Here is a 115343-nt window from a genome sequence, read left to right on the forward strand (position 1 = left end):
CGGAATCGACAACGGATCGGCCGCCAGAACCACAGGTGCTCCCAGCCCCAACAACAGCACCACCAGCCAACGCAAGGCACCCATCACTTGTTGTCCTTATCCTTGCCCATGAGTTCCAGCAGACGCTGGGCGAACTCGGGAGTGGCCGGCTCGCGGACCGGCACCTGGACATTTTCATTGAGCACATGCAGGGGCGTGATACGCCCAGGCGTGATCCCCAATAGAATCTGCTCCTTGCCCACCTGCACCAGCACCAGCCGATCACGCGGACCCAGCGCCCGGGAACCGACCAGCTCGATAACTTGCTGATTACCTGCCGCCACACTCTGCGCCCGGCGCATCACCCAGGCCAGCACAAAGATCAGCCCGATGACCAGCAACAGCCCCAGTAATAACTGCAACAGTTGCCCACCCCAGCCACCGGACAGAGCACTACCGGCCTGAGGGGCCGCCGCCTGAACAGCCGGCTCGGCCGCCAACGCAGCCACAGGCGCAGTCAGCAACAGCATCAACCAGCGTTTCACTTAGCGCAGCTTCTTGATGCGTTCACTCGGACTGATCACGTCAGTCAGGCGAATGCCGAACTTTTCATTGACGACCACCACCTCGCCATGGGCGATCAGGGTGCCATTGACCAGCACGTCCAGCGGCTCTCCCGCCAGGCGATCAAGCTCAATCACCGAGCCCTGGTTGAGCTGCAACAGGTTACGAATGCTGATATCGGTGCTGCCCACCTCCATGGAAATCGACACCGGGATATCCAGGATCACATCCAGGTTCGGACCATCGAGCGTGACTGGCGCAGTGCTCTTGGGCACACTGCCAAACTCTTCCATGGGCATACGATTGGAGCTGGGGTGGTTCGCTTCATCAGCCGCCAGCAGCGCATCAATATCAGACTGCCCTCCCTCGCCGGCTTCATTCAGCGCAGCAGCCCACTCATCGGCCAACGCCTGATCATCAGCAGACGTCATATCGTTTTCATCAGCCATCGGTTGTCCTCTGCGGGCAGTAATTCAATTACGCAATTGGGTTGTGGCGCGACGGTCTGTCAACGCCGCTCTATCGGTTCGATAACCTGCAAGGCCAGATTGCCCTTGTGCGAACCGAGCTTGACCTTGAATGACGGCACACCGTTGGCGCGCATGACCAGCGCCTCGGGCAGCTCGACAGGAATCACATCGCCAGGCTGCATGTGCAGGATGTCGCGCAGCTGCAACTGACGCTGCGCAACCGTGGTCGTCAGCGGGACCGATACATCCAGTACGTCCTCCTTGAGCGCCTTGATCCAGCGCTCATCCTGATCATCCAGATCAGACTGAAAGCCGGCATCAAGCATCTCGCGGATCGGCTCGATCATCGAGTAGGGCATGGTCACGTGCAGATCGCCGCCACCGCCATCGAGCTCGATGTGGAAGGTCGAGATCACGACGGCTTCACTGGGCCCGACGATATTGGCCATGGCCGGGTTCACTTCCGAGTTGATGTACTCGAAATTGACTTCCATGATTGCCTGCCAGGCCTCCTTGAGGTCGATAAACACCTGATCGAGCACCATGCGCACCACACGCAGTTCTGTCGGCGTGAACTCACGCCCCTCGATCTTGGCATGGCGCCCGTCACCGCCAAAGAAGTTGTCCACCAGCTTGAACACCAGCTTGGCGTCAAGAATGAACAAGGCAGTGCCGCGCAGCGGCTTGATCTTGGCCAGGTTGAGGCTGGTGGGCACATACAACGAATGCACGTACTCACCGAACTTCATTACCTGTACGCCACCCACCGCAACATCCGCCGAGCGGCGCAGCAGATTGAACATGCTGATGCGGGTGTAACGGGCGAACCGCTCGTTGATCATTTCCAGGGTCGGCATGCGCCCCCGGACGATCCGGTCCTGGCTGGTCAGGTCATAACTTTTGACGCTGCCAGGCTCGACTGTGTTATCGGTCTGGACCATTCCATCGTCCACGCCGTGCAGCAGCGCGTCGATCTCATCCTGGGACAGCAGGTCTTGCACGGCCATGTCCTGGAGTCCTACTGCAGTACGAAGTTGGTGAAGAGCAGCTGCTCAATCACAGTCTTGCCCAGCTCTTTTTGAGCGACTTCCTGAATGCTGGCCGTGGCTTTCTGGCGCAACATTTCCTGGCCGATCGGCGATGACAGCGATTCGAACGGGATACCGGCGAACAGCATGACCAGATTATTGCGAATGGTCGGCATATGCACTTTCAGTGCTTCCATGTCGGCAGGATTACGCGCGAGCATGGTGATACTGGCCTGCATATAGCGCTGGCGCCCATTGACATTGAAGTTGACCACAAAGGCCGGCGTCATGGCTTCAAATACCGCTGGCTGCTTGACATTCGCCGCTGCAGCCGCCGCTGCCGGATCAGGCTTGGGCTCGGATTTGTGCATGAGAAACCAGGTCGCGCCTGCCGACAAGCCTACCGCCAGCAACAGGGCAACAACGCCGATAATGATGAGCTTGAGTTTACTTTTCGAGCCGGGCTCTTTAACTGCGTCACTCGCCATGCCAATAATCCGTCAGTATTCAAGGGGTTCGTTGATACGTAACAGAGTTTGAGCAAGTGTTATGCCAGAGTGGCGAGCACAGCAGAGGAAAGCACGCACCGAGCAATTTCAGGCGCGCTTTTTTTGCGGATCAGGCGTAGTAATCGATTTCGCTGCTACCGAGAATCCGCTGGGCAGGCTGGGACACTGCAGCAGCAGCGGCCGGCGCCACTTCATCCTCAACATCATCCTGCGCCATAGACCCACGCCCGCCACGCTGCGCGCGACTGGCCTGTTCCTGCGCCTGCTGCTGGGCTTGTTGTTGTGACTGGTCAGAGACATTGACGTCAACCTGACCCAAGCCCTGCTGACTGAACGACTCACGCAGGCGCGCGACCTGGCTCTCCAATGCATCGCGCACGCCCAGGTGCGCACTGGCAAAGGTCACTTGGGTCTGTTGATCCGGCGCCATATTGACACGAATGTCCAGACGCCCCAGCTCCGCAGGCTCAAGCTTGATCTCTGCCGACTTGAGATTCTGACTCGACAGGTACATGACCCGATCGACAATACCCTCGGTCCAGCCACTCTGATGCATGGCCAACGGCTGACCCAATGGCGAAGCCACCGGCGCAGTCACCGGCCGTGCCGGCTGGGCGGCCTGACTCAACGCGGCAAGACGCTCGGCAAAGTTATCGACTCGGGTATCACCGGCAGCGCTTTTTACATCCTTAAGCCCATCACCGAGCACCGCAGTGAAAGACTGATCACTGCTCTCGGTAGAACCATCCTGAGCTGCCGGGTCACCATTAAGGCTCGCCAGATTATTGACAACGTTCTGCGCCCGAGTGTCGTCGGAGTTGAGGTCCGGATTCGCCTGAGCCTGCCCGGCCTGGTGAGTCGCCACCGGCGCAGCCGCACGACTCTTGCCGCCTGCGCTTTCAAGCGCAAACTGCAAGGCATGCAGACCATCAAGCGGGTCAGCCTCCGGATTGAACGCTTCTTCTACAGCAGCAGGCGTTGCCGCAGGGACGGCTGCCAGCGGCGACGCTGCGAGCTGGGACTGCTGCAGGCCATCAATGGCCGCATCTGCCGACAACGAATTGTCCACCGGAGCCTCAGTCGGCACCTCAACCGGAATCTGAATCAGCGTCGGCAGCCCCACCAGTTGCTCGACAGCCTCGGACGGATCGGCACTCTGATCATCAGCATCAGCGGTCTGACCCTTGGCCTGGACTGGCAACGAATTGCCGCTTCCGGCAACCTTATCAGGCTCACTCTTGGCCTTGTCTGCCGTATCCGGCTTGTCTTTGCCGACCGCAGCAGGCTTGTCTTTGGTTGCGACCGCCTTGTCTTTATCGGCAGCGGGCTTGTCCCGAGCAGGCCTGGCCGGTATATCGTGCTCGACGGCAGGCTTGTCGCGAGACTGCTGCGCATAGACATCAGAGAAGCTGGAGGCGTCAGCCTTGCTGGTTTCGGCAGGCTTGAACGAATTACTGACGGCACCGGTCTTGGCCGGAGCCGCTACATTCGCCTGGAGGAACACATCTGGAGCAAGCGGCATCGGGATCTCCACATAAAGCAGCACAATGCTATTGCATTAGCAAAATGCAGGCCAAACTAACAAGGGAGATAGCAAGCAGAGCAATACTCAGGTCTGAGCAACCAGCACTTGTCGCTCGGCATTGAACACTTGGCGAATGGCCTGATACTCGCTGTCGATCAGGCTGACAAGCTCTTCAAGGCCATCGAGCACCTGACGCCGGGCCTGCTCTTCGAGCTGACGGCACAATTCAGACAAGCGCAGGGCGCCCATATTGCTGCTGCTGCCCTTGAAGCTGTGCGCCGCCAGGCCCAGTTCCGTCAGATCAGGCGATGTACCGCCGGCCAGGTTGCGCGCCGCCTGACGAAGCAATGCCAGGCGCTGCTCGGAGTCGCTCAGGAAGACGTCGATGAGCGTCAGATACTCGTCTTCCATGACCTCTTGCAAGGTATTCAATACCGCGTAGTCAATCTGTACGAACGACACTTGCTCACTCCTTGATCAAGACCCCGAAGGCAAGTATGCCATCGCCCCCCAGACAAATTCCACATGCACCGTACAACCATCGGCGGACCATCGCGCATCCCGGCACAACGAGCGAATCAGGCGCAGCCCGCGACCGTGCAGGCCCGCATCATCCGGCAGCCTGGCCAGCACTGCCTGGACGTCGAACCCTTGGCCACTGTCCTGCATGCAAATCTGCAACCTGCCGCCTTGCGCAGCAGAACAAAGCACCAACTCCAGGCGGATGAACCCGCTTTGCAGCTCAGCCAGACGCTTGGCGCGCGCCTCGTAATACCGGGCAAAACCGGCCGCATCCTGTTTGAGGGTGGAATCCAGCCCGAGAACGCCATGCTCCAACGCATTGCTGTAAAGCTCGGTGAGCACGCTGTAAATCGTGGCCGCCTGCTCACGCAAGCCGCGCTGCTCCAGCAGCAGTTGCAGCACGCCAGGCAGCGGATTACTCGCTTTGAGGGTCGCTGCGCGAAACTCGAAGGCCACCGACCAGTCCACCGGCTCCGCCAGACCACTGTCGGACCAACCCTGGGTCAACGCAGTGGCCGGCAGCGCACCATGCCCGGCACTGATCTCCAGCATGCTCACATCGTCACGGGCACGACCACCAAAATCGTTGAGCGCCTGGAGAATCTCCTGAATCAGCATTTCGGGCTCGCGATTGGCGGCCAGCACTTCGCACAGACGCTGCGAGCCGAATAGCTGATCCTGAGCATCCCGGGTGTCGATCACCCCATCAGACAACAGAAAGATCCGGTCACCAGCCCCCAACGGGTGAACCTCGGTATGCGCCTCGAACGCCTTGGGTGACAACACGCCCAGCGGCAGGTGCCGGGACTGCAACTGGACAAACCCGGCATTGTCGGCGCGCAGCAGATAGCCGTCAGGCAACCCGCCATTCCACAGCTCGACTTGCTGCTGACCGGCATCGATGCACAACAGCGTGGCGCAGCAAAACATGTCTACCGGCAGGATACGTTTGAGCTTGCCGTTCATCTCCCGCAGGATTTCCGCCAGCTCGTAGCCTTTGGCGGTCATCCCGTAGAACACCTCGGCCAGCGGCATGGCGCCCACTGCTGCCGGCAAACCATGCCCGGTGAAGTCACCGAGAAACACATGCATGTGCCCGGCCGGTGTATAGGCCGCCAGCATCAGGTCGCCATTGAACAGCGCATAAGGCGATTGCAGATAACGGATACTCGATGCGTCAAGACAGCCGGAATGCGCCACCTGGTCGAATACCGCCTTGGCCACCCGCTGCTCGTTGAGTAAATGTTCACGATGACTGGCAATCAGGTCGCGCTGGCGCAGCACAGTATCCTGCAGTTGCCGCAGTCGATTCATGGCATTGATCTTGGCGGCCAGCACCAGAGGATTGAAGGGCTTCGCCAGAAAGTCGTCACCGCCGGCATCCAGGCATCGGGCCAGCGCCTCCCCCTCGGTCAGAGAGGTCAGAAAGATGATTGGCACCAGCGCCTGACCGGCCATCTGCTTGATCTGACGGGCGGCCTCGAAGCCGTCCATGACCGGCATCAGGGCATCCATCAGTACCAACTGCGGCTGGTGATCGCGATACAGCTGCACAGCCTCCTGCCCATTGGCAGCGACCAGCGGCTGGTGCCCCTGCCGACTGATCAGGGTCGATAACAGCAACCTGTCACTGGCACTGTCATCAGCAATCAGCACCCGCAGCTCTTGCCCCACAGGCTGCAAGACTTAACCTAGCGTAAACAGTTTGGAGAAATTGGAGATGGTCAGGATCTTGACCACGTCGCTGCTGCAGTTGATCAGCCGTACCTGCGCATGGTCGCCACCGGCATGGTCGCGCAACAACAGCAGCATGCCCAGCGCCGAGCTGTCGAGATAGTGAGTGCCGCGCAGGTCCACGACATAATCCAGCTCGCCGGAAAAAGCTTCATAAGCGGCACGAAAATCCTGATGGCAGGAGAAGTCGAATCGCCCCTCGATAAACAGCGTGACTTGCCGACCGTCTGGCGAGAGACCGCAAGTGACTGTCATAACCCACTCCTGCGCTGCATCAATGATAAGACACAGACTAGACCATGATCGGCGCTACATCTCGTGACGCGGCAAGCGCTGAGACAGCTCATCGAGCAGTTTCTGCTCACGCTTGTCTTCCAGCGCCCGCGCCTCATCAATGTAGCGCTGCACCAGCTTGCGCAACCCTTCGACCCGCGCATAGGCCTGCTGCCAGACGCCACGCGCCCGATCCAGGTTGGCTTGATGCCAGGCCAGGCTCTTGCGCTGCTGGCCGATCGCAGTTTCGAGCTGATTGAGAAAGCGCTGGTAGTTCATCAGCCACTGACCTGAAACGCCATGGTTGCCCTTGTCGATCCATTGCTGCTGATAGTTGAGGCGAAACTGCTCCAGCTCTTCAAGCTTGCTGTGCGCCAGATTGACCTGCCCCTGGGCGTGCCCCAGGCGCTGCGCCGCGGTTCGCTCTGCCGACTCGGCCATTTCCACAACCGGCGCCAGGCGCGCCGCACGACTCTGTGCCATGGCTCATCAACCGCCCGGTGCCGGACCGAACACCGCCGCCAAAGCACCCTCACTGTCCTGCATGCTGAAGCTTTCGGTCAGGCCCTGGCGCTGAAAGCGCACCAGTGCCGGCTGCAACTGAATCGCCAGGTCGGTTTCCCGGTCACCGCCGGCCACATAAGCACCGACGCTGATCAGGTCACGGGTCTGCTGATAACGGGACCATAGTTGCTTGAAGTATTGCGCGCGCATCATGTGGTCAGGGCTGACCACCGCCGGCATGACCCGGCTGATGGATGCCTCGATATCGATAGCCGGATAGTGCCCCTCTTCGGCCAGGCGCCGTGACAGCACAATATGCCCGTCCAGCACGCCACGGGCCGAGTCGGCAATCGGGTCCTGCTGATCGTCACCCTCAGACAGCACGGTATAGAACGCGGTAATCGAACCACCACCGGCCTCGGCATTACCGGCACGCTCCACCAGTTTGGGCAAACGGGCAAACACCGATGGCGGGTAGCCCTTGGTCGCAGGCGGCTCGCCAATGGCGAGAGCGATTTCACGCTGGGCCTGGGCAAAACGGGTCAATGAATCCATCAGCAGCAGCACGTTCTTGCCCCGATCGCGGAAGTATTCCGCGATACGGGTGCAATACATCGCCGCCCGCAAACGCATCAACGGTGCATCATCGGCGGGTGAGGCCACCACCACAGAACGCTTGAGCCCCTCTTCGCCAAGGATGTGCTCGATGAATTCCTTCACCTCCCGACCCCGTTCACCGATCAGCCCGACCACAATGATGTCGGCCTCAGTAAAGCGGGTCATCATGCCGAGCAACACACTCTTGCCCACCCCGGTACCGGCGAACAGCCCCAGCCGCTGACCACGCCCCACCGTCAACAAACCGTTGATGCAGCGAATGCCCACATCCAGCGGCCGACTGATCGGGTCACGCTTGAGCGGGTTGATGGTCGGGCCATCCATCGGCACCCAGTCTTCAGCCTTGACCGGCGGGCGACCGTCGAGCGGGCGACCGGCACCGTCAAGCACCCGACCCAGCATGCTCATGCCCATGGGCAGCCGACCAGTGTCAGCCAGCGGCACGACCCGCGCACCTGGCGCAATACCGACCACACTGCCCACCGGCATCAGGAACACCTTGCCACCGGCAAAACCCATGACTTCGGCATCCACCTGGACGGGATGGTGACTGTCGTCGTTGATGACCACACAGCGGCTGCCCATCGCTGCGCGCAAACCTTCAGCTTCCAGGGTCAGGCCGACCATGCGCAGCAGACGGCCTTCAACCACGGGCTGAGCCGGCAGGTCGATGGCGCTGGCGTAACCGTCCAGGCGCTTGGCGAAACTCAGGCGTTCAAGGCGCATGGCCCGGCTCTTCGTCCGCCGCCAGCGAGTCAGCGCCGACCGGCTGCTCGGGGGTATCACTGCTGCGCGGCACTTCAACGTCAGGCAGTTCGATGCTCAGATCAGGCGCGGCCGGATGCGCGACCTGTTCATGCATCTGATCGTACAGGCGGGCAATCGCCTGACTGATCCGGGTCTCGACACTGGCATCGATCCGGCTATGTTCGGTTTCAATGCGGCAGCCACCGGGCATCAGCGCGTCATCTTCAAGAATCTTCCAATTCTCTTCATGACGCTCGCGCAGCAGCTTGACCACGGAAAAGTCCTGCGGATTGACAAAAATGCGCAGATTATTGGCGCCCATCGGCAGCAGCTTCAACGCATCGCGCAACACATGGGCGATCTGCTGCGAGTCGGTTTGCAGTTCGCGCTGAATGACCTGGCGGGCGATATGCTCGACCAAATGGACCAGCGACTTTTCAATCTGGGTGTCTTGCTCGGCGATAGGGTCGAGCAACTGGCTCATTAACAGCTCAAGACTGTCGAGCTTGGCCGCCAGGGCCACTTCGGCCTCTTGGCGAACCTTGATCCGGGTACTGTGAAAGCCTTCTTTTTCGCCGGTAGCGAAGCCCTCGTTCCAGGCCTCCTGGCGAATGCTTTCCAGCTCTTCAAGCGTCAGTGGCTGGACTTCCTCCAGCGGCACCTCTTCCATCTCCAGCGGTTCAGGCTCAGGCTCCGGTTCCGGCTCGGGCTCCACATAGGGGTCAAAGCTGGGCAAGGCCCAGATATCTGCGTCACGAACATCCTTGGCGCGAATCAGATCACTGGGTAACGAATCTTTTACAGAGCTGGACATGGCTTAGATCATTTCCTCGCCACCCTTGCCACCCAGCACAATCTCGCCAGCTTCGGCCATTCGGCGGGCGATGGTGAGGATTTCCTTCTGCGCGGTCTCCACATCGCTGACCCGCACCGGCCCTTTGGCCTCCAGATCGTCGCGCAGCAGCTCGGCAGCACGCTTGGACATGTTCTTGAAGACCTTCTCCTTGATTGCCTCGTCGGCGCCTTTGAGCGCCAGCACCAGCACATCGGAAGACACTTCGCGAAGCAGCGCCTGGATGCCGCGGTCGTCGACGTCGGCCAGGTTGTTGAAGACAAACATAAGGTCTTCGATCTGCGTCGACAGGTCTTCGTCGACCTCGCGGATCGAATCCATGAGCGCGCCTTCGATGGAGCTGTCGAGGAAGTTCATGATGTCCGCAGCACGCTTGATGCCGCCCAGCGTGGTCCGCGAGGTATTGGCATTGCCGGAGAACTGCTTCTCGAGAATCTGGTTGAGCTCTTTGAGTGCCGCCGGCTGTACCGTGTTGAGCGACGACACCCGCAGGATGATATCCAGACGCACTTTATGATCGAAGTGGCCAAGCACCTCACCCGCCTGGTCCGCGTCCAGATACGCCACCACGATGGCCTGAATCTGCGGGTGCTCGTAACGAATGACGTCGGCCACCGCACGCGGCTCCATCCACTTGAGGCTGTCCAGACCGCTGGTGTTGCCACCGAGCAGGATGCGGTCGATCAGGCCGTTGGCCTTGTCTTCGCCCAGGGCCTGGGTCAGCATCTTGCGGATGTAGCCATCGGAGCCGACGCCGAGACTGGTCTGATCGCCGACCGTGTCGACGAACTCGCTCATCACCTCTTCGACCTGCTCGCGGTGCACATTGCGCATTTGCGCCATGGCCACGCCGACTTTCTGCACTTCTTTGGGGCCCATATGCCGCAACACCTGGGCGGCATCGGTTTCGCCCAGCGACAGCAACAGAACTGCGGCCTTTTCGACCTGGGTCAACTTGACAGCCACGGCGCGGTCATTCATCAGCGTTAATCCACTCTTTTACGACCTGAGCCACACGACCCGGGTCTTCGGCCACCAAGCCCTTGATTGCATTCAACTGCGCGTCATAGCCCTCGGTCGGGCTAGGCAGCAGGATGCTCTGCGGACCACCCAGGCTGACCCGGTCGTTCGACAGTTCGCCATCCAGACCGCCCATGCCACCGAGTTCGGCGTCGCCACCAAAGCCGCCCAACTCTTTGCTCTTGGGGTTGGTGATGTTGCTCAGTACCGGGCGCAACACACCAAACACCAGGATCAGGATGAAAATCACCCCGGCAGCCTGCTTGATAATGTCCCAGAACCACGGCTGGGTGTAGAACGGAATATCCGGCAGTACTTCGCCGCGCTCACTGGAGAACGGTACGTTGATCACACTGACGCTGTCGCCGCGGCTGGCGTCGTAGCCCACTGCGTCCTGCACCAGACGGGTAAAGCGGGCCAGATCGGCAGCGCTCCAGGGCGCCCGGGTGACTTCACCGTTGGCCGGGTTGGTCTTGACCATGTCATCGACCACCACCGCGACCGACAACCGGGTAACCCGACCGGCCTGCTGCTTGGTGTGGCTGATGGAGCGGTCGAGCTCGAAGTTCTTGGTCGACTGCGAACGCTTGTCGGTCGGGAACGGCGCCAGCGCCGGCTGACCGGTGGCGGGGTCCATGACCTGCTGACCATTGGCGTCAAGCAGCGGCTGACCCGCCGCAATCGCAGGCGCGGCACCGCCGGCACCGGCTGCCGCATTTTGCGGTGCCGTGGCAGGACCTGGCGGCTGGTTGCTCAGCGCACCAGGCACACCTTGCGGGCCAGAGCTGCTGGAGCGCTGCTCATTGACCGACTGCTCGCTGCGCAGGGCCGGCTGGTCCGGATTGAAGCTTTCCGAGGTGGACTCCACCGCACTGAAATCAACCATGGCCGAGACCTCGGCCTTGTAGCGATCACTGCCCAGCACCGGCTGCAGGATATTCTGCACCCGCTGAGTCAGCATGCTCTCCATGCGCCGGGTGTAGTCGAACTGCTTGCCGGCCATGGTCAGCTCAGAGTTCTCGGCCTGATCGGACAACAGGTTGCCCTTCTGGTCGACCACCGTCACCTGTGATTTGGACAGCTCAGGGACGCTGGTGGCGACCAGATTGACGATCGCAGCGACCTGACCGGCTTCCAGCGCACGGCCCGGATACAGTTCGACCAATACCGAAGCGGTCGGCTTGCGATCGTCACGGACAAACACCGAGCTTTTCGGAATTGCCAGGTGAACACGGGCCGCCTTGACGTTGTTCAGCGAGGAAATGGTTCGCGCCAGCTCACCCTCGAGACCACGCCGATAGCGGGTCGCTTCCATGAACTGGCTGGTACCCAGCCCCTGATCCTTATCAAGAATCTCAAAGCCGATATTGGCATCGGTCTGGCTGACGCCGGCCTGGGCCAGCTGAATACGCGCACGTTGCAGATCATCGGCCTTGACCAGCAAAGCACCGGAATTGGGCTCGACGGTGTAAGGGATATTGGCCGCCCCCAGGGTGTCCATCACCTGCTTGCTGTCCAGACCCGCCAGGCTGCCATACAGCGGCCGGTAGTCGGGTTGCTGAGACCAGAGCACCACGGCAAAACCGATGGCCACGCTGGCTGCCAGACCGACCATAAGGCCGACCTGACGAAGCATGGTCATTTCGGAAAGATTTTCCAGAAAAGCAAAGCCGAACAGCGGCTTCTTGTCCGGGTTACCCGCCCGCGCTGGGACAGAATCAGATGCTGCTTCGGCCATGACTCAGTACGTCCCTTAAACCGGCATCTGCATGATGTCTTGGTAGGCCTGCACCAGCTTGTTGCGCACCTGGGTCAAGGCCTGGAAGGACACGCTGGCCTTCTGCGAGGAAATCATCACATCCGTCAGGTCCACGCCGCTTTTGCCCATTTCGAACGCATTGGACAATTGGCTGGAGGCTGCCTGGGTATCGGCCACCTTGTTGATCGCCTGCCCCAGCAGGTCGGCAAAGTTACTGCCAGCGACCTCAGGCACATTGCCGACCGGCTTGGACGCCGCCATGGCATCCATCTGCATGGCCCGCATATCCAACATCAAGCGATTAAATTCAACACCTTGGCTCATGGACATTATCTCTCGTGAGGCCCGCATTTTTTTGACACTGCAACAGCGATACTCAAGTCGTAGCAACAAGAGTGCCAGCTAACATGCAGGCAAATAGCCACCTAGAAGCTTTATTGCATCAAAACAGTGTTAGGAATGAGCGACAACGCCCAATGCCGTGCATAGTGCCACGGCGATATTGCACTGTATCGACAATTTGACCTGGATCACATAAACATCAAACAAAACCGATAAAAAACCATTCTCATGAAGCGTACAGATAAGCCTCGACATCCATCCCGGCGTCACGCATCTGCGCCAGCTTGTAACGCAAGGTACGCGGGCTGATACCCAGCCGCTCGGCAGCCTCTTTGCGCCGCCCACGCTCACTGCGCAACGTGTCGATGATCAACTGGAACTCACGACGGCGCAGGTCTTCGCCCAGCGCACCGACCGCCTCGGCGCCCGCTGACAAATCAGCGCCCACCACCGGCACGGCGCCAGCAGGCGCAGGCGGCTCGGCAGCGAAGGTCACCGGCCCGGCCAGGCAGAAATCGCGCGCCTGAATCAGCCCGCCCTGCTGCAGAATCAGTGCGCGCTGCAGTGCGTTGTCCAGTTCACGCACATTGCCTGGCCAGGCGTATGCCACCAGGCAAGCGCGCGCCTCCTCAGAGAGCCGCACCGGCGCGTGCTTCATTTTTTTGACATGCTTGCTCAGCAAGCGCTCGGCCAACGGCAGAATATCGGCAGTTCGCTGACGCAACGGTTGCCAGGCCAGCGGGAACACCGACAGCCGATAGAACAGGTCTTCGCGAAACCGCCCGGCCGCCACTTCACCGGCCAGATCACGGTTGGTCGTCGCCAACACCCGAATATCCAGGCTGATCGGCTTACGCGCCCCGACCCGTTCAACTTCGCGCTCCTGCAATACCCGTAGCAGCTTGGCTTGCAGCCCCATAGGCATTTCGGAAATTTCATCGAGCAAAATGGTGCCGCCTTCGGCCAGCTCGAACTTGCCCGCCTGGGCCGCTATGGCCCCAGTGAACGAACCCTTTTCGTGCCCGAACAGTGTGGCTTCGAGCATATTGTCCGGAATGGCCGCACAGTTGATGGCAATGAAGGGTTTCGCAGCGCGCGGTGACTGCAAATGAATGAAGCGCGCCAGCACCTCTTTACCGGTGCCTGACTCGCCCGAGATCAGCACCGTAGAGTCACTTCTCGCCACCCTGGCAGCCAGTTCCAGCAGTTGCTGACTGGCAGGCTCGATGGCCACCGGACCGTCATGCTCGGCAGGACCAATACTGCCCAGCGCATGCTTTGCCACCAGTGCCAGCAACGCCCCCGGCTCAAAGGGTTTGACCAGATAATCCACTGCGCCCTGACGCATGGCGTCCACAGCACGCTCCACAGCGCCATGGGCGGTCATCAACAGCACCGGCAGGTGCGGATGCCGCTCGCGCAACGCGGCGAGCAACTGGTGGCCATCCATACCCGGCATGTTCACATCACTGACCACCAGGCTAAATGCATCCTGCGCAACCGCTCTGAGCGCATCTTCAGCACTGGCTACCGCACGGTATTGATGACCTGCCAGTTCCAGCGTGTCGGCCAGCGCCTCGCGCAGCGCACGATCATCCTCGACCAGCAATACCTTGCCCGCCATCAAACTTCTCCCTGAGCGCCGCCGGGAATCAGCGGCAGACTAACAATGGCGCACGTACCGCGCCCGACTCTGGAGCGATAATCAACGCGGCCCTGATGAGCCCGTGCCACAGCAAAAACCACCGCCAGGCCCAGTCCGGTGCCGGTGGTCTTGGTGGTGTAGAACGGCTCGCCAATCCGCGCCAGCGCCGCCGCATCCATACCCGCACCACAATCACTGATGCACAAGCGCAGCATGTCACCCCTACGGTAGAGGTGGATCTTCAACTGCGCGGTGCTGCCACTGGCCTGCACCGCGTTCTCGATCAGATTAAGCAAGGCACCGACCAGCGTGTCGCGATTGCACAGCAACTCACCCGGCACCGGGTCGCACTGCCAGCGCACCGCAACCTCACTCACATGGGTCTGCGCCGCCGCCTGCAAGGCCTGGAACAGCGCGGCAGGCGGCAGGCGATCATTCAGCGGCAACTCACCGCGAGCGAACACCAACATGTCCCGCACCTGGTGCTCCAGCTCATGCAACCGCTCCTTGAGACGCCCGGCGAAACGCTGCTGAGTCTCGACCGGCAACGCCTGTTCACTCAGGTGGCTGGCATAGATCATGGCCGCCGACAACGGCGTACGAATCTGATGCGCCAGCGAAGCGACCATGCGCCCCAGCGACGACAAACGCTCATGACGCGCCAACTGGTCCTGCAAGCGCCGGGTCTCTGTCAGGTCGGTAAGCAACACCAGCTGGCCAGGTTCAGCGTCCAGCGAACGGGTGGCAATCGACAAGCGTCGGCCGTCCTTCAGCGAGACCTCATGCCCGTCGTCACTGCGCGGCGCAAAGCAGCGGCTGATCACCTGACGCCACAACTCCCCTTCCAGCGGCTGGCCCAAGAGCTCGACAGCCGCCGGGTTGGCTTCACATACCACCCCACTGCCGTCAATGACGATCACCCCACCTGGCAGCAGATCCAGCAAATTCTGCAAGCGGTTGGCCAGACGCTCTTTTTCCGCCAGCTCCTGCATCCGCTGCACACCGGCTTCGGCCAACTCGCCCTTGAGCTCGTTGACCCGCGATTCGAGCAGCCCGTAGGAGTCAGTCAACTGTGAGGACATTTGATTGAACAGCGCAAAAGCCTGTTCCAGCCCCTGACGGCTCTCCAGCTCCGGCGACAACGCCGACTGAACAGAAAGATCGGTAGAAACGTGCAAGGCCTGAGGCATCGAATTCTCTCTCGCAGGGCGAACCGTCATTAAACGGCTTGTTGAAAAGAGACTTAGCAATCACCGTGCCTAACCCGCTGGAAAACCCTGACAAGACCGACGCAGCGGCGAAAGCCCCAGGCTTTTCAGGCGCATAAAAAACAAAACCTCCGCACTGGCGGAGGTTTTGGTCAGCGCCTGGGCAGCCAGGCGTCAATCATCTGCCTGTTCGTCACCGTCGCGGCGGCTCATGCCATATTTGCGCATTTTCTCGACCAGCGTGGTACGCCGAATCCGCAGCCGCTCAGCCGCTCGCGCCACGATACCGTTGGCATCATCCAGCGCCTGCTGGATCAAGCCCTGCTCCAGACCACCCAGGTAGTCTTTCAGATCCAGCCCTTCGGGCGGCAACATGGCAGTGGAAGTGAAGTTCGGCGTGGTGGAATTGATCGCCACCCGCTCTTCCAGATCGCTGCGCAGGCTGTCGACCATCTGCTCGTCTTCATCATCGACATAGCGGAATTTCTTCGGCAACTCCGACACCCCGATCACACCATAGGGATGCATGATCGCCATGCGCTCGACCAGGTTGGCCAGCTCACGAACGTTACCCGGCCAGCCATGGCGACACAGCGACATGATCGCCGCCGAGTTGAAGCGGATCGAGCCGCGCTTCTCGTGCTCCATCCGCGAAATCAGCTCATTCATCAGCAGCGGAATATCTTCGACACGCTCGCGCAGTGGCGCCATCTCGATCGGGAACACGTTCAGGCGGTAGTACAGATCCTCGCGGAACGCGCCGGTCTCGATCATGCTCTCAAGATTCTTGTGCGTCGCCGCAATAATGCGCACGTCGATACTTTGAGTCTTGTTGCTGCCGACCCGCTCGAAGGTGCGCTCCTGAAGCACGCGCAGCAACTTGACCTGCATCGGCAACGGCATATCGCCAATTTCGTCAAGGAACAGCGTACCGCCATTGGCCAGTTCGAAACGCCCGGCCCGGCTGGTGATCGCCCCGGTGAACGCCCCCTTCTCATGACCGAACAACTCGCTCTCAAGCAGTTCGGCAGGAATCGCCCCGCAATTGACCGGCACGAAAGGCGCGTCACGGCGCTTGGAATGGTAATGCAGGTTGCGTGCGACCACTTCCTTGCCGGTGCCGGACTCACCCAGGATCAACACACTGGCGTCGGTATCGGCGACCTGCTGCATCATCTGCCGGACATGCTGAATCGCGCGGCTGGTGCCCACCAGGCTGCGAAACAGGTTCGGCTCACGATGACGGCCACGCTCACGGGCCTGGTCGTACATCTCGCGATAGACCTGCGCACGGTGCAAGGCGTCCAGCAGCTTGCTGTAGCTAGGCGGCATTTCCAGAGTCGACAGCACCCGGCGGCGCAGGTCTTCTGGCAGCTCTACAGGGCCGTGCTCACCAAAAAGCAACACGGGAAGGAACTCATCCCATGCAGCGATGGTCTTAAGAAGTCCCTGCAAGCTCCCAGCAGCGCTGACACTGCCAATAAGTACGCAAAGTACTTCCCGGGTAGAGCCAAGAGAGCCAACCACCTGCTGCCAGTCCTGACTGGAACAGGAAATGTTCTCTTCGCCGAGAAAATTGAGAATGACCGCCAGATCACGGCGGCGCTGGCTATCGTCATCGATCAGCAGGATTTTGATTTCACGCCACATGCAATAGCAACTTCCCTAGTCAACTCTTTAACCTGCCCGCAGGCAAGCCGCTTGGCATCTCAGCCACTTCTTAATACTGATCTGACGCCAGAAAACGAAAAACATCACTAGTTAAGTCAAAAAAACGGACACAGTCAAATTTATGGCGTGTTTTGTGTCCGACAATCCAACTCAGCCAAACAAATGGTATACCTTCGTAGCGTTTTTGGCTCGCTGAATCTCTGACATCTCATCGACGATTGCCTGACGCTCGCCGACCGCGACGTCAATCAACTGCCGGTAGACCCCGAGCAACTCCTCAAGTTTGCCGCGCAACTTCTCATCATCGGGCGCTGCGTGCTCTACCACCGTCTCGACACACTCACGACAAGCCAGATCGAGTTGGGTAATCGCCTCCCAGTTACGCACAGCCAGAGCCTCAAGCAGCGCTTCCTGGGTTTCTTCGATACGTTGCAGCGCAGCACTCATTGCATTCACTCCTCAGCACAGATCACAACGTCGGAGCTGATACCGGGCTAGGGCCAATGGCATCCCACCCCTCTTTGACGGTGATCAGCAGGCCAGCCACTTCATCAAGCATATTTTGATCGTTCTTGATGTTGGCTTCGCTAAGACGCTTCATCATGTAGTGGTACAGGTTGTCCTGATTACGCAACGCGTCACTGGCATAGTTATCCAGATCAAGACCCTCACGCAGCCCACCAATAATCGCAATAGCCTTACCGATCAATACCCCTTTGTTGGCCACTTCCTTACGCGACATGGCGCCTTTGGCCTGAGCAATACGATCAAGACCGCCCTCCATCAACATCTGAACCAGACGATGAGGACTGGCCTCGGACGTCTGTGCATGGGAACCGACTTTCTGGTATTGACGCAACGCCATCATGGGATTCATGGGAGACCTCGTGGGCTGACAAACTCTGTATATCAATACTATCGACGCACCATAAAAAAACTTTAGCGCCCAAACAAAAACTCGACACGAGGTCGAGTTTTTGTCGTCACACCGTCATCATGAAGCATTCTTCTGCGCGTTCATGGCTTCGAAGATCGAAGTGATGTTATTTCCGGTCGCCTTGAGCTGCGCCACGACAAGGTCCATGGCGTTGTATTTCTTGGTCAGGCTTTTGGTCAGGTTTTCGATCCGGAAGTCGAGCGCTTCCTGGTCAGCTTCCAGACGCTTGCCGATCCTGCCCAGACTGCTCTCCCTGAGCGCCAACACACCACCGGCCTGCGTGAAGGGCTCGACGGCCTTGTCGAGACGCTTGATAAGACCGCTATCACCAGCGAAAAAGTCCTGGATTTTGCTACCGAACTCCTTGTCGCCGATAGCTTTATTGAACTTGGTAGTGTCCAGCGACAAGGTACCAGACTTTTGGTCAGTCATGATGCCGAGCTGCGAGAGCGCCGTCAGACCCGTTGTCGCTGAGGAGGCCGCAATTTCCTTGCGCATAGCCGCAAGAATATTGCGCGGCGTTGAATCACCAGTCAATGCAGCCGCTGTAAACTTGCCGTCTGTCATGGTGCCCTTGGTCAAGGTATCAACCAACCTGACCACGGTATTGTAGGAGTCGATGAAACCCTGCAGCGAAGTTCTGAGACCATCGGTATTGGTGGCCACCGTAACTGTCGTAGCCACACCACCAGTCGGCGTTGCAGCATTCAGTTCCAGCTTGAGACCGGAGATGGCATTCTCGACGGTATTTTTCGAACTGGTCAGTGCAAGACCATCGATGCTGAACTTTGCATCCTTGGCCAACTCACCAATCGTACCAGCCCCCGTACCGCTCATTATCTGGGTACCGTCGACATCCAGCAATGAGCCGATATCACCACTGCCCTTCACACTGATATCGCTACCCAGACCGGTAGTAGTAGAACCCAGCACCAGACGGGAACCATTGGCATCATTGATGATGTTGGCACTGATGCCTTTGCCTTGCATTTGCGTATTGATCTGATCACGCACCTGCTGCAAGGTCATGGTGTTATCGAGCTTGACCACCGAGTCAATGCCATTTTGAGTGATCGTCAACTGACCACTCGGAATAGCACTCACCTGAGCGGCGTTGAGCGAAGCACTGCCCACCTTTGAAGAAGTTGCCAGGTTATCAATCTTGATACTGTAAGTGCCCGCAACCGCATCGTTACCAGCGGTGGCCTTGACTATCAAATCATTTGACGATTTTGCCGCAAATGCCTGGAATGCAGTAGAAGAACTGTCACCCAAGCTTTTTATGGAACTCTGAAATGCCGCCAAAGCCGACTTGAGCTGACCGACAGCAGTCAATGAAGACTTTTGAATATTGGTCTGGGTAGTGATCTGCTTCTGCTTGGCAGCCTTTTCGGCATCCACCAGCGCAGTCACCATTTCACCGATCTTCAGACCCGAACCAATGCCCGTCGAAGTAATTGGACTTGCCATGTACGTCTCCCTTCATAGACTGCCGATTTTCTGGCCCCGTAAGGAGCACAAAAAATCCGCAACAAGTTTCGTGCCAGTGATCAGGCTTCAGCACTGAACAGAGTACTGTTAGCCTCATTCAGGCTTTCGGCCAGCTTCAAGACTTCCTCATTGGGAATCTGTCGAATCACCAGACCGGTGTCGCTGGCAATGACCTTGACCACCACCCTGCCTGAATCCTCATCGACTGAAAACTCCAGATTTCTCTGAATCGTATGAAGAAACTTCTGGATTTCGGCGGCTGCCGCCTTGACCTTCTCATCGTCGTCCTGCTGCGAGCTTTTACTCTCTGCTGACGCAGCCTGAGCTTCGACAACCGGAGGTTTCGCAGCCACCTTATCCAACACGACAGCTTCGCTCGCTGGTTTAGCGGCCGGATAAGACAAATTCAATCTGACGCTCATATCCATTGTCTGCTACCTCAGAAAGTAAAAAAGCGAGGGAGTACGCAATCGCACCCCCTCGCTTGTGCTCACCCCAGAATTACTGGAGCAGTTTCAGTACAGCGGAAGGCAGCTGGTTGGCCTGAGCCAGAACCGAAGTCGAAGCTTGCTGCAGAGTCTGCTGCTTGGTCAGCTGGGCAGTTTCAGAAGCGAAGTCGGTGTCTTGTACACGGCCCAGTGCAGCACTGGCGTTTTCGTTGATGTTCTGCAGGTTGGAGATGGTGCTGGTCAGACGGTTTTGTGCAGCACCGAGGTCGGCACGAGTCGAGTTGATGGTCGACAGAGCCGAGTCAATTGCAGCGATGGCTGCGGAGAAGTTGGTCTCGGCGGCAGCACTGGTCGAACCGGCGATGGTGATGGTCGAACCCACACCCAGAGTAGAAGCGTCGAAGCTGGAGCTCAGGGTCAGAGTGATCTGGTTCGAGCTGCCAGTGTTGGAACCGACCTGGAAGGTCATGGTGCTGGCAGTACCGTCGATCAGGTTCTTGCCGTTCAGGTTGGTACTGTTGGCGATACGGGTCAGCTCGTCGCTCATCTGCTTGAACTCTTTGTTCAGAGCGTCACGGTCAGTCGAGCTGTTGCTGTCGTTTCGCGACTGGACGGCCAGTTCACGCATACGCTGCAGGATGTTGGTCGACTCTTGCAGGGCGCCTTCAGCAGTCTGAGCAATCGAGATACCGTCGTTGGCGTTTTTCATCGCCATGGTCTGACCACGAATCTGCGAGGTGATACGGGTAGCGATCTGCAGGCCGGCGGCGTCGTCTTTGGCGCTGTTGATTTTCAGGCCGGAAGACAGACGGGTCATGGAAGTCGACAGTGCGTCGGAAGCCCGGCCCAGGTTCTTCTGTACGTTCAAGGAGGCAACGTTGGTGTTTACTGTTAAAGCCATGATGAATTCCTCGTTGGTTTGATTGCTGCGTGGCTTCCGGCCCCTGCGAGCGCCGGGTGTGCCTAGAGAACCTTCGTAATAGTTATCGTCGTCATGGCAAGTTGCTTGAGGGTTTTTTTGATTTTTTTTAGCTATCAGTCGAGCGGCCAGCCAAAACAAGCAGTTAGCTCATCCCCACGGCTTCACAATAGCCACTTAAAAACCTTTGAGCCCAACTAAAACGAGACCCGTTTGGCAAAGCCAGAAGAAAAATCCTGCGGCAAAAACAGCAGCGCCCGGCCATCGACTGCCGGGCGCGAACGACGCAAAACGATCAGCTCCGATAGATAATTGCCGAACCCCAGGACAGCCCAACGCCGAAGCCACTCAAAGCGACCCGCTTCCAGCCAGAGCCCAAAACGTGTTTTTCAATCAGTAGCGGGATACTCGACGACACGGTATTGCCCGTCTCGACCATATCCTTGACGAATTTCTCAGGCTGCTCTTCAAATCGCCGCGCTACCGCATCGACAATTGCCGCACTGCCCTGATGAATACAAAAGGCATCGATATCCTCAGGCTTCAGACCTGACTCGTCGAGCAACTCATGCAGGTGCGCCGGCACCTTGAGCAAAGCAAAGTTGAACACCTGACGGCCGTTCATATAAAACACACCATTACTGACCTTCAGATGCGGCGCACCCGATCCGTCAGTACCAAACCGTGCCTTGCCCAACTGCCAGGCTGCATCCTCTCCCAGCCAGGTCGCCGTGGCCGCATCACCGAACAGCATGGTGGTATTGCGATCTTGCGGGTCGACAATCTTCGAATAGGGATCAGCGGTGACCAACACACCATTCTTCAGACCGGCCGCCTCCATGAAACCCTTGATGGCATAGATACCGTAAACATAACCCGAGCAGCCCAGCGAGATATCGAAAGCCGCCACGCGAGTCGAAAGGCCCAGTTTGTCCTGTACGATGGCAGCTGTATGCGGCAAGCCCTCTTCGTCGCCATTCTGGGTAACGACGATCAGTACATCGATGGCGTCGCGAGCCAGTTGAGGATTGCTGGCCAACAGCTTGTTGACAGCCTCGACACACAGGTCCGAGGTTTCCTGCGCATCGTCCTTGCGCGGCAAAAAGGTGGAGCCGATCTTGCCCAGGATGAATTCCTCATCCTTGCCAAATTTGGCGCCTTGCGCGTAGTTGTCGACCCCCGCAGCGGGCACATAACTCGCTATGCTTTTTATGCCAATCATCGTGGCTTCCCAAATAAATAAACGGCGGAACAGGCGTCCTGAAGCACTCAGGCGCTCACGGAAAAGTTTTGTGACGGATATTTTCAGGGGGGAGGCCACGAATAAGCAAGTCAGGCTGACTTCGCTCCCTGTACCGCGCTAGTCAACAGATGCACGTTTGCGCCTGCAGGTCACTGCGCAAAGCGTGCTTTGCGATTGGTGGCGGGATTGGAATGCGCCTTGTGAGGCAGGGCCATGAACCCAGTGAAACACAGCAACACAACATGCCGTAGATGTGCACAGTGCCTGAATGAGCTGGAACGAGCGACTTGAGGGCATTTCATGCCACCCAAGTCACTCTTGCCACTTATCGACGACTCTCAGACAACGCTGTGCAACGTAAACCCTGCGCCCTGTTGCGCAAAGTGTCTGTTATAGGCGGTATCGCACTCAAAAACACCTGCCCACTTGCTACGCAGACTGTCCAGCGCACTGGCCGACTGCACCACGGTCCCAGGATGAATCACTTGCACTTGCGGCGTCCAGACCGTCATGCCGCCGACCTGTCCGATCTTGAGACACAAATCGACATCAGCGAACGCTTGCGCGAATTCATTTTCATCCAGACCGCCTACAGCATTGAACAACGCTTTGTCGATCATCATACAAGCCATCGAAACCGCCGAATAATTCTGCTCGATAACCAGACGCTGCATGTAACCTCTGGAATCTTTAGGCTCACCGATGAAAGCCGAGCCAACACCGCCATTGAACCCGAGAATCAGACCCGCCTGGGTCACATTGCCGTCCGGATCGATCAGTTTGGCTCCCACCACCCCGATTTCAGGACGCTGGGCCTGATTGAGCATCGACTCGATCCAGCCGACGTTAACGATCTGGCTCTGCGCATCGAGAAGCACCAGATATTCCCCCTGCGCCTGCACGCTGAGCTGATTGAGCATCGCCACTGCACTCATCGGCTGGTCGGCGCGGAATACACGAATTCTGCTGGAAATTTTCTCCTGCTGCTCCAACCAGGCGAAAAGCTCCGGGGAACAGCTGTTGTTATCGCCGATCAGCACCTCAAACCGCTGATAGCGTGTACGCTGCAACAGACTGTTCAGGCAGCGTTGCAGCTCTGCGAGGTTATCCTGGCTCTGAATAAGGATCGATACCAACGGGCGATGCTCATGACGGTAGTCGATCTTCCAGGCACCAGGTAGTAGAGAGTTGACTTCTGCCTGATAGCCGCGGGTTGCCAGATGACGGAGGAGGGTCTTGCGCTCATCGTCATTGACTGCCAGTTCCGGCGCATTGCAGATCAATACCGGTTCACTGAGGTGCGCCAGGCCTTCCAGACCGCCCAGTTCGATCAGACGAAGCAACAGGTCAAACTCGAGCGCCAGAGGATATTCACGTGAATAACCACCCGCCTCGAGCAGCGCCTCGCGACGTATCAGCCAATGACGTGCTGCATAGCCAGGAACACTCTGCAGCAAATCAAGATTGAAGTCGGGCAACAAGGCAGCTTCAAGGGTACCGTCAGGCTGACGATGGATACTGTCCACTGCGACAGCGCGACAATGGTAGGCTTCGACAAGCTCATCACTGGCAAGCAGCAGACCGGCCGGCGTAAATTGCTCCCCGGATTGTGCGAGCATCAGCCAGTCGCTGGTGGACTGCTTGATTATCTGGTTGATCCGGTCGATATAGTTGCCGGTAGTGACTTTCACAAAGTGCAGGGTGTGCTGCAGCGTGGTCACCGCTGGCAGTTCTCCAGTGGTGAATACCACCACCTTGAAATTTCGGTAATGACCACTGAGCAAGCTGTCGAAAGTTGACTGCAGCTTGAAGATGTCAGCTTCTAGATCAAGCAGCAGGATACCGATCTGCGAGCCTTTGGGCTGACTGGCCTGACGCGCCTGCAAACTGGCAAGCAATGCTGTGTCTGGAGCGCGTGAGTCCAACCAGGAGAGCACACGCCCCGAAGGCATATCCGAGAGCAACAGGTCATTGTCCTGCGCACCAACCGCCCGTAGCCGTTGCCCCCAGGCCGATAGTTGCTCGATCAGCTCAGGCCTGTCCTTGTCCTTGATTGACTTGTCGTGCGGTAACTGCTGCTCCAGACGCCGAACAACACTGTCGTTGAAGGCATAGAGGGCATAGGCCTGAAACAGACGCCCCAGCAAGGACTCGGCATCGGAGTCGCTACGGGGCCCGCACAGCTCGGCCTGGCGCAGCAATGCAGCCTCAACTTCGCGTAGTTGCACTTTACCGGCTGGCAAGGCATGAATCAGAAACTCGGCATGCGCCAGATCGTCGTAAAACGACTGGGAATAAAACGGCATCTCCAGATACTGGCGCGGTTCGAAATTCGGCTCCCCAGCATCAAGTACAACGCTCCAGACTGAACTGACAAGCTTCTCATTGGCTTGATAGGGACGCTTTTTCAGGCTGACGGCCATAGCCTCAAACCCTGCGCGAATTGCCTCGGCTGCCTGCGCCGTGTCCGCACCAAGCGCGTTGAGCACGATCGCAGCACAGGCTTCACGCCCCGCCCGCGCCTTGGGGTCGATATGTACGAGAGCGCCCTGCGCAGCCTCAACATGCGCAACCTGAGACTTGCCAGCCTCCAAATGCAGGGCATAAGGCACCGCCAGGACCCGCACCGGGGCGACACAATTGAGGTAAAACCCCAGGCCGATTTCCTGCCAATGGCTTTGCACATCTGCCGGCAACGCAGCGAACCAGCCTTGTAGCAACCCGGTTCGGCTCACCGCATGCTGCAACGGCACACTCTGCGCCATGAAACGCTCGACGCGCTCAACCCGGGTACCCAGATCGTGTTCGTCCAGCACCTTGCGATCACGCAGAAAATAATCAACCCGATCAACATGGGCTTCGTAGGTCAGGCTGTAACCCTGACAAGCCCCATATTCAGGATGAGCATCAAGAAATGCAACAGCCTGCTGCAATCCGGCAGGCAGCAGGAAACTCTGCGCATCAGCCCACACCACGTAGGGCGTATCTACTTGAGCAACGCCCTCTACGACCCGACTGAGCAAGCCGGTACCAGCCAAAGCAGGACGATGCAGGTATTCGACCCCGGGCCAGGCTGCAGCATCATTATCCCGCTGCAAAGAGGCATCAAGCACCTTGATGCTCACAGGCAGGTCTCGATACCAGGTCAGGGCACGACGCAGGAAATCTGCCTGGTTGTCCGCCACCAGGACCAGAGTCAAACGCGGGATCGATGATACTGCTTCGTCGGAACTCATGTTGTGCATAGTCTTTCCTGTCATCATTTCAGTCCGGCAACCAGCCATTGGCCCAGTATTGCAGGTTCTCATCACGCAACATGAAGTCGCGCAGCACCGTTTCACGCAGCTCATCGCCCATCCGGTAGCTGGCATCCGGATCGGACAAATGCATGCGAATTGCTTCCAGCCACTCCTGCGTATTGTTGCTCTTGACCCGGGTCGCCGGTAAATGCCCCCGATAAGCCAGGGTGTCGCTACACACTACTGGGTAGCCGCATGCGCCATATTCAAGCAAACGCAAGTTGCTTTTACAGTCGTTGAAGATATGCGTTTCGAGAGGCGCCACAGCCAGATCCAGATTGAGGCTGGCGAGTTTGGCCGGATACGCAGGGAGGTGTACCGCTTTGTGGTATTCATGGATGTATGGACGCAGAAGGTCCGGACACATGCCGAAGAACACCCACTCGACCTCATCGGCCAGTTCACGAATGACTTCGGCAATCAACTCCAGGTCCCCCCTATGGCTGGTGCCCCCACCCCAGCCGATTCGCGGCTTGTCGGAGGTGCGCCGTGAGCTCCTGAGGCCATCCCACATGTTTGGCGCCAGCATATTCGGCACCACGCGAATATCACTGTGCATGCTCGATAGCGCATCGGCCAGCGGCTGGGTCGACACCACTACCCGGTCACACATGCCCATCCCCCGACGCAAGACACTTTCCATGTTATCTGGCATGCTGCGGCGATGCTCATTCTTGAGCGGTACATCAATGATGTAATCATCCAGCTCGAATATGCGCATGGCATTGGAAAATGCCTTGATCCGCTCAATGTCAGGCAATTTTGCTTCGCTGTATCGACCCTGAATAACCACTACATCAGGCGACAGGCGCTCAACTTCCGCGATCGACGGTGTCTCGTAGGTCATGCGTCCGACCACTCGTCCGGCTGCCTGAAGCTCCAGCAGCGGCTGACTGAGCCGATAATGCCCTACCGCCGAAGTATTGATCGCCATCCCCAGAATGCAGGGCAAATGCCGACTGCAGAAAGGATTCCAACCGGTCTTCAACCCAGGCTCAAGCTGAAACGAGCCTGCCTCGGTCAAGGCCAGATTGTGATTATAAGCCGGGTCAAGAGACAACTGCGCCAGCCACTTCCGACAGAAGTCCTGTTGCTCCTGACGTAACCGTTCGTGAAACCCGGTAGAGCGCTCAGGTGCTGAATGATCAAGCAAAATGACACGACTGTCAGGCGTCCAGACCACCAGATAACCTTGACGACCGGCGCTCAAGCAGAGGTCAAGATCATTGAAGCCCAAAGTCAGCATCTGCTCATCCAGAGGTCCGACAGCATTGAAGACCTCCTTGCGCACCATCAGGCAACTGCCATTGAGCGCACTCCAGTTCTGTGTCAGTTCCAGCCGGTGCAAATAACCTGGCTCTGCCTGATCGGTGTAAAGCCCGGGCCTGCCGACGATACCCTCCATACCCAGCACAAGTCCGGCATACAGATTGCGCCCTTGCGTATCGACAATCCGTGGACCGACGATTCCAACCTCGGGTCGCAAGGCATGGTTTAACAAACCGCCAATCCAGTCCGACTCGCAGATAATCGTGTACGCACTGAGCAACAGCAGATAGTCGCCACGCGCATGCTGCGCAGCGAGATTTAACGCCACAGCATCATTATCATTGCCAGCTGATATGATGCGTAACTTATCACTGCCTAGCCCAGCCATGGCCGAGAGCCATCCACGCGCCTCGTCAGTCTGACTGTTACGATCGACAATCAATACTTCGTAATGCGGATACGCCGTATGGGTAAACACGCTTTCAAGACACCGCTCCAATGCACCCAACTGATCCCGAATGGTCACAATGATCGAAATCAGTGGCTGTTCAGCGTGCCGGTACTCGATACGATTGAGCAACGGCAAGCGGTCGTGCCGAATGACGTGCTCGACACCAATACGCCGTAAATGAGCCGCCACAAGCGGCTCGCTGCCTTGCACGACCTGAGGCAGCGACAGCCACTCAGAGAAACCGAATTTTGATTCGACCAGAATTTCGGCAATGTGCCCCACGGTATGCGGACCGACAGCCTCTACCAAACGCCAGATTGCATCGTGGGGCGCCAATTCACCGTGCCGAGGATCCAGACCGCTTTCCAGTAGATACTGGCGCTCAAAGGCCAATACTCGCCCAACATACGGATAGGCACGCATCAGGTCCAGATTGAAGTCCGGCTTGAAGATCGGCTCGACCGACTCGACACCGCATATCGCGCCTTCGTCGCTGTAGATGCACTTGAGCCCTGATGTCTGCGCCACTCGCTCAGCCAGCACCAACAACGCCGGCTCGACCAGCCGGTCTCCGGCGCGCAGCAGGTAAACCCAGTCTGCGTGCTCCAGTAGTGGCAGAATTTCGCTGACCTGCACGACCCAGTCATTCTGAAGTTCGAAACGCAGCACGCGGCCTACTTCACCGTACTCACCATGACTGAGCAACACCACGGACTGAGCCGGATAGTCCTGGCTGGCAAGGCTCTCCAGAGTCACTTCTACCGATTCAGCGTCGCCGTACTCATCAATGATGATCGGAACAATCCGTGGCTGCCATGACCAGGAATCAATTCGTCGCGCCAAGAGCTTCTTCTGCGCCGGGGTATAGGTCCGGCAAGCCAGCCACTCGGTGTACAGTTCGGTATAGCTTTGAGCGTCGCACCCAACCCGATGACTTGCCACGCCCTGGCGAGCGCCCAACAGGTTATAAAGAGACACCTCATCCCAATCACGCGGCTGCTGAGATGCATTGCGCATCGAAACGAAGCGCACATAACCTGGCGCTGGCGGCGCTTCACCCTCGCGCGCTTCCAGCATCTGCTCTAGCCACTGCCACTGCGTGTTGATACCACTCAATACATCAGGCCGCTTGCTCAGGCGATCCGGATGCAAACGTTCGGACGATGAGCCAGCACTCAAAGCAATCAGATGTCCGCGGCGCAGCAGGCACAAGAACAAAGCGAAGTCCAGCAGCCCCAAAAAACCTTGCCCGGGTTGAGCCAGTGCGGGCAAAAGCTCGTCAACATCCGCTTTGCGCATCAAGGCACAGCTAAACCCACCAAGGTAATTGCGCAGCGTTTTCTTGAACAACGCCAGCATGTCATTACCCATGAAAAGCGCATCGTAGGGCACCAGCGTAGAGTTCTCCATGCGTGCAGGCAATAATCGGTCATCGCTGTCGATCAGCAAACGCCAGCCGGTCACCAGAGCTGCGTCCGGATTCTGAATCAACGCCCGAGCCTGCGAATCAACGCAGGTCGCATAAAGCAGATCATCATCACACAGGAATTTGATGAACTCTCCACGGGCCTCGGCGAGGCATTTGAGCAGATTGCCCTCAAACCCCAGACGCTGCGAGTTGGCGACATAACGTGCACGAGGATCTGCGGAGGCAACCAATTCATCGAAGATGGCTTTGACTTCGCCCGTCTGGCAATCATCACAGACAATGATTTCCAGTGCTTCCCAGGTTTGATCAAGAGCACTCTGTAAAGCGGCGCGGAAGAAACGCGGGTGTGCTGCAGGAATGACGAGACTGACGAGAGGTGCTGGGTTCACAGTGAGGGCTCGCAAACGGCAGGGGATACCGACCAGGCGAGCCTCCCCTTTGCCACTGAAAAAAGACGGCTGAAGAATGCTGCAGGCAGTACGCTTACAGCATGCTGAACAGGCTCAGCTTGGAGGTTTGCAGGAAAACCTGTTGCGACGCATCAAGCATGGTTTTCTGCAAAGTCATGCGTGATGCGGACTCAAATGGGTCAGCCTTGGTGAACGAATCAGACTCAAGCTGATTGTTACCCTTGAGCAGGTCATTGGTAATGCCTTGCGCCTGGGCAGCAACCATGCGCGATCCGATCGCCGAAATAGCCGTGGAAACCTGTTCGGTACCACTGGTGAGGTTACCCAGTGCCGAAGTGACCGCGGAGACCATTTTTTGTGTAGCGACCAGGTTACCGTCAGCCGGAGTACTGAATGCCGTAATGATGTCAGAAAGCGTGTTAAGTACGTTCTGGGTCTGGTGGGTATTGGACTCGACTACAAAGGTGTCGCCATTTTGCGGCGTGCCACTGATGGTAAATTCTACACCACCCGCCTTGATGGTCGGTCCGGCACCGGTTCCCGAAGCAAACGCCGTATCGCCGGCCCTTTTAGGCATGGCGTACAACTCGTAGGTAGTTACGCCGCCACTCACCGAAAATTCAAGGCGAGCACCTGCCGCCGGGAACACGTTATTGAACGCCGTCTTGTCAGCCGGTAACTGACCGACTTCGGCCTTGGTGATGGTCGCCGTCGAGGTATTACCGGGACTACGAGCGGTACTGATGGCCGGCGGCGTCGACTCCAGCGTGTAGGTACGAGTTTGCGTGGCAGGCCACTGCAGCGCCGTTTCGGCAGCAGCGGCGCTGGCAGACTCGGCGGCCGACAGATTGATATTGAGCGTCAGATCCACCCCGCGGAAGGTAATGGTCTGGGCTGCGCCGCTATTGAACTGGAAGCTACCTGCGGTGCTCGAGTCGCTGGTGACATCAACACCGTTTTTGTCAGTGATCAGCAACTTGGGGCCGCTGACAAACGACACCTCATAGGGTTCACCGCCCAGAAAGGTGGCATTGTAGGTGGATGTCGACGACACGGTACTGGCAGTCAGGCCGACCTTGCCATTATCAGTAGTTGACGAAGTCAGGCTGGCAGTGGTGCGGGTGGTGTTGACTGCTTGCTCGAATGCTTCCCAGCCTGTCACGTTACTGGCCAGTGACAAGCCCTCGCCCACCGCCAGCCCTACAGATGTCTGATTGCCGTGATAGCTGTAAGAGCCATCTGAGTTGGTAGAGTACGGAGGCTGCGATCCGTCAGAACCGGAAAACAGGTACAGGCCACTGGCGTCCTGTGTATTCATCAGCCCCAAAATAGTCTTCTGCAGTTCGCGCAGCTCGTTGGCCGTGGACAGGCGATCAGCATCGGTATATGCGCCGTTGCCTCCCTTGATAACCAGCTCACGCGCGGTCTGCAAGGCATCCTCGATACTTTTGAGGGCCGTTTCGGAATTCGCACCGTTGGTGTTGACCGTATTGATATTGGCCGCGTACTGGGTCAACAGCGAGTTCTGCTGATTGAGCTGCAGCACCCGCGCAGCTCCGATCGGATCATCGCTGGCCGTGTTGAGCTTGGTCTCGCTACTGACTTCTTCGCCAGACTTGATGTATTTGGCGTAGTTACGCTGGTAATTGGCTGCCGAGGTCTCGTAAATCTGGCCGGTTGAAATGCGCATGGTCTACGACTCCTTAAAAACTGTTGATCAGCGTGCTGAACATGCTCTGCGCCGCCTTGATGATTTGCGACGAGGCCGTGTAGTACTGCTGGTACTTGATCAGGTTGGCAGCTTCTTCGTCCAGCGACACACCGGACACCGAGTCACGTGCAGTCTTGGCCTGGGCAAGAACCGCTTCAGTGGCCGTAACGTCAGCCTTGCCCTGCGCTGCCTGAGTGCCCACATTGGACACCAGATTGCCATATGCACTGGACAGGCTGAAGCCGGGGCTGCCGTCGCTCACCCCCACAGTACGTTCGGTCTGCAGACCCGCCAGCGCGGCCGCATTACGATTGTCCGAGGAGCCGGCACCGGTCAGGCTGACGCTGAACGTATCGTTAGCGTTAGGCGTTCCGGAAATGGTCATCTCGAATTCGAACGACTTGGTCCCCGGAGTGCTGCCGGTGTAGCCCACATTAAACTTCAGGGTGTTGCTTTGCCCCTGAATAATGGTGCCGGAAATCGGGTTGCCACTGCCATCGAGTACGTCAGCGCCCTGGGCGTTAACCAGTTTGTAGTCCTGTATACCGTTGCTGGCGCTGCCCATCACCAGACGCATCGGTGTGGAGCTTTTCAACGCAGTCTGCAAGTCATTGAGACCGGTCGCATCATAGATATTCGGTTCAGTGCTCAGCTTTGGCTGACTGAAGCCACCGGTACCGCTGTTGCTCACGCCGGCAGATGCCGTCAGCGGTGCTGCTGCTGCAAAATCCTGCGGGTCGGTCATGATTACCGAAATGCCGGTTGCGCCATTACGGGTCGGGGTTACCTTGAATACATCACCGGCAGCCAGACCATTACCGTTGAGCGACAACGAGAAACCTTCGAAAGAAGGTGCAGGCGTCGCGTACAGGTCACCTGTACCGACCGTTTCTCCATTGGGCAGGCGCCGCACGGTGTAGAGTGTGGTAGGCGGCGTAGTGGTAAGGTCAGAAGAGTTGACCGTCACTTCATAATCGTCAGCCGTCAGTTTGCTGCTGTCAGTGATCGTGACATTAAGATTACCTGAGCCGGAACTGTTGCCTACCGCCCCGACACTGCGCTGGGTGATCGCACCGCCAGCCCCCGTGGAGTTGACGTTGCTGAACAACCCGGTGCCGAACAGACCTTTCTGGTTGATCCCCTGGCCAAGCTGAGTGTTGACCTGATCGGCCAACGCGATACCAACACGACCCAGCTCGTTGGCAGCCGGTACCAGAACTTCGGAGCGATAACGCAGCAACCCGCCAATGGTACCGCCGGTGACAGCATTGGTCACATCAGTCGGAACCTTATCGTAGTAGATTTTCAGGTTGTACTGGGTCGGGTCGCTGGAGCTAGGCGCCGCGTCCATTTCGTAAGCCCTGCCGGCTACGACCAAAGACTGCCCGGTGCCTGTGTAAATGTCCAGGCCAGTGCTGTTCTCCACCACCGTCACGCCGATCAGCTCATTGAGCTTGCGTACTGCCTCGTTGCGGGAATCGAGGAGGCTGTTGGGAGACATATTGCCTGCTGAGGCAGAGGTAATCTGCTTGTTCAAGCTTGCAATAGTACTGGTCAGCGCATTGACATTTCCGGCCAGACTATCGAGCTGGGCGTTGATATTGTCATTCTGCGAAATCATCTGCCCGGAGATAGAATTGAGTCGCGCGCTCAGCGCACCGGCCTGGGCAAGCAACGCCGAACGCTCGGCAGACTGGGTAGCGTTGGCCGAAACAGCCTGCAACTTCGAGAAAAACGACGCCAGCTGTGCCGCGATCCCGGTAGTGCTATCGGACAGCATCGTATCGATCTTGTTAGCCTGGGTCGAAAAGGCAGTGGCTTCGGCACCCAACGCCGTACTTTTCTGCAACTGGCCATCCAGATAACCGTTATAGATGCGTCGCACATCAGACACAGTCGTACCGGTACCGATATAGCCTACATCAATGCCGACGCGGACAGTCGCGGAAGCTGTGGTCATCACCTGCTGGCGCGAGTAACCGGCGGTATCCACGTTGGCCGTGTTGTTGCCGATGGTGGCGATTGCAGCGCTACTGGCGTTGAGCCCTGAAAGTCCAATATTGATCAGCGACATGGTTCAAGCCTTTATAAAGTCGTGGAAGCGTCGGTTACCGCAGCGTAATTCTGGTAACTCTTCATCTGCTTGGCGATCTGCGAAATCTTGCTGGCGTAGTCCGGGTCGGTGGCGTAGCCAGCTTTCTGCAATTCTTTTACAAACTGTTCAGGGTTATCGGCCGAATTGACCACTTCTTTATAGCGGCTGTTGTTCTGCAACAGGCTCACCAGGTCGTGGAAGCTGTCGGCATAGGAGTCATAGGCACGGAAGTTGGCCGTTTCCTTGACCATCTTGCCGTCACGGAACTCACTGGTAATAGCCCGTGCTTCAGCGCCCTTCCAACTGCCCCCCATCGCCTTGATACCGAACAGGTTATGGCTGCTGCTGCCATCACTCTGGCGCATGATCGACTTGCCCCAACCGGTTTCCAGCGCCGCCTGGGCTACCAGCATGACCGGGTCGACACCGATACGCGCTGCAGCTTCCTTGGCCAGCGGCAACATGGTCGCAACAAACTGGTCGGAATTGCCAAACGCGCGCTTGGCCGGCGCCAGCGGGGTCTGCACCCTCTTCGCGGAGATGTCCGGGGTATTAGCCAATTCGGGATTGCGCGTCCAGTCGCCGTTGCCACGGGCAATCAGCTCTTTATTCGACCCAGTGCCCGGCACGTTGATGCGGTGATTGGGCTGATCCTGAACCGTGGTCGTGGCCGACGGTACGATACCGGCCAGCAAGCGGTCGGTGAGCTTGCCCGGCAGCGCCAGGCGCCGCGAGTTGAGCATGGCCATGTCGTTACGGGTCTGACCGGATGCGCTGGCAGCCGCATCAGCCCCGGCTGCCGAGTGCGAACGATTGGCCCACAGCGGCTGCTGATAGATGGAAGTTGCCAGAGCCGGTTTGTTAGCGGCCTTTTCAGCGGCCGCACCGCCCTCGGCAGACTCTGTCGGCGCGGCCGGTGCATGCTGCACGCCCTTGTCCTTAGACAGCTGGCGCATCAACACTTCTTGCAGGCCGATACCGTTACCGCGAGTCGACAGGGTCACCGCCAGCTGCTGGTCATACATATCCTGATACTGGCGGGTAGCGGCAGTATTCATCGGATTGTCCTTGGCCAGCACCTCGTTGGCCGAGCGCATGGACTTGAGCATCTGACTGACAAACAGCGACTCGAATTCGCGGGCCACCTTGCGCAGGTTTTCCGGGCTGTCCTTATCGCCGCCCTTGAGCGAAGACAAACGATTGACGTCGGTATAGGCACCGGAGTCGACGACGGAGGATCCTGGAGCCTTGGGCATATCCATCATGCGCGTCCTCAGATCACGATCAGGTCGGCCTGCAGCGCGCCGGCCTGTTTCAAAGCTTCGAGAATCGCCATCAAGTCACCTGGCGCTGCACCGACCTGGTTAACGGCGCGGACGATTTCATCCAGCGTGGTGCCTGGGCCGAACTTGAACATCGGTTTCATTTCCTGCTGGGCATTGACCCGCGAGCGCGGCACCACAGCGGTCTGGCCACCGGACAATGGTCCTGGCTGGCTGACAATCGGATCCTCGGTGATGGTCACGGTCAAGCTGCCATGGGTCACAGCCGCCGGTGAAACCTTGACGTTCTGACCAATCACGATGGTGCCGGTGCGCGAGTTGATGACCACCTTGGCCGAAGCCTGACCCGGATCAATCTCGATATTTTCCAGAATCGCCAGATAATCGACGCGCTGCCCCGGATCGAGCGGCGCAGTGACCCGCACCGAACCGCCATCCAGCGCCTGAGCCACACCCGGGCCAAGCATGTCGTTGATCTTGTCGACAATGCGCTTGGCAGTGGTGAAGTCGGAGCGGTTAAGGTTCAGGGTCAGACTATTGCCCTGGTTGAAACCGCTTGGCACCGCACGCTCGACGGTTGCGCCGCCGGGGATCCGACCGGCCGACGGAACATTGACGGTAATCCGCGAACCATCCGCGCCGCCGGCATCGAAGCCGCCCACTACCAGGTTGCCTTGGGCAATGGCATAGACGTTGCCGTCGATACCTTTCATCGGCGTCATCAACAGGCTGCCGCCGCGCAGGCTTTTGGAGTTACCGATCGACGACACGGTAATGTCCACCGCCTGGCCAGGCTTGGCGAACGGCGGCAGGTCGGCATACACCGCAACCGCCGCCACGTTCTTGAGCTGCACCGTACCGGACCCGGCCGGCACCTTGATGCCGAACTGCGCCAGCATGTTGTTGAAGGTCTGCAAGGTGAACGGCGTCTGGGTGGTCTGGTCACCCGTACCGTTGAGCCCCACTACCAGGCCATAACCGATCAACTGGTTGGTCCGCACCCCGGAAATGCTGGCAATGTCTTTAAGACGTTCGGCCTGGGCCGCGAAAGGCGCGGTGATCAGCAGCGCAGCAACGATCAGTTTCTTCAAGGCAATCATGGCTATCCCGCGATCAGAAAGGGAACAACGGGCTGAGGAAGAAGCGGTCGAACCAGCCTGGCTGGCTGGTATCGGCAAACGCTCCGGTTCCCGAATAAGTGATGCGTGCATCGGCCACCCGGGTTGACGACACGGTGTTATCAGTAGCGATATCGTCGGCACGAATCAGGCCGGCAATACGCACCAGCTCGTTACCGGTGTTGAGGGTCATCCATTTTTCGCCACGCACCGCCAGAATGCCGTTAGGCATCACATCGGCCACCGTAACAGTGACCGAACCGGTCAGGCTGTTGCTCTGCGCAGCCTGGCCGGAACCGGTGGTCGCCCGCTTGCCCTCATAGCCGGCACTGAGGCTCAGGTCATTACTGCCGATCGGATTATTGGTGGTCAGACCCGAACCGAACAGCGAGGTCAGGCCGACGCTGGTATTGCTGTCCTTGCTCAACCCCGAACTGGCTGCCTTGCTTGCCGCCATCCGCTCCGACAGCGTGATGGTGATGATGTCACCAACCCGGAATGCCTTGCGGTCACCGTACAGATTCTGCTCAAACCCTGCCTGATAGATCGCGCCATTGTTGGCAGCGGCCGACATCGGTGTGCGCGGCAACACCGGAGCGTAATAAGGGTCATCGGGCTTGGCGTTTGGCGCTACACAACCGGCCAATAGCACGGCGGCGCACAGCGGCGCGATCAGCACGGGAAAACGCAGAACAGATAAGCGCTTCATGACTCTTGAAACCTCGCGATGTAGCAGGCGCCGCGACGGCGCCTTGGCAGATTGAGCAGGTGCATCAGGTCTTACAGGTTTTGTACCAGGTTCTGCATCATCTGATCAGCGGTAGAAATCACCTTGGAGTTCATCTCGTAGGCGCGCTGCGTGGTGATCATGTCGACCAGTTCTTCAACGGTGCTGACGTTGGAGTTTTCCAGGGTATTTTGCAGCACCGGGCCCAGACCGTTGAGACCAGGCTGACCAACGTTCGGCGCGCCGCTGGAGGCAGTCTCCAGATACAGGTTGCCACCAATGGCCTGCAGGCCGGCCGGGTTGACGAACTCGGCGGTCTGAATGTTGCCTATCACTTGCGGAGTAGCCGCAGCGCCGGCAAGCGTGATCGACACGGTACCATCCTGGGCCACGGTAAAGGTCTGGGCAGCTTGCGGAACGACCACAGCGGGCTCCAGGGCAAATCCGTTGGAAGTCACGATCTGGCCATTGGCATCCAGGTGAAAGGTCCCGTCACGGGTGTAACCGATGGTGCCATCGGGCTGCATGATCTGGAAGAAACCGCGACCGTTGATGGCCATATCCAGCGGATTCTCGGTGGTCTGCAGGCTGCCCGCGACAAAACTTTTCTGGGTGCCGACAATACGCACACCGGTACCGACCTGCAGACCGGACGGCAGCTCACTGTCCTGAGTGGACTGCGCGCCGGGCTGGCGTTTGATCTGGTACAACAGGTCCTGGAATTCGGCACGATCACGTTTGAAACCCGTGGTAGTGACGTTGGCCAGGTTGTTGGAAATGGTCGTCAGGTTGGTGTCCTGGGCAGCCAGGCCGGTTTTGGCGACGTACAGAGCAGGAAGCATGGGTTTTCTCCTCAGGCGCCGGGTTATCGGCGCGAGCTGTCAATGGTTAGCCAATCTGCAAGACGCGAGCCATCGCCTGATCGTCTTCTTCAGCGGTTTTCATCATTTTTACTTGCAATTCAAATTGCCGTGACAACGCCAGAATCGAAGTCATTTCCTCGACCGCATTAACGTTGCTGGCCTGCAGAAAACCCGACTCGACGCGCACATTGGCGTCCATCTCGGCAGCCTGGCCATCTTTGGTGTGGATCAGGCCATCGGGCCCTTTCTCCAGATTGCTCAGAGCAGGATTGACCAGTTTGATACGGTCAATCTGCGCCATGACCTGCGGACTCTCACCCAGCGAACGAACGCTGATAGTGCCATCAGAACCGATCTCGATCTGCTGCTGTGGCGGCACTGCAATCGGCCCGCCGTTACCCATCACTGGCAGGCCATTGGCGGCACGCAACACGCCCAGCGCGTCAATGTTCATACCGGCGCTACGGGTGTAGGCTTCGCCACCGTCAGGGGTTTGCACGGCAATCCAGCCATCGCCCTTGACGGCGATATCCAGATCGTTGCCGGTGGCGATCAGCGCCCCGCCAGAAAAGTCGGTGCCCGGCCGTTCGCTCATGGCATAGGCGCGCGACGGCATGACCTCGCCGAATACGGGCATGGAGCGCGCCTGCTCGAAGTCACGCTGAAAACCGGCGGTCGAAACGTTTGCCAGGTTGTTGGCACGAACCTTTTGCGCCAGGGCGTTTTCCGAGGCCCCGCTCATTGCCACGTAAAGCAACTTGTCCACAGTCTTCCTCCTCTGACAGACGCTTGCCGCCTGTAGCTGTACTGCTGCAGACAAAGCAATTTTTGCACCAACTTGTCATTTTCGATACAAAAGCGCTGATCCCCAGCACTGACGGGCATTTTGCGCACCGACTTGCAGGCACGCATGCGACAAAGCGGCGAAGGACTGCCGCTGGCGGCCAACAACCCGGCACAGGCCGCCAAAAAAACTGCGCTGCACAACTTTGCCAATCGCAACGGGGTGTTTTATCGTAACCAGACTCCGATCCAAAGGATGAGAAAACGGTGATCGCCATGCGAACCGCACTCAGATTGCGCCAGTTGACCGTCAGCCTGCTCGGTATCAGCCTGTTGAGCGCCGCCCTGCTCGCTCAAGCCGCACCGGCCCGCTATTACAAATGGCAAGGTGCCGATCGGGTAATCTGCGCCCAGACCAGCCCCGGCTGGGGCTGGACGCGCCTGAACGGCTCTTATGTCAAATCAGACTGCTCGATCTGACCCTCAGGTCGATTGAATCAGGGTCTGCAACACCGTGGTCTGCGTCGAAATAGCCTTGGAGTTGGCCTGAAACGCCGTCTGCGCCTGCACCAGCTCGATCAGCTGCGCCGACAATTCAACATTCGAGGCCTCCAGCGACTGAGCAATGATTGCCCCCATCCCCATGGCACCGGGCACATCGAACATCGCCGCCCCCGATGCATGGGTTTCACTCCAGTGCGTATCGCTGCCCGGTAGCAGACCCTGCTCATTGGCAAAGCGCGCGAGCATCACTTGGCCGATATCACGACTCAGCCCGTTGGTGTAGGTCGCTCTGAGCGCACCATCGCGCCCTACTCCCAGCCCGATCAGCATTCCTGATGCATGGCCGTCAACGTGACTGGAGAGCTGCGCCGTATCGGCGTTGTACTGGGTGATGCGATCCACTTGAATCCGCACCCCCTCGGGGTGTGCTGCAGCGCCATTGGCGACCCAGCCACGACCCGCCGAGTCACTTATCCGCGCAGGCAGCCAGTGCTTGAGCACCAAGGCATCACGATCCAGCTCCAGACCAAGCCCACCCGTAACACTGGCGAGCGTTCCATTGGCGTCAAACAGCAGACTGGCAGTCAGCGGGTCGGCACTGTGTGGATTTGCCGGATTGCGGCCATTGACCAGCACATGCATCTTCCAGCTATTGATGCCGTCCTTGACGAAGTACTGCTGCAACTCATGCGGATTACCCAATGAGTCATGGAGAGTACTGGAAAAGGTCTTGTTGAACGACGCCAGATCCCCTGGCCGGAACACTGGCACCGGGCGCTCCATCAAAGGATCGACCTCACTAAGCGCGTGATCAGCCCCATCCATCAAAGACAAGGCCAATGGACCTCCCGCACCCGCAACACTGGCCAGCCACTGCCCATTGACTTGCCGAGCCGGCTGCCAGCCACTCAGGGAAAACTCTGCATCGGACACCTTCTTGATGTGCTCACTACCGCCGGCAAGCACCGCCGAGCCGTCAGGACGCTTTTGCAGCGACCACTGCAAGGGCTTGTCGGAGCCGGGATCCAGCGGATTGCGCCCATCCACAGTGACATAAAGTGTCCAGCGGTCTGCATCGGTCTTGACCAGGTATTGCTTGAACTCATGATCAGCCGGCGCCACCGCCGGCACACCCGGCCGGGTAACCACACCATTGGCATCGACTATCTCAGCCACCTCAGCAATACCTGCGTCGCTTACGGTTCTGGTAATGACCCGGGTGTAACTGCCCGGCTCGGCCGGATTGAACTCACGCAGCGTAGCCAACGACGGCATGGCCGAACCCAGATTCACCGCTTGCTTAAGCTCATGAGCTGCCCGCGCTTGCATCACCGACGTATCGATTTTCAAATCAGTACGCATGCCGACCTGCACCTGCCCATCATCATCCACTCCATACCCCTGCAGACGCTTACCGGCACTGTCGACAATAAAATCCTCTGCATCCTTATGAAAGGCACCGGCCCGGGTATAACTCAATGCACCCCGCTCGCTGATCACAAAGAAACCGCCGCCTTGAATACGCATATCCAAAGGTGCGCCGTCACTGCTCATCGCGTCACCGGCATTGAAGTTCTGCGACACACTGGCCAGACGTACCCCATCACCAATGTTATGCACACTGCTGCCCAACTGAGCTGAGGAATAAAGCGCTGAGAACTCCGCACGCGAAGACTTGAAGCCCACCGTGCCCACATTGGCAATATTATTACCCGCCACTTCCAGCCGCTTGTGAGCCGCACGCAAGCCACTCATGGCCACATTGAATGTCATGAAAACTCCCGGACGCCAAAGGGCGCACTGATCAATACGTGATGAAAGATGCAGCCGGGCCGCGCATGAAACAGCGACGACTGACTACAGCTTCGAGTCTTGCATTGATCTAAATCGGAAGTTTCCGGGTATCAAGTGGGATATTTCTGGACTATTTAAAACGTTGAACTGCCCCACGAAAACCGGGCAAGCTCATTGAACAAGCATGAAATAAGCGGATACTTCTCAACAGGGGGGGGCATACACCAAGAATCACCCACCCTTAAAATGACCGATTGAAAAACATAAACGCCCAAATGAAAAAACCCTGCCGGGGCAGGGTTTTGTTCAACCAACCGATTAACCAACCATCTGAATGGTTGTCTGCAACAGCGTGCTCTGAGTCGAGATGCTCTTGGCGTTAGCCTGATAGTTGCTCTGCGCCTTGATCAGGTCAACCAGCTCAGCGGTCAAATCGACATTCGACTCTTCCAGCGCCTGACCGGTGATGTAACCCAGCGTGCCCGTTTCTGGCGGACCGCTGACCGGTACGCCGGAAGCGAAGGTCTCACGCCAGTTGGTGCCACCGGCCGACGCCAGACCCTGAACGTTGGCAAAGTTGGTCAGCGACACCTGACCAATCACTTTCGACTGACCATTGGTGTAAGAAGCAAACAGATTACCGCCAGCGTCAACGCTCATCGAACTGATCTGCCCGGTGGCGTAACCGTTCTGGTTCTGCCTGATCAAACCAGAGACCGAAGCCGTCTGACTGATACCGGTCATGTCCAGCTTGATGCCAGTCGCAGAACCGGTAGCACCGTTTTCAACCCAGACAGGATTGGCGGCAGTACCGGTTTGAACCAAAGGCTTCCAGTCACTGACCTGGAATGTACCGTCAGCATTGAGGGTAACTTTACTGGTGGCATTAGCCGGCGTAGGCGCATCAGCGTCTGCAACATCCACATCACCGTTTGCAAGACGCGGCAGCAACAGATTACCAGACGAGTCAAACTTGAAGTCCACCCGATCCATTTCAGGATCAACCACTACGCCAGCCGGAGGAACCGCAGCAGCCGGAGAAATATTCTGGCCATCAACCAGTGTGTACATCGACCACGAGTTGACACCGGTCTTGACAAAGTAGCTCTCCAGTTTATGAGCGTTACCCTGCGAATCATAGATCGGCGTGTCGTACTTAAGGTTATAACTCTTGATATCCGTAGGATTGAAGGTTGTGATCGTCGGCGCAGTGGTCGTGGTGTTCAGGTTGGCCACGTTAGTGATCATGCTGGATGCACTGGGCTCCAGGTTAGAAGAATCAACCCGCAGATTCGTCAGTGTACCGACCACCACATCACCGTTGGCATCAACGTTGTAGCCTTGCAGGTTCATGCCTTCACTGTTTATGACATAACCTTCTTTATCGGTATGGAACGCACCGGCACGCGTGTAGAGCTTTTCGCCACCATTGCTGAGCTGGAAAAAGCCATTGCCATTAATGGCCAGGTCCAGGGCATTGCCCGTGCCCATGGTCAGGTTGCCCTGCTTGAACTGCTGGGAGATGGCACTGACCGCCACACCACTACCGGTATTGACATTACCGGAGGTACCCCGGATCGACTGAGCGTACTGATCGCCGAACTCGACACGCGAGCCCTTGAAACCGGTCGTTGCCACGTTGGCAATGTTGTTGCCGGTCACGTCAAGATTCTTGTTGGCTGCAGTGAGCCCACTAAGGCCGATATTGAATGACATTTACCACTCCTCGCCGCTTGGTCGGCTCTTACAATCCGATTGTCTGTACTTTGGACAACGCGATACTGCTACCGCCCGCCAGGTTAAGGGTCATGTCACCGCCAGCGGTCGACATTTTCACGCTGCTGACAGTGGCCGGCAGATAAGTCGTCAATGCGGTGCCTTCGCCATTGATCGAAGCATTGGCACTAAAGGTATAAGTACCGGAAGGGAAAGCCGTACCGTCATCTTTCAGGCCATCCCAGGCAAAGCTCTGCGTACCGGCCGACTTCGCCCCCACATCAACGGTATCGATCAGATTCTTCTCGGCGTCGTACACACTGACAGTGGTCGAAGTACTCGACGCAGGCAATACCAGAGAACCGGTCAGCCCCTTGCCAGCCTCCACATAAGTGCTACCCGCATCGACAATCACTGAGCGACCGACCAGCGAAGACGCCTGCAGCGCCTGCGAAGACTTGTAGGTGGTAGCAATCGCATCCACCGACGAGGTCAGGTTCTGCATGCTTTCCAGGCTACTGAACTGCGCAAGCTGCGACACGAACTGGGTGTTGTCCTGAGGATCCAGAGGGTTCTGGTTCTTCATCTGGGTCACAAGCAGTTGCAGGAACGCGTCTTTGCCCAGCGCGCTGGTGCCGGTTTTCTGCTCGACCTTGGTGGAGGTCGGATTCTGCAACGAATTGACGAATTTCGCGGATACGTCGTTTTCAACGGCCATGTTTCATCTCTCCGTCACTGACCCAGCGTCAGCACTTTCTGCATCATGGTTTTAGCGGTGTTCATGATCTCGACGTTGGTCTGGAAAGACCGACTGGCGGAAATCATGTTGGCCATTTCTTCAACGACGTTGACGTTGGGGTAGTAGACGTAGCCATTCTCGTCAGACGAAGGATGATCAGGCTCGTAACGCGCTTCCAGATTAGAGCTGTCCTCGATAATCCCGGCGACTTGCACACCTTGGCCGGCCTGGCCCTGATCCTGGAACAGCGAACCACCAGACACCGACTGCTGACCCTGCAGCACGGTGGCAAACACCGGGTGACGGGCGCGGTAGGTCTGATCCATGCTCGAAGACACGGTTTCGGCGTTGGCGATGTTACTGGCCGTGGTGTTCAGACGTGTGGTCTGGGCACTCATGGCACTACCGGCAATGTTGAACACATTGGTCAGCGACATGGATTACTCTCCGCGAAGGGCCGAGACCAGGCCCTTGAACTTGCTGTTGAGCAGCGTAAAGCTGGCCTGGAAACTCATGGAGTTCTCGGTGTAGCTGGCCTGTTCGACCTGAGCATCGACGGTGTTCTGGTCCAGTGAAGGCTGAGTGGCGGTGCGGTACATCAACACGCCCTCCAGATCACTGCCAGCCCCTTGCGCTGCGATATGGCGACCATTGGTGGTATTCATCGCGAACTGGCCCTTGCTGGCCTTCTCGCTCTCGGCAGCCAGCACCGCAGAAAACTCCAGGTCACGCGCCTTGTAGTTAGGGGTATCGGCGTTGGAGATGTTGTTGGCCAACACCTCGGCGCGTTGTGCACGGAAGTTCAGTGCCTTCTCGTGGATACCCAGTGCTTTATCGAAGCTGATGCTCATGTCGGGAAACCTTTACCGGTTGACCTGATGTTCGTAGCTCTGAGAAAGCAAGCTGCGTGCCAGTTCCTCAAAAGCCATATTTACCGGGGGCCGGAGCCCGTCGGCAGAAGCCGCTGCCAGAAAAGCGGCAAGAGTTTTCCTCTCCAGGCGGACCATACGGCAAACAAGGTGCCGTTTTTTTGCCAGTATCGGCAGGTGACAACCGTTCAGCGCGGCGATTTCGTTGGCAGGAGCCAAAACGACTGCGGGAGCGGCGCCCGGTCCTGTTATGGATGGGCGTCGCTCCCGCAGATGGCTGACTGTATTCGCTGTATTCGCGACTAAAGTCGCTCCTACCGATCCTACCGCTCCTACTTGGCTTTGTAGATGATCCCCGGGCTGCACTGGACCATTTGATAATGATCCGGCAAACCGTTCAGCGCCTCGGAGGCCCCCAGGAACAGGTAGCCGCCCGGCTTGAGCGCGCCATGAATGCGTAACAGGATGTCCTTCTTCACCTCGGCAGAGAAGTAGATCAGCACGTTGCGACAGAACACGATGTCGAATTTGCCCAGGCTGGCATAGCTGTCGAGCAGATTGAACGGGCGAAACTCCACCCGGTTCTTGATCGGCGCCTTGACCGCCCAGCGTGCCGGCCCCTTGACATCAAAGTAACGCTGCAAGCGGTCTGGCGACAAACCACGACCAATGGCCAGGCTGTCGTACTCACCGCTTTTACAGTTATTGAGCATTGCACCGGACAAATCGGTCGCCACGATCTGCACCCCCGACTTGAGCTGGCCAGGATTGCTACGCTCGAACTCATCAATCGACATCGACAGCGAGAACGGCTCCTGCCCCGAAGAACAAGCCGCCGACCAGATACGCAGACGCTGGCCGGGGCTGGCCTTGATCTGCTCGGGCAGCACCTTGTTTTTCAGAACCTCGAACGGATAGGTATCACGAAACCACAGCGTTTCGTTGGTCGTCATCGCGTCGATCACCTGCTCCCGCAGACCGCTGCGCGGCTGGCTCTGGATCCGCTGCACCAGCTCACTGAGGGATTTGATGCCCTGCTGCTCCAACAGCTTGTTGAGACGGCTGGACACCAGGTATTGCTTGTTCTCCCCTAGCAAGATGCCACAGGCTTTTTCCAGAAAGACCCGGAACTGCTCAAAATCCAAATTACCCGTAGACAAAGGTGCCGCCTCTCAAATCATGTAATCGACCAGGGACACATCCCTAGCTGTGGTCTGCTGCCTTGATCCTGGCAACCACTCGGGCCGCCAGATCGTCAGGCCGGAATTTCGCCAGGAAATCGTCGGCGCCGACCTTCTTGACCATCGCCTGGTTGAACACCCCGGACAACGAGGTGTGCAAAGTGATGTGCAGATTCTTCAACCGCGGATCGCTGCGGATCGCTGCTGTCAAGGTATAGCCATCCATCTCCGGCATTTCAATGTCGGAGATCATCATCAGGAATTCTTCTTCGGGGTTCTTGCCCTCGGCCAGCATCGCCTGCAGGTAGTCCAGCGCCTGACGCCCGTCGTTGAGTGCCACAACCTCGACACCTACGGTTTCGAGGCAGCGACTGACCTGCTTGCGCGCCACCGACGAGTCGTCGACCGTCAATACCCGCAGCGAAACGGCCTTGTGATGAATCTCTTCATCGATCACACCCGACGACACCGACTCGCTGATCGGCGCCACCTCCGCAAGAATCTTCTCGACGTCGATGATTTCCACCAACTGATTGTCCACCCGCGTCACTGCCGTCAGGTAATGATCGCGGCCGGTGCCCTTGGGTGGCGGATGAATCTCTTCCCAGTTCATGTTGACGATGCGCTCGACCGAGTGCACCAGAAAACCCTGAACCTTGGTGTTGTATTCAGTAATGATGACAAAGGAGTTTTCGAGCGAAATCATCCCCGCCGAACCGGTGGCCATGGCCAGGTCCATGATCGGAATGGTACCGCCGCGAATATTCGCCACGCCCCGCACGATCCTGCTCGACTTCGGCATGATGGTGAGCTTGGGGCATTGCAGCACTTCTTTGACCTTGAATACGTTGATCCCGTAGAGCTGCTTGCCCTGCAGACGAAACAGCAGCAACTCCAGGCGATTCTGACCAACCAGCTGCGTGCGCTGGTTTACCGAATCCATAACTCCCGCCATGCCCTGACCCCCTTACCTCTGCCATCGTTCACCACGTACCAGGTTTGGTAAGCGGCACGGGCCTTGCTTTTTATACGTCATGAATGCCAAGACGACAATTTTTCGACACGCCGCATTAGAAACCCGCCGACTGCTGGGTGCAATCGTCATGCTGAGTCTTTTTTGCGCAACAACACCGGGCAATGCACAGAGTTTTACTCTGCCTGAACAGCTTATCGGCGTCACCGAGGGGTTTCTTGAGTACACAGTTCAAGAGTATTTAACGACCAATCAGATTCAGGGTCGTCATGAAATTCAGGTCCGCCCGCTCAACGCGCGAATGCGCATGCCCAATTGCGACAAGGATTTGACAGCCAGCCTGGAGAGCCCTCGCCCGGTAGGCCGGATTTCAGTGCGCGTGCGTTGTGAGGGCTCTGCGCCGTGGATGGTATATGTACCCGCCCAGGTCAACCTGTACCGCGAAGTGGTTACGGCAATTCGTCCACTCAAGCGCGACACTATCCTCAGCGAAATGGACGTTGTCCTGCGCGAGCGTGATATCGGTGCATTGGGTTTGAGCTACATGACCAGCCTTGATCAGGCTCTCGGCCAGAAACTTGTCCGACCAGCGGTCGTCGACCAGGTTTTGTCACCCAACTTTCTCGAACAGCCCGCAATGGTACGCAAAGGCGATCACGTGGTGATCATCGCCCGCAGCAGCAGCCTGGCAGTACGTATGCCCGGCGAAGCTCTGGCGGATGGCGGGTTCAATGAACAGATCCGGGTCCGCAACCTCAACTCCAACAAGGTGATCAAGGCCAACATTACCGGTCCCGGTCAGGTGGAAGTGGCTATGTAACAGGCTCGCAGGGCGATTGGCAGTGGTGCGCTGGCGCTTTTTTTTCTAGACTGCCAGGCATATTTGAATGCGCTGGCCTGGCTTGTGCGCCGCTGCATTCATGCGCTGCCACAATGTGCCTAAAGTTTTTTCCTGGGTGGCCGAAAACAAGGCAAGCGTCCAGAACACCCAGAGGTTTACGATCATGCCCATAGATTTCAGTCGACTAGGAAACTCACAACCGCTTGGCGGTGCGTCACGCACCGGCAACCCCCGAGAAACCGGCAAGGCCGACACAGCCGTTACGGCCAGCAACAATGCCGATGTAAAGAATGCCGGTGAATCCGTTCACCTGAGCAGCGAGGCACAACAGTTGCAAGGTATCACTGACAAACTGCGCGACCTGCCTACCGTCAACAGCGCTCGCGTTGCCGAGCTCAAACAGGCGATTGCAGACGGCAGCTACACCGTGGACAGCAACCGTCTGGCCAGCAAGTTGCTCAACTTCGAGGCCTTGAGCTAAAGCCGAGGCATCCTCCGGACGCTTGAAAAACCAGAGCATGCGATGCAAGACACAACGTTACTGCAGATGATTACGGATGATATGGCCCCGACACGCCAGTTGCTCGATCTGCTCCAGGCAGAATCGCTGGTACTGCACGGCCGGGATATGACCGAAATGGAACAGGTGCTGGCGCAGAAGCAGGCGCTTGTTATCCAGCTGGAACAGCGCGGTCGCAAGCGCAGCCAGGTGCTGGCCAATCTTGGCCTGCCTGCTAACCGGAGCGGTCTTCAAGAGCTGGCCAGCCAATCATCCGTGGGCGAGCAACTGCTTCAGGCAGGTGATGAGCTGACTAGCCTGATTGCCGATTGCCAGGCACTCAACGAGCAGAACGGCAAACTCATTCAGTTGCAACAGATGACAACCGCTCATCAATTGCGCATCCTGAACGGCGGCGACACACCGACGCTGTACGATAACCGCGGCTCGACCGCTGGAAGAGCACGACCCCGCCCACTCAGTCAGGCGTAACTTGCTATTCAAGTCGCCCTGCGTGATGGCAGAATGCTCTTATTCAGCGTTGCCGTAGTTTTTTGCCTGGAGATGCTTAAACGTGAATGGTTTAGCCGCGGATGATGCTCCGCAACCCCCAAAGGTTCTCAATACGCCTTTGGAAATTGCCTCCAACCTGCGGTTGCTGATGGAAAGTCACGATCCACTGATCATTACCTTCCATGACCGCGCCCAGCGCTTCCAGAGCTACCTGGTCGAGGTTGACCGCGACACCAGGACCATCGGCCTGGACGAAATGATCCCGCGCGATGGCGAACGTTTTCTGACCAATGGTGAATCCTTTCGCGTCGAAGGCTTTCATGACGGCGTACGTATCGCCTGGGAATCCACAGCGCCAGCGACACTCATCGACACTCCGGAAGCACGCTTCTATCGCACTCCTCTGCCTGATGAAGTGGTCTACCACCAGCGCCGTAATGCGTTTCGCGCTGCACTGAAGCTGTCGCATCTGGTCGATATCGAAATCGGCGGTGATAAGCTCAAGTCGCCACTGGTTGGCAAACTGCTGGATATTTCCGCTACCGGTTGCAAGCTGCGCTTTGAAGGTGACATTTCTGACCGTATGCAATTGGGCCAGGTCTATGAGCGGTTTATCGCCAAGCTTCCGTTCGGCGCCATGACCGCCCCGGTGGAACTGCGCTATCTGCATTTCGAGGAGCGTTTTCACACGACCTTTGCCGGCGTACGCTTCCATAACATGAGCGGCCTGGTACAACGCCAGGTCGAGCGCTTTGTCTACCAGTTGCAACGCGAAGCGCGCCGCTTCGACAAGGACGACGACTTCTGAGTCGTCTGCCGCTCCCGATACCGGGAGCGGCATTGATTCCAGCATGTTGATTTTCCAGTGGCAACGAGCTTGCTCGCGAAAGCTGTTTCTCAGACGCTACAAATTCTGCACCTGACCCGGCCCTTTCGCGACCAAGGTCGCTCCTGCATCTACCTCAGCCCTGCACGTCGGCAGCCTTGCGCTGCGACTCATCAAGCTCTTCTACAGGCTCAGTGCCGCTCTCAGGCTCGGCATCGGTGTCAGCCTGCATCTTGTCCTGCACAACCTGCTCATCGACCCGAGGGTCAAGAGCCACCGACAGCGGTGAACTGGCCATGCTGTCGGGCATTGCCACGTGCTGCAAAGGTGCATTCTCGACTTCGTGCAGGCGGGTAACGGCTTTGGGACGGATCAACAGCACCAGCAAGGCCGCTACAGCACAAATGAAGGCGTACAACATGTTGCCGCCAAAGGTGCGCATCAGCACACCCGCCAGCAATGGTCCGATACTTGCGCCGATGCCATAGGTCATCAGCAACATGGCGGTCAGCGAAACCCGCCGTTCAGCCTCGACGTGGTCATTGGAGAAAGCGACCGCCAAAGGATAAAGACTGAACTGCATCAGTGCGGCCAGGAAGCACACGATAAACAGCACCTCTACCGGCACATCGGCCAACACCACCAACGGCAGACTGAACAGCACCAGCAGCGCCGCAATGACGCGAATCAGCAACGCCCGGTCAAACCGATCCGATAACAGCCCCAGCGGCCACTGCACGATAAAGCCGGCCAGAATGCAGCAGCCCATGAACAGACCCACCTGCTCGGTCGGCATCCCGTGCCCTGCGGCATACACCGGCGCCAGGCCATAGAATGCGCCAAGCCCCAATCCTGCGCCCAGCACGGTGGTTAGTGACTGCGGCACACGCTTCATGAAAAACAGCGGCTCCAGCGGCGCCGGGTGTAACGGTGCAGGGTGAATACTGCGGGTCATCGCCACCGGCACCAGGCACAGGGCAAAACACATCGCCACCAGCATCAGCAGCTCAGGGCCCAACTGTGGATGCACCACCAGAATCAGTTGCCCCAGCACCAGCCCCAGGTAGGAAGCGATCATGTAGCCGCTAAAGACAATACCGCGCTGGCTGGCATTGGCCTGCTCGTTGAGCCAGCTCTCGATGACCATGTATTGGCACATCATGCCAAGGCCGACAATCAGACGCAGCCCCAGCCAGGCCGGCAACCAGTCGGTCAGGCCATGGCCCAGCACCGCCGCACCAACGATCCCGGCGCAGGTGGCATAGGCACGGATATGGCCGACCCGGCCGATCAGCCGGTGGCCGATCTTGCCGCCCAGTACCAGGCCGACGTAATTGGCTGCCATCAATCCACCCACCCACAGGCTATCAACCTGATCGGCCGCCAGGCGCAAGGCCAGGTAGGTACTGAGCAGGCCGGAGCCGATCAACATCATCAGTGAAGCGAAGTACAGCGCTCGAAACGATTTCCAGATTTGGCGCATGGTAGTCCCGACTATCAAAGTTGCCCGTGTGGGCATGGTCAATCATTCGCAGCGCGGTGCCTGTAGGACTGGCTTGAGCCGGGAATGGTTTCGATCCGGCTGCCGGCCAAAGACAATACTGGTCGCTCAGATCTGGCTGCCAAGCACTCTTCTTTCCCAGGGCGTGATTTCATCGAGGAAGCTTGTCAGCTCCAGGGTCTTGCTGGCAATGAAGCCTTCGATGAACGCCTGCCCGAACAGTTCCTTGGCCAAGGCGCTGCGCTCAAGCCGCAACAGCGCCTCCTGCAAGGTGACGGGTAGCCGGAGGGCCGGCGGCACATCGATTTCGCCCTGGACCGGCGCCGCCGGCTCCAGGGCATGCTTCAGACCGTGCCAGCCTGCTGCCAGGCTGGCAGCAATCGCCAGATAAGGATTGGCATCAGCACCGGGCAAGCGATTCTCCACCCGCCGCGCCTCGGGACCACTGGCCGGAATGCGCAACCCGGCCGCGCGGTTGTCATGAGACCAGCACGCATTGTTCGGTGAGGCATAGGGATGAAACAGACGCTGGTAGGAATTGACGTTCGGCGCGAACAATGCCGTGAAGTCCGCCATGCACGCCTGCTGCCCGCCGATAAAGTGATGAAAAGCCGGCGTTGGCTGACCGTCCGCATCGCTGAACAGATTACGCCCCGAGGCAACATCAACAATGCTCTGGTGAATGTGCATCGAACTACCCGCCGCCTGAGCCAGCGGCTTGGCCATGCAGACCACAGTCAGGCCATGTCTGAGCGCCACTTCCTTGAGCAGGTGCTTGAACAGGAAGGTCTGGTCGGCCAGCAACAGCGGATCACCGTGCAGCAAATTGATCTCGAACTGGCTGACGCCCATCTCATGCATGAACGTGTCGCGCGGCAACCCAAGCGCTGCCATGCAGGTACGCACTTCGGCAAAGAAAGGCCGCAAACCATTGTTGGAGGTCACACTGAACGCCGAGAAGCCCTGCTCACGACGGCCATCAAGCCCGACAGGGGGCTGGAACGGCTGCTGTGGATCAGGGTTGGGCGCGAACACGTAGAACTCCAGCTCAGTGGCGACCACGGGCGCCAGCCCCTGCCCGGTATAACGAGCCAGCACCGACTTGAGCACGTTACGGCTAGACAGCCCGCTGGGCTGACCGTCCAGCTCCAGCGCATCACAGATTGCCAAAGCGCGATCGCCGTCACTCCAGGGCAGCTGATAAACGTGCTGCGGATCAGCGACCAGTGCCAGGTCGCCGTCATCGCTGCCGTAGAACTTCGCCTGTGGATAGCCACCCATGATGCATTGCAGCAACACGCCGCGCGCCATCTGCAACCGTCGTCCGCCGAGAAAGCCCTCGGCGGTCATCACCTTGCCACGCGGTACGCCATTGAGGTCGGGAGTGATGCATTCGACTTCGTCTACCCCGGTAAGAGCCTGCAGTGTGGCAGAGTGTTCGTTGCGAGCCATTGCCTCGTTCCTTGATTTCCAATGCGGCAGGCGCCAAGGTTAGGCAAGCAATGCGATGGATTTCAAGGTCACCACCAGACTTTCAAAGCTTCTGGACGAGCTCAGACCGGCAAACCGCGCTGAGGGCACGAATAAAGCAAACAGGACGCCCACGCAGCATCGCATCCCCCAACCTCGCTGTCAGGGTAGATACAACGTAAACAACCCGCCCCCCAACGCCCCGCCATTGGCCAGCTCAACACGGCCTGCCACCCCGTTACGCGCGTGCAGGCTGGCGATATGACCGGCAAAGTACAAGCCCAGCCCGGTGCTGCCACTGATCGGGTTGATGCCTTGCACCAGCTCATGCTGGTGTTCGATCATCGACGCCGGATACCCCCGGCCATCGTCATTGATCGTGATGAACAGCTCACCGCCCTGCTCACCGGCGGTAATGGCAATCGCCTTGTCGGCGTAGCGAATGGCATTGACCATGATGTTATTGAGCACTGAGCCGATCAGCTCCCGGTCAAAGAAGCCCAGCGGGGTCAGACCATCGACGCTGTAGCTGGCCGAAATGCCGCGACTGTCGAGCACTTCTTTATGGTGCACCAGTTGCGCTTCGATGAAGTCATCCAGGTCGTGGTAGTCGGCCTGCATCGGCAACTGGTTGACGCCCAGTTTGTAGAGCCCCAGCAGTTGCACCAACATGCCATTGAGGCGGGCGAACTCGTATTCCATGACCCCGTGCTCGGGGTGCTCTAGCTGCTCCTGACTCAGGCGCTCCACCCAGTTGTGGTGGGCCTGGCTGAGGATGGTCAGGGAGTTTTTCATGTCATGCACCGTGGAGGCGATGACCATCGAAAAGTCCGGGCCTTGCGGTTGATCAGTCATGCACCAAATGCCCTTTCCTTGAGTTTCTGGTAGCGCGGGTAGCGCGCGTCAGTTTCTGGCATTTTGCCGACCATGGTCAGCGATGCCCGGCACTCTTGCAGCGCTTCGGCGCTCAGGCTCTGGCCTGGGTGCAACAGTGACTGGGCAAGGTTCAGCGCAATACTGATGTTCTTCGGCTGCAGCGCCAAGGCCTTGCGAAACAGCTCCTGGGCCTCGGACAACTGACCGGCTTTATAGCTGCGCACGCCCTGAACGTTCAAGTCGATGGCGGCCTTGTTGGCACCGAGTATCTCGGGATCATCAGTCAGGCTGGCCAGGGTTTTCATGACCTGCGGGTCATCACCGTAGATCTCTGCGGTGTTTTTCAACACGCCGGCACCCGCCTGCTCCTGACCCAGTTGCTTGAGCTGGCTCGCAACCACCATGGCGGCGTCGGCGCTAAGAAACTGGCTCATGCCATCGAGCCGCGCCACAGCCTGCTCGGTGAGCTTGGCGGCGGTTTCCGGGTCCGAGTGTTGCAGGCTGGCGGCCTTCATCAAGCGCGCACGTACCTGCAAGCCCTCGTCATTGGCATGTTCCTTGGCCACATCGCCCAGCGCCTGGTTGATTTCCGCACGGGCGCGCACGTCGAGTCCCTGATCGCCGCCTTTGTTGATCAAGGCATGGGCCAGGCCCAGATTGGTCTCAGGGTTTTTGAAGCGCGAGAACTGGCCCTGGGAAACCGCCTGACGGTAAGCCCGCGAGGCGCTCTCGAAATCCTGGTTATCCATGGCCAGCTTGCCGAGCATCGTCTGCCGGCGTACCGCCAGCGGCGACAGGCGCACGGCGGTCTCCAGAACACTCTGGGCGCGCTTGGTTTCACCACGGGCCATCAGCACATCGGCCAGCCCGTCGAACAGCGCAGGAAACATCGGAAAAGCCTTGGTGGCCTGCTCGTAGACCCCTTGCGCATCGGCGGTGCGGCCACGCTTGAGCAACAGGCTGCCGAGCATGCCGTAGGCCCACGGCGTGGGCCGGTCGGCAATGATCGAGTTGAGCAGGGCTTCGAGCGGCTCGACCTGATTGAGGTCGCGCAAGGCAGCAGCCTTGTAGCGCAGGCACAACGGCGCCAGGCGCGGGTCCTGCTTGGCCAGATTGACGCAGGCCGCCAATACCTCGGCAGGCTTGCCGCGGTCCAGCGCCTGGAAGATCGGCTTGAGCAGGGTCTTGCGCTGGACCATCTTCTCGATGCGCTGCGCGAGCCCGGCACGGTTGAACGGTTTGGTCAGGTAGCCATCCGGCTCCCACTCCAGAGCACTCATGACCATCGCCTGACTATTCTCGGCGGTGACCATGATAAATACGCTTTCATAACTGAGCAGTCGCTCGGTCATCAGATCTTCAAGCACTTGCTGGCCATTCTTGCGGCCGTCACCCAGATTGAAATCGTGCAGGACGAAATCGTAGCGCTTCTCCGAGCACATCTTCAGCGCCTGTTCGCCGGTGTCGGCCGTATCCACTTCCTTGACGCCCAGCTCACGCAGCATTGACCTGACCGAACTGCGGAAGTCGGAAAAGTCATCGACGATCAGAAAGCTTTTTTGGTTGTACGCCAGCATCCAGGGTCCTGTCTTCAAGGGGGTGCGAAATCGGCTCTGCGGGTTTGGGTCCCGGGTTCGACACGATTCTGAGGGCGCAGATAATAACTAACGGCACAATGCCATCAAACTGATTTTCCTGCGCCCGTTCGGCTACCTGCCTGATGGACAAGTTAGCAAAGCCAAAAAGTTTTTCGACCTTGAAGCGGGAAACTGTAGAGCGAAATCACAGTTAGACGCCTGGAAAGCGGATTTTCTTCAGTTTTCAGCGGCCATCAGGCTCGCAAGCCAGGTGCTTGCGAACCCGATGGCGGCTGTCGAACGCCCGGATAGATGACTGTCAGACCCAGCCGTCGTTGCGTTTGCGCTTGCGGCTCATGGCCGGCAGGATCAGACCGATCAGCAGACCGACCCCGGCAATGCTGGCGCCGTAGACCATGTAACTCATCAGCGCCTGCTGGTTTTCGATACCCAGCCGTGCCTGAGTATCACGCAGCTCGGACTGCGCCTGGGTCAACTGCTCGGTCAGTCCCTGGCTGCGAGCCTCAAGCTCATCGATCAGTTTCTTGCGCGAATCCATGGTTTCCTGCATGCCTTGCACGCGAGCCTTCCAAGTGTCGTCGATCTTGGCCAACTGGTCGGTCAGTTGTGCCACCTGACTGGTGAGCTGTGGCAGCCGCTCGGACTGACCGGGTTCTTCCTGCAGGTCACTGGTCAGAATCCACACAGTGCTGCCACCCTCGCCGCGGATCTGGCTGTAGGAACCCTGGCTACCGAGCAACTCGACCTTCTGACCGGATTTGAGCGTGCCGACAATCCGGTGGCCATCAGTCGGGCCGCTGCGTACGTAGGTATTGAGGCTGTCGCTGATCCAGCGGTCATTGGCGGCCGCCTGCAGCGATTGCGAACCCAGCAGGCCCAGCAGCGCGAGAAACAGCCCGGCACGCAGGTGGCGACGTGGCGGGTTTGACAGGAACAGGCCGGGCGCGCGGGCCAGCAGTGAGGAAAAATGACGAGGCATGGCAGTGACTATCTTCGCTGAATAAAACAAAGGCCGCGGTGAACGGGCCGGCGCACGATGGGCATCCATGACGGGGCTTTGCGTGCAACTCCTGCAGCCGCCGGATGTCAGCAGTACACGAGCACCATGGCCGCAAGGCCAAGCCTCGAATCAGCAGGCCGTCGAGAATCCATCGCTCTACAGACCCTGTAAAAGGTGTCAGGTTCATTACTGGCCGATATCGGCGTCAATTTTCAGCCGCAAGGCGTTCCCGGCAAGATATTCACCAGAGTGGTTTTCTTGCGACACAAATGCTGGCAATACTGCGCAGGGTTTGCTTTGCAGCGCGGCTGCCAGCAAGAATAGCCCTCAAGCGTTAACGTCGCTGATGTTCACCATCAAGGTGCCACCGACACAGTGTCGGCGGCATCGCTCTAATGGAAAATAGAATGCTCCCAAGACAAGTGATCAACGCCTCGGTCAGCCCCAAGGGCAGCCTTGAAACGCTCTCCCAGCGCGAAGTCCAGCAACTCTCCGCCGCCGGCTCCGGCAGCGTTTATAGCCTGTTTCGCCAGTGCGCCCTGGCAATCCTCAATACCGGCGCGCATGTCGACAACGCCAAGACCATTCTGGAAGCCTACGAGAGCTTCGAAGTCCGTATTCACCAGCAAGATCGCGGCGTACGTCTTGAATTGCTCAACGCCCCGGCGGATGCCTTCGTTGATGGTGAGATGATCGCCAGCACCCGTGAAATGCTGTTCAGCGCCCTGCGCGATATCGTCTATACCGAAAGCGAACTGGACAGCCAGCGCATCGACCTGAGCTCCTCGCAAGGCATTACCGACTACGTGTTTCACCTGCTGCGAAACGCTCGCACCCTGCGTGCCGGCGTCGAGCCGAAGCTGGTGGTCTGCTGGGGCGGCCACTCGATCAACACCGATGAGTACAAGTACACCAAGAAGGTCGGCCACGAGCTGGGCCTGCGCAGCCTGGACATCTGCACCGGTTGCGGCCCTGGCGTGATGAAAGGCCCGATGAAAGGCGCCACCATTGCCCACGCCAAGCAGCGCATTCACGGCGGCCGCTACCTGGGCCTGACCGAGCCGGGCATCATCGCCGCCGAAGCACCGAACCCGATCGTCAACGAACTGGTGATCCTGCCAGATATCGAAAAACGCCTGGAAGCCTTCGTGCGCGTCGGCCACGGCATCATCATCTTCCCCGGCGGTGCCGGCACGGCCGAAGAGTTCCTGTACCTGCTGGGCATCCTCATGCACCCGGCCAACCAGGACCTGCCATTCCCGGTGTTGCTCACCGGCCCGAAAAGCGCTGAAGCCTACCTGCATCAACTGGATGCTTTCGTCCAGGCCACCCTTGGCGAAGCCGCGCGCAAGCACTACAAGATCATCATCGACAATCCGGCCGAAGTCGCCCGGCAGATGGCCCAGGCCCTGAAAGAGGTCAAGCAGTTCCGCCGCGAGCGTAACGACGCGTTCCACTTCAACTGGCTGCTGAAAATCGACGAGAGCTTCCAGCATCCGTTCGACCCGACCCACGAAAACATGGCCAGGCTCAAGCTCAGCCACGACGTGCCGCCGCACGAACTGGCGGCCAATTTGCGCCGGGCGTTTTCCGGGATCGTCTCGGGTAACGTCAAGGACAAAGGCATTCGCCTGATCGAAGAGCACGGCCCCTATCAGATTCATGGCGACCCGGCGATCATGCAGCCACTGGACAAACTGCTGCAGGCGTTCGTCGAACAGCACCGCATGAAGCTGCCCGGTGGCGCGGCCTACGAGCCATGCTATCGGGTGGTGAGCTGATCGCGAAACTGCCGGGGCGAGACTCCGGCAGCACGCTTGAAGAACCGGGTGAAATACGCCGGTTCCGAAAACCCCAGGCTGTCGGATAGCTGATTGATGGTCATGGTGGTGTACACCAGGCCACGCCTGGCTTCGAGTAGCAGGCGCTGGTTGATGATCTGCAACGCAGACTGGTCCGCCAGCCGCCGGCACAGTGCATTGAGGTGCGCGGCACTGATACCCAGGCGCCGCGCATGCTCCTCGATTGACCAGTGCAGACGAAAACTCTCTTCGAGTTGATGCATGAAACGCTGCAAATGCTCACGCCCCCGGTCGGGGGAGCCCGCTGCCTGCCCTGCGCCACTTTGCTCACTGCGCCGGCATAACCACACCAGCAACTGATTGATCAGCGCCTGCAGCATCAGCTCGCGACCGACCCTGACCTGATGGTACTCACTGACAATCGCGCTGAATAACCGGTCAAGCTCGGGTGAATCGTCACCCGGCCCGTGACAAAGCGGGGTGGCCAACCTGAAACCGTCCAGCGCAGCCTCCAGTTGCTCCACCAGCGGCATCGCCAGGGTCAGAATGTGGCCCTGGATGGTGTCCGCGAACCGAAAGGTATGCACGCTCAGGGCAGGCACGACCTGCAGCACCGGCCCCTCGACCTCACGTACCACCTCCTCAACCTTGAGCAACGCCCGCCCCGACTGCACATACAGCAGTTGCACCAGATCACTGTGCCGGTGCGGCTTGATTTCCCAGTCGTGCAGGCTGCTGCGCTCGGCAATCGATTCGCAATGGATCAGATCGGGTGTCGGCCAGACGACCGTCTCGCCGTACAGCTTGAACACCGGGATGTTGCTGCCAGGCCGGCCGGACATTCAGATAACCCTCGAAAAATCCAGATAATGCGCTGGATAGTGCCTTCTTATGCCGTATCCATCCATTAAAAATACAGGAGACAACAACAATGACAGCCCGCAGACCTTGGTGTGCAGGGCGCAAAGACAGGACAACAACAATGAAAACCCAAGTCGCAATCATCGGCTCAGGCCCGTCCGGGCTGTTGCTGGGCCAACTGCTGCAACGTGCCGGCATTGCCAACATCATCATCGAACGCAAAGACCCCGCCTACATACTCTCGCGCATTCGTGCCGGCGTGCTGGAACAAGGCATGGTTGAGCTGCTGCGTGAGGCCGGTGTCGGCGCACGTCTGGACGAAGAAGGGCTGGTACACGACGGCTTCGAACTGGCCTTCGATGGCCGCTGCGAACGCATCGACCTCAAGCACCTGACCCAGGGCAAGACCGTGATGGTCTACGGCCAGACCGAAGTGACCCGCGACCTGATGCAGGCCCGCGAGGCCGCTGGCGGTAGCACTGTGTACGACGCCGACGATGTGCAACTGCATGACCTCAAGACCGACCGGCCCTACGTAACCTTCACCCGCAATGGCGAAAACCAGCGGGTCGACTGCGATTACATCGCCGGGTGCGACGGTTTTCATGGTGTGTCACGCCAGTCAATCCCGGCCGGCAGCCTCAAGGTCTTCGAGCGGGTCTACCCGTTCGGCTGGCTCGGCGTGCTGGCCGACACCCCGCCGGTCAACGACGAACTGGTCTACGCCAACCACCCGCGTGGTTTTGCCCTGTGCAGCATGCGCTCACCGACCCGCACCCGTTATTACGTGCAGGTCGGAGCAGAGGAAAAGGTCGAAGACTGGTCAGACGAACGCTTCTGGAACGAGCTGAAAACCCGCCTGCCCAACCATCTGGCCGAACGTCTGATCACCGGCCCATCCATCGAGAAGAGCATCGCGCCGCTGCGCAGCTTCGTCGCCGAACCCATGCAGTACGGCCAGCTGTTTTTGCTCGGCGATGCCGCACACATCGTCCCGCCTACCGGTGCCAAGGGGCTGAACCTGGCGGCCAGCGATGTCAGCACCTTGTACCGCATCCTGCTCAAGGTCTACCGCGAGGGCCGTACCGACCTGCTGCAACGCTATTCACAAATCTGCCTGCGCCGGGTCTGGAAAGCCGAACGGTTTTCCTGGTGGATGACCTCGCTGCTGCACAAGTTTCCAGACACTGACGATTTCAGCCAGCGTATTCAACAGACTGAACTGGATTACTACGTGGATTCGCAGGCCGGGCGGCAGACCATTGCCGAGAACTATGTGGGGTTGCCTTACGAGGCGGTGGAATAGCCCGGCTTGATGGCCGTCTTGTTGGTGATCATGTCGGCAAGGCGGCTCAAAACATTCCCGCCTTGCTGATGGCCATAGGCTGGTTTAACCTTGCGAATAATTCTTATCTACAGATGCATTCGCAATGGCCGCCAGCGAACTCCCTCTCAAGCAAGCCGTGCATGAGCTCTACACCGAGCACCATGGCTGGCTGTTCGCCTGGCTGCGCAAGAAGCTTGGCTGCCCGCACAATGCCGCCGACCTGTCGCATGACACCTTTGTGCGCATCATGGGCTCGCGCGAAAGTCTTGGGCGGTTGCGTGAGCCGCGGGCGTTTCTGACCACCACGGCGCGTCATCTGCTGATCGACCGCGCCCGGCGGCGCAAGATCGAGGACGCCTACCTGCGCGAGCTGGCGTTGACTGCCGATGTGCTGGAGCACTGCCAGCAGTCGCCGGAGCAGATTCTGCTGACCCTGGAATCGCTGGAGCACATCACCTTCGTGCTCGACGGTCTGCATGACAACGCCCGCCAGGTGTTCCTGCTGTATTTCCTCGAAGGCCGGCGTCAGGCCGAGATAGCCAGCCAGTTGGGCATCAGCGAGCGCATGGTGCGCAAGCATCTGCTCAATGCGCTGGTGCATTGCAATCATGCGCTGGACGTCTGAATCGGCATGACTCCTTTGCAAAACATCGAGCAGCAGGCCGCCGACTGGGTCATCCGCTGCACTGAAGGCCCGCTTGGCGAGGCCGAGCGCCAGCAGTTCGAACATTGGCAAGCCCAGGACCCACGGCATGCAGCGGCCTTCGAGCGGCTGCAGCGGTTTGTCGGTGGCGTGCAGTCGTTGCGCGCCAGGCAGGCACCGGCCCGGGCGGCGCTGAATGCCGGCGCGGTGGCGCGCCGACGCTTGCCGCTGCGCGGCGCGACCTGGGCGCTGTTGCTGGCCTTGCCACTGGCCCTGCTGCTGCGCAGCTATCCGCCTGCGGTGCTGCTCGCCGATCAGCGCAGTGCGCCGGCGCAGTGGCAGCAGCTCACTCTGGATGATGGTTCACGGTTGGTCATGAGCGGCAACAGCGCGGTGGACATCGACTTCAGCCACAACCAGCGACAGATCAAGCTGCTGCGCGGCGAAATCCTCATTGATGTAGCCCGTGACCACCAGCGCCCCTTCACGGTGGTGACCGAAGACGGGCGCATGCGCGCCCTCGGCACGCGCTTTACGGTCAAGCGTGAACACGACTCAACGCTGCTGAGCATGCTCGAATCCAAAGTGGCTGCGCGCACTGCGCTGGCGCCTGAAGAGACCCAGGTCAGTGCCGGCGAGCAGGTTCGAATCACCCGCGAGCAGGTGCAACGGCTCAGCAGCATCGACCCGGCGGCGTTGTCGGCTGCCTGGCAGCGCCATCAACTGGTGGTGGATGACCGGCCGCTGCCTGAAGTGCTCGATGAACTGGCCCGCCAATATCGCGGCCATGTGCAGTTCGACCGCCAGCAACTGGCCGATCTGCGCGTCTCGGCGGTGCTGCCGCTGGATAACCCGCAGCAGGCCATGCGCCTGATCAGCGACGTGTTGCCAGTGCGTATCGAACCTTACGGGCCTTGGTGGTTGCAGGTCGAACGGATTGCGGCCCCGGCAGAAAAATAAATTCTGCTGCGGTTCCGCTTTGCTCAAGCCCTGCGTCAAGGAAGGACTAACCACAAGACAGGACTGCCTTCCATGCCGCTGGACACGCCCCAGACCTTCCCCTCCCGCTGCCGCCTGGCGCCTCTGGCGCTGACCATCAGCCTGGCCAGCAGCGCGTTGCTCGGCCTGGGCGTACCCTTTGCACACGCTCAGCAGCAGGCTCAGTCTTACAACATCGCTGCGGGTGAGCTGGCCCAGGTGTTGAGCCGCTTCGCTCAGCACAGCGGCGTGGCGTTGATGTTCAACCCGCAAACAGTCGCCGGTTTGCAAAGCCAGGGCCTGCAAGGCAGCTATGGGGTCGATGAAGGCTTTGCACGGATTCTGCAGGGCAGCGGCTACCAGGCGTTGCGCGGTGCCAACGGCTATCTGCTGACCCCGGCGCTGCCGGCCGGCGACAGCCTGGAGCTGGCGCCCACCGCGATTGGCGCCACGACCGAACAAACCGCCACCGGCCACATACAGGGCTACGTGGCCAAACGCAACCTGAGCGCGACCAAGACCGACACCCCCATTACCGAAACCCCGCAGTCACTGTCGGTGGCCACCAGCGATGAGATTCGTGACCGGCAAGCGGAGACGCTTTCGCAGAGTCTGGACCTCACCCCCGGTTTTACCAGCCAGCCCACCAGCTTCAACCGCACCGCCGACCGGTTCCGGATTCGCGGCTTTGACGTTGAGTCAGCCACCGGCGGATCGCTGCGCGACGGCCTGCGTTTGCAGAACAACTCTTACGATGGCGTGCAGGAACCCTACGGCCTGGAACGCGCCGAAGTGGTTCGCGGCGCCGCCTCGGTGCTCTACGGCCAGTTATCGCCTGGCGGGCTGATCAACGCGGTCAGCAAGCGCCCCAGCCAGAGTTCCTGGAACGAAGTCAACGCGCAGCTTGGTGAGCATGACCGCAAGCAGTTGTCTGGCGACTTCACCGGTCCGTTGGCCGGCAGCGACACGCTCAGCTACCGGCTGACGGTGCTGGAGCGCGACAGCCAGACCAGCGCCGATCATATCGACAATGACAAGTTCTACATCGCGCCGGCCCTGACCTGGCAACCGACCGAAGACACCTCGCTGACCCTGCTGTCGTTCTACCAAAAAACCGGGACGGGCTTCTCGGCGCCGCTGCCCTGGCAACTGACCAAGGGCGTGGGTGACAGCCCGCTGGCCATCGGCCGCCACGATTTTATCGGTGAGCCGGATTACGATCGCATGGACGGCAGCATGTCGGCGCTCGGCTATGAGTTCGACCACCGCTTCGATGAACACACCAAAGTCAGCCACAAGCTGCGCTACTACGAAGCTGACGTGACCTGGCGTTATCTGCAAGTCAACACAGCGACGCTGGCCAATGCCCTCAATACCGGGATTCTCGGCCGCCAGTACAGCGACCGCCGCGAACGCTCGCGCGCGCTGGCCAGCGATACCAATGTGCAAAGCCAGTGGCAGTTCGGCAACTGGCAGCACACCTTGCTGCTGGGTTTCGACGCCTATGACAGCAGCTATGACTCACACAACTTCCGTGGCAACGCGCCGTCGCTGAACCTCAATAACCCGCAATACGGCCAGCCGGTGGTGGTTAACCGCAACCCGGCAACCGATCGTGGCTCGCAAATAGACACCCTGCAAAAAGGCATTTACTGGCAGGACCAGATCAAGTTCGACGAGCGCTGGGTTCTGCTGCTCGGGGGGCGGCATGACTGGGCCGACCAGAGCACCAAACTGTTTCGCAACCAGAGCCACAGCAGCCAGAGCGATGAATCCACCACCTGGCGTGTGGGCCTGGTGTACAAGGCCGACAATGGCCTGGCACCGTACCTGAGCTACAGCGAGTCATTCTTCCCGGTGGCCGGCACTGACCGTGACGGCGTGGCGTTCGTGCCTACCGAAGGCAAGCAGTACGAAGCCGGTATCCGTTATCAGCCCGAGGGCAGCAACACTCTGCTCAGCGCAGCGGTCTATGAACTGACCCAACAGAATGTCCTGACCCAGGACCGCACCGACATCAATTTCTCGGTGCAGACCGGTGAAGTCCGTTCCCGTGGCCTGGAACTCGAAGCACGCACTGAACCTGTGCCGAACCTGAGCCTGATCGCCTCATACGCCTACATCGATGCACGCATCACCAAGAGTAACGTGGCCGCAGAAATCGGCCAGCGCAGCGAAGACAGCCCGTATCACCAGGCCGCGCTGTGGGCCGACTACCGCCTGCACGCGCTGGGTATCCCCAATCTGCGCATCGGCGGCGGCGCCCGTTACAAGGGCAGCACCCAGGCTTCGGGCGTCCCGTCAGGCATGCCGGCCTACACCCTGTTCGATGCGCGGGCCAGCTACGAGATCGACCCACACTGGGAAGTCGCGCTCAACGCCAACAACCTGACCAACAAGCGCTACACCTATTGCGAGTTCGCCATCTGCCGCTACGGTGACGAACGCCAGTTGGTCAGTACCCTGAGCTATCGCTGGTAACGCGGGTCAGGTGGCCGCCGTTGCCGGAACCGAGGCAGGCCGGCTCAGACGCAGCGCCACCAGGCTGCCGACAATGGTCAACGCCGCCAGCGCATACAGCGCGGCGGTGGTCGAACCGGTCTGATCCTTGATCCAGCCCACCAGATAAGGGCTGAGAAACCCGGCCATCTGGCCGATGGAGTTGATCAAGGCCAGGCCACCGGCGGCCACGCTGGCGCTGAGCAACGCGGTCGGCAACGGCCAGAACATCGGCAGACCGGTCAGCGCGCCCATGGTGGCAATGCACAGGCCGGCAATGGCGATCACCGGCACACTGGCGAAGTTGGCGGCAATCATCAGCCCCGCCGCGCCCATCAGCATCGGCACCACCAGGTGCCAGCGCCGCTCGTTGCGCAAGTCCGCCGAACGCCCCACCAACAGCATGAACACCCCGGCCAGCAGGTAAGGGATCGCACTGATCCAGCCGATCACCAGCGCATCGCTGAAGCCCAGGTTCTTGATGATCGAGGGCAGCCAGAAGTTGATGGCATACACCCCGCTCTGGATGCAGAAGTAGATAAAGCCCAGGGTCCAGATCAGCGGCATGGTCAGCACGCTGGCCAGCGAAGAACTGGCCTGTTTGGGCCGGTTCAACTCGTCATTGGCCACATCGTTTTTGACCCGTTGCTGTTGCTCAGCGCTCAGCCAGCTGGCGTCCTCGACCTTATCACACAGCAGCTTGAAGGCCATCAGGCCGAGCAGCACGGTCGGCAGCCCCTGGATCAGAAACATCCACTGCCAGCCATCCAGGCCGCCCTGGCCATGGGCGAAGTGGTTGAGGATCCAGCCGGAGAACGGCCCGCCAAGCAAGCCGGACACCGGAATCGCCGACATGAACAGCGCCATGATCCGCCCGCGCCGCTGATTGGGGTACCAGCGCGACAGGTACAGCACGATGCCGGGGAAGAAGCCGGCTTCGGCCATGCCGGTCAGAAAGCGCAGCACATAAAATTCCATCGGCGTGGTGACAAACAGCAGGCAGGTCGAGAACGTGCCCCAGGTGATCATCATCAGGCCGATCCAGCGCCGCGGCCCGAAGCGGTTCAAGGCCAGGTTGCTGGGCAGGCCGCACAGCACGTAACCGATAAAGAAGATCCCGGCGCCCAGGCCGTAGACCGTTTCGCTGAACTTCAGGGCGTCGAGCATCTGCAGTTTGGCGAAACCGACGTTGACGCGGTCCAGGTAGTTGAACAGGTAGCAGATGAAGATGAAGGGGATCAGACGCAGAGTGATGCGACGGTAGACAAGATTGCCTTGCACGTCGTCAGCCTCGCGAGTCGGCGAGTGGGACATGGTGTGGAGTCCTTGAAGGATGTTGTTGTTATGGGCAGCCCGTTGATCATAGGGGTGCGTCAACAAAAACTCTTTGGCGGTTTGCACGACGGTATGGCCGCGTTGTTGTGTGCTTGCACAACGGCGTGTGCGGATGACGGGCGCCGTAGGAGCGGATTTATCCGCGAAGGCTTCCCGGCTAGAGCCAATACTGTTCGGATAAGCGCTATCTGCCTTTGTGGGAGCGACCTTGGTCTGTGCGGCATTCCGACGAAGAGGCCGGCAAAGTCACAGCATCTGCTGCGAATGTGCAGCCGCTTTCGCTAGCAAGCTAGCTCCCACAGGAACCGCGTTGTCCTTAACGGATCAGCATTACCCCTCCAAGGTTACCCTTGTGAATCACGGCTCAATGCGTTTGAGTTCGCGCAGCAGCTCCAGCAGTTGCTGCATCTTGTCTTCGCCAAACTGCGCCTGGATGCGCTGGTAATTGCGCTCCATGTCTTCGCTCATCGAGACGAAGCACTGCTGGCCCTGCTCGGTCAGGCTGACCAGCATGCGTCGCTGGTCATGGGCCGGTTTGCTGCGCCGTACAATGCCGTCGCGCTCCAGGCGCGCCAGCACGCCGGTCATGCTCGGCTTGAGGATGCAGGCCTGCTCGGCCAGTTGGTAGCTCTCCATTTCACCCTGCTGGTTGAGGATGCGAATGACCCGCCATTGTTGTTCGGTCAGGCCATGTTCGTTCAATGACGGACGAAAGAACGCCATCGCTGCTTCACGGGCCTGCAGCAGGGTAAGGGTCAGAGAGGGTCTGGGGCTGGGCATGGTCTACACAATAGCCGGTGCAGGACCGGCGGTGGGAGGGTTCGGATGATGGCCGAGGACTATAGCCGACGACTGGTTAACAAGTAAACGATTGACCGGTCCCGAACCCCCGATCGGCCTGCCGGAAGGCTCAGGCCGCGTCGGTCGTATTGCGTTCCAGCTGCTGCTTGCCGTGCGCCACCGACAGGGTGTCGGGCAGGCACACGCCGTTCTTGATCGCCAGTACCTGAGCCATGATGCTCACGGCGATTTCTGCCGGGGTCTTGCTGCCGATGAAGATGCCGACCGGGCCATGCAAGCGTTGCAACGAGGCTTCGCTCTGGCCGAAATGCTCGATCAGTCGATCACGACGGCTGCGGTCGTTGCGCCGCGAACCGATGGCACCAACGTAAAAGGCCGGGCTGTCCAGCGCGGCCAGCAGCGCCAGGTCGTCGAGCTTCGGGTCATGGGTCAGGCCGATGACGCAACTGCGCACATCCGGTCTGAAGGCAAGCACCTCGTCATCCGGCATGCCGGTCACCAGTTCAGCTCCGGCCACCGACCAGCCGGCCCGATATTCATGACGCGGGTCGCAGACCGTGACCCGAAAACCATTGAACAGGGCCATGGTCGCCAGGTACTCGGCCAGCGCCCCGGCACCAATCAATAGCATCCGGTACGCCGGCCCCAACGTATTGACCAGCCGAGCACCATCGAACTGCAAGGCTTCAGGTTCGCCGGCACGCTCCAGCACCACCTCGCCACTGGCCATTTCCAGGGTACGACGCATCAGCGCACCGTCATCCAGAGCGGCCAGCAAGCGGGTCAGTGAGGCCTGCTCAGGCTCGAATTCCAGCACCAGTTCCAGGGTGCCGCCACACGGCAAACCGAAGCGATGCGCTTCATCGGCACTCACCCCGTAGCGCACCACACGCGGTGCGCCGCCGGGCATGGGCTGAGCAGTGAACGCCGGGCTGTAGCGATGAATCAGGTCATCCTCGATACAGCCACCCGAGACGCTGCCAGCGGTGCGCCCGTCATCACCCAGCGCCATCATCGAGCCGACCGGGCGCGGGGATGACCCCCAGGTCCTGACCACGGTGGCCAACAGCACGCGCCGCCCCTCGACCAGCCAACCCAGGGCGCTGCGCAGTACCAGCAGATCAACGCTTTGCATTGTCGTAGTCCTTCATTGACGGCCTTCAGCGCATCTGCAAAATGATCGGGTTGCTGCTCGCCGGACGGGTTCGTTCGCGCAGTTCGGCCACTTCGGCAGGCGTCACCGGCCCACCCTGATTGCCCCAACTGCTGCGGATGAAGCTCAGCACATCGGCCATCTCCTGGTCGTTCAACTGATTGCGATAAGGCGGCATGCGATAGGCATCGGGCATGCCCTGCGCCACGACCCGGTCCGAGCCATTCAAGGCCACGTTGATGCTGGTGGCGCTGTGTTTGGCCATCGATGACGACGCACCGGCCAGCGGCGGCATCCACTGCCCCTGACCGCGACCGTCGATGCCGTGGCAGGAACTGCACTTGGCCACGTAATTGGCCGCCCCCGGTTTTTGCATGTCACTGGCGGTCAAGGCCTGGGCGCGCGCCGGGTCCCAGGCCGGCCCGTCGCGTTGCGGGTCGCCGGGTAATGACGCCAGGTAGCGGGCAATACCGGCCAGGTCGTGGTCGGTCATGTACTGGGTCGAGTTGTTGAACGCCTCGGTCATGGTCCCGGTGACCACGCTGTGAACGTTCCGGCCGTTTTGCAGGTACTGGACAATCTCGCCTTCGCTCCAGCGCCCCAGTCCAGTGTTAGGGTCCTGGCGCAGGCTCGGTGCATACCAGCCATCGAGCAAGGCGCCACTCAGATACAGCGGGCTGCTTTCATCCATGCCCTGCTCGTTCATGGCCAGCCCGCGTGGCGTGTGGCAACTGCCGCAGTGGCCCGGCCCCTGAACGATGTAGGCGCCGCGATTCCACAGCGCATCCTGGCCGGCTTTGTCCTGATAGGCGCCTTGCGGGGCAAACATGGCGTTCCACAGTGCGATGGGCCAGCGTATGTTCAGCGGCCAGGCAATCTTGCCCGGCTGATTGGCCTGCTGTACCGGCTTTACCCCATGCATGAAGAAGGCATAGAGCGCGCGAATGTCTTCATCGCTGTACTTGGCATACGACGGATACGGCATCGCCGGGTACAGGCGATGCCCGTCGGCGGCCACCCCGGAGCGTACCGCCCGGTCGAAGTCGGCCAGGCTGTAGCGGCCAATCCCGGTCTGCGGGTCGGGGGTGATGTTAGTGGTGAAGATCGAGCCCATGGGCGTGGCCATTTCATAGCCGCCGGCAAACGGCGCGCCCTTGGGCGTGCTGTGGCAGGCCACACAGTCGCCGAGCCGGGCGACGTATTCGCCGCGCTGGATCAGTTCAGGCGTGGCCGCTGCCGGCGTCTGGTTGTCCAGCGGCGAATGGGGTGTGCGGGTGACAAACCAGGCCAGGCCCGCAGCCACCGCGACACCGACCACCAGCAGATAGCGTGTTGTTCTGTTCAACGGCTGATTCCTTGCTCAGGTGTCGAAGCGATAGTGCGACAGGGGCATGCTGCGAATCGGCTGCCCGGTCAATCTGGCGACGGCATTGGCCACTGCCGGTGCCACGGCCGGCAACGGCGGCTCGCCGATCCCGCCCATCTTGGCGCCGCTCTCGATCACCGTGACATGCACCCTGGCCATCATGCTCAGCGGCAAGATCCGATACAGGTCGTAATTACGCGCCAGCGGCTGGCCCTCTTCGTATTGCGCCTCTTCGATCAGGGTCTGCGACAGCCCGAGCGCCACCGCCGAGTTGACCTGCGCCTCAATAATTGCCGGGTTGACGATGCTGCCCGGATCGATCGCCTGCCAGATGTCGTGCACCTTGACCTGGCCGTTGTGAATCGACACCTCGGCAATCACCGCCACCTCGGTGCCGAACGGCGAGGCCATGGCAACCCCCCTCGCCCGCCGGCTGCCATCTTCTGCGGTAAACGGGCCGCGCTTCCAGCCGCCGGCCAGGCTGGCCACCGCGTTGAGCAAGTGGGTCAGCCGCTGATTGCCCTGCAACAGCCGCAGCCGCAATTCAAAGGGGTCTTGCTTGCCGGCATCGGCCAGTTCATCGAGAAAGGCTTCGTAGACAAAGTCATTGATCGAGTTGCCCACCGAACGCCAGTAGGCCAGCGACAGCGGCGTTTTGCGGTAACGCTGGGCAATGCGCCGGTCAGGGATGCGGTATTGCTTGCCGGTCAGCCCTTCCACAGCGGTGGGGTCGATTTTCTCACCGCGTTTGTTGGCGATGCCTTCGGTCGGCCCTTCAGTGACGGTGATTGCCTCAAGCGCGACCGGCAATCCCTCGGCGTTGACGTGACCGCGCAGATGCACCACTGACATCGGTCGCAACGGGTCACGCAAGAACTCCTGCTCACGGCTCCAGATCACCTTGACCGGACGCCCGACCGCTTGCGCGAGCAAGATCGCCTGCGGGTAAGGCGAAGCACTCGGGTAGATAAAGTGCCGACCGAAGAAACCGCCCAGCAACGGTGAATGCAGGGTGATGCGCGACGGCTCAAGGCCCGTCAATTTGACGATCTCGGCCAGAAACAGATCCGGGGCCTGGTTAGGCAGCCACACCTCAAGCCCGCCGTCAGCGTTGAAACGCGCCAGCGCCGAGGGCGGCTCCAGCTGGGCGTGGTGCAGGTTCTGGGTATGATAAGTGGCGCTCACGGTCTTGCCGGGACCGGCAAAGGCCTTGACCGGATCACCCTCGACCTCACTGTCTTGACCGGGGTCGCGATCGTCCTTGAGCTGCTGGAGGTACGCCGCGCTGGAAAAGTCTGCCGGCATGTAGCGCATGGCGGTATTGTCTTGCGGCTCTCGCCACTCGACCTGCAGCGCTTCGACGGCCCGTTTGGCAGTCCACCAGCGTTGCGCGACGACCGCGACGGCGCCGGGCAGCACATGCACCGAATGGACACCGGGCAGCGCCTGGACCTGCGCCTGATTGCGCACTTGCTGTACTTCCAGGCCGAGCCGCGGCGCGTGCTGGATAGCCGCCTGCAGCATGTCATCGACCCGACAGTCGATGGTATACACCGCCTTGCCGGTCGACTTGTCGCGCACGTCCAGGCGCGCCACCGGCTTGCCGATCCAGCGGAACTGCTGCGGGTCTTTGAGTTGCACTTGCTCAGGGTCGGGAACCGGCCGGTCCAGCGCGGCACCGGCCAATTCGCCGTAGCTTGCCGAGCGGCCCGATGCCTGGTGGATGACCCGGCCAGGCTCGGTGGTCAGTTGCGCCACCGGCACCGACCACTGTTCGGCGGCGGCCTCCAGCAGCATCAGGCGTGCAGCGGCGCCGAGCTTGCGCATGGTGGTGTAGCTCGAACGCACCGACATACTGCCGCCGGTAAAACGCGCGCCAATGTCCATGACCTTGTAGTCGCCACCGGGCGGGGCCATTGCCACGACAAAGCGCTGCGGGTCGGCGTCCAGCTCTTCACCGACGATTTGCGCCAGGCCGGTGAAAATCCCCTGCCCGCCCTCCGCGAAGGGGCTCTTGAAGTGGATGCTGTTGTCCGGACGAATTTCCAGAAACGCCGGCACCCGTGCACCGGGCGCCATTGCCGCCGGGCCTTGAGCGGCACGCGCCTCCCTGAGCGGCAGGCCGAAGCCAATCACCAGCGCGCCAGCGCCAAGACCTGCCGAGGCCAGAAGAAAGCCACGCCGCGAGATATTGACCGGTTCTGCCAACGGAAATTGACCGTCGGCACCGGTAGGTCGGTTGTGCCTTGCCATGTTTTGTTCTTCCATCGAATGAGGTCGAAAACGCGCGGGTTCAAGCAGGCCCGCTGGAAAGATCAGCAATCGCCGCCTGGATTGCGTTGTAGGTTCCGCACCGGCACAGGTGGGTCATTGCCGCACTGACCTCCTCTGGCGACGGATTGGGCGAGCGTTTGAGCAACGCGGTGGCAGCCATGACCTGGCCGGACTGGCAATAACCGCACTGCGCCACCTGATGCTTGACCCAGGCAGCGACAACCCGCTGACCGAGCTCGTCGTCTTCTATCGCTTCGATGGTGCGAATCTTGCGACCGACCACACCCTCGACCGGCGTGACGCAGGAACGCACCAGCATGCCGTCGACCATGACCGCACAGGCGCCGCATTGCGCCAGGCCACAGCCGTACTTGGTGCCGGTCAGTCCGATGTCGTCGCGAATCAGCCAGAGCAACGGGGTGCCCGCCTCGGCCTCGACCTCATAGGTCTTGTCGTTGATATTCAACTGCATGGCGCTAATCCCGGTGGGTGAACTGCTTTTTTAATATTCATGGCCAGCACTCTGCGCAGCAGAGCCTGGCTGGAAAACTATAGACAGGTTATTTACCCAGAGCCTGGGCAAACCGGGTAGCTCATTACGCTGGATTTCTTGCCTGATCCGCTGGCAACTACCGGCGCTTTGAAAAGTACCAGCGCAACCGGCGAAAAGGCATTTTCCGCAAGGGCCGGCGCGCCCATCATCAGCGCCAGACACCACGCTTGTCGCATTCAGGGACAGATCACCGAGCGTAATGCCGCCTTCGCGAGCGAGCTCGTTCCCACATTTTCACCCCTGCGCAGGAGATCGATCATGAGCGTGCGCCTGGCTGTGCCGGTACTCGCCGGGGCTCATCCCGGCATAGCGCAGGAAAAAGCGGCTGAAGTACGCCGGGTCCTTGAAGCCCAGCCGGTAGCAGATCTCAACGGCCGACAGGCCGGTGAACAACAGCAGGCGCCGCGCCTCCTGCATCAGCCGCTCAAGAATCAGCCGCTTGGACGGCAGATCGGCAATGCGCCGGCAAACATCATTGAGCCGCGCCTCGGTCACGCCAATACCACTGGCATAACGCGGCAACGCCCAGTGCTCCAGATAATGGCTTTCGATCAGTTCGTTGAAACGGTGGAAAATCTGCAGGTCTTCATGGCGTGCAGGCCGCGCTTGCAGCGAACGGGCACACAGCCGCAGCAGGCTGGTCATGATCAACTGGGTCAGGCTGTCCAGCGCGGTGCCGCGTCCGGCACGCCGGTCGTTGATTTCCTCGCGCAGTTCCTCGAACAGAAATTCAAGACGGCGAATCTCTCCAGCGAACGCCGGCCCCAGTTGCGACAGCGCCACACAGGCGGCCGGCAGTTGCGGCCCTGGTGCCAGGCTCGGGTCGGCCTCGATCAGGTTCCAGACAAGCTGCTGACGTACGGTCAGGACGTGGCCGTCACTGTCGGGTTCGGTGACGAACGAATGCGCGATGGTCGGCGGAGTCAGGAAGAACATCGGGCCGGACTCGACGTATTGCTGGTCATCCAGATACACCCGCACGCTGCCGCTGTTGACGTAATGCACCTGAAAGAAGCGGTCATGCCGATGCACCGGCATGTTACGGCCGAAGAAGCCCGCCAGGTTGCCCAGCTTGTCGTAGTGCACCTCGGCATCGCTGTAGCGCTGGTCATAGACCTGACCGATGTTGATGTTGGGGATCGGCTGTCGATCATTCATCTGATCATTCTCGTTGTTGTTGTTTTCCAGCGTCAGTGCGCCTGCAGCCATGCTCCGCCTTTTGCGCGACGCATACCAGTGCCTGGCACTTGACGATCATTAACATCTTAACTTATAAAGTTAATACATTAACAAGTAAACGATCTGGCAGCCGCTGCCCGATCACTGCCAGGAGAACAACATGACCCGTGCCCTGCACGACGTCGCCCATGGCACCCTGCTCGGCGTTGCGCTGAACTATCAGGGTCTGCTGGAGCAGCGTCTCGCCGAATTCGAGCAAGCGCCTTACAAGCAGCCGCCGGTCAAACCGGTGCTGTTCATCAAGACCCCCAATACCCGCAACAGCCATCAAGGCCAGGTCACCCAGCCGCGTGGCGAACGCCTGCAGGCCGGTCCCGCGCTGGGGGTGGTGATCGGCAAGTCGGCCAGCCGGGTCAGCCTTGAGAATGCCCTGGCGCATGTGGCCGGTTACCTGATCGTCAATGAGTTCAGCCTGCCCGAAGACAGCTACTACCGGCCGGCGGTCAAGGCCAAGTGCCGCGACGGTTTCTGCGCGTTGGGCCCTGAGCTGGTGCCTGCCGCGCAGGTAGAGGACGCCGGGCAGTTGACCCTGGAACTGTTCGTCAACGGTGAACTGCGTCAGCAAAACAGCACCGCCAACTGGGTGCGCAATGTCCCGCAACTGATCGCCGAAATCAGCGAGTTCATGACCCTGCACGAAGGCGATGTGCTGATCACCGGCACCCCGGAAGGCCGCGTCGATGTCGTGCCCGGTGACCGTGTCGAGGTGCAGATCAGCGGCCTGGGCCGACTGAGCAACAGCATCGTCGCCGAACAGGAGCCACGCCCATGAAACACGCTCGCATTGGCTTTGAAGGCCAGGTCCACAACGTGCAGGTCGAAGTCGGCGATGACGCCAGTCTGAGTGTGCGTCTGGCCGATGGCCGCGTACTGGTTGAGGACCAGGTGCAGTGGCTGCCACCGGCCACCGGCAACATGTTCGCGCTGGGCCTGAACTACGCCGATCACGCCGCAGAACTGGCCTTCGCGCCGCCCACCGAGCCACTGGCCTTCGTCAAGTCGCCGGGCACCTACACCGGCCACCGGCAAATCAGCTGGCGCCCGGACAACGTCGCCTACATGCACTACGAGTGTGAGCTGGTGGCGGTAATCGGCAAGCCGGCACGTAACGTCAAGCGTGAAGACGCCTTGCAGTACCTGGCCGGTTACACGGTGTGCAACGACTACGCGATCCGCGATTACCTGGAGAACTACTACCGGCCCAACCTGCGGGTCAAGAACCGCGACGCCACCACCCCGGTCGGGCCGTACATCGTCGATGTGGCCGATGTGCCAGACGCAAGCAAGCTCAAGTTGCGGACCTGGATCAACGGCGAACTGAAACAGGAAGGCACCACCGCTGACATGATTTTCGATATCCCTTACCTGATCGAATACCTGTCCAGCTTCATGACCCTGCAACCGGGCGACATGATCGCCACCGGCACGCCCGAGGGCCTGGCCGATGTGCTGCCGGGCGATGAGGTGGTGGTGGAAGTCGAAGGCGTCGGCCGGCTGGTCAACCGAATCGTCAGCGAAGCTGATTTCTTCAAGAACAATAAGGCGTGAGCAGCATGATCAAACACTGGATCAATGGCCGTGAGGTCGAAAGCAAAGACGTATTCGTCAACTACAACCCGGCCACCGGCGAAGCCATCGGCGAAGTTGCCAGCGGCGGCGCCGAGGAAGTCGCCCAGGCGGTAGCTGCGGCCAAGGAAGCCTTCCCTAAGTGGGCCAACACGCCGGCCAAAGAACGCGCCCGGCTGATGCGCAAGCTCGGCGAGCTGATCGACCAGAACGTGCCGAAGCTGGCCGAGCTGGAGACCCTGGACACCGGTCTGCCGATCCATCAGACCAAGAACGTGTTGATCCCCCGCGCCTCGCATAACTTCGATTTCTTTGCCGAAGTCTGCACCCGCATGGACGGCCACACCTACCCGGTGGACGACCAGATGCTCAACTACACCCTGTACCAGCCGGTGGGTGTCTGTGGCCTGGTGTCGCCGTGGAACGTGCCGTTCATGACCGCGACCTGGAAAACCGCGCCGTGCCTGGCGCTGGGCAACACTGCGGTTCTGAAAATGTCCGAGCTGTCACCGCTGACCGCCAACGAACTGGGCCGTCTGGCCGTTGAAGCCGGCATTCCCAACGGCGTGCTCAACGTGATCCAGGGCTATGGCGCAACCGCTGGCGACGCACTGGTTCGCCACCCGGACGTACGTGCCATCTCGTTCACCGGCGGCACCGCCACCGGGCGCAAGATCATGCAGACCGCCGGCCTGAAAAAATACTCCATGGAGCTGGGCGGCAAGTCGCCGGTACTGATTTTCGAAGACGCCGATCTGGACCGCGCCCTGGATGCGGCGCTGTTCACCATCTTCTCGCTCAACGGCGAACGCTGCACCGCCGGCAGCCGGATCTTCATTCAGCAAAGCGTCTACCCGCAGTTCGTTGCTGAATTCGCGGCCCGCGCCAAACGGCTGATTGTCGGTGATCCAACTGATCCGAAGACTCAAGTCGGCTCGATGATCACCCAGGCGCACTACGACAAAGTCACCGGCTACATCAGGATCGGCATCGAAGAAGGCGCCACCCTGCTGGCCGGTGGCCTGGAGCGTCCGGCCAACCTGCCTGCGCACCTGGCCAAGGGACAGTTCATTCAGCCCACCGTGTTCGCCGACGTGAACAACAAGATGCGCATTGCCCAGGAAGAGATCTTCGGCCCGGTGGTGTGCCTGATCCCGTTCAAGGACGAAGCCGAGGCTCTGCAACTGGCCAACGACACCGAGTACGGCCTGGCCTCGTACATCTGGACCCAGGACATCGGCAAGGCTCACCGCCTGGCGCAAGGCATCGAAGCCGGCATGGTGTTCATCAACAGCCAGAACGTGCGCGACCTGCGCCAGCCATTCGGCGGCGTGAAGGGTTCAGGCACCGGCCGTGAAGGCGGCCAGTACAGCTTTGAAGTATTTGCTGAAATCAAGAACGTGTGTATTTCAATGGGCAGCCACCACATCCCGCGCTGGGGGGTATAAGGCAGCTGCAAGCTTGAAGCGACAAGCTGCAAGAAAGAGCGTAACGCTTCTGGCTTGTAGCTTGCCGGTTGGCGCTCAATTAACAATAAAAACCGGGAGAACCACCATGGGCAAACTTGCTCTGGCTGCCAAGATCACTCACGTTCCGTCGATGTACCTGTCGGAGCTGCCCGGCCCGCGCCAGGGCTTTCGTCAGGCGGCGATCGACGGGCATCACGAGATCAGCCGACGCTGCCGCGAACTGGGCGTCGACACCATCGTGGTGTTCGACACCCACTGGCTGGTCAATGCCAATTATCACGTGCTGTGCGGGCCGCATTTCAAAGGCGTGTACACCAGCAATGAACTGCCGCACTTCATCAGCAACATGGAGTACGAATTCCCCGGCAACACCGAACTGGGCAAGCTGCTCGCGCAAGAATGCAACCGCTTCAACGTCGAGACCATGGCCCACCACGCCACGACTCTGGGGCCGGAATACGGCACCCTGGTGCCGATGCGTTACATGAACCAGGACCAGCACTTCAAGGTGATTTCGGTCTCGGCGCTGTGCACCTCGCATTACCTCAACGACAGCGCACGGCTGGGCTGGGCCATGCGCAAAGCGGTCGAGGATCACTACGACGGCACCGTGGCATTCCTGGCCAGCGGCTCGCTGTCACACCGCTTCGCCCAGAACGGCCAGGCGCCAGACTTTGCCACCAAAGTCTGGAGCCCGTTCCTGGAAACCCTCGACCACCGCGTGGTGAAGATGTGGGAAAACGCCGAGTGGCCGGAGTTCTGCGGCATGCTCCCCGAATACGCAGCCAAGGGTCACGGCGAAGGCTTCATGCATGACACCGCGATGCTGCTTGGTGCACTGGGCTGGTCGGACTATGACGGCAAAGCCGAAGTGCTGACGCCCTACTTCGGCTCCTCGGGCACCGGGCAGATCAACGCGCTGTTCCCGGTCACGCCGCAGGATGGCTCGGCGATTCCACCGGCCCAGGCCGCCAATCCGGCGGCGGTGGTGTCCACGAGCCGGCTGTAAAACCGGTTGCGGCACTGGTTGCAGGACCGGCTGCAGGACCGGCTTTAGCCGGGAAAGGGCCATTCCAGACGCAGCATTCATGGCGCCTGGAAAATTCGCGACCAAAACCGATCGCCGCCCGGGCGCTCCCACAGTATTCCAACCCTATTCAGGAACACATCCTCATGCCCCATCTGGTCCTGCTCTACACCGCCGACCTGGAACACCAAGCCGATATTCCCGGCCTGTGCCGTGCGCTGGCCGACAGCATGCTTGAACAACGCGATGAAACCGGCAAGGCGGTGTTCCCCACCGGCGGCACCCGGGTGCTGGCCTATCCGGCGGCGCACAGCGCGGTGGCTGACGGCCAGGGCAACTATGGCTTTTTATACGCCAACCTGCGCATGGCCAGCGGCCGAAGCGCTGCGGTGCACAAAGCGGTCGGTGACAACCTGCTGAGCGTGCTGCGCCAGCGTCTGCAGCCGATCCTCGATCAACGCCCGGTGGGCATCACCCTGCAGGTCGATGAAAGCCACAACCAGGTCTATGACGGCAAGCACAGCAGCCTGCACCCCTTGTTCAACAAGAACACCTGACTGCCGCCACAAAACCCCAGCCGTGTCGTCTCAACCAACAAAAAGTACAAGACCATGAGCGCAACCCACTCTGCCGCAAGCGCCGCTGCTGAGCACAACCTCAGCGACGCCACGCACCGCACCGTCACCTGGCGGCTGATGCCGCTGTTGCTGGTGTGCTACCTGTTCGCCCACCTGGACCGCATCAACATTGGTTTTGCCAAGATGCAGATGAGCGCCGACCTGCACTTCAGCGACACCGTCTATGGCCTGGGTGCCGGGCTGTTCTTCGTCGCCTATGCGCTGTTCGGGGTGCCCAGCAACCTGGCACTGGAACGGGTCGGGCCACGCCGCTGGATCGCCTGCCTGATGGTGGTCTGGGGGCTGTTGTCTGCCGGTATGTTTCTGGTCCAGAGCCCAAGCGGCTTCTACACCCTGCGCTTTTTGCTGGGGGTGGCCGAGGCCGGGTTCTTTCCGGGCATTCTGGTCTACCTCAACCGCTGGTACCCGGCACGCCGCCGTGCGCAGATCACCGCGTTGTTTGCGATTGCGGTCCCGATGGCCGGAGTGATTGGCGGCCCGCTGTCCGGGGCCATCCTGGAGTGGTTCAACGGCACCGGCGGGCTGCGCGGCTGGCAGTGGATGTTTGTCCTGGAGGGCGCGCCGGTGGTATTGCTCGGCTTGCTGGTCTGGCGGGTGCTGCCGGAGCATTTCAACCAGGTCGGCTGGCTCAGCGCTGAGCAGAAGCAACGCCTGGGCGAAGAACTGGCCGCCGAAGAGCAGCGCAAAACCATCACCTCGCTCGCCGGGATCCTGCGTGATGCTCACGTATGGCTGCTGGTGGCGATCTACTTTGCCGTGATGCTGGCGGTCAATACCCTGGCATTCTGGATGCCGACCCTGATCCACGGCGCCGGGATTGGCCGCGACAGCATGGTCGGCCTGCTCAGTGCAATTCCTTACCTGGCCGGTGTGCTGTTCATGCTCGCCTGCGGACGCTCGTCGGACCGCCATCGTGAACGCCGCTGGCACCTGTGCGTGCCGCTGCTGATGTGCGCGCTCGGCATTGCCGTGACCGGCGTCACGCCAGCCAGCGCAGTGCCGGTCATGGCCGGGCTGATCATCGCCGGCATGGGTGCCAGCGCCGCACTGCCGATGTTCTGGCAATTGCCGCCGGCCTTTCTCTCGCTGCGCGCCATCGCCGCCGGCATTGGCCTGATCAGCTCGTTTGGCAGCATTGCCTCGTTTCTCGCGCCCTACCTGATCGGCTGGATGCGCGACACCACCCACAGCGCCAGCCTGGCTCTTTATGTGCTGGCGCTGCTCATCGCCCTGGGCGGCCTGCTGGTGTTGCGTACCCCGGCCGCTATCGTCAATCCGCAATAAGGAGCTTTCCATGCTTGCCCCTACCCTCATCCAGCAAGCCGCCGAGCGGCTCGACCAGGCCGAACGCTCCCGCGAGCAGGTTGGCCAGTTCTCTCTGCAATACCCGGACATCAGCATCGAAGACGCCTACGCCATTCAACGTGCCTGGGTCGCCCGCAAGATCCGCGACGGGCGCAAGCTGGTCGGCCACAAGATCGGCCTGACTTCCCGCGCCATGCAGGTGTCGTCGAACATCACCGAACCGGACTACGGCGCGCTGCTCGATGACATGTTTTTCGACGAAGGCACCGACATCCCGTTCAATCGCTTCATCGTGCCGCGCGTGGAGGTGGAGCTGGCGTTCATCCTCGGCAAGCCGCTCAAAGGCCCGAACGTGACGATCTTCGATGTGCTCGACGCCACTGAGTGGGTGGTTCCGGCGCTGGAAATCATCGATGCACGCATCCAGCAGGTCGACCCGCAGACCCAGGTCACCCGCAAGGTGTTCGACACCATTTCCGACAACGCCGCCAATGCCGGCGTGGTCATGGGCGGCAGGCCGGTACGCCCTACCGACATCGACCTGCGCCGGGTGCCAGCGGTGCTGTACCGCAATGGCGTAATCGAAGAGTCCGGGGTTTCGGCTGCCGTGCTCAATCATCCGGCCAAAGGCGTGGCGTGGCTGGCCAACAAACTGGCGCCGTATGACGTCACCCTGCAGGCCGGGCAGATCATTCTGGGTGGCTCCTTCACCCGACCGGTCGCCGCCAGGCCGGGCGACACCTTCCACGTCGATTACGACCAGTTGGGCAGCATTGCCTGCCGTTTCGTGTAACCCCCTTTGAAATGCTGTAGGAGCTGCTTTAGCAGCGAAAAGACCACGCCAGGCATCACATTCATTATGTCGGGCAGACTTCGCGGCCAAAGCCGCTCCTACCCAGGAGCCCCCCATGGATATGCCTATCAATACCTTCAAGCAGCGCCTGCAATCGGGCGAGGCGCAAATCGGTCTGTGGCTGGGTCTGGCCGACCCGTATTGCGCCGAGCTGGCGGCCAATGCCGGTTTCGACTGGCTACTGATCGACGGTGAGCACGCGCCCAATGATCTGCGGGGTCTGCTCGGTCAGCTGCAAGCGGTGGCGCCCTACCCTGGCCAGGCGGTGATTCGTCCGGTGATCGGTGATACAGCGCTGATCAAACAGGTTCTCGATATTGGTGTGCAGACGCTGCTGGTGCCAATGGTCGAAAGTGCCGAGCAGGCCCGTGAGCTGGTGCGCGCGATTCACTATCCGCCCAACGGAATACGCGGGGTGGGCAGCGCACTGGCGCGGGCTTCGCGCTGGAACACGATTGACGGTTACCTGGATAAGGCCGACGAGCAGATGTGCCTGCTGGTACAGATCGAGAATCTGGAGGGTCTGGCGCGGCTGGACGAGATTGTAGCGGTAGAGGGGGTCGACGGGGTGTTTATTGGCCCGGCGGACCTGAGTGCGGCCATGGGGCATCGGGGTAATCCCGGGCATCCTGAGGTGCAGGCGGCGATCGAGGATGCGATTGTGCGGATCGGTCAGGCCGGCAAGGCGGCAGGGATTCTCAGCGCCGACCAGAAGCTGGCACGGCGGTACATTGAGTTGGGAGCGAAGTTTGTGGCGGTAGGGGTGGATACGACCGTGTTGATGCGGGGGTTGCAGACCCTGGCGGCGGCATTCAAGGATGGGCCTGCGCCGAGCAGTGGGGGTGGGGTTTACTGATTTTGCGGTCGTGCGCTCGTCGTCGATCCGGGCAACAGCAATGGTTCAAACCAGGCAGCAGTGGCTTAAAGGCAAAACTGTTCGGTTAGACGCTATACATCTCTGTGGGAGATTCTATGGTAGCGAAGAGGCCGGCAAGGTCACAGCAACAGCGGCGAATGTGCCGCCGTCTTCGCGACCAAGGTCGCTCCTACAGGAGCAGGCGGCATTTAAGTGAACAGACCTGGGCTTAAATGTGAGTGGGTGTTTCAGAAGTGACGAGGAGCCAAAGAACCGTCGCTTCAATCCCTCGCGTAACACCCGCGCCAGACAACTGATTTTCCAGGTTATTTATAAAAACCCAAACCAGCCTGAGCCGTGCCGCAGAGCGCTTTTTACAATTAGCCGGCTATCTGTCACTGATTTTTTTCTGATCTCAACTTGACGAACTCAAAAGACCGCCAATAATCTGATGCCGTAATGCCATTATCGGCATTCAGCACCAGAGCATGTATCGCGCAAGTGCCCAACGGAGGGGCGGTTCGGATGAGTTCGACTTACGAGATTTTTCCAAAGATTGGTGTTGCCCGTCTTGGTAACAGCCCCACAGAGTTTTATTTATCGCCACAAGCCACCGGGGGCTTACCCCTTGAATGTGACGCACAGGGCAATCTGCAACTGGATAACGGCAAGCCCAGGTTCGTCAATGCCTTCAAAGACAGTGTTGGTCGTATCAAGCGCCAGGCTGCCAAGTTTCAGATTGTCCGCACTGATGGTACTAGCCCGCAACCAGTCACACTTGACAGTGAAGAAATCAGTTCCATTGAGTGGACTGTCCATATCGCTAACAAGAAGCCGATCTGGTACACGTTTTCCGAGTTGCAGGGCAATCTGGAGTTTGGTCCAGACAACAGTTATGAAGCCCAACATATTCCGGTTAACAACTCCAATGTCACCGACCCCGTGGCGCGTCAGCAACTGATTATTGACCCGGGTCCGCGCAGTATTTCCGGGGCCGGGCAAAACATTCAATTCTCGCGCTATAACATCCCGAGCGATTATTCAAAAGGTTCGTTCCCGCCCGTGGGTTCAGGTGGCGAGCAAATTGATGTATTGGGCGAGCTGAAAACCGACAGCAGCGGCAATCTTGTGGCCCTGGGTGGTTTTGGCAAGGTCACGGGGTCAGGAGAAATATCTTCATTTCGGGGTGCCTCCGGGTATTGGGATGATATCTCCGACGGTTTTGTCTGTGCGCAAATCACCCTGCGCGATGGCAGTAAAATCACACCTGAGCCGGCATGGCTGATCGTTGGCAGTCCGAAGTATGTGCCCGAGGTGGTCAACGTCATCACCCTCGCCGATACCTTGTACGATGTAGCCGTTCGCCAGATGGGGGCAGATCCGAGCCTGTTTGATTCGGAGCAGCACACGGCGCAAAACTCGGCCGATTATTTTGCCGAGATCGGAAAATATTGTCCGTTGTACGGCTTCAACCCCACGTTCAAAATCAACTTCGACGCCCATATTCAGCCGATTCTGGATGCCCTGTCCCGCTACAAATGGGTCGCCAACGTTCCCACCATGGATGAGTTTGCCAGGCCGTCTTTTGACATGCGTGATAGCAGTGACGCGAACCGTGAACTGCGCATGGCCTACTTCAAATACTTCCGCGTTCCGCTCTTGCCCGCAGACTACGACAGCCATTACGCCGACATGGAATTCGGTCCGGCCCAGCTTGAGCGCGACGGACAGCCGATGATGCCGCTCAATTCCGGTGATAACTCAGTCACCAATTTTGGTCCCATTTATAAATTCCTGACCCTCTCCGCCACCCAGTACTTTTTTCTCTACCAATGGGCGAAGGGTAACTTTACTACAGCCCGTTCAAGCGGCAGCACGTCCCATCGCTCGGTGCAGAAATACTATCATCAGCTCCATCATGCGGTCGCAGAGGCTCCGCAAACCCAACTGGCGCTGGCAGATATCAGCAACTGTGTCGGCGGGCCGTTCTCACCAGGCATCGAAGTGACCTGGAGCATGCGCAGTGCCAATCTCTATGATGCACCCTTTCATATCATGCTGGCCCACGCCAGTTCGGGGCAAACCGATATGCAGGCACACTATCGGGAATATGGCCTGTCGATTCAAAGCCGTAATGAAACCGCCCCAGATGCTGATGGCAAGAAAATTGGTTGTGAACCGGGGGACTTGACCAAACGCATGGCAATCCCGTGGATGGCCGACTTTCAGGAATGTACGGTTCAGACCCCGAATATTTCCGACATCAACATCAACCAACTTTCCGATGGCTCCGGAATTGAACTGCCGCCGACCTATTATGTGTACTGGTGGCCGCCACAAAGCCCGTTCAATGTCATGACCGGCGCCACTCACCCGCAAGATCAGGTGCTGGACGCTTATGTCAGCCAGATTGACGGACAGCCCGTTATCCCGGCCGGGCAGAATGTTGAATATCAACGCGGCATTTTTTCGAAAGAAGACATGATCAGTAACTGGTCGGCGCTGGGCTTTGTCGTTAACCAGGGGAGTAATGAAATCCCCTACCTGGTGGAAAAAGAGCGTAACTTTGGGCAATTGGCGCAGTTCAAAATGAATAACGATTACGCCATCAGACTTAAAGCCCAAGGTAAGTAAACGTCATGACCGGTTCTGTCGACGAAACAATACCGTGTTTCGATGTCGTGATAATCGGGGGCGGGCCGGCCGGTACCTCGGCCGCCTTGACCCTGCTAAAACGCACCGATATCTCGGTTCTGGTAGTAGAGGCCGGTCATTATGACCGGCCCAAGTCGGGTGAGTCCTTATCTCCCGGAGTTCGCAACCTGCTGGATTACCTGGCGGTGTGGGATGACTTTGCCGGGATGGCACCGTTGCAGACCTGGGGTAACCAGGCCGCCTGGGGCAGTGAGCAGTTGGCGTCGTTCGACTTCATGTTCAACGTCCACGGGCACGGTTGGGCGATTGACCGCGCCCGTTTTGAACACATGATGGCCCGCCTGGTGAGTCAGCGCGGCGGGCGGCTGGAGTGCGATACCCGCTGCCTGGCAGTGCGTCAGTTGATGCCTGATCGTGATCAATATGATGGCTGGCAACTGACACTGCGCAGCAGCGATGACCGCGAGCATGCGGTGCGTGCCAGAGTGGTGATTGATGCTGCCGGCCGGACATCGCGATGGAATGAGGCTCTGCACCACCGCCATGATGATCTGGTTGGCGTCAGCGCTCTGCTGACGGCCTCTGCAACTCATTCGCCGGCGGCCTTGACGACCGTTGAGACCGTGGCCAATGGCTGGTGGTATGCGGCCCCCGTACCCGGAGGCCGCGTTGCAGTGTCGTTCATGAGTGATTCGGACATCATTCATCAGAACAAGCTGTCGCGCCCGGAGAACTGGCTGACAGCCCTTGCGGGCACGCGCCATATCGCCGAGCTCATCAATCCTGCCGAAAGCGATGTCGAGTTACGCACTGATCCGGCCTTCTCGGCCTGCCTTGTGCCTGGCTCAGGCGGCGGGATCATTCCTGCCGGGGATGCAGCGGCATCGTTTGACCCGCTCTCCTCCGGCGGTATTCCTCACGCGCTGGCCACAGGTATACAGGCCGCCCGTGCTGCTTCGGACCGCCTGCATGGTGAGGGGCTACTGATTTCGGCCTACGAGACCGCCATTGCCGCTGACTTTCGCCAGTACTTGCGTACACGCTGGCGCATTTACGGCATGGAAACCCGCTTTGGCACTTCACCTTTCTGGGTGAGGCGGCAAACACCGGTTTCGCTACCGCCGGAAAACATCCTGATTGCCGATTCACATACCGACAGCCAGACCATCTTCCTGCCCCGCCAGGTGGCGGATCTGATCCGCCATACAGCCATCAAGCCCATTTCGGCGGCTGAGCTGATCGGCAAGGTCGGCGCATCCTGCCCTGCCTACCCGGCTGAGCGGCTGATTCTCGGGGTACAGGACATGATCGGTAAGGGCTTGGCGAGCTACCCGCTATCGGCCTGATGTGATGTACGAAACGTACGGCGACGATCCCTGACGCAGTAGCGACAGTGAGTCGCCGTACACCCTCCACAGCGCCTTGAGGCGTCTGGCATAAGCCTCGGGTGTTGCATAGAGCAGCTCGACGTGAAGGCTGTCGACGATCCCTTGCCAGGCATCGCAGTACAGCTCCAGGTCGTTGTCGTCCATCTGCGGGTAACGCTGGGCGAGCAATGGTCTGAACAACTGGCGCATCTGTGCCAGATAATCTTCGAAGCCCGCACTGATCATTGGGCGCAGGACTTCTGGCGGGTAGAAGGCCGCGCGCAACAGGCAGCGCAACGAGGCCGATGCCTGGTAGCGCTCGGCCAACTGGTGGACCAGCAGGCCGCCCGGCACGCTATTGAGCTCGCTGGCGGTATCGAAGCAGCTTTGCATGTGCAGCCGTTCGTTTTCCAGGGCGCGTTCAAACACCACGCTGTACAGCTCATCCTTGCTGGAGAAATGCGCATACAGCGACGGCTTGCGCATATTGGCCAGGATCGCGATGTCGTTGAGCGACGAACCGTCGTAGCCGCGTTCGGCGAAATGCTCAATGGCCAGGCAGCAGATGCGTTCAGCCGAGGCACTCAGGGTTTTCATCAGTGTTTTCCTGCCAATCACTATTTTAGTGGCTCACGCCAGTAATGCCGGTGGGGACCATACGGGGCTACGCCGAGTCCCGGCATGGCCCCCGCCCCTCCCGTACAGCCTACCGACGCCTAAATCTACCTATCGATAGGAAGGGTAATTGGCCACTATAAAAACCTTCCCGCAAAGAGGCAAACGCTCCAGGTTTTGGTTGTGCTGCTTCACGCCGCGCCAGCCGCATGGGTCAGGCTGACACTGCGGAAATCCTTGGGCGACTGTTCAAACTGCTTCTTGAATGAGCGGCTGAAATGCGCCGAGTCGGTGAAGCCCCATTTGTAGGCAATGGTGGTGATCGATTCGCTGCGCAGGAAAGGATTGGCCAGGTCTTCGGCACTGCGTTTGAGCCGTGCACGCTGAATGTAACGGCACACACTGTCGCCTTCATCTTCGAACAAGCGATACAGATGCCGCACCGAGATGTTCAGGCGCCCCGCCAGCACTGCCGGGTTCAGGCCGGGCTGGCCCAGCGATTCGTCGATCAGCTTCTGCACACAACTGCGCAGGTTGACGCTGCCTGACGCGCTCAAGTCGGTACAGGCCTCATCGCTGTGTTCCAGCGCCGATGGCAGCAGCGAGATCAGTGCATTCTGCAAGCCGTGCTCATCGGTTGCGACGGCCTCGTCATCGCGGGTGTCCTTGCAAATCTGATCCATCAACACATGCAGCATGCGCCCGCAGGTCTTGGCGGCAGACACCTTGCCGAAGGCCAGCCGCTGGTTTTTCAGCCCCTTGAGTACATCCTGGCGCGGCAAGGACAGCGAGGCGTGTTCGATCAGGCCGAACGGGGTAATTTCACAGTAGCCGCTCGAGTCCATCAGCAGCATGTCGCCCGGCGCCAGCTTGATGCTGATGCCGTGCTGGGTGATCTGTGAATAGCCACTGCGCTGGCTGACCAGGAAACAGTCCTGGTCGTTGTCCAGATCGGCATTGCCGGCCTGACGGACGATATTGCCAGCGTTGGTGCGCAGGCTGGCCAGCTCCAGACCGGAGCGTGTCCAGGTGCAGATCTCACCGATGAACAGTGAGCGATTGAACGCAAGGTCAGTCTCGAAGCGGCCACAGATGGCGCGCAGTCGGGTATTCCATTGTTCAAGGGCATTGCGGGCGATTTGATCAGTGTTCATACCTGCCTCCACGATGAATCTTGTTGTTATGTGCTTATTGATAACATGTTAATAATAAGCACACAACTTCACTTGAATCACTCATGTACAGGCAGGATACGTGCCAGTCGACCTAGATCTCGCGCAAGACGCGGGACAAGGCATTCAGCGCCGCGAACAGGCTGGTTTTTTGTTCTGCGCTGATAGCGATATAGCGACGAAACGCAGGCATGCGGTTGACCACTTCACTGCCGCCCATATGCTCCAGACGCACCGTCCACTGGCCGTCAGCGGCCTCCAGAAGCAGACGTTTGAAGTCCAGCGGCATCAGGGCCTCACGCAGCGGCCGATCCAGCTCCAGTGCCTGACGCAGCGTAGCGAGTGCTGCGCTATCACCACCCCGGCGCCGGCAACGCAAGCCGCTGCGGCGGATCGAACCGGTATGGTGCAGCTCATAACGCCCGGCGCACTGATTTGCGCCCGGCACCTGCAGCACAAACTCACTCATCACCAGGTGCATCAGCAATTGCGACTCGGTGCGCTCGCGCACCTCAACCATCAGGCCATCAAGGCTCACTCGCGCCAGGCGCGGCTCAAGCTGCTGCCAGCCGCTGAGCGCCAGGTTGCGCCGCAGGCACTCAAGCGTTACGCCAGGCCGGTAACCGGCCGGATCACGCGGGGCGGTCAGGCCATCAAACAGTCTTGAAAGCATCACGGGCTGCTGCCTCCGGGTGAATGCCTGGTTGGTTGGCGAACTCTTTGGCCAGTACGTCTTCGACCCTGGCTGGCTTGAATGGATGGACCTTCTGTACCACCAGCGTCCAGAACAATGCATAGGCGGCAGTGCCCGCGAGCATGATGCCGAACGGTACGTAGATATCGGCCGGGTTCATGCCCGGTGGGGTGATGAACCACATGCCCAGCAGGATGCCGACACTGGAGACGATCTGCGGCAGCGGGAACAGCGGCGAGCGATAAGCGCGCGGCAGGTCCGGGCGGCGGATACGCAGGCTGACCACCGACAGGGTCACCAGCAGATAAGCCGTGCTCCAGGCACACACCGCCGCCAGCACCAGGTTGATAATGTTGTCGGTGTTACCGCCCAGATACCAGGCATGCACGCATGGGATCAGCATCGCGACCAGAATGCACAACAGCGGCGTCTTGAAACGCGGGCTCAGGTAGGTGAACACCTTGGGCAACGCACCGTCGACCGCCATGCCATAGATGATTCGCGGCACGCCGGCCATCAGCGTGTTGATGGTCGCCGCACCGGCGAACAGAAAACCGATACCCAGCCAGATCGGGCCGATATCGCCCATTACCTGCTCGGCGAATTTCGGGATGGCCATGGGTGTGTCGAGCAAGTGCACGCCGGTAGCGGCGTCCAGCACCACGTTCTCCACCTGGCGCTTCATCGCTGCGCCGTAGATGAACATGCAGCTCGCCACGCCCAGCAATCCCAGGATCATCGCCTTGGGCATGACCTGAGCCGAACGGCGCAGGTCCGGCGCCAGCGGGGTGACGAACTCGCAGCCGACGAACATGAACATCGCCATGCCCACCAGCGACAGAATGGTCACCAGGTCCGTACCGACCAGCGACGCACCGAACAGCCCGTCGAGCTGCACCGCCGGCGCGGCGATCAGGCCCAGCACACCGAAGGTCATCAGGGTCACCCACATACCGAAGGTCAGGATGATCTCGGCCTTGCCGAACGCACTGACGCCAAAGGCATTGAGGATACCCAGCACCACCACGAACCCTACGCCCAGCAACCAGGAGCCGCCGGCCGATTCGGCCAGGGTATTGAGGTGCTCGAAATTCACCAACGCCATGACCCCGGCCAGGATGGTCTCGGCGGTGCCGGCAAAAACGTGGACGATCAGGTAAGCCGCCAGCGTGCCCATAATGGCGAAAAAGCGTCCCAGACCGCAGTTGATGTAGTCATATACGGAGCCTGTGGTCGGCAGGATTGAGGCCGCCTCGGCAAAGGTGGTGGCCTGCGCCAGCATCATGATCACCGCCAGGATCATGGCCAGGGCAAAGGCGCTGCCGCCTATGCCGAAGCCCATGGTCGCGGTGAGAATCACCGGGCTTGCCATGATCAGGCCGATGGTACTGGCCAGCGCGGTGGGAAACCCCACTGTGCCGCGATTCAGATGCTCAGTGAGCTGTTGGTTGAGTGACATGCTGGACCCCTGCTGTTCTAGTCGTTCGATCAGGCAATGCAAACAATCGCCGGCAAGTATTGCGCCACTCCCCTGTCGAGCGATGCCAGCCGACGATCGCCGCACTGCGCCATGCAATCACTGTGCGCCGGCCCTCCCCCAACGTCTTGCCCATGGCTGACGGCGATTTTGTTGCAGCCTGCCAGCATCAAGGCCATGGCGGACAGATACAAATGGCTGGCACGCTCGGCAAAGACCTGCCGCCTTGCAATACCCCTAACTGATGGCAACCCACGTCCATTAGAAAAAAGGGGCAACACCATGGAGCGCTTTACCCGACGTAACACCCTGGCCCTGGTCATCGGCCTGAGCAGCCTGCTCGGCGTCAGTCAGAGCCAGGCCATCGAACTGTACAGCGATGAAGACACCCAACTGACGGGTAACTTCCTCGCCGTCTACGGCCACTTCAACAGCCGCAAGAACTACGACGGCACGCCAGGCGGTTCGACCTGGCGCGAGGGGTTCATCAAATACGGGCTGAGCGCCAGTCAGGGCCTGGCGGGTTTTGGCAGCCTGTATGGCACCGCAAACCTAGTCAGTTCGGCCACTTGGGGCGACGGCGATGCGGCCGGCTACACCAATGGCAGTGAGCGCACGACAAAATTCGACGAAGCCTTTGCCGGCTGGAAGTCCGGTGACCTGTTTCCAGTGCTGGGCAAGGATGGTGTCGATCTTTCATGGGGACGCCAGGTGATTACCCTGGGCGACGGTTTCATCATCAACGACGACGGTATCAACCTGGGTAAAGGTATCGCTGACGGCGACATGAACCGCGGCGGCGCCTACTATCTGGCCGCCCGTCACGCCTTCGACAAAACAGCAGTATTGCGCCTGGGCGGCAAGGATGGCCTGCATGGCAGCCTGTTGTGGTTCAAGTCCGACAACCGTGCCCAGGCCAATACCGAACTGGCCGCCGCGACCCTGGAATACAGCGCTGCGCCAGGCACCCTGGGCCTGACCTGGATCCACGGTCTGGGCGTCGACAAGCAATACGCCAGTGACTTTCAGCGCCAGCGTGACGGCATGAACATCTACAGCCTGCGTGGCGCCGGTAATGCAGGCATCGACAACGCGCACTTCTCGTTCGAATACGCCAGGCAAACCAAGGACGCAGGTCACGAGCAAGCCTGGTACACCGAGGCCGGCTACACCTTCGCCGATCTGCCCTGGAGCCCGGACCTGAGCTACCGCTACAGCCGCTACTCCGAGGGTTGGGACTCGATGTTCAATGGCCAGAACCGTGGCTTTGGCACCTGGTTCCAGGGTGAGGTCACCGCCAACTATGCCGGCCCCTTCAACAGCAACACCGCCATTCACCACTTGGGCCTGAAGCTCAAGCCGCTGGACAACCTGACCATCGGCGCCCTGTTCTTTGACTACCGGACCTTGCACACCGGCCAGGCGCTCAACCTCGATGGCCGCGAAGCCGACCTGTATGTCGAATGGGCGGTCAATGATCACCTGATCATCACCCCGCTGGTCGGCCTGTACAAACCGCGCAAGGATCAGGACACCGGCGGTAACCAGGTCGGTGGCAACGGCACCAATGTCTACAGCCAGCTGATTGTCGCGGTCCCATTCTGATAGCCGGCAGCGAGCTTGTGGTTAATGCTGATCAGTCAAGGCCGACGCGATCCTTGTCGGACCTTGGTCTGGTCGGCAGATCGACGAAGGCGGCGTGAGATCCACTGCGAATGTGCTGGTTTCATCGCCGCTTTCGCGAGCAACCGGAACGCCGACCGGCTGCTACTGAACACGCTTGCAGCTAGCCCCTAACGCCGCGCATCACGCACCAGCATGGTCTGGATCTGCTGGGTCGCGTGGCGGGTGCTTTCGGCCAGCTTCTTGACCTCATCGGCGACCACCGCAAAGCCGCGGCCCACCTCACCGGCACGGGCCGCTTCAATCGCTGCATTGAGGGCCAGCAGGTTGGTCTGTTCGGCAATGCCCTTGATCACCCCGACCACCGTGGAAATCTGCGCGTAAGTCGCCTGGTTCTGCTCCAGCATCTGCGCGTGACTGGCCTGGGCCGAACGCTCGTCGCTGATATCGCGCACCGCGCCCATCACCCGTTGCAGCACACCGCGCTCGTCACGGATCGCCCGGCCCCGCTCGCGGCACCAGATATAGCCACGGGTCTTGTGCCGCATGCGGTACTCGAACACATACTCTCCGCTGCCTGCGGGCATGACGATCTCACGTTCAAAGATCGCCATGATTGCCGCCAGGTCATCCGGATGAGTGATACCGACCTGGGCATCCCAGCCATCAGGCAACTCATTGGCGGCATAGCCCATCAAGGCCCGAAACGGGTCAGAGATGCGCATGAAGCTGGCCGGGTCGTCGATCCGTCCATGCGCCACGCGAATGTCCCAGAAGCCTTCAGTGAGGGTCGACTGCAACAGCTCCCAGACCCGCTGCTCCTGATGATGCTGGTGCAAGCGTTCATGCAACTGCTGGTTGCTGTCTTCAAGCGCCTTGAGCTGTGGCAACAGCCGCTGCTGCTCAAGCTCAGCCGCCGCCAAAGCATTGCGCAGCTGGCTCAGACGTTCCTCGACGTCGGCCTGCGCGCTGGCTTGTTGCTGCTCACGGGCACGCCACTGAGCGTGTAACGCCGCGACTGCCTGCAGGTTTTGCTGCACCAGAGGAAAGCGCTGCATCACGCCTGGTGCCACGGGCTGTCCATTGCCCAACTGTTGCAAGGCCTGGTTAAGTTCATCGACCCATTTGTTGTTATTGAAAAACATCAGACACCCCGGACGTGAGAGACACCCGTTGCCATCAGGCCTTGAATCGCCGGGGTTCGCATGTGCAAGGCTGCCAGGCGATTTGCATCACCCTGCCAGCCAGCCCCCCGCCAGTTGCTCAGCCGCGAATCACCGCCTGCAACACCGCTTTGAAGGTCGCGATCTGCTCGGCGCTGAACGCACCGAATACCTTGTCCTGCTGCTCGCGGGCAATGCTCCACAGGCCCTCGGTTTCATCCACGCCGCTGGCGGTCAGGCAAACCCGCTCGTCACGATCACAGACCAGCCCCTTGCGGCGCAGATTGGCGACGGCTTCGTCGATTTCCAGGGCCGGCATCGCGACCTCTCGTTGCAGGTCATTGAGGCTCAGGCCGGCATCGTTTTCCAGCACCATCAGCATCCGCGCCTCGCTGGTGCGCAGGCCGGTAGATAACTGGCGAGGCTGGTAGCCGGCCTGATACGCACGCAAGGCCTGAGTCATCAGGTAATACAGGTTGTGCTGCAGACGGCCCTGAAAGTGACTGCTCGGCGCCTGGCCCTCTTCACGCCTGGTCATCCGGGTATGTGGCAGCACCATCGAGTAGGCACCCTGATGGTAGAGCAGCGGTGAACGGCCAAAATCATCGAAGGCCACCACCTTGCCGATCAGAATCCAGTGGTCGCCGCCGTCGATCTGCTGATACTTCTGGCAATCGAAACGCGCCGAGCAATCGAGCAACAACGGTGAACCACCGACACCCGGCTCATGGGCGATACCGGCAAAGCGGTCGTCGCGTGGCCGGGCGAAGTTGTTGGACAGCTCGATCTGATCCGCAGCCAGAATATTGACCGCAAAATGGGTGGCCTCGGCAAACACCTCATGGCTGGTCGAGCGTTTGTCCAGACTCCAGAGAATCAGCGCCGGGTCCAGCGACACCGAGTTAAAGCTATTGGCCGTCACCCCGACCTTGTGACCCGCAGCGGTGGCGGCGGTGACCACCGTCACACCGGTGGCGAAATTACCCAGCGCCCGGCGAAATGCACGGGGGTCCAGAGCAGGGTTAACGGCAATTGCGCTTGGTTCAGACATGCAAGACTCCCGGACAGCCGCCAGCGGCTGCCCTGATTCGAATAAGGTTATCGGGCGCATCAGGCAGCCTCGGCTGCCGATATCACAGGGTCCGTCAGACCATGCTTGGGTCCGGCTCCAGGCCCATCAACTCGCGACCGAGGATCTGCGCGCAGACGTCGTAGTCGGTGTAGGCATGCGCACCGGTCATGTGCGAGTCACGGAACAGTCGCTGCATCTCGTTGCTTTCGAACCAGGCCGTGCCGCCGGCCGCAGCGAACAGTCGATCCACGGCCTCGATGCACATCTTCACCACATAGCCCTGGTTGGTACGCCAGTACGCCAGCGTGTCGCGGGACGGGTACTCATGGCGCTCACCGTGCTCAGCGTGGTCCTGCCAGGTCTTTTCCAGAAAGGCCCGCGCCGCCGCCACTTGATGGGTCGACTCGGCCAGGCGCATCAGCGCCGGGGTCGCGGCCCCTACCGCCGCACCGGTGTAGGCACGCACACGGTTGCGAGTCTTGTCGCGAAAGACCTCAAGCATGCGCTCGGCAATTCCCAGGCTGACCGTCGAGAAGCCACTGGCAAAATACGGGCGATAGGGCGAATAGAAAATCTTGCTGTCCGGGTACAGGCCGAACCCGGCCGACTTGCCTTCCATCATGTCCTTGGCTTTCTGGATGCGGTGCTCAGGCACAAACACGTTGTCGATCACCAGAGTCTTGGTGCCGCTGCCTTTCATGCCGGCGGCGTACCAGTCGTCACGGATCTGATAATCGCTGCGCGGCAACACGGCAAAGCAGTAATCCTGGCCGCCTTCGGCGTTCTGACGACGGAAACCGACAATCGCCCACTCGGCGTGATCGCTGCCGCTGCTCCAGCCCATTTCACCACTGAACAGCACGCCACCATCGGTTTCAGTGGTTCGGCCAAACGGGGCAATACTGCTGCTGGCGGTGGCATCAGGATTTGCCCCCCAGATCTCTTCCTGCAAGCGGGCCGGAAACAGCGCCAATTGGTGACTGTGCGTGCACAGCAGGCTCATGGCCCAGGCGGTGCTGGCACAGGCGCCGGCCAGCAAGGCGATGCAGTCGCCGAACTGCGGCAGGGAAATTTCCAGCCCGCCATAAGGACGTGGTTGAAAGGCCCGATGCAGGCCAATGCTTTTGAGCAGGGCGATATTTTCGGCGGGCACCATCCGGTCTTTTTCTGCCTGAGCGGCATTGGCCGCAATGGCCGGCAGGATCGCACGCAGGTCTTCAAGCAGGGGATTAGGCTTTTTCATGAGGGGGCTCTGCTTATTATTGGACATTTTCCGGCGGCCTGACCCAGCGTTGATGACCTTCAGGTCAAAGGCCGGTTAGCCGAACACAGCGCCAGTATGGGTCTGGCGTCGGATGCGGAAAATGCACCTTCCAGATGGAAGATTGTACTTTTCATAGCCGGCCCACTGCTCAAGCCACCCAGTCGCTGGCACGCACAGACAAGCGCTGGTCAGCCCTGATCAAGCGTGTCTGACCGCGCCTGGTTACCCTCAGGCAATACGCGTGGTTCACGCTTTTTCTGCCCGTTTTCTGCCTGAGGTACTGCTCGTGTCCGACATTCAACTGCTCCCCCAGGTCCGTACCTTTCTGGACCGCGACCATGGCCTGTTCATCGACGGACGCCCCCAGCCATCCCAGGGCAGCGGACGGATCGAGGTGGTCAGCCCGGCCAATGCCCAAGTCATCGCGCGGGTCAGCGATGCCGTTGAGGCCGATGTGGATGCTGCGGTCGCTTCGGCCCGTCAGGGCTTCAAGGTCTGGTCACAGACCGCCCCGGCGGTGCGCAGCGCCGTGTTGCTCAAACTGGCCGACCTGCTGGAGCAATACGGTGAGGAACTGGCTCAACTGGAAACCTTGCAGTCAGGCAAGATCATTCAGATATCCCGCGCTTTTGAAGTGGGCCAGGCCGCGCACTTCCTGCGTTACTTTGCCGGCTGGGCAACCAAAATCACCGGCCAGACCATCACCCCGTCGCTGCCTTCGTTCAATGGCGAGCAATACACCGCCTACACCCTGCGTCAGCCGGTGGGCGTGGTGGTCGGTATCGTGCCGTGGAATTTCTCGACGATGATCGCCATCTGGAAGCTGGCGTCGGCCCTGACCACCGGCTGCAGCGTGATCATCAAACCCAGCGAGTTCACGCCACTGACCATTCTGCGTATCGCCGAGCTGGGCATCGAAGCCGGTCTGCCGGCCGGCGCACTCAACGTAGTGACCGGCCTGGGCAAGGTCGGCCAGGCGCTGATCGAACATCCCGGCACCGACAAAATATCGTTCACCGGCTCCGTGCCCACCGGCATCGCCGTGGGCAGAACAGCGCTGGGCGCCAACCTGACCCGCGCGACGCTGGAGCTGGGCGGCAAGAATTCGGTGGGGTTTCTGGCCGATGTCGACATCGACAAAGCGGTCAACGGCGCCATCGAAGCGGGCTTTTTACACTCAGGGCAAATCTGCGCCGCCGGTGAACGTTTCTTTGCTCCGCGCCAACGCATCGATGAGTTGATGGACAAACTCAGCCAGCGCCTGGCCGCGCTGAAGATTGGCTCGCCGCTGGATGAAAGCACTGAATTCGGCCCGGTGACCAACCGCATTCACCAACAGAAGCTGGGCCAGTTCTTCGACCGCGCTCGTGCAGAAAATTGCACCATCGTCCACGGCGGACGCTTGATCGAACGCGAAGGCTTTTATGTAGAGCCGACCGTAATCCTCGCCAACTCGCTGAGCGACACCCTGTTGAGCGAAGAAACCTTCGGCCCGATCGCCACGTTCCTTGCCTACGACGATGAGGAGCAGTTGCTGGAGCTGATGAACAGCACCCCATACGGCCTGAGCGCCAGCCTGTGGACCAACGACCTGGGCAAGGCCATGCGCATGGTGCCACGCATTGAGGCCGGCACCGTATGGGTGAACATGCACACCCTGCTCGACCCGGCCGTTCCCTTTGGCGGAATCAAGGCTTCCGGAATCGGCCGCGAGTTTGGCTCGGCATTTATCGATGACTACACCGAGCTTAAATCAGTGATGATTCGCTACTGAGCAAGACCTGAATCTGCGGATGCTGAGCCGTCAGCATCCGCAGGCTGTTCTTGCCTGCTAAACCAACTGAAATTTCGGAAACGTCCTACATATCGCCGGGGAGCCAAAAAATACACTGCCCCTCCATTTATCAAGGAGGGCGACCATGGCCAACTGCGGTTACATGACCATCAAGAGCGACAAGCAAGGCTTCATGTCCAACGGCTGTTGCACCCCGGAGTCACTGGGCGGCAAAAACCAGAGCGGCCACACCAACAAGATCATGGTGCTGGCCTTCACCCACAACATGGCCAACCTCGACAACGCCCGCCACGCCACACACCAACCGGTGTACATCACCAAGCACGTCGACAAATCAACCCCGCTGTTGAGCCAGGCGCTGGCCAATCGAGACCAGATCGATTGCATGATCGACTTCTACCGCACCTCCTCGCGCGGTACCCAGGAGAAGTTCTACACCGTCGAGATTCGCGGCGGACTGATTCGTGAGCTGACCCAGGACATGCCTCATGCACTGCTGCACAGCGACGGTCAGCCGCAGGAGCATCTGGCAATCAGTTACCGCGACATTATCTGGACCCATCATGCGGGGAGCACCAACGGCTATGCGTCGTGGATCGCGGATCAATAACAGCTGCGCCAAGGACCGCCTGTGAACCGGGAGGCCGCAAGACCTCCCCTCACTCATGACCTCAACGACTGAACCGCTCCGCCAGACTGTGCAGGTACTGGGCCATTTCTTCGAGCTCACGGCTGATCGCAGACCCTTGCTGCGCCTGGTCTGCACTCTGGTCACACAGTTGCGCGATGCGGGTGATCTGCTGGCTGATGTTCTCGGCCACATGGCTCTGCTCTTCCGACGCCGAGGCCATTTGCTGGCTCATGCCGGTAATCCGTGTGACAGCCTTGCTGATGCCATCCAGAGCTTGCTGGACGGCCTCGACGCTGGCCACGCTTTCCTGGGAGTTCTGCTCGCCGCGGCTGGCGGTGGCGACGGCGCGGTCGGCACCATCACGCAACGAGGTGATGATCTTCTGGATTTCCTCGGTGGACGATTGAGTACGTGACGCCAGCGAACGCACCTCGTCCGCAACCACGGCAAAGCCCCTGCCCTGTTCGCCGGCACGAGCCGCCTCGATCGCAGCGTTGAGGGCCAGCAGGTTGGTCTGTTGGGCAATCGAGGTAATCACGTCCACCACACTGCCGATCGATTGCGTTGCACCCGCCAGCTCGCCAACGGCGTGGCCGATTTCATTGACCGAGTTGGCCATGTGCCGGATCGCCAGCAGGCTTTCGTCGGCCAGGTTGCGACCCTGCTGGGCCAGTTTGTCGGCCTCTTCAGCGGCGTGGGCAGTGCTCTGCACGTTGTGCGTGACTTCCTGGATCGTCGCGGCCATCTGGTTGATCGCCGTGGCCGACTGTTCGGTTTCGTTACGTTGCTGATCCAGAGAGCGTGCCTGTTGCACCGACAATTGCGCCGACTGCCCGGCACGCGACTTGACCCCCTCGCCGGTGTCCACCAGCCGGGTCAGAGCCGTTTGCAGGCGGGCCTCTTCGCTGATCATCGCCAGGTCCAGTTGCGCTTGCGGGCCGCGGTTATCACTGTAGGTCAGGGCGACCAGCGCGCTGGTGAACGCCTTGGGGTGCTCATCGAGGGTTTTCTGCAGGCCACGCCGATGACGAATCTCCAGATAGCCACCCAGCCCCACCAGCACCGCCAACAACAAGAACACGAACGGCGTGTCCTCGAGCAAGTAGGTACCCACAGCCAGAATCAGGGTGGCTACAACCATCGGCAACTGGCGGCTGAGGTGGTAAACCGCACTACCGGTTCTCGACACGGCCGGCTTTCCAGCCCTCAGGCGGGCATACAGTGCTTCAGCACGGCGCACCTGATCGCGGGTTGGCAGCGAGCGTACCGATTCATAACCAGTAATGCGGCCGTTTTCGTACACCGCCGTGACGTAGGCACTCACCCAATAAAAATCGCCGTTCTTGGAACGATTCTTGACCACCCCCATCCAAGGTTTACCTTGCTTGATGGTTTCCCACATATGGCCAAACACCGATGGTGGCATATCGGGGTGACGTACCAGGTTATGCGGCTGGCCGATCAACTCTTCACGGGTAAAGCCGCTCATGGCGACAAACGCGTCGTTACAGTAGGTAATGTGGCTGCTTAGATCGGTGGTGGAGATTAAACGCTCGTTGGCAGAAAAGGTTCTTTCGTTCTGGGTAACCGGCATGTTCAAACGCATCGACTGCAACCTCTCCTGATAACTGCAAAGATCCAGGCATCCCTGAACTTACTGCACGACAATCGCTGCGATTGAGTCATGCGGCATTGAACGCACGCTATGTAAGGGTTTAGCACATCCTGTTGCGTCAGGAGACACTGCCTCAGAGCGACCCTGAAGGTTGGCAATGCCCGACAGGCGCTGGCAATTTCTTGCCCCATTGCACCTGAAATCCAAGCGTAGCGAAGAAAAACCGGGGAGCAAGTCAACAATTACCGACTTGCGAACGGCGCATCATCATGGTCATGGATGGCAGTTTGCAAGCACATTTGAAACATTTGTTTTCAGAACATTCAAACGCTTGAATTAATGGAAATTTCCATTTTTACCGGCCCTGCACAAAACGCGCAGAGGCGGCATTGCCGCTGCGACACTTTGCCTGCCATCGGCGCCTCCCCGCTATCAATACTGCAAAAACCTGTCAGTGGCCGCCTGCAGGTTCCTCAGGCACACTGCCGATCTGCCCCTTGAATTGCTCAGGTTTTGTCATGTTCGCTGCCCACCGTACCTGCACGCTGCTTGCCCTGTTGCTCAGTGTCACACTGCTGCCCATGAATGCCCAGGCCGAGTCGCGCACCAAACCGGCCAAGAGCGAGACCCGTCAGCCAGTATCGCTGCTCGGCGGCAAGCTGGCCTTTAACCTGCCGGCCACCTACAAGAAAAGCGAGATGCAGGAAGTCGATGCCAAGGCCATCGCTGATGGTATCAGTGGCGCGATGTACACCGACGAAGCCAACCGGCGGGTATTGATCGTGACCGAAACCCCGAACCCGGTGACTGACCAAGCCACTGATAACGACAGCCAGGTGCTCGATGAACTGAGCAGCGCAGCGCTGAGCCAGCAAAGCAACAGCTTTCATGACTTTCAGAAACAGGGCGAGCAACGCGTGCTCAAGAAAAATGGCCTGGGCGTGCGCCAGCTTGATGCCTACGCCACGCTCGGCGGTGGCAAGGTCCTGACCAGCACCTTGGTGGCGGCGTCCGGCAAGCGCTCGGCAGTACTTACCGTGATTTCCAGCGCCAAGGATCCGAAGGGTCATGCCGACACGCTAAAGACGGTGATCGGCAAGTAACAACGACCGTGGCTGCCAACGGCCAGGCAGTTGCTGTGAATGCCATGGCGCAGGGTGTTGATGACAACCGAAGACGGCGACTGTCTGTTCGTCCAATAGTTCAACAATAATGGCATACCGCTCTTCCCTTGCCTTGATCGAACAGCGAAAATCCGCGCTTGGTCAAGGCGTTCGCTTTTGACCGGGCAGCAAGCGATTACCGGTAAGAAGTGATGCCACACCACGATGGGGAACAGAACGGCCGAGGCCTGTCCTTTGCCAAACGCATTTATTTGCCACGCACCATCGGCCTGAGTATCGGATCGGTTTGCGTGGCGGTCGCGCTGTACCCGTTGCCGTGGATGCACTGGATCTGGGCCATGCTGGTGATGCATGCCTGGGTCTGGCCACACCTGGCTTACCAGCGCGCCCGACGCAGTAGCAACCCCTACAAGGCCGAACTGCAGAACATGCTCGGCGACTCGTTTGCCGGCGGTATCTGGGTGGCCCTGATGGGCTTCAGTGCCCTGCCGAGCGTCGCCATCCTGGCCATGATGGCCATGCAGAATATCGCCGCCAACGGCCTGCGCCTGCTTTGGCAAGGCTTACTGGCCAATTTGCTGGGCGCTGTGCTGGGCTTTGCCCTGTTTACCCCGCAAATCCAGCTGGCCAGCACGCCCGAGGAAATCTACGCCTGCCTGCCATTGCTGGTGATCTATCCTGCGTTCATCGGCTGGATGGGCTACAAGGTGGCGCTCAAGCTCAGCGAGCACAAACACGTACTCAGCCGTTTGAGCCGCACCGACAGCCTGACCGGGCTGATAAACCATGGCACCTGGAAAGACCTCCTGCAGGTGGAGTTCACCCGCAGCCAGACGCTCAATCGCGCCTGCTGTGTGGCATTGATCGACATTGACCACTTCAAGACCATCAACGACCGGTACGGGCATATCGTCGGCGACTCGGTGCTCAAGGCGCTGAGCCAGGCATTGCGTGACAACATCCGCGCCAGCGACCTGGCAGGTCGCTATGGCGGTGACGAGCTCTGTGTAATCCTGCCCAATACCGACCTCGATCTGGCGGTGGGTATTCTGGAACGTCTGCGTCAGATCGTCGAAAACCAGGTCGATGCACTGCTGCCTGAACTCAGAATCAGCCTGAGCATCGGTGTTGCGCCCTATGAACAGCACATCGTCGATGCCGCGAGCTGGCTCAATGAAGCCGACAAGGCGCTATACGGCGCCAAGAGCACCGGGCGCAACCGGGTCGTCAGTGCGCCGTGCACCCGCGCTGATTTTCAGGGCCTGGCTCTCGGCGTCTGACGCACCCCGAGCTTTTTCAGCAGGGTCGCCGTACTGTAGCGGGCCACCATCACACTGAGCGGCTGACTGAGCGTCAAATCGCCATACAGCTGCAGTTCACGCTCCAGATGCTGTTGCTGCGATGCACGGTAATTATCCGGGTAAACGCAACGCTCGACCGGCAGCAAGGCATCATGATGTTCCAGCAAGCCCTGGAAGACTACGCGCCGCTCCACACTCTTGCGGGTGGTGTCGATCAGCCGGGTGAAAAACTGGCTGTCGAGCTGGCGCAGGGTCAGCAGCGCGGCGTAGCGCTCGATCAGGGTGTAGCCAGCAGTGTCGTCGTACACCAGGCAACACAGCCGTTCGCGGCTCATCGCCCGAAAAGGATTGGGCGACACGTTACGCCAGCGATGATGGCCCATGACGAAGCACAGTGCCTTGTCAGCCTGAGTGCGCAGTTCGCGGTTGGCCAGGGCCGCCACGTCTTCGAGCAGGGGCGCCAACCGCCCCATTTCTTCCAGCTCCCGGACCAACAGCGCAAACAACCCTCTGGGACCCAACAGACAGTCATGCAACTGGACGAGATGGACGGACGACAGCATGGCCTGCTGTCGTGCCAGCGCTGCATAGGCCAGTCGGCAATCGGCCTCGGACATCATCACCGTTTGCCGGTCCGCTTGTTCATTTTGTTCAGAGCGGTACTCACAACATGCTGCCATAGAATGGACTCCTTATCCGGGCACCTCTAAAAACGACCTGCGTTGCCATCGCTGCGCTGGCTACTTCACTCAGGTTTTTAGAGGCGCCCTATCGTTATCAAGGTGGCTGACTTTCGCCTGCCGACTTTTCTTACACGCTCTACAGGCTTTTCTGCACAACAACTTTAAGACTTCACGCAAGACCGGTCTTATTGATAGGCACAGAACAACACTGACGCATGAGTGGAGCCTGCTTGCCTGTGATGCCGCCTCGCTCCCCACGAGCATGCAGCAATCAAACAGTGGCAATACAAGCATGAAGGCAATTATGTAATGTTCGCCGACGAAAACAATCCGACAGATGTAGGGGGTCAGTTCAGTGGAGCCCATAAATGACAGGCAATAAGTTGGGTACGGCTTTTTACCCGGCTCTTGCGCAGCAACGACGAGACATGGTCGCGTACGGTATAGCCGCTGATGCTGAGCTGCTCGGCGATTTCCTTGTTGGTTCGTCCTTGCAGCAGCAACCCGAGAACCTGTCGTTCCCTGCTGGTCATGCACATGGAGGTTCCTCTCGTTATTACATGATTCATGACGGAGCGCGTAGGACGCTTCTTGCTTTGACTATTTTCATCCAGCGATTCACGCGGTAAATGACAGAGGCAGATATTTCACGGCCTGCACCTGCCGACCCGATAAAAAACGAAGAGAATTCGCTTTAAGTTAACGAAGTAGAAAACTCCTACAAGCCTTAAAGACATATATAACCCCTCCAAAACTTAAATCCCACACAACCAACTATCCAGCCCACAGCGATACGCCCATCAAACAAACTGATGGCAATACGGCTACAAAAACGAATCAGGCGCAAGATAAACTTGCGCCTGGCTAATTACAATCAGCTGTTACAATTGGATCCGTCAAAGCTCCCGGTCATGCCCCTGAAACAGCCGCTGGGCACGGGCCTTGATTTCCTCGGCGCTGACGTCTTCCTTGTGGCTGGAAATGAACCACAGATGGCCAAAGGGATCGCACAACGTGAACGACCGGTCACCATAGAACTGATCCTTGAGGCCGCTCACCACCACCACGTCCTCCTCGTCGGTAACCAGCTCATAGGTCAAATCCACATTCTCCACATAGAGATGCAGGCCTACCGTGGCCTTGTGCGAACAATCAGCGGTTGGCGTCAGCACCGGACTGCTCAGAGCACCCTCATCGCAGGGTTCCGACAGCATGATGCGCGTATCCCCGATATACAGCTCGGCGTGGCCGACCCTGCCGTCGGGACGGTCCAGCCGGAACTCCTCACGGGCATTGAACGCTCGCTTATAGAAATCAATTGCAGCATTACCATCGTGCACGCCCAGGTAGACGGTGACGGTATGAAAGTCCTCGGGGATGGCTTTGACGCTCATTTGGTCTCTCCTCTGGCACAGGCCAGCTCAGGGTTGCAGGTCAAACAGCGCCTTGCCACTGGCCATATCAAAAGGCGCCGAGAAGTGCTCATGGACGATTTTCCAGCCATCGGGGGTACGCAGGTAACCGGCGCTGCCACGCATCCATGACCCCTGGATGACGCCGTTGGCATCCGTGGCACCGCAGTGATTGAGCCAGTGAGCGAACGCTACGTTGCCCGCCCCCTGCACCACCAGATCACGTTGTTCGAACAGCATCTCGCCCGGGCACAGGTTCAGACAGTGTGCCCAGTGCTTGCTATAGGCATCGCGCCCTTTGAATTGCAGCTCGATGATGGCGTCGAAAGCGACCACATCGGGGTGGTATGCCGCCATGATCGCGTCGAGGTCTTTGTTGCGTACGGCCAGCGACCAGTTTTCCAGCAACGTGCGGATCTGGTCCGGGATGAGGGGGTCCTGATTCTCGATGTTCATGAAACAACTCCTGCCGGATCCGGCTCGGGTTCATGTACATCCAGCGTAGACGCTTGCAGTGAAAGCTGACAGCCGGTTGTTTGTCCGGCTGTCAGCCTGAAACATCACTTGCCCAGGCAGGGCTGGTCACAACCCAGATCGTGGCGGGCAGCAAACCAGGCAGCGGTCAGCAGGCCCACCGCGCCCATCACCAGGCAGTAGACCACGCAGACCCACGGGCTTATGGGCATCAGGCCGATCAACAGCAACGGCGTGACACTGGCCCATAATGCATAGGCGATGTTGTAGGTAAAAGAGATGCCCGAAACCCGGATGCGAGCCGGGAACAGCCCGACCATCACCGACGGTACGACCCCGACGATGCCACAGGCCAGGCCGGCCAGTGCATAGGCGATACCAGGCGCCAGCCACTGCAGGATCAGGCTGGCGTACAGCATACCGATCCCCAGCGGCAGCAGCAGGCTGTACAGCAACACGCTGCGCCAAGCACCGATACGGTCGACCAGCATGCCGGCCAGCACACAACCGATGTTCAGGAACACAATGCCCCAGGCACTGAGGGCAAAGGTTTCACGGGCACTGAAGCCGAAACGCTGCTGCATCACCGTCGGGGTGATGACCACCAGCACCACCACCGCCGAGGTCAGCACACAGGTAAGCAGCGCCGCCGGCAGCAGCGACGCTCGATGCTCACGCAACACCTGGCCCAACGGCAGGCGCTGCATGTCTTCTTTCTGGGCATGCAAGGCCATGAATACCGGGGTTTCGCTGAGCCAGCGGCGCAGCCACACCCCCACTACACCGAATACGCCACCGAGCAGAAACGGAATACGCCAGGCGTAATCGAGGATTTCCTGCGGGGTATACACCCGCGCCAGCCAGGTCGCGGTCAGCGCGCCCAGTAGGTAACCGAAGGTCAGCCCGGCCTGCAGCACACCCAGCGCATAGCCGCGATGCCCGGCTGGCGCGTGCTCGGCGACAAACACCCAGGCACTCGGCACCTCGCCCCCCACCGCCGCGCCCTGCATCACCCGCAGCGCCAGCAACAGCAGCGGAGCCCAGAAACCGATTTGCGCGTAGGTGGGCATCAGACCGATGAGCAGACATGGCAGGGCCATCATCAGGATGCTCAGGCTGAATACCCGCTTGCGTCCCAGCCGATCGGCAAAGTGGGCCATCAGGATGCCGCCCAGCGGTCGCGCCAGATAGCCGGTGACGAAAATGCCGAAGCTTTGCAACAAGCGCAGCCATTCGGGCATGTCCGGCGGAAAGAACAGCTGGCTGAGGGTCAGGGCGAAGAATACGAATATGATGAAATCGTAGATCTCCAGAGCCCCGCCCAATGCGGCAAGGCCCAGGGTCCGATAGTCAGCGCGGGAAAATGGCTTCGGACGTGGTCGTGCAGTGGCCGTCATGGGCACTCCCGGTATGTGACAGTTTGAAAGCGCGCGAAGAATAGCAAAAGTGCCCCATCAGAGCGCGCTACAAACTGCTACAGCACCGATAACCCGACGCTACGGGCAAAACCGCAAGATCATGCCGCCAGCCCGGCGATGACCTTGTTCAAGTCCAGTGACAGCGCATGCAGATCATCGCTGGAAGCCTGGGTGCGCTGGATGTTGTCCTGGTTGACGGTCGCAATGGCACTGATTTGCGTGAGATTGCGCGAGATATCCTCGGCCACGGAGGTCTGCTCTTCAGCGGCCGTAGCGATCTGCCGGTTCATGTCGCGGATCGCTTCCACTGCCACGGTGATGCGGTGCAGCGAATCGCTCGCCCGGGCGACCTGCTCGACACTTTCCTGGCTGCGCGCCTGGCCGTTTTCGATGGCTTGCGCAGCATTGATTGCGCCAGTCTGTACCGAGCTGATGATCTGATTGATCTCGGCAGTAGATGCCGCGGTGCGCTGAGCGAGGGTCCGTACCTCGTCAGCGACCACGGCAAAGCCACGGCCCTGCTCACCGGCGCGAGCGGCTTCGATAGCGGCGTTGAGCGCGAGCAGGTTGGTCTGTTCGGCAATGCTGCGAATCACCTCCAGGACCTTGCCAATCCGCTCGCTGTCACTCTCCAGGCGGCGAATCACCTCGGCTGTGTTAGCCACTTCGGTGCGCATCTGGTTGATCGTTTCAATGGTCGCGGCCATGACGTGCTCACCTTCCTGGGAACACCGGTCAGCGTCGTCGGCGGCATTGGCCGCTTCGGCGGCGTGGCGGGCAACTTGCTGGGCCGTTGCGGACATCTCGTGCATCGCGGTCGCCACCTGATCGGTGCGCTCAAATTGTTCTCGGGTGCCTTGCGCCATCACTGCGGCAATGGACTTGAGTTCGATGCTCGCGCCGTCCAGGTCCTGACTGTCCTGCTTGAGGCTGGTAATGGTCTGCGCGAGAAAATCACGCAGCAGGTTGGCGGCCGTGGCCAGGCGGCCCAATTCGTCCTTGCGCTCGACCCGGGCGCGTTCGGTGAACCTGCCTTCACTCAATTGCGCTACATAATCGATGAGCTTGCGTACCGGGCCGGCAATATTGCGACTGACCATCCACTGGGTCACCAGGCCCACCAACAGCGCCGAGGCCAACATAATCAACACGCCCCAAAGGATCGTGCTGCTGGCGGCCTCGCTAAGGCTTTGCGACTGTTTCTGGCTGTGCTGGCGCAGACTATCCACCAGCGTGCTCATTTGTTCACTGGCGGCCCGGTCCACGCCCTTGACCGCCAGATCCCCGGCCACCGGGTCGCCGCCAGCGGTAATGAAGGCATCACGGCCCTTGCGATAGGCACTGCCCAGGTTGCGATGCTCTTCACGCAAGCGCTCGACCTGGCTGCGGATACCGCTGTCGATAGACTGCCACTGAGCAAGCTGGCCAAGAATCAGTTGCACCTGACGCTCCTGAGCTTCGAACTGGTTCCAGTACTTGTCACGTTCGGCCACTGTCTTGCCGCGCAGCAACACGTTTTTCCATTCCTGGACCTGAATCTTGAACTGCAGATTGGCCTCGTCGATAAGTTGCGACGCCCGCAACGGGCCATCCAGCAGACCGCGATAGTCGCGTACGTTATTCGACAATAGGTAAAAACAGGCCAGGGCAATCACCAGCAATAACGCCAGGCTGGCGCCAAGCAGGGCGAGGATCTGCAACTTGAGGGATTTGTACATGTGGGCGGGCACTCGACAGCGTGAACTGCGTCAGCAGATCAATCTGCGCAATATTGAAAATGCGCACTTCCCTGTGCTGACGCAGTTAACCAGCCGAATATGACCAAAAAATGACAGCACAATGACATGAGCCATCCAGCAGTTGCCGCCTCGGCACTGTGACGTAACAGAAGCGGGAATCGTAGGAGCCGCTTCAGCGGCGAAGCATTCGCGGCTGAAGCCACTCCTACGAAACAAGCCTATATATCAATGAATTAAATACTGCCCGTGGCAGGCAGCTCTGCTGGCGACTGCAATGCCTCAGAAATTGACCGTCGCCGACAATCGGGCGGTGCGGGGTGCGCCGGGGAACAGGTAGTCGTCGCCCAGGTACTCGCCCACATCACGCCAGTAGCGCTTGTCGAACAGGTTATCGACCGAGAGTCGCCAGACGGTGTCGTAGCCGCTCAGGCGGGTGCTGTAACGGCCGCCGACATTGAACAAGGCATAGTCGTTGACGTTGACCTGGCCCTGGCGGTCAGCGAATTTGCTGGCGCTGTATTGCAGGCCGCCAAGCAGCGCCAGGCCCGGGATCGGCAAGGCGTAGTCGGCCTGCAGGCTGGCGCGGTATTTGGGTACGTTAAGCGCCTGATGCCCCTCATAGGCCTCAGTGCCGCTGCCCTCGACCCGTGCCCGGATCGCCGCGACGCTGGCGGCAATCTGCAGCCGCTCGGTGAGATGACCGGTGGCGCCCAGCTCAAGACCAAGGTTCTTCTGCTGCCCCTGCTCTACATAGGTGAAGGTGCCGTCGGCCTGCGGCTGCGAGTACTGGTAGGCCTTACGAATCTGGAACAGCGCGGCAGTCAGGCTCATGCGCTGCAGGTCGTACTTGACCCCTGCTTCCAGTTGCCGCGACACACTCGGAGCGAGGATTTCACCGGCGTTGTTACTGAACCACGCCGCCGTGCCGCCCAGGCTCAGGCCTTTGCTGTAGCTGGTGTACAGCGACAGGTTTGCCAGTGGTTTATAAATCAGCGCGGCCTGCGGCAGGAACAACGAGCGCCGGGTATGGCGCAGGTCGCTGCCATCTTCACCCCACGCCTGTTCATTCAGATACACCTGGCGACCACCGGCCACCACCTGCCAGTGGTCGTCGAAGCGAATCCGGTCGGTGAAGAACACCCCGTACTGACGGCTGTCGAGGCGACGCTCAGTGTGTGGTAGCAGCTTGTCAGCCTGCGCCACCGTGTCCGGGGTCTGATTGATGTTACCGCTGCCAACCCACTCGTTGAATGTGCCACGGGTATCGACGGTGCGCCGCAAGGCACTGGTGCCGATGGTCAGCTCGTGCTCCAGCGAGCCAGTGGCAAAGCGCCCGGCCAGCGCCGCTTCAACCTCGTCGTTACGCCGGGTGTCATCGGGGCTGCGGAAATCGTAGATGTCGTAGTCGCCTTCAGCGCTGAAGTAATTGGGCACTGCTTGCCCGGCGCAACTGGCAGCGCCATAGCACCCCCAGGCGAACGAGCTGTAGTCGTCAATCACCACCCGGCTGCGCGAGGCACTGAGGCTACCGGTCCAGCTCTCATTGAAGCGGTACTCGAAGCGCCCATTGAGGTTCAGCGAGTCGATGCCCACCGGGTTGGACCAGCTCTGATGGCCCAGCCGCTTGCGGGGCGACGCGTCATGAGGCAGCTCGCTGCCGCCGAGCAACTGATAGCCCGGCACCGAACGTTGCTCGCGAGTCTGATACTCCGCATCGAGTTGCAACGTGGCGCGCTCGTTGATGTTCCAGTCGAAGGCCAGTGAGGCGAAGTCGCGCTGGCCGTCAGCGTGTTCAACATATGAGCGAATATCTTCATGAGCCAGATTGGCGCGCAGGCCGAACTGCCGCTCGCTACCGAACCAGCCACCGACGTCAGTCGCAATGTAACGCTCACCGTGCTCATTGGTGGCGACGGTTACCGAACGCACATCGGCAGCGCGTTTGGTCTGATAGTTGATCACCCCACCCGGCTCGGCCACCCCACCTTGCAGACCGGAGACGCCCTTGAGCAACTCAACTTGCTGTTTATTCTCCAGCGCCACGTTCTGCTCGCCGGCAATGCTGCGGCCATTGATGCGATAACTGTTGCCGGCATTGAGCGAAAAGCCCCGGACCAGGAAGTTTTCGTAGTAGCCCACCGGCGCATAGGCTTCGCCCACCGAGGCGTCGTTGCGCAGCACTTCGCTAAGCAAGCGGGCCTGGCGATCCTCCAGCAACGCTTGAGTGAACACCGCAACCGAGGCAGGCGTATCGAGCAGCGGCGTATCAGCAGCGGCGGTAACGGCAGCGCGGCGGGCCTGGTAACCCTCGGCACCCGGCTGGTCAGCCACGTCCCTGATCTGCACAGCGTCAAGATTCACGGGCTCGGCAGCCTGCAACGCAGAGGCGACGGCCGGGCTCAGTGACAGCAAGGGCCAGGCCAGTCGGTGTGGCGTACTCATGAAGGGGCAACTCCAGGATTGGGCGGGGGGCGACTTTGTACGTTTATGGCGGAACTTTTACAACCCTGAGAGGCCGTCTTTTCAATAAACGAGTGCCCCCTCTCTGTCTTCAGGTTTTAAGCGTGAATTAAGTATGGGTGGTTAATCTGGCTTCAACAAAACAACTGAACCCCTCGGTTGTTAACCGCTCTATAACCCCAGATTCCACACTGAAAGGAAATTGATCATGAAAAAATTCATCCCTGCCCTGTTTGCTGCTGTAACTCTGAGCGCCGCTGCCGGCATGGCTCAGGCCGATGTTCGCCCTGATCAGCTTGCCGACCTGCAAAAAGCCGGCACCATCGGCGACTTGCAGAAGTTCAACAAGCAGGCGCTGGACAAGCACCCTGGCTTCACCATCCATGACACCGAGCTGGAGCAGCAGGGCGGCCGTTATGTCTACGAAATCGAACTGCGCAATACCCAGGGTACCGAGTGGGACTTCCATGTCGATGCCAAGACCGGTGAAGTGCTGCTCGACAAACAGGATCGTTGATTCCTGAATCTGATACCAAGCGGCTCAATCAACGCTGGCAAACGCCAGGGCGGATTGAGCCGCTAATTATTTCCTACGCAGCTATTTCCTACGCAACTACCCGCGATTATTCCAGGCCGACTTTAAGCAACTTGCCGTTGCCGTCATCGGTCAGCACATACAGATAACCATCCGGCCCCTGACGTACGTCGCGGATCCGCTCCTTGCGTTCTTTGAGCAGCCGTTCTTCATCAACAATACGGCCATCTTCGACCTTCAAACGAATCAGCTCTTCGGTTGCCAGTGCGCCGATGAACACGCTGTGATCCCACGCCTTAAAACGTCCGCCATCGTAAAACACCATGCCGCTGACGCCCGGCGACACTTGCCAGACATGCAAGGGCTTGACCGTCCCTTCGACCAGTTCACCTTTGGCTTCAGGAATTTTCAGGCCCGAATAGTTGATACCGTGGGTTGCCAGCGGCCAGCCAAAGTTCTGGCCGCGCTCGGCGATGTTGATCTCGTCACCGCCTTTAGGTCCATGTTCGTTGACCCATACCGTTCCATTCCACGGATTGAACGCGGCGCCTTGCGGGTTACGGTGGCCATAGCTCCAGATTTCCGGCCGCGCGCCCTTGCTCCCAACAAAGGGGTTGTCATCCGGGACCTTGCCGTCCGGGAAGATCCGCACCACCTTGCCTTGCAGTTTGTCGAGGTCCTGGGCCGTTGGCCGCTGGTTATTCTCGCCCAGTGCGATGAACAGATAGCCTTCACGGTCGAACACCAGCCGCGCGCCGAAGTGGTTGCCTACCGACAGCTTGGGTTGCTGACGAAAGATCACATTGAAATCTTCCAGACGGCTCAGGTCTGCCGACAGCCGTCCACGCCCCACTGCCGTGCCCGCCTTGTCGCCTTCAGCGGCGCTTTTGCCATCGCCCTCGGCGTACGCCAGATACACCAGCCGGTCTTTGCCGAAGTCCGGCGACAACACCACATCCAGCAAGCCGCCCTGCCCATTGGCCCAGACTTGCGGTACGCCTGAGATCGGCTTACCGGCCTTGCCATCAACGCCCAGCAGCAACAGGTTGCCGGAACGCTCAGTCACCAGAATGCCTTGCTGGTCCGGCAAAAATGCCAATGCCCAAGGGTGATCCAGCCCTTCGGCCAACTGGGTGACGGTCACAGCGCCCAATTCGCTTTTGTACTGTTTGGCCGCCTCGGCCGCTGAAACGGCCAATGGCAGGCCAGCCAGCGCACTGGCGCAAAATGTCGCGATCAGGGTTTTTCTCAACATGGGCGTTTCCTTATGCATAACGTAGAGATCATCGGGATGGAGTACCGCGTTCGGGCGGGTTGAAGCGGGGCTGCTCGGCGGGCCGTACCGGCGCCTGCTGACGGGTCGGCTGGCCATTGCGGATACCGCCGTTTTCCAGGGTCGGCGGACGCACCACGGGCGAGGTATTGGGGCGCGGCGTGTCGGGGACCGTGCCTTGTCGACTGTTGGGGTTGGCGCGTTTGATCGGGCTGTTGTAAGGGTTGCCGTCGGCACCAGCGCCGGGCGGCTGCTGCGCATGGGCCAGCGGTCCGCCAGCCAGCAGCGCTGCAATGGCGAGGCCTTGCAAGAAGCGAGTCATTATCTGCCTGCCTGAAAGTAGGGGTTCAAACCTTGGAAACCGGATCAGGCCTCAGGTTCGACCAGCGATGGCAGATGGGCAAGAAATGCGCTGACAGAGTTTGTAACAAGGCTGGTCAGGAGTGCCCGCTTGAACCTGTGCGGGTTTAAAAGGCTCTGGGAAATCGTGCAGTAAAGGTGGTGCCGTGTTCCGGGCTGGACTGCGCCAATACATCGCCCAGGTGGGCGCGCATGATCTCGCGAACAATAAACAGCCCCAGCCCTACACTGCGGCTGTCATCGCTGGCCGCACCGCGCACCAATGGTTCAAACAGCTCTTCGAGCTGCTCGGCAGGAATCACTTGACCGCTGTTATGTACCGCCAGGCTGCCACCCTTGCCGCCAAATGCGCTGATCACCCGGATCTCGCCTTGCGGGTCACCATAACTCACCGCATTGCCGACCAGATTACTGACCACCTGAAACAACCGGTCGGCATCGGCATTGCAAAGCCCCTCGCCTTCGCGCACATGCACCAGGCGCCGGCCGGGAAAAGCCAGCCGCAGGTCTTCGACACAGCGCGCCACCACGGCATGCAGATCAATGGCCTGCAGGCTGACCGCCAGCCCCTGGCCAACCCTGGCCTGGGTGAAGTCCAGCAGATCGCCGATCAAGCGGCTGGCACGGTCCACCGAGTGGGATATGTGGCCCATGACCCGAAGCTGGCGTTGGTCGAAGTTGCCGCGTTGCAGCAGGTCTGCCGCCATCTTGATGGCCGTCAACGGGTTGCGCAGGTCATGGCTGACGATACCGACCAGTTGTTCGGCAAAATTGGCGCGGATCTGCGCTTCGGCGTGCGCCAGACGTAGACGGTTCTGCGCCGAGGTCAACTCTTTCTGGGCCATGAGCTGTTGCTGCAACAACTCTTCGGCCATCTGCCGGGCCGCGAGCAGCTCGCGCTCATACTGATTGCGTTCTTCTGCCACGAACAACGCCAGTTCGTGATGGAACACGCCATCATGCTCACGGCGCACGGCGTTGAGCATCATCGGTATCTGACGGCCATCGGTGTGCAACAGGTCGAGCTTGACCTCGGCCACCGACCCCTGCATCTGTAGCAACGGAAACCAGTGAGTCTGGTGAAAGATCTTGCCGCCCATGGTCAGCAGGCTCTGAAAGCGCTGGCCGAGCAGCGCCTGCTGCTCGCGCCCGACCCAGCGACAGAAGGTCTGGTTGACGCGCTCGATTTCGCCATTGCCGCAGGTCAACAGCAAACCGCAGGGGGCATTGTCGAACAGGGTTTGCGCGTCAGGCAGTGACTCAGGCGGCATGCGGGGTGTTTCCATAGGGCTTGAGAAATTGCTCAATGGCCTCGATGCAGGCCGCCGGCGCACTCATGTGCGGGCAGTGGCCAATGTTTTCGATCAGCCGCAGGGTGCTGCCGGGCATCGCAGCATGCAGGTAATCACCGACCTCGACCGGGGCGATCAGGTCGTCAGTGCATTGCAGAATCAACGCCGGCGTGGTCAGGCCCTGAACATCCTCGCGGTTGTCGGACATGAACGTCACCCGGGCGAAATGCCGGGCAATGTCGGGGTGGGTGCGGCAAAAGCTGCTGGCCAGTTCCTCGCCCAGCTCCGGTTGGTCCGGCGCGCCCATGATCGACGGCGCCATGGTGCTCGACCAGCCCAGGTAGTTGCTGTCGAGGGTGTCGAGCAGTGAGTCGATGTCAGCGCGGCTGAAGCCGCCGACGTAGCCTTGATCATCGATATACCGCGGTGACGGCCCGACCATGATGTGCGCGCTGACCAAGCCCGGCTTGAGGCGGTCGGCGAGCACACCGATCATCGCGCTGACCGAATGACCGACCAGCACCACCGGCCCCTGGCCAAACTGCTCGATAATCTCCAGCAGGTCCTGGGCATAACCGTCGAGCCGCTCGTATTTATGCTGGAAATACGCGGACAGGTCCGAACCACCACTGCCCACCAGGTCGTAGGCCACGACCCGGTAGCGGTCACTGAAGCTCGGCGCCACGAAGCGCCACATCCGCTGGTCGCAGCCAAACCCGTGGCCAAAGATCAGGGTAACGGGGCCCTCGCCGATCACTCTTACATTGTTGCGCCGTTGTACCTGCATCCCTCGCTCCAGTCTCAATGCTGCGCGCGCTTGGGCTGCGCAACTTAACAATTGCCGAGATTAGCATCGTTCCAAGCCTCAGACAGTGCAGAATGCACGGTATTCCATTTACCAGGCACGATCATGACAAGAATCTTTGACGCCCGCGGCAACCGTTATGCCGTGACCACCCCCGATCAGCTACGCCGCCTGGGTGTGGCAATCCCCGATGACGCCGCCGACGCCGCACGGCGGCGCTCGCACTGGGCTGCGGCCGCCGTCGCTGCGGTGTGTGCCTGGCCCGAAGGAACGGCGCCACCCGGCGCCAAAGCGCACTGCAGCGACGGCTTGCTGATCGGTCCGTTTAGCGGCCAGGCCCCCTTTGATGTATTGATCGTCAATACCGACGCCACCCTGGCCGAACGCAGCGGCAACGGCCTGACCATCTTTGCCCAGGCACTGACCGAGAGCGGCCTGGCAACGCTGCAGCCATTTACCTTGCGCGTGCATCATGACGCTGGGTCAGCGCCGCTGGAAACCGCCATTGAACCCGCCACCCTGGATGGCGTCCGGGGCTTCTGGCTGGACCTTGGTACGCCGCAGTTCGGACCACAGGCGGTGGCCGCGCTCGAGACTGCCGTGCAAGCCAGCCGTTTCAATGATCGCCCGGTCAACCGGGTACCGCCTCTGGCCGCCGTCAATCCTGCGTGGGCGCACAGCGTGTTCGTGCGGGTCGGCAATCCACATTGCGTCACCCTGTTGGCTGATGCCGCTCAACTGCCGACGTTCGCTGCGCTGCATGACCCCGCGCTGAACCAACCGTTGACCCGGATCGCCTTTGCCGCCGGCGAGTTGGGTGCCGGTGAGCCCTGCCCGGCCGGGGTCAACCTGCAATGGGCCTGCCTGAGCGAACCGGGACAATTGGAAGCACGCGTGTTCGAGCGCGGCGAAGGCCCCACGGCATCTTCCGGCACCAGCGCCAGCGCCGTGGCCTGCGCGGCCTGGGCTGCCGGGCTGGTACAAGGCGGCGCCGTGCACGTCAGGATGCCGGGCGGCACTGCGCCGCTGAAGCTGGATGAACAAGACGGCGTGCTGCGGGGTGTGGCCTTGTTCGGCGTGGCGACCAGCGTGGTCTGACCAAGCTGATACTGGCAGGGGCTACTCGCCGATATCTTCATTCCACAGTTGCGGGTGACGAGCAATGAAGTCGCGCATCAGGTGTTCGCAAGTGCTGTCACCCAGCACCTCGACCTGCACGCCGCGGGCACGCAGCAGTTGCTCTTCACCCATGAAGGTCTGGTTTTCGCCGACGATTACCTTGCCGATGCCATACAGCAGAATCGCCCCGCTGCACATTGCACAGGGCGACAGCGTGGTGTAGAGCACCGCTTCACGATAGACCCTGGCCGGCTGCCGGCCGGCGTTCTCCAACGCATCCATTTCGCCATGCTTGATGGCACTGCCTTGCTGGACACGACGGTTATGTCCACGGCCGATGATCTTGCCATCGTGAACAATCACTGAACCGATGGGTATACCGCCTTCGGCCAGGCCTTGGCGGGCCTCATCAATGGCTGCCTGCATGAATGGGTCCATAGATTTTCCTTCACGGCATGTAGTTTTTCCGGGCGCTTTCCAGCGCGCGGGAGACGAACTCGGCCAGCAGATCGGCAGAGCGTGCTTTCATTTCCTGACCGACTTCATTGTTGCGCGCCTTGAAGCGATTCATCAGCGCAGGCGAGCCTTTGCCGTCGTTAAGCTGGCGCAGCTCTTCGACACTGAACGAATGGGCATAGGCCGCCGCCAGGTTCTGCTCCCAACGGCCTTGATACTGCGGCTGCAAGCGCTGCAATTCACCCTGCACCAACACCTGGGCCCGGGTTTTGCCCAAGGCGTCGACCAGCCCGGCAAACACCGCTGTGCGTGAGGCCATCTGATAGCCCTGCCAGCCCAGACCATCGCCCAGATGACGTTGCTGGACGAACGCCAGCGCAGTGTCGTCGACCTCAGCGGCACTCAAAGGCGCGCCCCCCAGGCCGATCATCAACATCCCGCCGGCAATCAGGCCGGGCAAGGACGTGGCTTTGCAGTCGTTCATCGCCCCTCCCGGCTGACAGACAGCAACTTTGAACCTAGCAGTTAAAAAGACCCATTGTCAGATCAGGGGTCGCTTCCAGCCTCAACATGCCGTTATCAGCAACGCCTGCCAGCGCTCACGGGTCATCCGGTAAAGGCGCACCCCCATGCCAAAGTAACGGGCATGCAGGTAATCCTGAAACCCGGCCTTGTGCAGCACCTGTATCGATGCCTGGTTTTGCGGCTCCACCACCGCCACCACCGAGCTCACCGCCAGAGTACCGAAACCATGGGCCAACACGACCTTTACCGCCTCGCTGGCCATGCCCTGATTCCAGAACGCCGGGCTGAGCCGATAACCGAGCATGACCTCTTCTGCCTCTTCGAAGCGCTCTTTACACAAACCGCAGAATCCGACCAGCCGGGCGCTACGTTGTTCAATCACCGCCAGCGGCGCAAAGCCTTCTTCTGCCAGGCTGACACGGCAATGCTCGAGGAACTCGGCACTGGCTGAGCGGCTCATGACCCCGCGTACCGAATAGCGCATCACCTGTGGATCAGCCAGTAACGCGGCCAGCTCTGCCAGGTCAGACCCGACAAAACCGCGCAGTTGCAGGCGCTCAGTTGTGAGGGGCATTGAGGGATAAAGCATCTCGTCATTCCATTATCGATGGCCTGAGCCGGTATGATGCCTGCTTTTGTCTGTCGCTACGCCATGTCTGACCTGCACATTTACCCGTTACCCGCCCTGGCGCGCCCGTTGCTGGAAAAATTCTACCGTAGCCATCGCTCGCCCATGCGCCTGCCCGCCCAAGGCCAGGCCTGGGTCGTGAAGGAGGCGCAGATTGTTGCGGCCCTGTGCTTGACGCCGGTTCGTCATGGCCACTGGCTGACCGGGCTGTTTGTCGCCGCCTCATGGCGTGGTCAGGGGCTTGCCCGGCGCCTGATCGACCAGGCACACAGCCAATGCAGCGGGCCGCTGTGGCTGTTCTGCCACCCTGACTTGCTGGGCTTTTATCAGTCGTTAGGGTTCGTCACAGCCGTTGAATTGCCGGCCGAGCTGGCTGAGCGGCTGGCTCGCTATCAACGCAGCAAGGCACTGGTCGCCCTGCTGCGTGATCAGTCGTCAGCGTTGGGATCGAGGTCTGGAAACAGCACTTCGGTAAACCCGAACTGACGAAAGTCAGTCACTCGCGAAGGGTACAGACGGCCGATCAGGTGATCGCACTCGTGCTGCACCACCCGGGCATGAAAACCCTCGGCGATACGCTGGATCGGTACACCTTGCGGGTCAACGCCCTCATAGCGGATACGCCGATGACGCTCGACCACCCCGCGTAAGCCAGGCACCGACAGACAGCCTTCCCAACCGCCTTCAAGTGAGTCATCGAGCGGGGTAATCACCGGGTTGAGCAAGATGGTGCGCGGCACGGCCTCGGCATCAGGGTAGCGGGCGCTGCGCTCGAAACCGAAAATCACCAGTTGCAGATCGACACCGATCTGCGGCGCAGCCAGGCCAACGCCACCGACGCTTTGCATGGTGTCGAACATGTCATCGATCAGGGTTTGCAACTCTGGGGTGCCAATCAGGCTTGCCGGCACCGGCGGGGCGACCCGCAGCAAGCGCGGATCGCCCATTTTCAAAATCTCGCGAATCATCAGGCAACGTCCTGTAAGGCAAAGCGCAATCGTGCCACATTCCAGGCTTGACATCCTCCCCGGCCTGAAGGCCGGAGATTCCTACGGCGCTCAGGCACGGCATCGGGCCGCCCCCGAGTCGCTTCGGTGGGTTCCTGCTGCTGGCGCCATGACCTCTGCGCTCACTTCACAGGCTAACCGGGCGTGTCCCGCCCTTAGTACATTGATCGCCCCGACCACATCGGCGTTGCCTTCAAAACCACATCCCACGCACCTGAACAGCGCTTGCGTCTGGCGGTTGGCCGCCGACACATGGCCGCAACAGGGGCACCTGCGGCTGGTATTTGGCGGCGGCACGGCAATCAGCCAGCCGCCGCGCCACGCCAACTTGTAGTCCAGTTGGCGGCGGAACTCGAACCAGCCCTGATCGAGGATGGCCCTGTTCAGGCCAGATTTGGCCCGAACGTTTCTTCCCGGTGCCTCGGCCGTGCCTGCCGCCGACCTGGACATATTCCGTACCTGCAAGTCCTCGATACACACCATCGCGTGGTTTTGGCTGATCGTGGTGGAGCACTTGTGCAGATAGTCGCGGCGGGCATTGCCGATGCGCGAGTGAATGTGCTGGACGCGGGCTTTCGCTTTCTTCCAGTTGCGGCTGAATCTGACCTTACGGCTCATCGCCTGCTGCGCTTTGCACAGCGCGGTTTCATGGCGTTTGAAGCTGTTCAGGGGTGCGTAGAACGAACCATCCGAAAG

105 protein-coding genes (2 of these 105 running past the window's edge) are annotated in these 115343 nt (G+C 59.7%); 28 read left to right on the plus strand and 77 right to left on the minus strand.

Annotated elements, in window-relative coordinates; all coding sequences use genetic code 11:
* The 33 genes from fliP to NJC38_RS14805 all read right to left on the minus strand — a co-directional run.
* A protein-coding gene (fliP, locus tag NJC38_RS14645; protein ID WP_253115330.1) for a flagellar type III secretion system pore protein FliP crosses the window boundary here: on the minus strand, window positions 1–84 show its start. 669 nt of this gene lie to the left of the window's left edge; the window shows 84 of its 753 coding nt (coding positions 1–84); it begins with the start codon at window positions 82–84; its stop codon lies off the left edge, out of view.
* Window positions 84–524: a flagellar biosynthetic protein FliO gene (fliO, locus tag NJC38_RS14650; protein ID WP_253115332.1), complete on the minus strand. Its 441-nt coding sequence runs from the start codon at window positions 522–524 to the stop codon at window positions 84–86. Before fliO ends, fliP begins: the two co-directional genes overlap by 1 nt.
* On the minus strand, window positions 525–992 hold the full coding sequence (fliN, locus tag NJC38_RS14655) for a flagellar motor switch protein FliN (RefSeq protein WP_253115334.1): 468 nt from the start codon (window positions 990–992) through the stop codon (window positions 525–527).
* A gap of 59 nt (window positions 993–1051) precedes the next feature.
* Window positions 1052–2020 (minus strand): flagellar motor switch protein FliM, encoded by a 969-nt coding sequence (gene fliM / locus NJC38_RS14660; RefSeq protein WP_253115336.1) that lies wholly within the window; start codon window positions 2018–2020, stop codon window positions 1052–1054.
* Between the two features lie 11 nt (window positions 2021–2031).
* Complete coding sequence (gene fliL, locus NJC38_RS14665) at window positions 2032–2529, minus strand: flagellar basal body-associated protein FliL (protein ID WP_045489448.1); 498 nt, start codon at window positions 2527–2529, stop codon at window positions 2032–2034.
* A gap of 130 nt (window positions 2530–2659) precedes the next feature.
* On the minus strand, window positions 2660–4072 hold the full coding sequence (locus NJC38_RS14670) for a flagellar hook-length control protein FliK (protein WP_253115338.1): 1413 nt from the start codon (window positions 4070–4072) through the stop codon (window positions 2660–2662).
* 87 nt (window positions 4073–4159) lie between these two features.
* Window positions 4160–4486 carry an Hpt domain-containing protein gene (locus NJC38_RS14675; protein WP_253115475.1) on the minus strand — a complete coding sequence of 109 codons (327 nt, stop codon included), beginning with the start codon at window positions 4484–4486 and terminating at the stop codon, window positions 4160–4162.
* A 66-nt stretch (window positions 4487–4552) separates the two neighbouring features.
* Entirely contained in the window at window positions 4553–6280 is a 1728-nt protein-coding gene (locus NJC38_RS14680; RefSeq protein ID WP_253115340.1) for a fused response regulator/phosphatase, read from the minus strand.
* Between the two features lie 3 nt (window positions 6281–6283).
* Window positions 6284–6586, minus strand: coding sequence for an STAS domain-containing protein (locus NJC38_RS14685; protein ID WP_045489440.1), 303 nt, complete (start codon window positions 6584–6586; stop codon window positions 6284–6286).
* Window positions 6587–6640: 54 nt separating this feature from the next.
* On the minus strand, window positions 6641–7087 hold the full coding sequence (gene fliJ, locus NJC38_RS14690; RefSeq protein WP_045489438.1) for a flagellar export protein FliJ: 447 nt from the start codon (window positions 7085–7087) through the stop codon (window positions 6641–6643).
* A gap of 6 nt (window positions 7088–7093) precedes the next feature.
* Window positions 7094–8452, minus strand: a complete 1359-nt coding sequence (gene fliI, locus NJC38_RS14695; RefSeq protein ID WP_253115342.1) for a flagellar protein export ATPase FliI — start codon at window positions 8450–8452, stop codon at window positions 7094–7096.
* Window positions 8442–9287: a flagellar assembly protein FliH gene (fliH, locus tag NJC38_RS14700; RefSeq protein ID WP_253115344.1), complete on the minus strand. Its 846-nt coding sequence runs from the start codon at window positions 9285–9287 to the stop codon at window positions 8442–8444. Before fliH ends, fliI begins: the two co-directional genes overlap by 11 nt.
* 3 nt (window positions 9288–9290) lie before the next feature.
* A complete protein-coding gene (fliG, locus tag NJC38_RS14705) occupies window positions 9291–10307 on the minus strand; it encodes a flagellar motor switch protein FliG (RefSeq protein ID WP_045489430.1) in 1017 nt (338 codons plus the stop codon).
* Window positions 10300–12084, minus strand: coding sequence for a flagellar basal-body MS-ring/collar protein FliF (gene fliF, locus NJC38_RS14710; RefSeq protein ID WP_253115346.1), 1785 nt, complete (start codon window positions 12082–12084; stop codon window positions 10300–10302). Before fliF ends, fliG begins: the two co-directional genes overlap by 8 nt.
* 15 nt (window positions 12085–12099) lie before the next feature.
* The gene (gene fliE / locus NJC38_RS14715) at window positions 12100–12429 is read right to left on the minus strand and encodes a flagellar hook-basal body complex protein FliE (RefSeq protein WP_045494508.1); all 330 of its coding nucleotides are present in this window, start codon (window positions 12427–12429) and stop codon (window positions 12100–12102) included.
* A 244-nt stretch (window positions 12430–12673) separates the two neighbouring features.
* Window positions 12674–14071: a sigma-54 dependent transcriptional regulator gene (locus NJC38_RS14720; RefSeq protein ID WP_253115348.1), complete on the minus strand. Its 1398-nt coding sequence runs from the start codon at window positions 14069–14071 to the stop codon at window positions 12674–12676.
* Window positions 14071–15282, minus strand: a complete 1212-nt coding sequence (locus NJC38_RS14725) for an ATP-binding protein (protein WP_045489423.1) — start codon at window positions 15280–15282, stop codon at window positions 14071–14073. The genes NJC38_RS14720 and NJC38_RS14725 overlap by 1 nt, the downstream gene beginning before the upstream one ends.
* A gap of 192 nt (window positions 15283–15474) precedes the next feature.
* Window positions 15475–16950: a transcriptional regulator FleQ gene (fleQ, locus tag NJC38_RS14730; RefSeq protein WP_253115351.1), complete on the minus strand. Its 1476-nt coding sequence runs from the start codon at window positions 16948–16950 to the stop codon at window positions 15475–15477.
* A 171-nt stretch (window positions 16951–17121) separates the two neighbouring features.
* Window positions 17122–17418 (minus strand): flagellar protein FliT, encoded by a 297-nt coding sequence (locus NJC38_RS14735; protein WP_045489418.1) that lies wholly within the window; start codon window positions 17416–17418, stop codon window positions 17122–17124.
* 22 nt (window positions 17419–17440) lie between these two features.
* Window positions 17441–17848, minus strand: coding sequence for a flagellar export chaperone FliS (fliS, locus tag NJC38_RS14740; protein ID WP_253115352.1), 408 nt, complete (start codon window positions 17846–17848; stop codon window positions 17441–17443).
* A 117-nt stretch (window positions 17849–17965) separates the two neighbouring features.
* The gene (gene fliD, locus NJC38_RS14745) at window positions 17966–19378 is read right to left on the minus strand and encodes a flagellar filament capping protein FliD (RefSeq protein WP_253115353.1); all 1413 of its coding nucleotides are present in this window, start codon (window positions 19376–19378) and stop codon (window positions 17966–17968) included.
* Between the two features lie 80 nt (window positions 19379–19458).
* Window positions 19459–19827 (minus strand): flagellar protein FlaG, encoded by a 369-nt coding sequence (locus NJC38_RS14750; protein WP_253115355.1) that lies wholly within the window; start codon window positions 19825–19827, stop codon window positions 19459–19461.
* Window positions 19828–19900: 73 nt separating this feature from the next.
* The gene (locus NJC38_RS14755; RefSeq protein WP_253115357.1) at window positions 19901–20749 is read right to left on the minus strand and encodes a flagellin domain-containing protein; all 849 of its coding nucleotides are present in this window, start codon (window positions 20747–20749) and stop codon (window positions 19901–19903) included.
* A 313-nt stretch (window positions 20750–21062) separates the two neighbouring features.
* Entirely contained in the window at window positions 21063–21989 is a 927-nt protein-coding gene (locus NJC38_RS14760; protein ID WP_253115476.1) for a ketoacyl-ACP synthase III, read from the minus strand.
* A gap of 359 nt (window positions 21990–22348) precedes the next feature.
* A complete protein-coding gene (locus NJC38_RS14765) occupies window positions 22349–25255 on the minus strand; it encodes a TIGR00180 family glycosyltransferase (RefSeq protein ID WP_253115359.1) in 2907 nt (968 codons plus the stop codon).
* Window positions 25256–25274: 19 nt separating this feature from the next.
* The gene (locus tag NJC38_RS14770; protein ID WP_253115361.1) at window positions 25275–28847 is read right to left on the minus strand and encodes a glycosyltransferase; all 3573 of its coding nucleotides are present in this window, start codon (window positions 28845–28847) and stop codon (window positions 25275–25277) included.
* A gap of 94 nt (window positions 28848–28941) precedes the next feature.
* Window positions 28942–30558, minus strand: coding sequence for a flagellar hook-associated protein 3 (locus NJC38_RS14775; RefSeq protein ID WP_253115364.1), 1617 nt, complete (start codon window positions 30556–30558; stop codon window positions 28942–28944).
* A gap of 13 nt (window positions 30559–30571) precedes the next feature.
* Window positions 30572–32653 (minus strand): flagellar hook-associated protein FlgK, encoded by a 2082-nt coding sequence (gene flgK, locus NJC38_RS14780; RefSeq protein WP_253115366.1) that lies wholly within the window; start codon window positions 32651–32653, stop codon window positions 30572–30574.
* An 11-nt stretch (window positions 32654–32664) separates the two neighbouring features.
* Window positions 32665–33936, minus strand: a complete 1272-nt coding sequence (gene flgJ / locus NJC38_RS14785) for a flagellar assembly peptidoglycan hydrolase FlgJ (RefSeq protein ID WP_253115368.1) — start codon at window positions 33934–33936, stop codon at window positions 32665–32667.
* A gap of 11 nt (window positions 33937–33947) precedes the next feature.
* Window positions 33948–35057 carry a flagellar basal body P-ring protein FlgI gene (locus tag NJC38_RS14790; protein WP_253115371.1) on the minus strand — a complete coding sequence of 370 codons (1110 nt, stop codon included), beginning with the start codon at window positions 35055–35057 and terminating at the stop codon, window positions 33948–33950.
* Between the two features lie 13 nt (window positions 35058–35070).
* Entirely contained in the window at window positions 35071–35784 is a 714-nt protein-coding gene (flgH, locus tag NJC38_RS14795) for a flagellar basal body L-ring protein FlgH (protein WP_253115372.1), read from the minus strand.
* A 71-nt stretch (window positions 35785–35855) separates the two neighbouring features.
* Window positions 35856–36644, minus strand: coding sequence for a flagellar basal-body rod protein FlgG (gene flgG / locus NJC38_RS14800; RefSeq protein WP_253115374.1), 789 nt, complete (start codon window positions 36642–36644; stop codon window positions 35856–35858).
* A 46-nt stretch (window positions 36645–36690) separates the two neighbouring features.
* Window positions 36691–37431: a flagellar basal body rod protein FlgF gene (locus NJC38_RS14805; RefSeq protein ID WP_253115376.1), complete on the minus strand. Its 741-nt coding sequence runs from the start codon at window positions 37429–37431 to the stop codon at window positions 36691–36693.
* Window positions 37432–37724: 293 nt separating this feature from the next.
* Between NJC38_RS14805 and NJC38_RS14810 the strand changes: the two genes are divergently transcribed.
* On the plus strand, window positions 37725–37928 hold the full coding sequence (locus NJC38_RS14810) for a hypothetical protein (RefSeq protein WP_253115379.1): 204 nt from the start codon (window positions 37725–37727) through the stop codon (window positions 37926–37928).
* 3 nt (window positions 37929–37931) lie between these two features.
* On the opposite strand, the gene NJC38_RS14815 is transcribed toward NJC38_RS14810, so the two are convergent.
* From NJC38_RS14815 to NJC38_RS14845, 7 genes are all read right to left on the minus strand, one after another.
* Window positions 37932–39725 (minus strand): flagellar hook protein FlgE, encoded by a 1794-nt coding sequence (locus NJC38_RS14815; protein ID WP_253115381.1) that lies wholly within the window; start codon window positions 39723–39725, stop codon window positions 37932–37934.
* A 339-nt stretch (window positions 39726–40064) separates the two neighbouring features.
* Complete coding sequence (flgE, locus tag NJC38_RS14820) at window positions 40065–41462, minus strand: flagellar hook protein FlgE (RefSeq protein ID WP_253115383.1); 1398 nt, start codon at window positions 41460–41462, stop codon at window positions 40065–40067.
* Between the two features lie 28 nt (window positions 41463–41490).
* Window positions 41491–42180 (minus strand): flagellar hook assembly protein FlgD, encoded by a 690-nt coding sequence (locus NJC38_RS14825; protein ID WP_253115385.1) that lies wholly within the window; start codon window positions 42178–42180, stop codon window positions 41491–41493.
* Window positions 42181–42194: 14 nt separating this feature from the next.
* Window positions 42195–42638 carry a flagellar basal body rod protein FlgC gene (flgC, locus tag NJC38_RS14830; protein ID WP_045489353.1) on the minus strand — a complete coding sequence of 148 codons (444 nt, stop codon included), beginning with the start codon at window positions 42636–42638 and terminating at the stop codon, window positions 42195–42197.
* Window positions 42639–42641: 3 nt separating this feature from the next.
* Window positions 42642–43052 (minus strand): flagellar basal body rod protein FlgB, encoded by a 411-nt coding sequence (gene flgB / locus NJC38_RS14835; protein ID WP_045489352.1) that lies wholly within the window; start codon window positions 43050–43052, stop codon window positions 42642–42644.
* A 350-nt stretch (window positions 43053–43402) separates the two neighbouring features.
* Window positions 43403–44230, minus strand: a complete 828-nt coding sequence (cheR, locus tag NJC38_RS14840) for a protein-glutamate O-methyltransferase CheR (protein ID WP_253115387.1) — start codon at window positions 44228–44230, stop codon at window positions 43403–43405.
* 43 nt (window positions 44231–44273) lie between these two features.
* Entirely contained in the window at window positions 44274–45206 is a 933-nt protein-coding gene (locus tag NJC38_RS14845) for a chemotaxis protein CheV (RefSeq protein ID WP_045489350.1), read from the minus strand.
* Window positions 45207–45285: 79 nt separating this feature from the next.
* On the opposite strand from NJC38_RS14845, the gene flgA reads away from it, so the two are divergent.
* The 4 genes from flgA to NJC38_RS14865 all read left to right on the plus strand — a co-directional run bounded on the left by flgA (window position 45286) and on the right by NJC38_RS14865 (window position 47885).
* Window positions 45286–46044: a flagellar basal body P-ring formation chaperone FlgA gene (gene flgA, locus NJC38_RS14850; protein ID WP_253115389.1), complete on the plus strand. Its 759-nt coding sequence runs from the start codon at window positions 45286–45288 to the stop codon at window positions 46042–46044.
* Window positions 46045–46228: 184 nt separating this feature from the next.
* Window positions 46229–46546, plus strand: coding sequence for a flagellar biosynthesis anti-sigma factor FlgM (flgM, locus tag NJC38_RS14855; protein ID WP_253115391.1), 318 nt, complete (start codon window positions 46229–46231; stop codon window positions 46544–46546).
* 42 nt (window positions 46547–46588) lie between these two features.
* Complete coding sequence (locus NJC38_RS14860) at window positions 46589–47056, plus strand: flagella synthesis protein FlgN (RefSeq protein WP_253115393.1); 468 nt, start codon at window positions 46589–46591, stop codon at window positions 47054–47056.
* A gap of 82 nt (window positions 47057–47138) precedes the next feature.
* Window positions 47139–47885, plus strand: coding sequence for a flagellar brake protein (locus NJC38_RS14865; protein WP_253115395.1), 747 nt, complete (start codon window positions 47139–47141; stop codon window positions 47883–47885).
* Window positions 47886–48039: 154 nt separating this feature from the next.
* On the opposite strand, the gene NJC38_RS14870 is transcribed toward NJC38_RS14865, so the two are convergent.
* From NJC38_RS14870 to NJC38_RS14890, 5 genes are all read right to left on the minus strand, one after another.
* The gene (locus tag NJC38_RS14870) at window positions 48040–49386 is read right to left on the minus strand and encodes an MFS transporter (RefSeq protein WP_253115397.1); all 1347 of its coding nucleotides are present in this window, start codon (window positions 49384–49386) and stop codon (window positions 48040–48042) included.
* A gap of 126 nt (window positions 49387–49512) precedes the next feature.
* Window positions 49513–50754 carry a glutamine synthetase family protein gene (locus NJC38_RS14875; RefSeq protein WP_253115477.1) on the minus strand — a complete coding sequence of 414 codons (1242 nt, stop codon included), beginning with the start codon at window positions 50752–50754 and terminating at the stop codon, window positions 49513–49515.
* A 282-nt stretch (window positions 50755–51036) separates the two neighbouring features.
* Window positions 51037–51729 (minus strand): HAMP domain-containing sensor histidine kinase, encoded by a 693-nt coding sequence (locus NJC38_RS14880; RefSeq protein ID WP_253115399.1) that lies wholly within the window; start codon window positions 51727–51729, stop codon window positions 51037–51039.
* Entirely contained in the window at window positions 51726–53327 is a 1602-nt protein-coding gene (locus NJC38_RS14885; RefSeq protein ID WP_045489325.1) for a tetratricopeptide repeat-containing response regulator, read from the minus strand. Before NJC38_RS14885 ends, NJC38_RS14880 begins: the two co-directional genes overlap by 4 nt.
* A gap of 319 nt (window positions 53328–53646) precedes the next feature.
* On the minus strand, window positions 53647–54327 hold the full coding sequence (locus NJC38_RS14890; RefSeq protein ID WP_045494503.1) for a TIGR04211 family SH3 domain-containing protein: 681 nt from the start codon (window positions 54325–54327) through the stop codon (window positions 53647–53649).
* A gap of 428 nt (window positions 54328–54755) precedes the next feature.
* On the opposite strand from NJC38_RS14890, the gene ppnN reads away from it, so the two are divergent.
* Window positions 54756–56129, plus strand: coding sequence for a nucleotide 5'-monophosphate nucleosidase PpnN (gene ppnN, locus NJC38_RS14895; RefSeq protein WP_253115401.1), 1374 nt, complete (start codon window positions 54756–54758; stop codon window positions 56127–56129).
* Here the strand turns inward: ppnN and NJC38_RS14900 are convergent.
* Window positions 56111–56992, minus strand: coding sequence for a helix-turn-helix domain-containing protein (locus NJC38_RS14900; RefSeq protein ID WP_045489319.1), 882 nt, complete (start codon window positions 56990–56992; stop codon window positions 56111–56113). The genes ppnN and NJC38_RS14900 overlap by 19 nt on opposite strands.
* Window positions 56993–57132: 140 nt before the next feature.
* Between NJC38_RS14900 and pobA the strand changes: the two genes are divergently transcribed.
* The 4 genes from pobA to NJC38_RS14920 all read left to right on the plus strand — a co-directional run bounded on the left by pobA (window position 57133) and on the right by NJC38_RS14920 (window position 62440).
* Window positions 57133–58317, plus strand: coding sequence for a 4-hydroxybenzoate 3-monooxygenase (gene pobA / locus NJC38_RS14905; RefSeq protein ID WP_253115403.1), 1185 nt, complete (start codon window positions 57133–57135; stop codon window positions 58315–58317).
* Between the two features lie 124 nt (window positions 58318–58441).
* The gene (locus NJC38_RS14910) at window positions 58442–58963 is read left to right on the plus strand and encodes a sigma-70 family RNA polymerase sigma factor (protein WP_045489313.1); all 522 of its coding nucleotides are present in this window, start codon (window positions 58442–58444) and stop codon (window positions 58961–58963) included.
* A gap of 6 nt (window positions 58964–58969) precedes the next feature.
* Window positions 58970–59941 carry a FecR family protein gene (locus tag NJC38_RS14915; protein WP_253115405.1) on the plus strand — a complete coding sequence of 324 codons (972 nt, stop codon included), beginning with the start codon at window positions 58970–58972 and terminating at the stop codon, window positions 59939–59941.
* Between the two features lie 72 nt (window positions 59942–60013).
* Window positions 60014–62440 (plus strand): TonB-dependent siderophore receptor, encoded by a 2427-nt coding sequence (locus NJC38_RS14920; protein WP_253115407.1) that lies wholly within the window; start codon window positions 60014–60016, stop codon window positions 62438–62440.
* Window positions 62441–62446: 6 nt separating this feature from the next.
* Here NJC38_RS14920 and NJC38_RS14925 read toward each other — a convergent pair whose 3' ends face one another.
* From NJC38_RS14925 to hpaA, 7 genes are all read right to left on the minus strand, one after another.
* Window positions 62447–63772, minus strand: coding sequence for an MFS transporter (locus NJC38_RS14925; RefSeq protein ID WP_253115409.1), 1326 nt, complete (start codon window positions 63770–63772; stop codon window positions 62447–62449).
* 378 nt (window positions 63773–64150) lie between these two features.
* Window positions 64151–64573 (minus strand): homoprotocatechuate degradation operon regulator HpaR, encoded by a 423-nt coding sequence (gene hpaR / locus NJC38_RS14930; protein WP_045489305.1) that lies wholly within the window; start codon window positions 64571–64573, stop codon window positions 64151–64153.
* A 130-nt stretch (window positions 64574–64703) separates the two neighbouring features.
* Window positions 64704–65729 carry an XdhC family protein gene (locus NJC38_RS14935; protein WP_253115411.1) on the minus strand — a complete coding sequence of 342 codons (1026 nt, stop codon included), beginning with the start codon at window positions 65727–65729 and terminating at the stop codon, window positions 64704–64706.
* A 25-nt stretch (window positions 65730–65754) separates the two neighbouring features.
* On the minus strand, window positions 65755–67092 hold the full coding sequence (locus tag NJC38_RS14940; RefSeq protein ID WP_253115413.1) for a cytochrome c: 1338 nt from the start codon (window positions 67090–67092) through the stop codon (window positions 65755–65757).
* Between the two features lie 15 nt (window positions 67093–67107).
* On the minus strand, window positions 67108–69366 hold the full coding sequence (locus NJC38_RS14945) for a molybdopterin cofactor-binding domain-containing protein (protein ID WP_253115415.1): 2259 nt from the start codon (window positions 69364–69366) through the stop codon (window positions 67108–67110).
* Between the two features lie 40 nt (window positions 69367–69406).
* Window positions 69407–69859, minus strand: coding sequence for a (2Fe-2S)-binding protein (locus NJC38_RS14950; RefSeq protein WP_045489296.1), 453 nt, complete (start codon window positions 69857–69859; stop codon window positions 69407–69409).
* 315 nt (window positions 69860–70174) lie between these two features.
* On the minus strand, window positions 70175–71098 hold the full coding sequence (gene hpaA, locus NJC38_RS14955) for a 4-hydroxyphenylacetate catabolism regulatory protein HpaA (RefSeq protein ID WP_253115479.1): 924 nt from the start codon (window positions 71096–71098) through the stop codon (window positions 70175–70177).
* 181 nt (window positions 71099–71279) lie between these two features.
* Between hpaA and NJC38_RS14960 the strand changes: the two genes are divergently transcribed.
* The 10 genes from NJC38_RS14960 to NJC38_RS15005 all read left to right on the plus strand — a co-directional run bounded on the left by NJC38_RS14960 (window position 71280) and on the right by NJC38_RS15005 (window position 82894).
* Entirely contained in the window at window positions 71280–71951 is a 672-nt protein-coding gene (locus NJC38_RS14960) for a fumarylacetoacetate hydrolase family protein (RefSeq protein WP_253115417.1), read from the plus strand.
* The gene (locus tag NJC38_RS14965; RefSeq protein WP_253115420.1) at window positions 71948–72727 is read left to right on the plus strand and encodes a fumarylacetoacetate hydrolase family protein; all 780 of its coding nucleotides are present in this window, start codon (window positions 71948–71950) and stop codon (window positions 72725–72727) included. The genes NJC38_RS14960 and NJC38_RS14965 overlap by 4 nt, the downstream gene beginning before the upstream one ends.
* Window positions 72728–72732: 5 nt before the next feature.
* Window positions 72733–74193 (plus strand): 5-carboxymethyl-2-hydroxymuconate semialdehyde dehydrogenase, encoded by a 1461-nt coding sequence (hpaE, locus tag NJC38_RS14970; protein ID WP_253115422.1) that lies wholly within the window; start codon window positions 72733–72735, stop codon window positions 74191–74193.
* A 106-nt stretch (window positions 74194–74299) separates the two neighbouring features.
* Window positions 74300–75223 carry a 3,4-dihydroxyphenylacetate 2,3-dioxygenase gene (gene hpaD, locus NJC38_RS14975; protein WP_045489290.1) on the plus strand — a complete coding sequence of 308 codons (924 nt, stop codon included), beginning with the start codon at window positions 74300–74302 and terminating at the stop codon, window positions 75221–75223.
* A gap of 164 nt (window positions 75224–75387) precedes the next feature.
* Window positions 75388–75798, plus strand: a complete 411-nt coding sequence (locus tag NJC38_RS14980; RefSeq protein WP_253115424.1) for a 5-carboxymethyl-2-hydroxymuconate Delta-isomerase — start codon at window positions 75388–75390, stop codon at window positions 75796–75798.
* A 54-nt stretch (window positions 75799–75852) separates the two neighbouring features.
* Window positions 75853–77163, plus strand: a complete 1311-nt coding sequence (locus tag NJC38_RS14985) for an MFS transporter (RefSeq protein ID WP_253115426.1) — start codon at window positions 75853–75855, stop codon at window positions 77161–77163.
* Between the two features lie 10 nt (window positions 77164–77173).
* Window positions 77174–77977, plus strand: a complete 804-nt coding sequence (gene hpaH / locus NJC38_RS14990; protein WP_253115428.1) for a 2-oxo-hept-4-ene-1,7-dioate hydratase — start codon at window positions 77174–77176, stop codon at window positions 77975–77977.
* 115 nt (window positions 77978–78092) lie between these two features.
* Entirely contained in the window at window positions 78093–78893 is an 801-nt protein-coding gene (hpaI, locus tag NJC38_RS14995) for a 4-hydroxy-2-oxoheptanedioate aldolase (protein ID WP_253115430.1), read from the plus strand.
* Between the two features lie 525 nt (window positions 78894–79418).
* Entirely contained in the window at window positions 79419–81527 is a 2109-nt protein-coding gene (locus NJC38_RS15000) for a LodA/GoxA family CTQ-dependent oxidase (protein ID WP_253115433.1), read from the plus strand.
* A gap of 5 nt (window positions 81528–81532) precedes the next feature.
* Complete coding sequence (locus NJC38_RS15005; RefSeq protein ID WP_253115435.1) at window positions 81533–82894, plus strand: NAD(P)/FAD-dependent oxidoreductase; 1362 nt, start codon at window positions 81533–81535, stop codon at window positions 82892–82894.
* On the opposite strand, the gene NJC38_RS15010 is transcribed toward NJC38_RS15005, so the two are convergent.
* The 4 genes from NJC38_RS15010 to NJC38_RS15025 all read right to left on the minus strand — a co-directional run bounded on the left by NJC38_RS15010 (window position 82883) and on the right by NJC38_RS15025 (window position 86855).
* Window positions 82883–83512 carry a TetR/AcrR family transcriptional regulator gene (locus NJC38_RS15010; protein WP_253115437.1) on the minus strand — a complete coding sequence of 210 codons (630 nt, stop codon included), beginning with the start codon at window positions 83510–83512 and terminating at the stop codon, window positions 82883–82885. The genes NJC38_RS15005 and NJC38_RS15010 overlap by 12 nt on opposite strands.
* Before the next feature lie 209 nt (window positions 83513–83721).
* Window positions 83722–84684, minus strand: coding sequence for a transcriptional regulator FeaR (feaR, locus tag NJC38_RS15015; RefSeq protein WP_045489267.1), 963 nt, complete (start codon window positions 84682–84684; stop codon window positions 83722–83724).
* Window positions 84685–84796: 112 nt separating this feature from the next.
* The gene (locus NJC38_RS15020) at window positions 84797–85375 is read right to left on the minus strand and encodes a DUF3156 family protein (protein WP_253115439.1); all 579 of its coding nucleotides are present in this window, start codon (window positions 85373–85375) and stop codon (window positions 84797–84799) included.
* Window positions 85356–86855 (minus strand): APC family permease, encoded by a 1500-nt coding sequence (locus tag NJC38_RS15025; protein WP_253115440.1) that lies wholly within the window; start codon window positions 86853–86855, stop codon window positions 85356–85358. Before NJC38_RS15025 ends, NJC38_RS15020 begins: the two co-directional genes overlap by 20 nt.
* 300 nt (window positions 86856–87155) lie before the next feature.
* On the opposite strand from NJC38_RS15025, the gene NJC38_RS15030 reads away from it, so the two are divergent.
* On the plus strand, window positions 87156–88478 hold the full coding sequence (locus tag NJC38_RS15030) for an alginate export family protein (protein ID WP_253115443.1): 1323 nt from the start codon (window positions 87156–87158) through the stop codon (window positions 88476–88478).
* Between the two features lie 188 nt (window positions 88479–88666).
* Here the strand turns inward: NJC38_RS15030 and NJC38_RS29045 are convergent, their stop codons facing one another.
* The 3 genes from NJC38_RS29045 to NJC38_RS15050 form a co-directional block, all read right to left on the minus strand.
* Window positions 88667–89554, minus strand: coding sequence for a methyl-accepting chemotaxis protein (locus NJC38_RS29045; protein WP_144403387.1), 888 nt, complete (start codon window positions 89552–89554; stop codon window positions 88667–88669).
* 205 nt (window positions 89555–89759) lie between these two features.
* On the minus strand, window positions 89760–90710 hold the full coding sequence (locus tag NJC38_RS15045) for a p-hydroxyphenylacetate 3-hydroxylase reductase component (RefSeq protein ID WP_045489252.1): 951 nt from the start codon (window positions 90708–90710) through the stop codon (window positions 89760–89762).
* 94 nt (window positions 90711–90804) lie between these two features.
* A complete protein-coding gene (locus tag NJC38_RS15050) occupies window positions 90805–91974 on the minus strand; it encodes a p-hydroxyphenylacetate 3-hydroxylase oxygenase component (protein ID WP_253115444.1) in 1170 nt (389 codons plus the stop codon).
* Between the two features lie 307 nt (window positions 91975–92281).
* Between NJC38_RS15050 and NJC38_RS15055 the strand changes: the two genes are divergently transcribed.
* Both NJC38_RS15055 and NJC38_RS15060 read left to right on the plus strand, forming a co-directional pair.
* The gene (locus NJC38_RS15055) at window positions 92282–93769 is read left to right on the plus strand and encodes an aldehyde dehydrogenase family protein (protein WP_253115447.1); all 1488 of its coding nucleotides are present in this window, start codon (window positions 92282–92284) and stop codon (window positions 93767–93769) included.
* A gap of 145 nt (window positions 93770–93914) precedes the next feature.
* Complete coding sequence (locus NJC38_RS15060) at window positions 93915–94400, plus strand: Hcp family type VI secretion system effector (RefSeq protein ID WP_253115449.1); 486 nt, start codon at window positions 93915–93917, stop codon at window positions 94398–94400.
* A 61-nt stretch (window positions 94401–94461) separates the two neighbouring features.
* Here NJC38_RS15060 and NJC38_RS15065 read toward each other — a convergent pair whose 3' ends face one another.
* Entirely contained in the window at window positions 94462–96027 is a 1566-nt protein-coding gene (locus tag NJC38_RS15065; protein WP_253115451.1) for a PAS domain-containing methyl-accepting chemotaxis protein, read from the minus strand.
* 527 nt (window positions 96028–96554) lie between these two features.
* Between NJC38_RS15065 and NJC38_RS15070 the strand changes: the two genes are divergently transcribed.
* Complete coding sequence (locus NJC38_RS15070; protein WP_253115453.1) at window positions 96555–97139, plus strand: polyribonucleotide nucleotidyltransferase; 585 nt, start codon at window positions 96555–96557, stop codon at window positions 97137–97139.
* Between the two features lie 212 nt (window positions 97140–97351).
* On the plus strand, window positions 97352–98440 hold the full coding sequence (locus NJC38_RS15075) for a diguanylate cyclase (protein ID WP_253115455.1): 1089 nt from the start codon (window positions 97352–97354) through the stop codon (window positions 98438–98440).
* Here the strand turns inward: NJC38_RS15075 and NJC38_RS15080 are convergent.
* The 7 genes from NJC38_RS15080 to NJC38_RS15110 all read right to left on the minus strand — a co-directional run bounded on the left by NJC38_RS15080 (window position 98416) and on the right by NJC38_RS15110 (window position 106629).
* Entirely contained in the window at window positions 98416–99141 is a 726-nt protein-coding gene (locus NJC38_RS15080; RefSeq protein ID WP_052483413.1) for a hypothetical protein, read from the minus strand. The genes NJC38_RS15075 and NJC38_RS15080 overlap by 25 nt on opposite strands.
* A gap of 350 nt (window positions 99142–99491) precedes the next feature.
* Window positions 99492–99713, minus strand: a complete 222-nt coding sequence (locus NJC38_RS15085) for a LuxR C-terminal-related transcriptional regulator (RefSeq protein ID WP_045489231.1) — start codon at window positions 99711–99713, stop codon at window positions 99492–99494.
* A 327-nt stretch (window positions 99714–100040) separates the two neighbouring features.
* On the minus strand, window positions 100041–100538 hold the full coding sequence (locus NJC38_RS15090; RefSeq protein ID WP_253115457.1) for a VOC family protein: 498 nt from the start codon (window positions 100536–100538) through the stop codon (window positions 100041–100043).
* 27 nt (window positions 100539–100565) lie between these two features.
* Complete coding sequence (locus tag NJC38_RS15095; RefSeq protein ID WP_045489225.1) at window positions 100566–101012, minus strand: nuclear transport factor 2 family protein; 447 nt, start codon at window positions 101010–101012, stop codon at window positions 100566–100568.
* A gap of 104 nt (window positions 101013–101116) precedes the next feature.
* Window positions 101117–102427, minus strand: coding sequence for an MFS transporter (locus NJC38_RS15100; protein ID WP_253115459.1), 1311 nt, complete (start codon window positions 102425–102427; stop codon window positions 101117–101119).
* Between the two features lie 119 nt (window positions 102428–102546).
* Window positions 102547–104166, minus strand: coding sequence for a methyl-accepting chemotaxis protein (locus NJC38_RS15105; protein ID WP_253115461.1), 1620 nt, complete (start codon window positions 104164–104166; stop codon window positions 102547–102549).
* Between the two features lie 300 nt (window positions 104167–104466).
* A complete protein-coding gene (locus NJC38_RS15110) occupies window positions 104467–106629 on the minus strand; it encodes a TonB-dependent siderophore receptor (protein ID WP_253115463.1) in 2163 nt (720 codons plus the stop codon).
* 226 nt (window positions 106630–106855) lie between these two features.
* Between NJC38_RS15110 and NJC38_RS15115 the strand changes: the two genes are divergently transcribed.
* On the plus strand, window positions 106856–107164 hold the full coding sequence (locus NJC38_RS15115; protein ID WP_045489216.1) for a PepSY domain-containing protein: 309 nt from the start codon (window positions 106856–106858) through the stop codon (window positions 107162–107164).
* Between the two features lie 106 nt (window positions 107165–107270).
* Here NJC38_RS15115 and NJC38_RS15120 read toward each other — a convergent pair whose 3' ends face one another.
* From NJC38_RS15120 to NJC38_RS15135, 4 genes are all read right to left on the minus strand, one after another.
* Entirely contained in the window at window positions 107271–108437 is a 1167-nt protein-coding gene (locus NJC38_RS15120; protein WP_253115465.1) for a PQQ-dependent sugar dehydrogenase, read from the minus strand.
* Between the two features lie 28 nt (window positions 108438–108465).
* Window positions 108466–108777 (minus strand): hypothetical protein, encoded by a 312-nt coding sequence (locus NJC38_RS15125; RefSeq protein ID WP_253115468.1) that lies wholly within the window; start codon window positions 108775–108777, stop codon window positions 108466–108468.
* A 145-nt stretch (window positions 108778–108922) separates the two neighbouring features.
* Window positions 108923–110086: a PAS domain-containing sensor histidine kinase gene (locus NJC38_RS15130; protein ID WP_045489209.1), complete on the minus strand. Its 1164-nt coding sequence runs from the start codon at window positions 110084–110086 to the stop codon at window positions 108923–108925.
* Entirely contained in the window at window positions 110076–110894 is an 819-nt protein-coding gene (locus NJC38_RS15135) for an alpha/beta hydrolase (RefSeq protein ID WP_045489207.1), read from the minus strand. Before NJC38_RS15135 ends, NJC38_RS15130 begins: the two co-directional genes overlap by 11 nt.
* Window positions 110895–111017: 123 nt before the next feature.
* On the opposite strand from NJC38_RS15135, the gene NJC38_RS15140 reads away from it, so the two are divergent.
* Window positions 111018–112010 carry a diaminopimelate epimerase gene (locus NJC38_RS15140; RefSeq protein ID WP_253115469.1) on the plus strand — a complete coding sequence of 331 codons (993 nt, stop codon included), beginning with the start codon at window positions 111018–111020 and terminating at the stop codon, window positions 112008–112010.
* A gap of 21 nt (window positions 112011–112031) precedes the next feature.
* Here the strand turns inward: NJC38_RS15140 and NJC38_RS15145 are convergent, their stop codons facing one another.
* The 3 genes from NJC38_RS15145 to NJC38_RS15155 form a co-directional block, all read right to left on the minus strand.
* Window positions 112032–112469, minus strand: a complete 438-nt coding sequence (locus tag NJC38_RS15145) for a nucleoside deaminase (protein WP_045489201.1) — start codon at window positions 112467–112469, stop codon at window positions 112032–112034.
* A gap of 10 nt (window positions 112470–112479) precedes the next feature.
* Complete coding sequence (locus NJC38_RS15150) at window positions 112480–112923, minus strand: hypothetical protein (RefSeq protein WP_045494487.1); 444 nt, start codon at window positions 112921–112923, stop codon at window positions 112480–112482.
* A gap of 129 nt (window positions 112924–113052) precedes the next feature.
* Window positions 113053–113586, minus strand: coding sequence for a GNAT family N-acetyltransferase (locus NJC38_RS15155; RefSeq protein WP_253115470.1), 534 nt, complete (start codon window positions 113584–113586; stop codon window positions 113053–113055).
* Between the two features lie 78 nt (window positions 113587–113664).
* Between NJC38_RS15155 and NJC38_RS15160 the strand changes: the two genes are divergently transcribed.
* Window positions 113665–114126 carry a GNAT family N-acetyltransferase gene (locus tag NJC38_RS15160; RefSeq protein ID WP_253115480.1) on the plus strand — a complete coding sequence of 154 codons (462 nt, stop codon included), beginning with the start codon at window positions 113665–113667 and terminating at the stop codon, window positions 114124–114126.
* On the opposite strand, the gene def is transcribed toward NJC38_RS15160, so the two are convergent.
* Window positions 114069–114608, minus strand: coding sequence for a peptide deformylase (gene def / locus NJC38_RS15165; protein WP_253115472.1), 540 nt, complete (start codon window positions 114606–114608; stop codon window positions 114069–114071). The two genes, NJC38_RS15160 and def, sit on opposite strands and share 58 nt — an antisense overlap.
* A 90-nt stretch (window positions 114609–114698) precedes the next feature.
* On the minus strand, window positions 114699–115343 hold part of the coding region annotated (locus tag NJC38_RS15170) for a transposase (protein ID WP_253115474.1) (this coding region is incomplete at its 5' end). The annotated region continues 93 nt past the right edge of the window; 645 of 738 annotated nt are visible.

It is taken from the genome of Pseudomonas sp. 21LCFQ010, assembly GCF_024129905.1.
Classification (GTDB): domain Bacteria; phylum Pseudomonadota; class Gammaproteobacteria; order Pseudomonadales; family Pseudomonadaceae; genus Aquipseudomonas.

Coding starts and splice junctions, on each gene's coding strand:
- fliN (WP_253115334.1), bottom strand. CDS start 992: ATGGCTGATGAAAACGATATGACGTCTGCTGATGATCAGGCGTTGGCC.
- fliM (WP_253115336.1), bottom strand. CDS start 2,020: ATGGCCGTGCAAGACCTGCTGTCCCAGGATGAGATCGACGCGCTGCTG.
- fliL (WP_045489448.1), bottom strand. CDS start 2,529: ATGGCGAGTGACGCAGTTAAAGAGCCCGGCTCGAAAAGTAAACTCAAG.
- NJC38_RS14670 (WP_253115338.1), bottom strand. CDS start 4,072: ATGCCGCTTGCTCCAGATGTGTTCCTCCAGGCGAATGTAGCGGCTCCG.
- NJC38_RS14675 (WP_253115475.1), bottom strand. CDS start 4,486: ATGGAAGACGAGTATCTGACGCTCATCGACGTCTTCCTGAGCGACTCC.
- NJC38_RS14685 (WP_045489440.1), bottom strand. CDS start 6,586: ATGACAGTCACTTGCGGTCTCTCGCCAGACGGTCGGCAAGTCACGCTG.
- fliJ (WP_045489438.1), bottom strand. CDS start 7,087: ATGGCACAGAGTCGTGCGGCGCGCCTGGCGCCGGTTGTGGAAATGGCC.
- fliI (WP_253115342.1), bottom strand. CDS start 8,452: ATGCGCCTTGAACGCCTGAGTTTCGCCAAGCGCCTGGACGGTTACGCC.
- fliH (WP_253115344.1), bottom strand. CDS start 9,287: ATGTCCAGCTCTGTAAAAGATTCGTTACCCAGTGATCTGATTCGCGCC.
- fliG (WP_045489430.1), bottom strand. CDS start 10,307: ATGAATGACCGCGCCGTGGCTGTCAAGTTGACCCAGGTCGAAAAGGCC.
- fliF (WP_253115346.1), bottom strand. CDS start 12,084: ATGGCCGAAGCAGCATCTGATTCTGTCCCAGCGCGGGCGGGTAACCCG.
- fliE (WP_045494508.1), bottom strand. CDS start 12,429: ATGAGCCAAGGTGTTGAATTTAATCGCTTGATGTTGGATATGCGGGCC.
- NJC38_RS14720 (WP_253115348.1), bottom strand. CDS start 14,071: ATGGCGGGCAAGGTATTGCTGGTCGAGGATGATCGTGCGCTGCGCGAG.
- NJC38_RS14725 (WP_045489423.1), bottom strand. CDS start 15,282: ATGCCTCAGGCCTTGCACGTTTCTACCGATCTTTCTGTTCAGTCGGCG.
- fleQ (WP_253115351.1), bottom strand. CDS start 16,950: ATGTGGCGTGAAATCAAAATCCTGCTGATCGATGACGATAGCCAGCGC.
- NJC38_RS14735 (WP_045489418.1), bottom strand. CDS start 17,418: ATGAGTGCTGCGCTGCAACGTATCGAAGAAACCCAGGAAGCGCTGCTT.
- fliS (WP_253115352.1), bottom strand. CDS start 17,848: ATGAATCCCATGATGGCGTTGCGTCAATACCAGAAAGTCGGTTCCCAT.
- fliD (WP_253115353.1), bottom strand. CDS start 19,378: ATGGCAAGTCCAATTACTTCGACGGGCATTGGTTCGGGTCTGAAGATC.
- NJC38_RS14750 (WP_253115355.1), bottom strand. CDS start 19,827: ATGGATATGAGCGTCAGATTGAATTTGTCTTATCCGGCCGCTAAACCA.
- NJC38_RS14755 (WP_253115357.1), bottom strand. CDS start 20,749: ATGGCTTTAACAGTAAACACCAACGTTGCCTCCTTGAACGTACAGAAG.
- NJC38_RS14760 (WP_253115476.1), bottom strand. CDS start 21,989: ATGATTGGCATAAAAAGCATAGCGAGTTATGTGCCCGCTGCGGGGGTC.
- NJC38_RS14765 (WP_253115359.1), bottom strand. CDS start 25,255: ATGCACAACATGAGTTCCGACGAAGCAGTATCATCGATCCCGCGTTTG.
- NJC38_RS14775 (WP_253115364.1), bottom strand. CDS start 30,558: ATGCGCATTTCAACCGGCCAGATTTACGAGACCTCGGCAGCCAATTAC.
- flgK (WP_253115366.1), bottom strand. CDS start 32,653: ATGTCGCTGATCAATATTGGACTTTCAGGGCTCAACGCCAGTAGCGCT.
- flgJ (WP_253115368.1), bottom strand. CDS start 33,936: ATGGATATGCCCAAGGCTCCAGGATCCTCCGTCGTCGACTCCGGTGCC.
- NJC38_RS14790 (WP_253115371.1), bottom strand. CDS start 35,057: ATGATTGCCTTGAAGAAACTGATCGTTGCTGCGCTGCTGATCACCGCG.
- flgH (WP_253115372.1), bottom strand. CDS start 35,784: ATGAAGCGCTTATCTGTTCTGCGTTTTCCCGTGCTGATCGCGCCGCTG.
- flgG (WP_253115374.1), bottom strand. CDS start 36,644: ATGCTTCCTGCTCTGTACGTCGCCAAAACCGGCCTGGCTGCCCAGGAC.
- NJC38_RS14810 (WP_253115379.1), top strand. CDS start 37,725: ATGCGAACCGCACTCAGATTGCGCCAGTTGACCGTCAGCCTGCTCGGT.
- NJC38_RS14815 (WP_253115381.1), bottom strand. CDS start 39,725: ATGACATTCAATGTGGCCATGAGTGGCTTGCGTGCGGCTCACAAGCGG.
- flgE (WP_253115383.1), bottom strand. CDS start 41,462: ATGTCATTCAATATCGGCCTTAGTGGGCTCACTGCAGCCAACAAGAAT.
- NJC38_RS14825 (WP_253115385.1), bottom strand. CDS start 42,180: ATGGCCGTTGAAAACGACGTATCCGCGAAATTCGTCAATTCGTTGCAG.
- flgC (WP_045489353.1), bottom strand. CDS start 42,638: ATGTCGCTGACCAATGTGTTCAACATTGCCGGTAGTGCCATGAGTGCC.
- flgB (WP_045489352.1), bottom strand. CDS start 43,052: ATGAGCATCAGCTTCGATAAAGCACTGGGTATCCACGAGAAGGCACTG.
- NJC38_RS14845 (WP_045489350.1), bottom strand. CDS start 45,206: ATGGCGGGAGTTATGGATTCGGTAAACCAGCGCACGCAGCTGGTTGGT.
- flgA (WP_253115389.1), top strand. CDS start 45,286: ATGAATGCCAAGACGACAATTTTTCGACACGCCGCATTAGAAACCCGC.
- flgM (WP_253115391.1), top strand. CDS start 46,229: ATGCCCATAGATTTCAGTCGACTAGGAAACTCACAACCGCTTGGCGGT.
- NJC38_RS14860 (WP_253115393.1), top strand. CDS start 46,589: ATGCAAGACACAACGTTACTGCAGATGATTACGGATGATATGGCCCCG.
- NJC38_RS14870 (WP_253115397.1), bottom strand. CDS start 49,386: ATGCGCCAAATCTGGAAATCGTTTCGAGCGCTGTACTTCGCTTCACTG.
- NJC38_RS14875 (WP_253115477.1), bottom strand. CDS start 50,754: ATGACCGCCGAGGGCTTTCTCGGCGGACGACGGTTGCAGATGGCGCGC.
- NJC38_RS14880 (WP_253115399.1), bottom strand. CDS start 51,729: ATGACTGATCAACCGCAAGGCCCGGACTTTTCGATGGTCATCGCCTCC.
- NJC38_RS14885 (WP_045489325.1), bottom strand. CDS start 53,327: ATGCTGGCGTACAACCAAAAAAGCTTTCTGATCGTCGATGACTTTTCC.
- NJC38_RS14890 (WP_045494503.1), bottom strand. CDS start 54,327: ATGCCTCGTCATTTTTCCTCACTGCTGGCCCGCGCGCCCGGCCTGTTC.
- ppnN (WP_253115401.1), top strand. CDS start 54,756: ATGCTCCCAAGACAAGTGATCAACGCCTCGGTCAGCCCCAAGGGCAGC.
- NJC38_RS14900 (WP_045489319.1), bottom strand. CDS start 56,992: ATGTCCGGCCGGCCTGGCAGCAACATCCCGGTGTTCAAGCTGTACGGC.
- pobA (WP_253115403.1), top strand. CDS start 57,133: ATGAAAACCCAAGTCGCAATCATCGGCTCAGGCCCGTCCGGGCTGTTG.
- NJC38_RS14910 (WP_045489313.1), top strand. CDS start 58,442: ATGGCCGCCAGCGAACTCCCTCTCAAGCAAGCCGTGCATGAGCTCTAC.
- NJC38_RS14915 (WP_253115405.1), top strand. CDS start 58,970: ATGACTCCTTTGCAAAACATCGAGCAGCAGGCCGCCGACTGGGTCATC.
- NJC38_RS14920 (WP_253115407.1), top strand. CDS start 60,014: ATGCCGCTGGACACGCCCCAGACCTTCCCCTCCCGCTGCCGCCTGGCG.
- NJC38_RS14925 (WP_253115409.1), bottom strand. CDS start 63,772: ATGTCCCACTCGCCGACTCGCGAGGCTGACGACGTGCAAGGCAATCTT.
- hpaR (WP_045489305.1), bottom strand. CDS start 64,573: ATGCCCAGCCCCAGACCCTCTCTGACCCTTACCCTGCTGCAGGCCCGT.
- NJC38_RS14935 (WP_253115411.1), bottom strand. CDS start 65,729: ATGCAAAGCGTTGATCTGCTGGTACTGCGCAGCGCCCTGGGTTGGCTG.
- NJC38_RS14945 (WP_253115415.1), bottom strand. CDS start 69,366: ATGGCAAGGCACAACCGACCTACCGGTGCCGACGGTCAATTTCCGTTG.
- NJC38_RS14950 (WP_045489296.1), bottom strand. CDS start 69,859: ATGCAGTTGAATATCAACGACAAGACCTATGAGGTCGAGGCCGAGGCG.
- hpaA (WP_253115479.1), bottom strand. CDS start 71,098: ATGAATGATCGACAGCCGATCCCCAACATCAACATCGGTCAGGTCTAT.
- NJC38_RS14960 (WP_253115417.1), top strand. CDS start 71,280: ATGACCCGTGCCCTGCACGACGTCGCCCATGGCACCCTGCTCGGCGTT.
- NJC38_RS14965 (WP_253115420.1), top strand. CDS start 71,948: ATGAAACACGCTCGCATTGGCTTTGAAGGCCAGGTCCACAACGTGCAG.
- hpaE (WP_253115422.1), top strand. CDS start 72,733: ATGATCAAACACTGGATCAATGGCCGTGAGGTCGAAAGCAAAGACGTA.
- hpaD (WP_045489290.1), top strand. CDS start 74,300: ATGGGCAAACTTGCTCTGGCTGCCAAGATCACTCACGTTCCGTCGATG.
- NJC38_RS14980 (WP_253115424.1), top strand. CDS start 75,388: ATGCCCCATCTGGTCCTGCTCTACACCGCCGACCTGGAACACCAAGCC.
- NJC38_RS14985 (WP_253115426.1), top strand. CDS start 75,853: ATGAGCGCAACCCACTCTGCCGCAAGCGCCGCTGCTGAGCACAACCTC.
- hpaH (WP_253115428.1), top strand. CDS start 77,174: ATGCTTGCCCCTACCCTCATCCAGCAAGCCGCCGAGCGGCTCGACCAG.
- hpaI (WP_253115430.1), top strand. CDS start 78,093: ATGGATATGCCTATCAATACCTTCAAGCAGCGCCTGCAATCGGGCGAG.
- NJC38_RS15000 (WP_253115433.1), top strand. CDS start 79,419: ATGAGTTCGACTTACGAGATTTTTCCAAAGATTGGTGTTGCCCGTCTT.
- NJC38_RS15005 (WP_253115435.1), top strand. CDS start 81,533: ATGACCGGTTCTGTCGACGAAACAATACCGTGTTTCGATGTCGTGATA.
- NJC38_RS15010 (WP_253115437.1), bottom strand. CDS start 83,512: ATGAAAACCCTGAGTGCCTCGGCTGAACGCATCTGCTGCCTGGCCATT.
- feaR (WP_045489267.1), bottom strand. CDS start 84,684: ATGAACACTGATCAAATCGCCCGCAATGCCCTTGAACAATGGAATACC.
- NJC38_RS15020 (WP_253115439.1), bottom strand. CDS start 85,375: ATGCTTTCAAGACTGTTTGATGGCCTGACCGCCCCGCGTGATCCGGCC.
- NJC38_RS15025 (WP_253115440.1), bottom strand. CDS start 86,855: ATGTCACTCAACCAACAGCTCACTGAGCATCTGAATCGCGGCACAGTG.
- NJC38_RS15030 (WP_253115443.1), top strand. CDS start 87,156: ATGGAGCGCTTTACCCGACGTAACACCCTGGCCCTGGTCATCGGCCTG.
- NJC38_RS29045 (WP_144403387.1), bottom strand. CDS start 89,554: ATGCAGCGCTTTCCTCTGGTGCAGCAAAACCTGCAGGCAGTCGCGGCG.
- NJC38_RS15045 (WP_045489252.1), bottom strand. CDS start 90,710: ATGTCTGAACCAAGCGCAATTGCCGTTAACCCTGCTCTGGACCCCCGT.
- NJC38_RS15050 (WP_253115444.1), bottom strand. CDS start 91,974: ATGAAAAAGCCTAATCCCCTGCTTGAAGACCTGCGTGCGATCCTGCCG.
- NJC38_RS15060 (WP_253115449.1), top strand. CDS start 93,915: ATGGCCAACTGCGGTTACATGACCATCAAGAGCGACAAGCAAGGCTTC.
- NJC38_RS15065 (WP_253115451.1), bottom strand. CDS start 96,027: ATGCGTTTGAACATGCCGGTTACCCAGAACGAAAGAACCTTTTCTGCC.
- NJC38_RS15070 (WP_253115453.1), top strand. CDS start 96,555: ATGTTCGCTGCCCACCGTACCTGCACGCTGCTTGCCCTGTTGCTCAGT.
- NJC38_RS15075 (WP_253115455.1), top strand. CDS start 97,352: ATGCCACACCACGATGGGGAACAGAACGGCCGAGGCCTGTCCTTTGCC.
- NJC38_RS15080 (WP_052483413.1), bottom strand. CDS start 99,141: ATGGCAGCATGTTGTGAGTACCGCTCTGAACAAAATGAACAAGCGGAC.
- NJC38_RS15085 (WP_045489231.1), bottom strand. CDS start 99,713: ATGAATCATGTAATAACGAGAGGAACCTCCATGTGCATGACCAGCAGG.
- NJC38_RS15090 (WP_253115457.1), bottom strand. CDS start 100,538: ATGAGCGTCAAAGCCATCCCCGAGGACTTTCATACCGTCACCGTCTAC.
- NJC38_RS15095 (WP_045489225.1), bottom strand. CDS start 101,012: ATGAACATCGAGAATCAGGACCCCCTCATCCCGGACCAGATCCGCACG.
- NJC38_RS15100 (WP_253115459.1), bottom strand. CDS start 102,427: ATGACGGCCACTGCACGACCACGTCCGAAGCCATTTTCCCGCGCTGAC.
- NJC38_RS15105 (WP_253115461.1), bottom strand. CDS start 104,166: ATGTACAAATCCCTCAAGTTGCAGATCCTCGCCCTGCTTGGCGCCAGC.
- NJC38_RS15110 (WP_253115463.1), bottom strand. CDS start 106,629: ATGAGTACGCCACACCGACTGGCCTGGCCCTTGCTGTCACTGAGCCCG.
- NJC38_RS15115 (WP_045489216.1), top strand. CDS start 106,856: ATGAAAAAATTCATCCCTGCCCTGTTTGCTGCTGTAACTCTGAGCGCC.
- NJC38_RS15120 (WP_253115465.1), bottom strand. CDS start 108,437: ATGTTGAGAAAAACCCTGATCGCGACATTTTGCGCCAGTGCGCTGGCT.
- NJC38_RS15125 (WP_253115468.1), bottom strand. CDS start 108,777: ATGACTCGCTTCTTGCAAGGCCTCGCCATTGCAGCGCTGCTGGCTGGC.
- NJC38_RS15130 (WP_045489209.1), bottom strand. CDS start 110,086: ATGCCGCCTGAGTCACTGCCTGACGCGCAAACCCTGTTCGACAATGCC.
- NJC38_RS15135 (WP_045489207.1), bottom strand. CDS start 110,894: ATGCAGGTACAACGGCGCAACAATGTAAGAGTGATCGGCGAGGGCCCC.
- NJC38_RS15140 (WP_253115469.1), top strand. CDS start 111,018: ATGACAAGAATCTTTGACGCCCGCGGCAACCGTTATGCCGTGACCACC.
- NJC38_RS15145 (WP_045489201.1), bottom strand. CDS start 112,469: ATGGACCCATTCATGCAGGCAGCCATTGATGAGGCCCGCCAAGGCCTG.
- NJC38_RS15150 (WP_045494487.1), bottom strand. CDS start 112,923: ATGTTGATGATCGGCCTGGGGGGCGCGCCTTTGAGTGCCGCTGAGGTC.
- NJC38_RS15155 (WP_253115470.1), bottom strand. CDS start 113,586: ATGCCCCTCACAACTGAGCGCCTGCAACTGCGCGGTTTTGTCGGGTCT.
- NJC38_RS15160 (WP_253115480.1), top strand. CDS start 113,665: ATGTCTGACCTGCACATTTACCCGTTACCCGCCCTGGCGCGCCCGTTG.
- def (WP_253115472.1), bottom strand. CDS start 114,608: ATGATTCGCGAGATTTTGAAAATGGGCGATCCGCGCTTGCTGCGGGTC.